Source organism: Paenibacillus illinoisensis NBRC 15959, from assembly GCF_004000925.1.
Classification (GTDB): domain Bacteria; phylum Bacillota; class Bacilli; order Paenibacillales; family Paenibacillaceae; genus Paenibacillus; species Paenibacillus illinoisensis.
The window spans coordinates 115,343-198,483 of sequence record NZ_BIME01000012.1 but is presented as its reverse complement, the minus strand read 5'-3'; the positions used below and the strand labels follow the sequence as shown (position 1 = coordinate 198,483).

Here is an 83,141-nt window from a genome sequence, read left to right as displayed (position 1 = left end):
GTTGTTTGTGATTCTTCTTTTTGCCAACCGCGTTTTCGGCGGCGACTTAAATAATGTATCACATTCAGTGTCTTTTCGTCAAGAACTTTTTTTGATTCTTTTTTTTCAAATCATTAAGTTCTCAACTTGTCCCTCATAAGTCTTTTTTCAAAAAGCCCGTTTGGGGAACGAAATATAATGTATCACAATCCATAAGTACGAGTCAACCTGTTTTAATTAATTTTTATTACAAACAAAAAAGGAAGGTTTCCCCTCCTTTTGCCAAACCAAATCATTGAACTATACGGCTTTGTTCAGGCTTCAATCCAATACCGTATCTCCCGCCCTTCGCCTCCTATTAAGGATGGCCAGCCGGCCGATTCCTTTACAATAGAACGAAGAACTAGTTTGCGTAGAATTAAAGGGAGATCTTCTCCTACAAATCTTAATTGAGGATGATGGACCAGTTCGTCCACGCTCCATGCTTCTTTTCGGCTTCTAATTACCCGCAGAAGCAATTCCGAGCAATCACCCATTTTGGACATGACCGAAAATTCACAGGCAAGAAGAACAAGTTCCACCCGCTGTTCCAACGTCTCCGAGCTTACGGTAAGCTCCTGATAGAGCTTCCAAAGTGCCCGATCCATACTCTGCACATGTGTCCAAACAGCATGGTCAGGGTATACTCCATGTTCTATCAATACAATCCTGGCCCAGTTACCCAAAGCCTCCAAAACACTGTAATAAGCATCAACTACGTGTCCTTCCTGAATGTGCCGCTTGGCCTCCACATACATTCTCAGAAAGCTTGCGAATTCATGCAGCAGCTTTTGTTCCCGCATCTCCAATCCAAAGGCGGATAGCTCTTCCCTCAGGGCACTCAAGGCGCCTTCTGATTCCCATATGATCTCGCCCTCAATCAAGCATTGCATGAGATTGTTATTATCACCCGTAATTACACTGCTCTGCAGTTGATTACGCCCCGCATAGATGATTTGATAGCGCAAGTCCCCATAACGGTAATGACCAACGTCCGACATACTTTGATCCGTATCACAGACAATGAGAACAAGCAATTCGAAATCCTGAATCAGGGAGCCGTGGAATCGCTCACCCGGATGGGAATAAGCGATAGCCCCAACTGCCCCCGACTCTTCCGACTGTCCGGATAAAAAAGCTAGGTTCATTAATTCCACGATTCCCTCCATACATTTCATGGCAGTTAAACGCCAAGTCAGTTATAATGTAATTCTACATGCAGACTAAAGTTTCCTTCTTTTCCAGGTCCAATACTACTCATACGATAGGAGCATTTTTCATGATTTTTAAATCAGCTAAAATTAATGCTTTTCGCACTTGGGGATTGTTACTCACCATGCTAGGCATGGGGCTAATGGTACTGGGAACTGCCGGAATCGTGTTTTGGGGACATGCAGGCAAAGTGTTTGCAGCCGTGGGACTTGTCATCGGACTCGTTGCCATGATGGCTAGTCTGGCCATCTACTTCTGGGCTGGAATGTTGTCTACAAGCGCTGTTCAAGTGGATTGCCCTGAATGCGGTAAAATGACCAAAATGCTCGGCAAAACGGATCGTTGTATGTTCTGCCATACCATCCTCACTCTGGATCCTAATCAAGCGAACACAAACCGTCCTCATCTGAAAGCGCCTTCTCCATCTATTTCTGATACGGATCAGCGTATTAGTCCAAAAGGCTAGTATCGCTCATTCACTTCACATCTAAGATCAACGAGTAAACAACAAAAAAGGCCCGGTATCTAGACCGAGCCTTTTTTGCGTTTTTTTCAAACAATGAATGAATTCGAATCATATAAAAAAGATAAGTTCAGTAACCGTTTATCTCTAACGACTTACCTGTTGCAACGTCTTCCATGCTGATGCGTTAGCAAAACTGCGATTCCAGGCAGCTACACCACCCAGTTTGAGTGATTCAATGAGTTCTACACGGGCCTGTAAAGAAACGGCATCTTCTATCCAGATTTTCTTGGTCGCCCCATCCTCAGTAAATTCCACATAATTCTGTCCACTTTGAGAGTCCAACACTGGTTTGAGTTTCTTCTCTTTGATCAAATCAGCAACAGTATCCATTCCGACCGCTTTGGAAGATACTTTAATCTCTCCCTGTTCGTCTGCTTCCTCTGTCCAGATTCGCGTATACAGCGGAACAGACATAATCAATTTGTTAGAAGGCACTTCATCTTCTTCAAGAATTTTTCTCATAGAGGCCTCTGTCCAAGGCAGCGAAGCAACGGAACCGGCCTTTGGACTGGCAGCCCAGTGCTCGTCGTACGCCATAACCATCATGTAATCGACAAAGGAACCGAGTGAACGTCGATCCAGAAAAGCAGACCACATTTCACTATTGGATTTTGGAGTTACATCAATGGAGAGCATGAGTCCGTGGATGCGTGCCATCGCTTTAATCTCACGAACAAATTGAGTAATATTGGGTCCATCATCGGTATATACGTTCTCGAAATCAATATTGATGCCATCCAATTGGTAGGTCTGCGCGTATTCCAGCATCTGTTCGATGATATGCGTACGGGTCTCGTATGAGGCTACGGCCTCTTTTGTAATATCCGGGTCGAAACTGTTATCCATCAGTCCCCATACTTCCATACCGGAACGGTGAGCCCAGTTAACATACGCTTTATCGGCTTTGCTCTTCACATTGCCCTGGCCGTCCGTAATATGGAACCACGTTGGACTGACCACATTCACACCCGGCATCTTACCTATGGAACTGACGTCAGGCTGACGGTTGTATACCGCCTCCCACACTAGATTTACCGTTTTATTCTGCCACTTCTTCTCGGCAGCCGTCAGAGTGAATTCAGGCTTGTCCAGCTCCTTTTTCTCTGTAAGGGAAACATACTTATTATCCACATAACCGGCATAGCCGTTATCGAGCTGAACAAAACTCTGCTCATCACCTGTCTGCCATACCCGTACCCGGGCGTTCTGTTCCATATCCGCAATAATCGGGGAAGACTCTCCTCCACGTTTGTACAAAGGAATGGTCTTATCCGCTTTGGATGACAAGGTATCAATCTCCGCATATTGAATGCTGTCTCCTCCACGCATCAATATAACTGCACCCGTAGATGTATCTTCCTGTACGGCAATCCCGTAAACTTCCTTTAAGGGTTTAAGAGGGATGTATGCCTCTCCTCCGATGACCTCAGGCTCAACTGACATTGGGTAGTCCTTATGATTGAGCTCGGCCTTGGTGCTGCCTTCCTTCATATGAAGCACACGCTGCGGAGTCGCAATAATGATATCGCCTGTGTCGGCTTCGTAACGTATGCCAGGATCAATCGCCTCCTGTAGCACGTTCACCGGCAGTTTAAGCTCCTCCCCAGTTCCAGAAGCTTCACCATCCATCAATTGACCATCCACAAAAACAGGCTGATTCATTCCGATCCAATCGGGGTCCTCGTGAACCTGGTTCAGCCAGACATTCGTTATAAACCAGTAAGCACCGCCTGCAATAAGACAAGCTCCCAAAAAGCCAGGCCAGAACGAACGCCTCTTCTTCTGCCTTGTATATCTGCTTTTTCTACTCAAACGCCTACCTCCGTTAATCATGCTGAATCATGAAGATATCATTGCCGCGTGAAAATCATGCATGTAATCTTTGACTAAAAAAACAAAAAACGTGTAGAATCCAAACTGAATTCTGCACGTTAATATTGTAATTCATCTCTCTTAATCCCTGCAACTTTTACAAACACCATAAACTTCCAATCGGTGTCCGTGGACTTCAAATCCGGTACTTGATTCCGCCTGGAGCTCAACGCTTTTGAGCGAAGGATAACTGAAGTCTTCAATTTTACCGCATTTATCACAAATGACATGGTAATGATCCGTCACATTGGCATCGAAGCGGCTGGAGTTATCTCCGTATGTCAATTCCCGAACCATGCCGGCCTCCAGAAACATCTTCAGATTGTTATATACAGTCGCCACGCTCATACTGGGAAATTGGGGTTCAAGCGCACGGTAAATTTCATCGGCAGTCGGATGCCCCATGGATTCCATCAGATAATTCAATATGGCATGGCGCTGGGGTGTAATACGGACACCGGTCGTCTTCAGATGCTCCAACGCATGTTGGACACGTGTTGCCATAAAACCCACCGCCTTACCTTTCATTCTCCTGAAAAAACAAGATCCATTATCATCTTATCCATCAGAGTTGATTCTTGACAAAGAACAGGACGTTTAATCTTTCCTTCCATGTTACCTTGCCTTTTATTATTTTATTGTACGGCGATTGTAAGTTTATTGTCAACGCGGCAGTTACGGAACTTCAGAGGTACTATCCTGGGAATTCTCCCCGTTATCTTCGCTCTGCTCCAAATCGCCATCCAAGTCTTCCAAATTTGAACTATTCGTATCAGCCGAAGGCACATCCGGGTTGCGATTAATGGTAAGGTCGCTGTTCCCTTCAATTTTAACCGTGTATTCCCCTTCACCAAGCTGGCCTTCAATGGTTTTATTTTGCACTGTAAATGGCAGGTCAGTCTTCAGATCACCGTAACTGCTGGAACCGCTCAAACTGTAATCTCCTTGATGAGGCAATAAAATGCTTATTGCACCAACGGCACTGTATACATCCCAATCTCCGCCTATTTTGGAAGAAACGATGCTGATGCTTCCATTCAGAGACTGAGCCCTGATAGCGAGATTTGCGCCATCCAGCGTAATATTTCCGTTCCGTGTTTCAGCGGTAAATTCACCAATTGAATCCGTGATGCTAATGCTCCCCACCTGTGTGGTCAGATCTATATCTCCTGAAACTCCGCGGGCCTTCATATCTCCACGGTTGCTATCCAGATCAACATTCCCCATCGCATTGGCCACAATCACATCGCCATTTAACGTTTTGCCCGTAATGTCACCTACCGCATTCGTAATCCGGATACGTCCGTTCCCCGTTTCAGCCACAATAGTACTAATTGCCTCCGGCCGATTTAATAATATGGCTCCATTGGATGTGCGAATATCCAGATTGAAACGCCGGTCATCCGGGATCGTAATCGTCATATTCATGCGAGGCTGTGTTTTATCGTTATCTCCATAAGTTTTGCCCGTTGCGGTAATATGAATAACCTTGGTGCCGTCCGTTTCAACAAACGATGCATCTGCAACAGCTTTTGCCTCTACCTCGGATGTCTTATCTACCCATACTACAGTGCGCACCTCTATCTCTTCCGTATCTCCGCGCTGTACCGAGATATCTCCATTAACCCCCTGCACGACAAGATCGGAAGTATCCATACCAACAGGCACGCGGATCGTACCCTTGTCCTGCATGTACCCTGCTGCCTGACTATAGTCCATGGAGGCTGCTCCCAGATTAAGGCTTACCCTGTTCCACAAGTGCATATAGTGGTCCTGTTCTGTCACAATAAATACCGCAGCCGTTAGCACAAGGGAAGCCAAGATGCCCTTGGCATCCGGTCTGAAGCGCATCTTCACTTTCTCATCCTGCAGCTCATCAGCTGATGACCTTTTCTTGCTGCGCGTCCACAGGAACAACAGTATGTATTCCACACCCAATGCGATAACCAGCAGTGGCCACCAGTCGACCATTTCATATACGTAGTCAGTTCCCCACCGTTTATCCAAAATCAACAGCACACCGACCGCTACGATTAAGGCGGCAGCCGTATAGCGACCGACCCGGACTTTACGGTTCATTATTTTCCCTCCTCAATTCTCTTAATCTAACCTTTTTTCTTGCGCAGCATGACCCAAATCTCACGGCCGAACAGGATCAGCCCTATAATAATGAGTACACCGGCAAAAACATATCCACCATACAGAGCGAGCATTTCCTGAAACCAGCGAGGTTTGCGGAAGAAGAGCACCATCAACCCGCCACCAACAATAAGCAGCAATCCAAACGAAATGCCTCGCTCCCATGCCATAAAGGCCTCACCAACAGCCCGCTCGTTCATTAGAGGCTTGTCCGTATTTCCATGAGTTGCAGCTCTGCGCCTCCGCATCATGACCCAATCCGCAGATTGCAGTACATCGAATACATTGTAAAAGTAGATCACCGGAATGAACAAAGCGAGCAAAATTAAAAGGGGCACATTAATCTGTATGCCAATAGATGAAAAATACAAAAGCGCTGACAGGTCGAGTAATACAAGCAGCATAAACGTCAGACCTCTCATATACAGCCGCAAATAAATATGACCCAGGCCAGGAATGATCGCACTGAGCAATCCAGCAATAAATTTATGTGTCCGATTTCGGAGCGGCCTGGTTTTGGCCGTTTGTCTCCTTTTTCCGGACGGATGATTTCTTTTCATGACATGCTCCTTTCTTATGAAATAGCATACCCGCTCTTCATGCATTTGGTTAGATAGTACCCTAAAGAGCACAGAGAGTAACTGGAAGAAATATGGATATGATTAAAAACCCTCCGGCACAACAGGCCTAGGGAGGGTTTCACGATTTATTCTATGGATACTTTGGTCACATGCTCCCACTGCCTTAGCTTAGTTACCAGCTGCACTGTATTAAGTTCATGTGGTACATGTACGTGGAGTACAATCTCAATCTTTCGTTCAACCGAAATGACCTCGGCAAAAGCCAGATCCTGCTCATTGACTGTAATTTTGCGTATTTTAATCTTCTCCTGCTCCATGAATGAAGACACCTGCTCCAGGAAGCCGGGTTCAGACAACGTATGCAGGGTGACGACATGCAGCTTGTTTCCTCGTATATACCTTAGCTCCAGCTTGTTGAACACCCACAGATTGAGCAGCACCAGAACCGTAGATACGATGGAGGCAAAAAAGAATCCCGCGCCTGCTGCCAGTCCAATGGCGGCTACAACCCAGATCGAAGCCGCGGTGGTAAGTCCTGTAATGGACTTCCCGGTAAACAGGATCGTACCCGCTCCCAGGAAGCCGACACCCGTAATAACCGCTGTTGCCAGACGAGCCGGATCAATCCGCACATTTAATTCATTGGCAAAATCCTTAAAACCATAAACAGACAACATCATGATCAGTGCAGACCCGAGACAGACCAGAATGTGGGTACGCAGACCAGCAGCATGATTGGAACGTTCACGCTCCAGACCTACAAGTCCTCCAAGCAGCATGGCTAGTAATAATCGCAATAAAATGTGCCACTCATCGATAAACCAAGGATTGCCCAAAACTGGTATTCCTCCTTCAAAAAATTCACATAATTAATGTTTATTCTTATGAAATGTCGTTAATTCCACACCTGGTGCAATCGGCGTAACCTCTACCGGTATAAAACCGAATTTGGTATATAAATTGACAGCCGGTTGGTTCAATGTACCTGTTGATACGATATACCGCGGAAGATCTGGGTACTGCTCGAATACATGCCTCATTAATGCGGCTGCAATTCCTTTGCGAAAATGCTCAGGGTGCACCATCATACGTGTGATCGTCAATGTGTCCTTCTCTTCCTCCGCCACTGCAACAGCACCCAGGAGTTCTTCTTCATCATCCAGGCAGCCGTAAAAGGTCTCCCCGCAGCTTTGCAGAGATTCGATCGTATCCATCAAAGGCGGAATTTCCTGAAAACCAATCATCTCCGCTTCCAATCGATAGGCTACATGCTGAAGCCGCCATAGCTGTCCTGTGGTCTCCAGATCATTCAGTGACAGTAATTGAATCTTCATTCTCGCCCTCCTCTCCTTCGTACGCAACTGAATTCGATTACACCTGTACATGATTATTTACCACATTTGTTTGCCTTATAAAAATAAGAAAAGAGGCTGTCACAGGGACGAGCCTCTTTCTGTCCGGCCTTACCGGATGGATTAGCGGTTCAGTACATCTGCAAGCAGTTGATTAACCAGACCCGGATTAGCCTTGCCTTTACTTTCTTTCATAACCTGTCCTACCAGGAAGCCGATCGCTTTCTGTTTGCCTGCCTTGTAATCTTCCACGGATTGAGGGTTGTTCGCGACAACCTGCTCTACAATGGCAAGAATGGCACCTTCGTCACTGATTTGCACAAGACCTTTTTCCTCAACGATCTGCTGTGGAAGCTTGCCGCTCTCCAGCATTTCCTTAAAGACGGTTTTGGCGATTTTGCTGCTAATCGTGCCTTTCTCCAGCAATCCGATCATCTCACCCAGTCCCTGACCCGTCAGAGGCACCTGAGACAATTCCAGGTTGCTGTTGTTCAGATAACCAAGCAGGTCGCCCATAATCCAGTTGGATACGGCTTTGGCATCCTGCGTATATTTCAGGCTGTCTTCAAAAAGATCAGCAACCGCTTTGGATGAGGTAATCACCTCAGCATCATAATTAGGCAATCCGTAATCAGCAGTATAACGTGCTTTGCGCTCGTCAGGGAGCTCCGGAATCGAAGCTTTGATTCGCTCCTTCCAGGCTGCATCGATTTGCAGCTTCACCAGATCCGGATCCGGGAAGTAGCGATAGTCGTGCGCTTGCTCTTTGCCACGCATGGTCAGCGTTTTCCCTTGCGCTTCATCCCAGCGACGCGTCTCCTGAACCACTTCGCCGCCGTCATCCAAAATTTCAGCCTGACGGAACTGTTCATATTCCAAACCGCGCTGAACGCCACGGAAAGAGTTCATGTTTTTCAGTTCTGCTCTTGTTCCCAGCTTCTCCTGCCCATGCGGACGCAAACTGATGTTGGCGTCACAACGCAGGGAACCTTCTTCCATTTTCACATCCGACACATCGCAGTACTGCATGATCGCACGCAATTTTTCCAGATAAGCACGGGCTTCCTCCGGCGAAGAAATTTCCGGTTCGGATACAATCTCCACGAGAGGTGTACCCACCCGGTTGAAGTCAACCAATGAAGCATAGCCGCCATCAACGTGAGTAAGCTTACCTGCATCTTCTTCCAGATGAAGACGGGTAATCCCGATTCGTTTCGTTTCTCCGTTTACTTCAATATCAATCCACCCATTCTCACCAATCGGTTGATCGAATTGTGAGATCTGGTAGGCTTTTGGTGAATCCGGATAAAAATAGTTTTTACGATCGAATTTGCTGACATCAGCAATGGTACAGTTGAGGGCCATCGCTGCTTTCATGGCATAATCCACAGCCTGACGGTTCAGTACAGGCAATACGCCCGGATGTCCGAGACAGACGGGACAAGTATGGGTGTTTGGTGGTGCTCCAAAGGCCGTAGAACAGCCGCAAAAGATTTTGGAGTTGGTATGCAACTCCACATGGACCTCAAGTCCAATGACCGTTTCATATTTAGATGCAGACATTTCAATATTCCTCCGTTCCGGGCAGTCTACAGCTGCGGACGCTGCTTGTGGAATTCTGTATTTTGTTCAAACGCATGCGCAACGCGCAGTACAGTCGTTTCATCAAAGGCTTTACCAATAATCTGCATGCCAACAGGCAATCCATCCGAGAAGCCGCATGGGATGCTCACTGCAGGTACGCCTGCCAGACTGACCGGAATGGTCAGGATGTCATTGAGATACATGGTGAGTGGATCATCCACCTGGGAACCCAGTTTAAATGCGGTTGTAGGCGCAGTTGGTCCAATAATGACATCATATTTGGCAAATACGTCATCGAAATCCTGTTTGATCAATGTACGTACTTTTTGAGCTTTCAGGTAGTAGGCATCATAGTAACCCGAGCTCAGCGCATACGTCCCAAGCATGATACGACGCTTCACTTCCGGACCAAAGCCTTGGCTGCGGGATTGGTGATACAGATCAAGCAGGTTGTCCGGGTTATCTGCACGTACGCCATAACGCACGCCGTCAAACCGGGCCAGATTGGAAGAAGCCTCAGAAGAAGCGAGCAAATAATACGTAGCCACCGCATATTCGGTATGCGGAAGGGATACCTCTTCCCAAGTGGCACCGAGTCCCTCAAGCACTTTCAAGGCAGAGAGAATGGTCTCTTTAACTTGCGGATCAACACCTTCTCCAATGTACTCCTTCGGTACGGCAATGCGCAGACCTTTGACATCACCTGTCAGTCCGCTCAAGTAGTCCGGGATCTCCACTTTTGCAGATGTCGAATCTTTGGCATCATAACCGGCGATTGCTTGCAGCACATAAGCAGAATCTTCAACATTTTTCGTCAGAGGTCCAATCTGATCCAAAGAGGATGCAAATGCAACCAATCCAAAACGCGAAACGAGTCCATAAGTCGGCTTCATGCCGACAACGCCGCAATACGAAGCAGGCTGTCTAATGGAACCACCCGTGTCTGATCCGAGCGTGAAGTACGCTTCGCCTGCAGCTACTGCGGCCGCAGAACCACCACTGGAGCCACCTGGAACACGATCCAGCGCCCATGGGTTGCGCACAGGATAGAAACTTGAATTTTCATTCGAACCGCCCATGGCGAATTCATCCATGTTCAGTTTACCGATCGTCACCGTATCTGCAGCTCTCAGCTTTTCGACAACCGTTGCATCATACACCGGGTCGAAGTTGCGCAAAAACTGGCTGCCGCATGTCGTGCGCAGTCCGTTCGTAACGATATTATCCTTAATACCTACCGGTAATCCAAAGAGCAAACCTTTCTCCTCGCCACTGACGAGCCGGTCATCCAGCTGACGCGCACGGGAACGAGCCTGTTCCTCATCCAGCGCAAGATATGCCTTAACTTTGTCTTCACGTGCACTAATGTTCTGATATGCTTGGTCCACCAGGTCGCTGACCGACAATTCCTTGGCGTGCAGCTTGTTATGTAACTCAGGCAACGATTGTTCAAATAAACTCACGGTATTTCGTCCTCCTTCCGGTTATCCGTTATTCCATTACAGCAGGCACTTTAAACTGCCCGTCTTCTTCTTCCGGTGCATTGCGCATTACCTGCTCGATTGGCAGGCTTTCCTTCGTTTCATCCTCACGCATCACATTGCTGACATGCAGAACGTGAGTCGTTGGCTCAATGTTCTCTGTATCCAGCTCATTCAGCTTCTCTGCATATTTTAAAATTGCGTTCAGCTGTCCTGTAAGTGTCTGTTCTTCTTCAGAAGTCAAATTGAGCCGGGCCAGCTTGGCCACATGCTGAACGTCATTATTCGAAATACTCATTTCCGGATGCCTCCTTCATTTCGTTCAACTTCCCGAAACTGCCTGAAACGAATCGCTCGTTTAACGGGCTAAAGTCCCAAGATAACTTTTTTCATTATAGGGGAGATGGTTCGACAATTCAATGCAAATGACCTGACTTGTCTAATAAGCAAAATAACCCCAATCCACGGAGCTCATGCAAATATCAAAAAAGAGCCGGCATCAGCCGACTCTCTAGATCTTAAATCCATGCACGCAGATTAACCTGCTTTATAAAATCCGCCTGTGACATAACATCGTTCGCGGTTTCCTCTTCCTCTTCCACAGCTTGAATATCTCCGTTCATCAGATGATGAAACAGTTTCTCGTTGTGTGTCGCAAGGGCGTAATCTATCAACGCTTCTCGCTCGACCCGCTCAGCTTCCTGCTTCAGCAGAACCTCTTCCAGATCGACGTCGCCGGATGGAACAAAAAAGTTCCGGTTCACCTGCGGCACTCGAAGCACGTAATCGAACGCATTGTCCGGATTCCGGTCATAAGCGATGATGTAACCATATTCCCCCACAGGAAGATTCTGCTCAAACGCATCCGCGACGATGACAACCTTTTCTCCTAATCGCAGCATCGTCTAACCTCCTGGTAGTCTATCTTTCATATTTATTTGTATAGTCTACTAGAAAAGAATAACGATGTCTACGATTACTAGAATTAAGCAACATATTTGTGCAAAATCTTTTTTAATCACCAAATTATCATTCGTCCATTATATAGGCTAGGACCGTCTGCGACCTGATCGAATAACTACGAACCAATATACAATGAGTGGTGTCGGGAATCCGGTGATCCCCCATAATCCCCATAACCAGGGGAAACGCCCACGTTTACGAGCATCCTGAAAAATCCATGTCCCTTGCACGAACAATAGGATTGCGATCAATATCATCCAGATGGGAGAAATCTCATTTAACGAATAATGCATATTATTCATGAGAAGCCTCCTCCTTCCGATGTTTGCCCGCCCATATGATTGCTGCTGTCACTGCTGCTGCTACACCAACAGCCTGGATACCCACATAAAGAGCTGGAGCAGACAGGAACAGCAGCGCCCCAGAAGCAATGACCATCAGCCCGATCACCCAGAACAAAATCATCTCGATCAGATTCTTACGGCGTTTGATTCGTCTTCGTTCTCTGACCTGCACTTCCAGCGAGGCCAATGAAGGTACACTCACTGGCTCATACGCGTCATCCAGCACTTTCATCTGCTGCTGCAGTCGTTCAAGGAGCTCTTGCTCATCTTGTTCATCCGTCCTGCTCATGCTTATCCCAACTCCTTTCTCAATTGACGAAGGCCATAGGCCGTTCGTGATTTCGCCGTTCCGGCTGGAATACCGAGCATTTCTCCAATCTCATCATAACCATAGCCATAATAGTGCTTCAACAGTACAGCAACACGGTGTTCCGGCGTTAATCTGGTCATGGCATCCATAACGTCCGTCCATTCTTCATTCCGGCTCTCAAACTGCCATCGGAATCGTCTGACGGCTTCACTACGGATCATATCCAACCAGCCATTTTCTCTTTTCTTACGCCTTGTCTTGTCAATATAGATGCGTGTAGCAATGGTAATCATCCAGGATGAAAAGGCAGACGAACCGTCATAACGATCAATGTTTTCCATACATCGAATCATCGTATCCTGAACGGTTTCTTCAGCAGCGTTTGGATCCATCGTAACCTTGACCAAGTATTTGTACACGAAAGCATAATGACGTTGAAGCAGCGCCGCCAGCGCAGCATCATCTCCTGCTGCTGCCCTGCGGACCTCTTCCAGTTCGGCTGCTTCCATCTGGTTCTTCACCTCTGCTTCCCATTCATTCTTGTGTTAATACGACAGTCTCTGCATAAACGTTCAAATGAATTACAAAAAAATCTGAAGCCGACAATTTCCCGGGCAATCAGACTTCATTCCGGTATTCCTGCAGCTTGTCGAACCACGGCTGGTTGCGGGCTCCGCTGCTCAAAACTCGACTTCTCCATATATTTTGCTGCTGTTCCAAAGGTTCATGCATTGCCTTGCTTCTGTAGCTATGTAGTTGAGGACGATTCGTTGCTAATTCAAGCTTGCCCGTATCCATCATCACCCGGCGAGTCTCTTCCATTGCTGAATACTTGGCACGGCGTTCAAAAGGTATAACGCGCTTTTTCTCCACTTCTTCTCCCCGCTCTCTTGTTCCTCATGCTTCACCAATTAAATACTACGTTCTAAGGTCCCGTTCCAATTACTTGCTATTCAAATCCAAAACTGTCTGCATTACAATGACTTTTCTTATGTAAGTTGTATCTGGATGACTCGTCCCTTGCCAATATTGCTGAAAATAAAAAAAGAACGCAAACCGGGTATAGACCACAGTCTGCGTGCTTCGCAAGTTAGGGTACTGCTATTTAAAGCTTTAGTTAGATGATGCCTTAACGCTTGTAACAACTAATTGCTATTCTAATGAAAAAATTGTCACTTGTCCAGACTTTCTTCACTTAAATGTCGATCATCTTGCAGAAACGTAAGGATTATTCTGCTTCTCATAACCGATGGTTGTCTTAGGACCATGACCTGGGTATACCTTCACTTCATCAGCAAAGGTATACAGCTTGTTTTGAATCGAATCGATCAAGTCTCGTTCCCGTCCACCCGTCAGATCCGTTCTCCCTACGCCCATACGGAACAGAACGTCTCCTGCAAACAAATCATTACCACACAGCAGGCTTACGCTGCCTGGGGAATGTCCAGGTGTATGATATACCTTAAAAGTATGCCCAACAAACTGGAGGGTCTGTCCTTCATCCATCGCATATTCTGCAGGATCTGTCGAAAGAGGCGGTGAAGCCTGCGGCCAGTTCAACGATCCATTCAGTTTGGGAGAGGTGAGCCAGTCACTCTCCAGATCATGCAAATAGACTGGACAGCCCTTCAATTTGCGAATTTCGTCCACACCGCCCATATGATCAAAATGAGCATGTGTCAGTAAAATCGCTTCAATTTCCAGGTCTTGAATGGCTTTGAGCAGCGGACCCGGGTTCATGCCCGGATCAATGATAACGGCTTTCCCCGGATCTTCCCCTTGCAGCAGATATGCATTCGTCTGGAGCGGACCGAGTGTAAATGTACGAATGTTAAGCATCTTGGATTAGTAACCCGAAATCAGTTCACGCAGCTCACGAATAATGACTGCATGCGACTCCGTTCCTTCCCCATAGCGTTTACCGATTTCCTGACGTACTACAGCCATCTTCTCCTGATAATCAGCTGCATCACGATCTGGGTTCTCGCGTTTAAATTCAACCATGACTTCCTGTACATGCTGAGGGCGTGGTCCCCATTGGCCCAGCACATGCCCGCCTGTATCGGCAAAAATAACGATAGGTACGGAACGGCCGCCCATCGTAAGGAATTCATCCATCACTTCAGGATGATTTTCCATAATCAAAACTTCGGTTGGAATGCCCGAGATCTCCAGCGCCTGGAATACCACAGGTATGTTGCGAACAACATCCCCACACCAGTCAGCAGCCAAAATCAAAACACGCAGATCATCGCGGTGGTTCAAGCTCTCGAAAAACTCGCGATCCTCTTCGCTTGGCCATGTGAAGCTGTCATAGTTCTTTTGAAATTCGCTTTGGTTTTTGGTCATGCTCTCAATGAATTCCTTCGGCGGCAGACCCTTACCGAATTTGTGAGACAAGTTTGGTTTACCCATAACTAGACACTTCCTCTCTTTTTTCGAACATTCATCCATTTAATAAGTACATAAATAATCATAAGTGCGAGTGCAACGAGCAGAATCGGCATAATGTAAGGTGCTGCTTTTTCGTTAATATGTTCCCATTGGTCTCCGAGTACCATCCCTAAATATATAAACAATGCAGTCCAAGGTATAACAGCAAGTGTTGTCAGCAGAATGAATCTTCCTGTATGCATTTTAGATATGCCTGCAGGAATCGAGATGGCATGACGCACAACCGGAACAAAACGCGCCGTGAAAATGACACCTGTTCCATACTTGCGAAACCACTCCTCGGAATGGTCGATGTGTTTTTTCTGGATCAGTATGTATTTCCCGTAACGTTCCAGCACAGGTCTGCCGCCATAACGGCCAATCCAGTAAATAAAGAGCTGGGCTGCTACACCGCCCACGGTACCGAATATCATAGCACCAAAGAAATTGATATTGCCCTGTGAAACGAGAAATCCTCCATATGCCAGTACAATTTCACTGGGGATGACCTCGAGCATTAATCCCAGCATAATTCCAAAGTATCCAAGGCTCTGAATCCAGTCGAACAATTGACCGACAATGTTATGAATAACGTCCATCTCGACCCTCTTTCTTCATCCTGATTGGCGGTGCTCCGCAGCACCATGGATGTTCGTCCCTATTTTAGCACAGGGCTGCAGTTTGTTGCTACTTGATCGACCCGGGTTAGTGTCCTGCAAGTCATCCTTCGCATATGGTATCGGGAGAGGAGCGTGAGAAGATGTCACCCAAATCAACACCCGGTACTCCCCCGGTCAAACATAGCAACCCTAGCCAGAAGTTACCTTCCGCGAGAGGGATTCGCAGAGCTTGCAGTAAGGAGCTGTACCGGACAGCAAAACGGCTGAAAGTCTACATTTCTCCCGATCAGATGAAACAGGCGGAAGAACTCTATTATGGAAAAGTAATTGCCAATCTGCTCTGGATCGGTGAAAACCGAGACAATCGAAAGAAATTATGCGAGTGGTGGAACAATGACGTCAGTGCAGATATAGCCTCTCTATGGAATGTGGACATTGAACCCCTTCAGGCTGCATTTCAGCAGGCATTTGGCGGATATCGTCTGTAGATACAGAGGATTCAGAGCATTTCCTACAGGAAGAAGCATGCACAGAACAAGGAAATGTTCCTTGAGCAGACCCGCCATAATTCATGTTTAAGAGAAGCAAGAAGCAGGCGTTACCCAGGTGGTTTGTTGGTCTGTCTGGTCCATTCCTGAGGAACGGCAGTTGATGCAAGAATACGTAAATGAGTGATGTAAATGGCAGCATCGTCATCTAAGGTAAACTGGCGATCATTACGTGCCTTTCCTGCAGCCACTGTGGCACTCAACTGTTCGTAATGCTCATACATTCGCACCCCTGCAGCGGCAGTCTGCCTGGCTCGGTTCGTGTAACCGGCAGCCCATTCCTGACGTGATGCATGAATCATCCAGTACAAAGCTGCGGACTGAAAATGGGTATCATACCGATTCAATGCAACTGCTTGTTCAAAGTACTTGCCAGCCTGCACTCCCTGCCCTGCTTGGGCTGCTAGTTTCCCCAGCTCCTGGTAGAGCCGCGGCTCTGCCGGGGAGTGGGACAAGCTGCTCCTCAGCAGTTTCTCTGCATCATTGGCTGTAAGAGTACGTGAAAGAGAGATGGCAATCTCCGGTCGGTATGGATTTGCGTGAAATGCAGCCGTCAATTCTGCCCTATGCTGAATTAATTCTTGCGGCGCAGATTCAGCCAAACGATACTCTACTTCCGCCACGGCATTACGCCCCGCCAGCCAGACGGTCCCCCCAAGCCAAATCAGGATGGCCAGGGCAGGCAACCATGGTATTGTCCGCATTGTTGGCATAACCTGATATGAAAGCCCTTTGGACAGAAGCGATGGTTGTACTGAGCGTTCGTTCGTAAAAACGGCTGGTACCTCTCTCGCCTGGATTACAGCATGCTCGTCCGTAGTGGCTATACGCTGTTCATTTTTATATGCGTATGACCAAGCTCCCAGCCAGATAAACAGCATCCAGACCAATGTGAAGCTCCAGTCAAAATCCATAATCCCATGCAAAACAAAAACAAGCACGGAGGGCATTAAGTGTGCTGCGTATTTCACGGTATTACGAATGGTAAAAGCAAACCAGGCACCGATCATTATTAGGCCGATCAGGCCTGTATCAAGGGCAATGTCGATCAGGCCGTTGTGGACCTCGCCTCCGACATACGGCGAGGATTGGATGGCGCGAAACATGCTGCGCCATGTATCTCCCCCGTGGCCAAGCCATGCGGCCCCGGACCAGAGCTCCAGGGCGTCCCGCCACATACGGAGGCGGGACAGCCCGGTGCCGACACCTGCCGCGAGTCGTTCGGCGGTGGAGGCCACGGCCAGCATGGCGGCGGTGGTAACCGCCAGTGCCATGGCCGTCAAGGCAGCGGCGCGCGCCCTGGCGCCGCTGTGCCACAGGCGGCACAGCAGCAGCGTGCCGAGCAGCGCAGCTGCCCATGCCCCGGCCAGGGCCAGCAGGCCGGGCACAGGTGCAGGCGCCAGCTGGGCAGCAGCCAGCTGGCGGTACAGCCAGGCCGCGCTAGCCAGGGGCGCGGCCATGGCCAGCAGCAGCAGCAGGCGGTCTCCGCGCCGCTGCCAGGCGAAGGCGCTGGCGGCGGCGATGCCTGTCGCCAGCCAGGCGCCGCGCGACTCGCTCAGCAGGAGCGCGGCTTGCGCGGGCATAAGCGGCAGCGCGGCAGCGATAAGGCGCCAGGCCGTCACGGGACGGGCCATGGCACGCGCGACTGCAGCCAGCCGCTCCAATGCGTACATGCCTACAACGGCGCCGTACGCATTGGGGTACTGCAGCAGTCCGCCGAGCCTCGCACCGGCGGAGCTGATCTCGGGGTCGGCGGTTCGCATGACCGCGAAAGGCAGCGGCAGCACGCCGCACACCGCAAGCAGGCCGCTGAACACAAGCAGGCTCCCTACAGCCTGCCATCCAACGGCGAACCATCGCACACCGTGAGCACACGAGGCCAGCATCCCTGCGAGCAGGGCAAAGATAGCCAGCAAACTCCACCGCAGCATTTCATCCATGCTGCCCTGTGTGCTTACAGAACCCAAACAGGCATGCAGGCCATAACAAACCATCATAATGATGGGCCAGATGATCCAGCCATTAAGATTCATATGCCAATATCTTATTTTCATTTCTTCATTACTGTGTATATCGTAACTTAAGCGATTTTTCAGTACGTTATTTTTCTTACTCCGCAATATACGTAAAAGAAGGAGCATGATCGCTCCCGTGAGAAGGCTCGCCGAAGAGAACAAAATGACCCCGTACACATCGAAAGGAAAATATAGCCCCCGACCCAGACATGCAGCCAACAACATGATCGTACCCATCACGCCCAATATTATCGTTAATGCCGATGTATCCAACCCAAATGTCTTCGTCTTCGCTTGTTTAAACTCGCAACTCAAGTTCAGGTCTCCTGCATCCGTAACGGATATTGGCACAGCGCTACATACATTCGTCTTTATTTCCGCTCGATTCTTACCCTTCTGATGCTCAACCATGTGATCGCTGTTTCCCTGCTGCAATTGCCTACCTCCTTCCCAACTTCTTTTATGGAACAAACAGTGCAAATCTCCCATGCTGCATTTCATTCGCAATCAGCACGCATGACATACAAAAAAAGACAGAAGACCCTCATAGGGTCTCCTGTCTTATGTCTCGCCGTCATCCTTTTCATTCATATAAAGCACAATCGTTTATTCGTTTCCATAACGGGACCCTCATACCAGTATGTCCATTCCTGGACATGGCAGACCATCAGCCAACTATGGTTAGCGCTTTGCGAAATTTAGCAGTGGTCACAAGAGTCTGGGCTGGTTGTCGATTTCCCGTTTGAACGATCTGTATTATTTTCCGTTACATCGCCTTCTGCTGTTTCAATCGGATTGGCGCCACCTGGCAGCAGGTCTGCACAAGCCCGTTCCAAGTACGGATCCGCATGTATGAAATCACGGAACTCTGTGTATTCCTTCCACATATCAGCCGTTTGACCCGCCTGTCCACGCACAGCACGAATCAGAATATTTTTGGGTGTATGCTCCATATCAATGAATTCCAGCAGTTGCGTTTTGTAACCCATCAGATCCAGAAGCTTCGCACGAATGGCATCTGTTGCCAGTGCGGAGAAGCGTTCCTTCAGAATACCATGGGACAATAACGGATTCATTACCGGAGATTCAATCTGGTCAAACAGCTCATGCTGACAGCACGGTACGGACAGTATGACTGAAGCGCCCCAGCGAACAGCTTTCTCTAGTGCCGCATCTGTAGCGGTATCACAGGCATGCAGTGTCACGACCATATCCACTTCATTCAGCTCGTCGTAATCAGCAATATCACCAACCAGGAACTTCAGATCACCATAGTGAAGCCTCTGTGCAAGAGCGTTGCAATGTTCAATGACATCCGCTTTCAGGTCAAGACCGATGATCTTCAGCGATCTGCGCTGTTGTACCGACAAGTAGTGATACAAGGCAAAGGTCAGATAGGACTTGCCGCAGCCAAAATCAACGATGGTAAGCGGACGTCCCTCAGGCAGATACGGAATGACATCCTGTACCATTTCAAGAAATCGATTGATCTGTCTGAATTTATCGTACTTACGGGCCAATACCCGCCCCTCTTCATTCATAATGCCCAGTTCAACCAGGAACGAGACAGGGACTCCCTCTTCCAGCACGTATTGCTTCTTACGGTTATGCGAGAGATCCACTGACGTCTTGGATGGAGATTTGGTCAGAATGGATACTTTATATTTTTTGCTGATCAAAATTTGATAATCTGCCTCTGTCGTACAGAGGAGCCCTTGACGAAACGTCTCTTCGCACAGCAAAGTCATGCGTTCTATCGCTTCAGCCGGAGTCAAATTCTCGTGCAGCACTTTGTTGTTATAATGAAATGCGAATTGATAATGCAGCTGATTCTTCAGCGTTACCGGCTTGACTTGCACTTTGGTATACGAGACATTGTCCCGTCTGCGCAGCTGGCTCCAGGTCGCTGTAATCAGCGAATTCTGCTCAAAGATGTCTTGTATAAGCTTTCGCAATGAATCCACGGGGTACATCTCACTTTCGATTTGGTTTGGTCAACCGTAACCATACCACAATTCCGGTGCCGCTCCAAGTGAAGACACCTAACAAGCCTTATTCATTTGTGTCCTGTTTTGTTCTCCGCTTAGCGGATGAGTTCAGCGAGACCTTCCTCCACTTCCTGACGTGGCAGGCCGCCCTGTTCCAGTTGCCCATCTTCAAGCTTGCTCAATCGTTCATAAAAGGCCTTCACATCTTCGCGATAATTCACGAGCTGCCCCTCGCCTACCCGCAGAACGCGGTACCAGCTGTTCTCGGCCAGATCATATCGCCCATGTTGTTCTTGATACAGCGCAAGCTGTTTCTCCGTACGGGCAGGAAGTTCGTATTCTTTCGTTTGTTCCAATATCGATTGCACGCGTTCCGGTGCATCCAGCAGCTTCGGGTTGGCACCATGATTCAGGGCATACAGATAAAAGTGCAATGATTTCATTAACCGGATAAGTCCTTCATCCTCTGAATCCTGTTTCTCTTGATCATCGATGCCTTCCACTCTGGCCTTCTCTCCATAAATATAACCTTCCTCTTCGATCAGCCGCGCGGCTTGCTGCAGATTGTCCACTTCAATGACTCCGCGAAAACGAAACATTTCAATGACATCCTCTGCGGGGAGAGAATTCAGCAAAGACAAATTCATGCCAAACTGCCTGCGAAGCAGCTCGTCCAATTCTGAAAGTGCCTCCGTATGTTTCCGCTGTTGTCTGAGTGTAAATGCTTTGCCAATCGCCTCGGTCATTTCCTCCATCATGCGGAGCAGATAGTCTTTTCTGAACATCAAATATGCCCCCTCATTCGCTCATTCGGATCATCATCCATTATTGCTAGTTTAATTCATGCCCTATCAAAAAGCCAAAAAGGACATCCTCTTGGATTCCAGGATGCAAAAAGAAACCCCCGTGTCTTTATAGAGACGCTCAGGGGTTTCTTAGGATAACGATATATGCTGAATGATCAACTTTGCTGAGAATAAAGACTTCAGAGATTTACGCCTTCGGTAAACCGTTCATAAATTGACTAATGACCTGAATCAACTGTTCCGGTGCTTCATACATGCTCATGTGGCCCGCTCCGGCAATGACCGCTTGTACAATATGCGGTTTATCGCTCGTAAACGTGCGTTCCGGCGGGATCACAGGGTCTTTTTCACCTGCAACCAGCAAAACCGGTAACGGTGTAGCCGATAAAACATCACGGCGATCCGGACGTTCCCGCATAGCCAGTGCGGCTCCAACTGCACCCTGAGGTGCGGTCTGGTACCCGATTTCCTTGACACGTGATACTTTTGCCGATAACCGCTCCACATGTTCAGGAGCAAACAATCCCGGAACCAATCCATCCACAAAGCTTACAATACCATCCGTCTGAATAGCCGATACTGCACGAAGACGCTTTTCCTTGCCCTCTTCGCTATCCGGATATGCGGTAGAATGGATCAAACCAAAGGCTTTTAGTCGTTCCGGATGGCGCTGAGCGATGGAAAGGGCGATATATCCTCCCATGGAGTGTCCAAGCAGGACAGCCTTGTCCACATTCAGCTCATCCATTAATTGCAGAACATCATTGCCCATTTGATCTATTGTGTATGTTCCCATAGGGGCGTCCGTCTTACCGTGTCCACGCAGATCGGGTACGATGCAGCGATAATGACGTGCAAGCTCCGGCACAACTTCATCCCAATAGGATGAACTGCCGCAGTATCCGTGAAGCAAAATAAGTGCTTCTCCCTTGCCTTGTTCGGCATAACATATCGTCGTTCCATCACATATCACTTTTTCCATATGAATCCCTCTCTCTGCGCGAATTGAATTGATTATATTCATTGTATATAACCAACTTCTTGTCATTCAAGTTGTATATTATTAAGCTTTCATCACATGAATGAAACGTTTATCTCATTTTCCTCGCCGCAAACGCTGCGTCAGCGATCGTTCGGGACATGTTCATGACGAGATGAAGCGAAGTCATCTGCAGGATGGAATAGGGCCTGGGACCATTGACGTTTACTACAGCTGCCACACTATAATGCCCAACAGGCTGCAGCTTCCCCCCTACGGATTGTGCCGGATTCAACGCATGATGGGAAAGATAATATGTACCTGTGGCATGTTTTGGACCCAGACAGGCATCAATAGCAACAATGGTATGATGTGCCGGGATTTGAGACATCCGTTTCTCCAGTGTATCTGCATCGCAAGGTGCTGCTAGCGTTCCTACAACATGACCCACTCCGTGCTCCTCCAGCAGACTTCCTGTCAAAGGCCCGAGTGCATCTCCCGATGAACGATCCGTTCCAATGCAGACAAATGTTATTTCATCAGGTGAATGCTGCTCATAAATGTGTTTGAAAAATAAAACCAGGTCTTCTCCAGGTACACCTTTTGGCGTTTCTCGACTCTGGTGGCGCACCATCTCACGCTTGTATACTGCCAATCTTTTTCCCTCCTTTACACACACAGAAGCAATGTGAATGAGTATTGTTTTTTTACATTTTATCCGATACAGGGGGATTCCCGCAAAACATTGGCCTGTGCCTGTCCAATCATGATACAATGACAACAGTTTCCGATACGGAAGGGATGGACATAACGATGGATTTGACACAACCGAACGCGGCCAACATGGAATATATGATTGAAGCGATCAAAACCAAGCTGCGTATGGCCAGCGGTGCGGCTATGCAGGCTTCGGCATTCCCCCTCGATAAATACGAGGATTTGCATGATCTGTATGAGATGGTGATGAGCAAGGAGCATCTCAGTATTTCAGAAGTGGAAGCTGTTGCTTCCGAACTGGGGAACCTGCGTAAAGCTTAAAAGCAGCCCATCTTCGTTCACACAAATAAAAAGGGCCTGCCTCCACCAAATGGAGGGCAGGTCCTTTTTATCTTTTAGCTTACTTGATATCCTCATTTGCTAGTATGACTTGTCATTTAAGCAAGTTAAGGCAAATCTACCAGTACGAATTCCGCTACTTCGCTTCCTGTGCTCGTAATCTGCAGATCACAGCTTTTTCGAATACGGGCAGCATCCCCTGGCTTCAGATTGAAATTCCCATCCGCACAGGCGATATCCACATGACCACTGATCAGAAAAAGATGAGTGCGTCTGTCTTCATGCTGTGGATACATGATTTTTTTACCGGACTCCAATTGGGTCAGATAACAGGTCACATCCTGTGCAATTGGAAGCGCGCCTTCGGCACCTTCCCCTCCCTGTCCGGATACAACGGGACACAGTCGGTTCAGCTGTTCCTGCGGGTCAAATTGCCGATTCGTATACGATGGTTTCAGCATGCGCTGGGATGGCAGGAACCACATTTGCAGGAAACGTACCGGTTCATCCTCGGACGGATTGGTCTCGGAATGTTCCACACCGGTGCCTGCACTCATCACCTGTACCGTTCCCGGCTCAAGTACCTGTTCAGTTCCCATACTGTCTGTATGCTTGAGCCTACCGGATATTACGTAACTTACAATTTCCAGGTCATGATGTGGATGTCGTTTAAAGCCTTCCTGCGGCATCAGCGTGTTGTCATTATGAGCCAGCAGGCAACCAAAATGCGCATTGCTTGGATCGTCATAATCTGCAAAAGAAAAGCTGAACTCACTGTGTATCCAACCTCGATCCGACGTGTGCCTTTCTTCCGATGTCACTACTTTAATCATGTTCATCCACCTCCAAGGGTTTAGAGCTGCTATCTACATCTGACAGCAGGTCTTGCGTGTATATGAATGCTTAGATGAATACCTGTTGGTATCTCATCTTTACCCGGGGTCCGGGGATTCTAATCACGCCCCTAGCTTATGGTTATACGCTTTCCTCAGGTGAGTGAAGCACGAATTCACAATCCGCATGTCCCACAATATTTCCGGCATCATTACGGATTTCAGGAGGGAACACTTGAGCCAGTCGTTCAATAGTTGTCCGATTGGAATATCCAATCTGTACAAGGATTGATTTAGCAATCCATGCCCATTCATCTTCAGATCCGTCGAGCACTTTAAATGTTATCCCGAGCCTTTCCTTTTTCAGTGCAAAACCGAATACTCCCTTGAAGCCGCCTTTAGCAACAATATTGCTGTCTTCCAGAAGCACCGAATCAACCCGTCCGGTTCCGCCAACCATAAGAGGCTGATCATTCATGGCAGACGTAATGGTTTCCACTGCCAAGCGAGTCGGTTCATCTTCAATTAAATCCGGGCAAGCCAGCTTCAGATACGCATTCGACAACGCCGATAAAGGCAACGAAAATACCGGAAAGCCGCAGCCATCCGTCCCGAGTTCAATTTCCTTCTGCTCAATTCCAGCCATATCAGCCATCGTTTTCAGAATTTCACGCTGCACCGGATGCTCCCGCTCCGCGTAACTGTCCAGATCGAAGTTTTTCATCTGACTGTAACCCAGGATGCCAAGGTGTTTCCCCGAACAATTATGCAGTATTCTTCGCTTCTCTCCTTGATTGCGCAGCCATTGATTTCGGCTATCATCATTCAATGGATAACTTGCCGCGCAAATCAGGCATTCTTCTCCCAATCCAAGTTTGGCCGATAATTTCTCCAGCACTTTAATATGCTCTGGCTCCGAACGATGGGAAGATGCCATGATCGCGATTTCTTGGGAGGTTAACCCATAGTGGGCTGCAATTCCTGCTCGAATGCCTGGAATAGCCTGAAAAGGCTTGGCAGATGAGCGGGTAAACGCTCTGAAATGTGGATTGCCTGCCGAATAAACGACATCTCCGTTTTCATTCGTGATGCTTATGTGTCCAAAGTGGGCGCATTCCATCACGCCTGCACGGTATTCTTTAACTAACAACGCACTCTCCATGCGAGTTCTCTCCTTTATGCTCCCAGTCTCATCTCTGCTTTGCGTCATTACGCCGCATGGGATATCTTTAAATTATAGTACAAATGCAATGTTTTTTCAGTTTTTTCGACATGATTTTCGGGTAAGCCTATAGCAATCTGGAATGTTTAACCAATCCTATCTTGAAGGAGATATCATTTATGCTGCGTGAAAGCAATTCCTCTTTGTTCAGAAATTCTCCGCGTTTACCTTGGCGCTCCCTTTTTGTCTGGAGTGGAATAGGCGTTCTGTTCAGTTCTGCTCTAGTCATTGTTTTGGCCATGTTAGGTGCCTGGCTGGGGACTCATTTTATTATTCAATTAGATGATCGAATTCAACATTGGTTTTATCTCCATTCTGAATCTCGCCTTGCCCTTCTGCCTGTCATTACCTTCATTACTGCCATTGGTTCTTTCAAGATCTCGGCATTAGCCGCAGTCTGTGCAGCGGCCCTCTTCTTTATACACCGTAATTCACGATACTCCATCTATGGCTATGTAGTTCTGGGCAGCTTTGCAGTCATGTGGCTGCTTAACGTTGGATTGAAGGAAATTTTCCGTCGAAGCCGGCCTGAACTTGATCATTTAATGGTGGTTCATGGATATAGCTTCCCCAGCGGTCACGCCATGATTTCCATGGGGTTTTACGGCATGTTTTTTGTCATCTGGGCCATTGAACGACAGACGCAATCTGCCTCCATTATGCTGCCTATTGTGTGCGGTATAGGGTTTATCGGTCTCATCGGAATCAGCCGGATTATGCTCGGCGTGCACTATCCTACAGACGTATTTGCCGGATTCGTTGCCGGACTAGCCTGGCTTGTGTGCATGATTGGTGCAATCAAACGAATGATCTGAAATTCCTTCAAATTCCAGGATGCCCATATCTGCTTCAGTTGTTTCAGCTTGATGCACGACGTTTATATACGAAGTAAGCAAACGCGAACAGACAACATCCTGCATCAAGTGTAAAGGAGGCGGTTGTTATGTGGGGCATTATTCTCAGCATCATCTTGGCAGTTATCATCGGCCTCATCGGAGATGCACTTGCCGGTCACAATATGCCTGGAGGCATCATTGGAGCCATGGTTGCCGGTTTTGTGGGAGCCTGGCTGGGTGCACTGTTGCTTGGTAATTGGGGACCCGTTATCGGTAATTTCGCCGTGATCCCTGCCATTATTGGTACAGCACTCTTTGTCTTTTTGCTGGGGCTTGTGTCCAGGTTGTTCAGACAGGCTGCCTGATCGGTCAACAAGGTGTTCGTTGTTTCGTAAACGTTTTTTAATTTAAAGAAGGAGTGATTAGACATGAATAAAGCAGAAGATCAATATCCTGTACAAAGCGGTTCGACTTTCGCAAAAGGCATTTTCATCGGTGGCTTGCTGGGAGCAGCAGCAGCATTGCTCTTCGCCCCTAAACCAGGACGCGAACTTCGCGGCGACCTTTCCGAGAAGGTTGGTATGGTTACAGACCGCACCAAGGAAGTTGCAGCCGTTGTCAGTGACAAGGCTACCGAACTCGCTAAAACTGTTTCTACCAAAACTTCCGATATCGCAAAAACGGTGAACCAAGGCCGTAACGACGTCATGGAATCGGTAAGGAAAGCGTCCGCGGATGTAGCGGATGAAGCAACTAAAGCGACCAGCGAGGTTGCTTCCGCTTCCGAGGAAGCAAAGGAAGATGCACGAAAAGAGCTGAATTCGACCAGCCTGTAAAGGCTTGAGCGAATGGTCAATAGCCAGCTGAGTTTCAGCTGGCTATTTTTCATCCATTGTAATAGGAGGAGGACTCACATGAGCAAAGTCACATTAAACGGAAATACCCCCGTTACTGGAAGCAAACCATCGCAGCAGTATGATACGGCAGAGCATCCTTTTGAATTGCGCCATGAAGTCAAAAAACTGAACACACGCCTGGATCAGCTTGCGGACAGTTTGGAAAAGGCACAGATCAAGGATATTATCGAGAATTACACCAGTCCCAAAAAACGGATCATCACCAATTTTACTGCGGGTATGGCGAGAGGACTTGGACTTACCCTCGGAACATTTGTTGTCCTTGGTCTCTTAGGTCTTATACTCAGTCAATTTGTAAACATGCCGATTGTGGGACAATACATTGCAGATCTGCTTGGATATATTGACGATTACAAGAGCTAGGCTAAGAGCCATCATCCCTTCCGCACGGAATTGCCCCGTTTCCCGGGGTCATCAGCCGGTCGCTGCGTGGGCTTCAACTTCAACAGATCTCCGGTCCAGCCTTTCATCATCATCCATACATACATGCTAGCCATGCTGGCGAGGATGAGTGCGATGACCAATACAACCCCCCATGTCTTGTCTATCAAAGGCAGGTTCTCGAAGTTCATCCCCCAGATTGCACCGGCAGCCGTTGCGGGCGTACATACCGAAGTAACGATGGTTAGTGTCTTCATAATCTCGTTACCACGTACACCGGAAGTCGCATTATCTATAGAAATGAGTGTGTCGATTTCTTTTTCATAGTGCTGAAAGAGACGCTCCATCCGCTCGATCCGGTGCTGCAGCTGCTTGAAGAAACGACTGTCCTCAATATCATCCAGATAGGCCTCCCGCGCTGCAGCCATTAATTCAGAATAAGGGATAAACAGATTGCTCCAATACAAAAGCTCAAACCGCGCTTCAAGAATTTGGTCCATCAATGTTCGAGCATTACGCGATTCCATCTTCCGTTCCAGTTCACGCAAATGCATTTCAAACTGATCCATGCCCACATGATAGTAGTGCAATATGGCCCGGAACAGAACAAACATCCCATCACGAGCTGTGTTACACTGCTGCAGCATGGCAGAGCGTTCTCCCGTATTCATAATTCCTCTGGTGTTATCATCCAAATTAATCGTTACCAAACTTTTTTGGTCGACATAGAAAAACATCTGATTATCTTTGCGTGAACTATCTTTCTCATTTTTGACTGCATATAAAAGTGAACCAAATATAACCGGATCTGTCCCGTTTAAATATCGTACAGACAGGTAATTGGAATGCACCTCTGGGATCTTACGAAGGAAGTATTGCATCTCTGGGAACTCTTCAATAAGCCCCTCTATAACTTCGGCCATCTCCTTATCTTCTGGTGCGACCCAGTCCCACCAATCCCACTGCTCCGAAAATGATAATTTGTCACGCCTGGCTGCCAGCTTGACCCGATCCACCGTCACAACATCACTCCTGGATTTCATAATATACAGCACATCCAAAACAAATTTCAAAAAAGGACACGTATGTATTCCAGTGGAATCACGTGTCCTTCTTATGCCGTACTTAACAACATCAGGGATTCACATCTCATAACATTGAAGCATTAGACATGATCTGTTTCAGTTTTTCAGTAGCTCTCTTCTGAATTCGGGAAACACTCATCTGGGATACACCCAATTTCTGAGCTATCGCCCGTTGAGACTGACCATCCTGGAAGGCCAAAATCAGCACCTTCTGCTCCTGTTCCTTCAACTGTCCCAATGCCTGCTGCAAGTCCATCCGCTTCTCCACCGAATCAAAATCATTTACGTCTGCACTGATGAGTTCACCAAGCGTTGCTGCACTTTCATCCTGAGACAGTGGAGAATCAAGTGAGACGTAGTGGTAACATTCCCGACCAGCTAACACTTCGATGGTTTCCTCTGGGGTCAGGTCAAGGTATTCAGCAATCTCATCCACACTTGGTGAGCGTTCAAACTTCACCGTCAATTCATCAATAGCATGTTGAACAAGTGCACCTTTTTCCTTGATTCGTCGAGGTACCTGAATATACCAGGATTTGTCCCGGAGATAGTTTTTCATATGACCGATCATGCTTTTCATGGCGTAAGGTTCGAACGGAATACCTAGATTAATATCGTACTGCTGCAGAAGGCGAATCAGAGCCATTTGGCCAGTCTGATACAGATCTTCGTACAGATCCGGGCGATTCCGGGCAATCTTGCCTGCTGCCATCTTCACCATCGGTTCATATTTGCGGATAAGCACTGTTGCAATTTCATTATCCTTGGTTTGCTGGTATTCCCAAATCAAACCCACGGATTCAGACATGGACTCTGGGGGAGTCACTTTTTCGTTCATACTTTCTCCTCACTTCTTGCAAGACGTTTTACGAGTACAACTTTCGTACCTTTGCCCGTCTCACTTTCCACACTGACATCATCCATCAGGGCTTGCATCAGATAGAATCCAAGTCCACCAATTTGGGCATCTGTCAGCTCAGTGTCATGAAGGCCTGCGCGTGATACTGCCGGGTTGACGTTTTCGAAGCTTGCACCCTCGTCCTTGACTGTAATAGCCAATGTTTCGTTGTCCACTTCAAAAACAACCTCAACCATACCGCCTTCGTGTGAGTAGGCATATAATACAGAGTTGTTACAAGCCTCGGATACAGCAACTTTCATGTCCTCAATGTCCTCATATGAAAATCCCATTTTGGACGCTACACCATAAAGATTCAGTCTTACAATATCCACGTAATCAGCTGTCGCCGGTAAGTTAAGGGTGACTCTTTGAACTTCTGCATTCATTCCTTTTTCGATCCTTTCCTATTGGGAATTCTTCTGTGAGACAAAGAATTTGGCAATACCCGTCATATCAAAAAGCTTCTGAATCTGCGCAGGAACTTCTTGTACTTCAAAGCGTGCTTCCATTCCATGTCGTGCCTTCAGAACAGATAACAGGATTCCAATCCCTGTGCTATCGATATACTTCAGGTCCTTCATGTTAATAATCAAATCCTGCTCCTTGTTGTCCACAAGTGGCTCCATGACCAAACGAAATTCAGGAGCTACCGACAAATCCAGTTCGCCGGTAAGATATACCGTGCACACGCCGTTTTGTGTTTCGGTCTTTGCATTGAATTTTTCATTTTTATTTGTATTCATTAGACATCTCTCTCCTGATCAATGGTTTCCTTACCTAATAACCCAACTTGTGCCCAGGTGAAACAAAATCATAATTAGCAATTATTTCAATTTGCTCGATTCATGGGTGAGGAGGCTGATTTAAAGCCCTTGCGGTCTTCCTGAAATCGTGACAATTTTTGTTTCACACTGCCCATCTTGACGGGTTTACTGATGTAATCATCCATTCCGACAGCAAGGCAGCGCTGCTGGATGCCCTCCATTACATTAGCAGTCATGGCCAGTACAACAGGCTGCTTTTCCTTCGGAAGACTTTCCCGAATTTTACGTGTGCATTCCAATCCGTCCATAACCGGCATTTGCAAATCCATAAATATATAATCATAGCCTGGATTCTCTAGAACCATATCCAGCGCCTTCTGTCCATCTTCTGCGGTATCTGATGTGAAGCCCAGCTTGCTCAGCATAATCGACATCAACTTTTGGTTAATGGGGTGATCATCGACAATTAATACGGAAGGCTGCATTTCATAACGTTCCATATTCTCCGGTTGCTCTTCCCCATTACCGATGATCAGTTCCGTCTCCACATAGCGCTGTACCTGAATGGTGAAGACAAAGGTAGCCCCACGCTTCTCGCTCGTATCCAGATGAATGCTGCCACCCATCATTTCCACTAACGTCCGGCAAATGGCAAGTCCCAAGCCAGTTCCACCATACTTGCGTGTCATCGATGTATCCAACTGAGAAAATGGCTGGAACAGGCGATCCACCTTGTCTGAGGATATCCCTATACCTGTATCCTTTACTGCAAATTCCAAGGTCATTCTACCGTCTTTTTCTTCGTTAACAGAAACTATCAGGTAGACTCCACCCTGGTCCGTAAACTTGATGGCATTGGCAATCAGATTCATCAGGACCTGACGCAGTCTAGCCATATCGCCGTACACCAAGGCAGGAACGGAATCCTCGAGGAAATAGTCCAGCTCCAGATTCTTTTTACCTGCTTCCATAGCGAACAGGCCCAATACTTCTTTGATACATGTAACGAGATCAAACGGATGCTCCTCCAGCTCCATTTTCCCGGATTCCATCTTGGTGAAATCAAGAATATCGTTAATAACCGTTACAAGTGCATCTGCGCTCTTTCGCACGATATCGATATATTCCTTCTGCTCATCCTTCAATTCCGTCTCCATCAGCAAATCGACCATCCCGATAACACCGTTCATCGGTGTACGGATCTCATGACTCATCATTGCTAGAAATTCGGTTTTGGCTTTGGCTGCGATTTCCGCTTCCTCTTTTGCCTGAATCAGCTGCTGATTCATTTTCTCGAGTTCCTGCGTTTTCTGATGAAGCAGCATGGTTTGGGTTTTCAGTCGTTTGTTCGTGATGAACATCTCGACAAAACCCTCAATTTTGGATTTGAGAATCTGGGGGATAAACGGTTTCACCATGTAATCGATGGCACCTGCCGAATACCCGGCAAATAAATGTTCTGCTTCCCTGCTGTTGGCAGAGATAAAGATAATGGGTACATCCTTTGATTTATCACGCGCTTTAATTAACTTCGCTGTCTCAATTCCGTCCATTCCAGGCATCTGCACATCAAGCACAATGACCGCAAATTCGTCTTTAAGCAAGCATCGAAGTGCCTCTTCTCCAGAAGTTGCCTTGACGAGTTTATACTGTTCCGATTCCAAAACTGCTTCTAGAGCAAGCAGATTCTCGGGGCGGTCATCTACCAATAATATGTGGATTGGTTCATTGAGCCCCATGGCTAACCCTAACCCCCTATTTGATCTTCCGGTATATTTTTTCCGTCCGGTCTAACGGCTCGTAAGCATCGCTAAATTCTGTGAAATGGATCGATTCCTTGGATCCCAGAACAAGAATGCCAAAATGGCTCAAGCTCTCATGAAATAGCCCATGCACATGGTTCCTTAGTTCATCATTGAAATAAATCATGACGTTGCGGCAAAAGATAACGTTAAATTCGTTAAATGACCGGTCTGTTGCCAAATTATGCTCTGCAAAAATAATGTTTTTTCGCAGATAAGGATGAAACATAACGGAGTTGTACTTCGCTGTATAGTATTCGGAGAAGGCTCTGGTACCCCCTGCCTCCAAATAGTTTGTTGTGTATAATTTCATCTTTTCAATACCATATACGCCTTCCTTGGCCTGCTGCAGTGAGCGGTCATTCATATCGGTGGCATAGATCCGTGCCTTGTCATACAAACCTTCCTCATGCAACATAATCGCCATGGAATACACCTCTTCACCCGTAGAGCAGCCTGCGTGCCAAATCCGAATATAAGGATATGTCCTTAACACAGGTATGATCTTTTCACGGAATGTCCGGAAGAGCGCAGGATCACGAAACATTTCGGTCACCGGAATGGACAGATTCTGTACAAAACGTTCGAATGCTGAACGTTCATGCAGAACCTTTTCCTGAAGCCCGGATATCGTTTTAAGACCTTCCGAATGTGCGTAGTGCCAGATTCTTCGTCTCAAAGATGGCAATGCGTAATTTCTAAAGTCATATCCATATAGACGGTGCATACCTTCCAATAACAACTCAATCTCAATCAATTCGCGTTCTTCATCTTGCGGCATGCGGACCGATTGTTCATCAGCCTCGGTAGGTTCCCACGGTGTCATAGATTCTCTCCACTTCTTCATTTGTTACTTGCGTAATAGCTGTATTGTTGTTCATTACCCAAACTATTGGGTTACGAATACAGCCACACGCGCATTAATGATAACAGTTGATCTGTTTGAATCGGTTTCTTCACATAATCGGATGCACCAGCTTCAATACACTTGCCCCGATCATCTTTCATGGCTTTGGCCGTCAGTGCAATAATTGGTAATTTTTCGAATCTCGGAATCTGCCGAATACGTGTCATTGCTTCGTATCCATCCATTTCCGGCATCATCATATCCATTAACACCAGGTCAATATCCGGGTTCTTATCCAAAATCTCAAGAGCTTCGCGCCCGTTCTCAGCAAACGTAACATCCATTCGATAGCCTTCAAGCACACTCGAAAGGGCAAATACATTTCGAATATCATCATCCACGAGCAGTATTTTTTTACCTTCAAACAAGGTTTCCTTGTTATGCAGCTTCTGCAGAATTCGGCGCTTGTCTTCCGGCAGATTGGCTTCTACCCGGTGAAGGAACAAGGTTGTCTCATCCAGCAGACGTTCAGGTGATTTCACGTCTTTGATAATGATGGACTCCGCATATTTGCGCAGCTTCATTTCTTCCTTGCTATCCAGCTCTTTGCCTGTGTAAATGATAATCGGCAGATCATTCAGATATTCATCATCCCTGATCTGGTCAAGCAACTCGAATCCGGTCATGTCCGTCAACATCAGATCCAGCACCATACAATCGTATCGCTGGCTATGGAGTTCGGTTAAAGCCTCGCTGCCTGTAGACACAGCCGTTATGGCAACATCATCATGCCCGATAAGTTCAATGATTGCTTTGCGCTGTACTTCGTCATCTTCCACAATTAGCAAACGTTTCAACTGGTTCTCTGTATAGGATTCGATATGCGAGAAGGCTTTATCCAGCGAATCTTTACTGGATGGTTTTTTCAGGTAGGCAATGGCCCCCATCATCAATCCTTGCTTCATATCATCAATCACGGATATAACATGAACCGGTATATGGCGTGTTGCCGAGCTGCTCTTCAGTTCGCCCAGAATCGCCCAACCATCCATGACCGGAAGCTGAATGTCGAGAATAATCGCATCCGGCAAATATTGACGGGCCATTTCGAGCCCTTTGTCTCCTTGAGTGGCCACAATTGCCTTAAATCCTCTTCCTCTCGCCATATCCATCAAAATGTGAGCAAAATTCACGTCATCCTCAATAATGAGCAGAATTTTGTCACCATCCGCTAGATTGTCCTGATCATCATCCATCTGGACGGATACAGCCGTGTCGTTTGCTGGCATGTTCATTAGGGAAATACTGTCAGGTTCTGGTGCAATGACCGTTTGCCTGCTTGAACGTATTGTCCCGGATCGGCTTGCAGACGAATCATACTCGGCAGATGCGGCCGCCAGGGAAGCACCTTCCTCTTCCGGAGCTTCTTCTTCATGATTGTCCGGAAGGTATAACGTAAACGAACTGCCCACACCTTCAGAGGACTCGACCTGAATCGCTCCGCCAAGCAGACGAGCAAGTTCACGGCTGATGGATAGGCCTAGTCCGGTTCCGCCGTATTTGCGACTGGTAGTTCCATCGACTTGCTGGAAGGCTTCAAAGATCAGATCTGTTTTGTCTGAAGGTATTCCAATTCCTGTATCCTTCACGGTAAATCCGATATATTCCTGATTGGTGTTCAGATACCCCGGAAGTTCTTCCGGTTTCATCTTCCGTCCAATAATGCTAACAGATCCCCGGTTGGTAAATTTGAAGGCATTCGACAACAAGTTGCGTAAAATTTGCTTCACACGATGCCCGTCAGTGTACACCCATTCCGGTAGATTACTTTCAAATTCAATATTGAGATCCAATTCTTTTTTATTGGCCATGGGGCCAAAGTTTTGTTTCACAAAAGCGGTCAACTCATCCATTCGAACTGTCTCATAATTGATATCCATTTTTCCTGCGTCTACCTTGGACAGGTCCAAAATTTCATCAATCATTTTAAGCAGATCCGCACCGGACATATAAATCGTTTGAGCATATTCCTGCTGTTTGCTGCTCAGATTGCCTTCCTTGTTTTCAGACAGTAATTGAGACAGGATCAGCAGACTGTTCAGCGGTGTCCGAAGCTCATGCGACATATTTGCCAGGAATTCGGACTTGTATTTGCTTGTCATCGACAGCTGCATGGCTTGCTGTTCCAACTGCGTTTTCGTTTTCTCAATTTCGTCATTTTTCTCTTCGACTTCACGAACCTGCTCTTCAAGTGCACGCGTCTTGGCAATCAATTCGGTATTAAAATGTTCGAGCTCTTCCTGCTGACGCTGCAGCAGTTCCTCAGAACGTTTGAGGGCATCTGTCTGTTCTTCCAGATTTTCATTGGAACGACGCAGTTCTTCCTGCTGTGTCTGCAGTTCCTCGGACTGTACCTGAAGTTCCTCTGTAAGAGCCTGTGATTCACGCAGCAGCTCCTCCACACGCAGACGGCGACGCACATTATTAAGAATGACACCCAGATTCATAATGAGCTGAGAGAACAACTGTTTATGCAGATCATTAAAACCTTCAAAAGAAGCCAATTCCACAACACCAATGAGTTCATCTTCAAAAACGACAGGGAAGATCATAATGCTGGTCGCGCGGGTAGAACCCGATGCTGAACCAATCTGAATGTAATCTTCAGGCGTATTTTCAAGAATAATCGGTTTCATATCCAAAGCTGCTTGACCAATTAAACCTTCGCCAACCCGATATACTTCCTTGCCAATGTCCTTGTTCTCCTCGAAGGCGTATGCCCCGTATCGTCTCAACTCATCGGGATGCTTCTCTTCATCAATCAGATAAACCACGCCGAGCTGTGCTCCAAGGACCGGAGTAAACTCACTGATAAACATTTGCGAGATCTGACGAATGGAACCAACACCTCGCAGCAATTCGGGCACTCTGGCTATGTTGGAGCTCATCCAGTTTTGATCCTGCTGTGCCTGCATGTAAGCCTTCTCGACTTCCTGTTTTTCTTCCAGGTCTGCCGATACCTCTTTGAATACATTCGCAATCTGCCCAATTTCGTCCGTAGACTTGACCTGAATCCGTCTGATGGTACGATACCGACCTTTTCCAAAACTTGTAATCATCATCGAGACTGTATTCAGCCCTCGTGTAATACTTGGGAGTACCCACAAAATCACACCAAGTGCAAGCAGCAAGCCACCAACCATAATGCCTACTGTAATCTGAACGGCACGGTTATACTCCTCGTTCGCTTGCCTGATTTCCGTATCAATCTCTTGGTCCTGAAAACGGGAGAGCGCGTTTAGACTATCTACAGCTTCCTTCTGCACAGCAAGGCCTGTTGAATTGCGGTAGTTGTTTCCATCTTCCACACGTCCCTGGGACATCAAGCTGATCTGTCTATTCGCATATGAATTATATGATTCCCAGGCAGCATCTACACGGTCGACCAGCTGATGCTCGCCTGCACTATCCGCCCGTTCACGAACTTCCTTGAGGAAACCTTCTCCTCGCTCCTGCATTTCCTTAAGGTCATTTTCTGCAGCATTCGTTGAGTTATTTGGGTTAAGCAGCAAGTTAGCCAGTACTTTCGCTATATCATTAACTTCTCCGCGTACAGACGAAGTATATCTAACCTTTAAGTACCGCTCCTGATACATCTGATCAACCTGTTGATTGCTGCTATTCAGCCGTTCATAGCTTACAAATGTAAGTACAATCAAGATGGCCATGAGAGCGGTAAAACCAATCAGCAGCTTATTTCTGATCTTCATTCATTTTCCGCCCCTTTATTTAACGTAATCCACACCAGGCATTTATCATCATCTCGCTCTTGGGGAATCTCGTCATCAAAGAACACAGCCTGCATGTGAGCTTCATTCCATTGATGTGAGCCCTTCAGCTGCTCTTTCAGGAATTCCAGTTGCTCCTCCTGATCCCCTTGAACGGCCTCCAGCAGTCCATCGGTATAAAGCGCAATATGTCCGTCACCCTCGTAGTGGATGGTCTGTGGTTCAATATCCATCTTATCGAACAAACCTACCGGACAGCATACGGCATCAAAAGTCGCTACACTACCATCTTCCTGGAAAAACAATGCCGGCGGATGCCCCGCGTTGACATAGTCAATACGCTTCATTCGGGTATCTACAACCAGATATATAGCTGTAAAGTAGTACTGTACCAACTGCTTTTCCAGATGCAGCTGATTAAAGCGACGATTCAACTCCTGAATTACCTTCTCGGGGTCTACGTAGGTCGTAACCGTATCCTTCAATACCGAAGCGATAAACATGGTAAACAACGAAGATGAAATACCATGTCCCATCATATCCAGCAGCAATACCCCATATCGTCCTTCACCAAGCGGGTACCAGGAGTACAGATCTCCTGCCAGTTCAAAAGAAGGTTTATAGATGGCATTCACATGGAACAACGGATCCTCAATCGCCGGGCTTAACACCGCATTCTGCACCATGGCAGCCAGCTTAAGCTCATCCTGAATGCGCTGATCGCGTTCCTTATGCCAATCCTTCTCCTGCTTTAAACGGAGAGCAAGCCGAATTCGGGCCATTAACTCCACCTTGTTAATTGGTTTGGTTACATAATCTGACGCTCCTGCATCCAATGCTTCGGCAAGTTTCTTGGAGTCGCCGATTGCTGTAACCATAATAATAGGAATATCCTTAAGATTTTCGAATTTTTGTACGACACCGCAAGCTTCAATTCCATCCATTTCAGGCATCATCATATCTAGCAGAATCAGGTCAATATCCGACGGTCTGGGACGCAGTTCGTTGTTTTCCTCCCCGATTCCCAAAACTTCAAACATTTCCATGGCCGAACTCGCGGTTATAATGTCACGATAGTTCTCTTTTTTCAGAATCTCTCGAATAATAATGACATTCGTCGGATTGTCGTCAACAATAAGTATTTTCATTTCTATCTCCCTTATCTGTGGCGTTCCGTTCCGGGTTTGTCGATTTTTATCAAGTCGTGTAACAACCCAAAATATACATTTTTCGCAATCAATACAGCGGTAGACATAACATTTCCTACTATAACTATAATCGTAAAAGCAAAAAACTTCTATCAGTAAATGGCACCACCACAGGAAAAAACACCTGCTCGCTGCCCTGTTTTTGCCGCGTTCTGATCCCGCTTCCAAACTCGCAAAAACATAGATAAGGAATGGGGATATCCCCATTCCTTATCTATGTTTTTGAATCTGAAGCTCGTCTAGTTCAGGATGCTTCAGTTACCATTTGAACCAATTAATCCTTCTTCTTGGCAATAACAAGCACTTTGCCTTTATCAAGTTCACTCTCGTAAAAGTCTGCCTCAGCTTCTGTAAAGCCCATGGATACTATTTTGGCCCGGAGTTCATCACCACGTGATCGGAACAAATTCGCCATGGAGTCAAATACGCCTTCTTCCTTGATACCTATTTCCTTGGCATCCGCTGTATCGGCAATTCGGTCCGTACGATCCTTCTCGTGGGCTAGAACGAAGATATGATCAGCAAGGTAACCAGTATTCTGCAGCTCTTTCACCGCTTCTACCGCTTGAACTCCGTTTTCCACCACTTTTGCATAAGCTTGCGCATTGGTTGAATTCATCGTCTCCACTCTCCTCTGATAATCTTCTTTTCGAGCTACTTTTAATATATAACCTTGCTCTCTTGGTTTGAAACGCTTCTTTAATAAGAAACCATTTCTCCTCTACTGGAGATGATCTTCAAACAGATCGACTCCGTCAATCTGCTCGGTGCCGGGCTTGATATAAACCTTAATGGCTTGATTACCCCGCAGATACACTTCTCCATCTTCAGCTACCACATACGGCTCACCCAAAACCTGGCGAATGGATTCGACATTCATGTCTATCCACTGCTGGTTGAGTTTCAACCGCTCCTCGGTTCCATCAATGTGGATATACTGGATCTCTCCGGTATCCTCACAGAGTCCAACCTTGACATCAGCAAACTCATATTCGGGACAACCCAGATATGGATCTGCCTTTTTGTGAAGGGGCTGACCCTTCTCAGATATAATATGACCTTTGCTGTCATCCAGGGAAATGCCATTCAGAGTCTGAAAATGCCGAACCGGTCCGGATCGATCAGCAGCCAGAGTAACCTCTGGCACTTCTTCTTCCACTACCGTCCATTGCATATCTTGAGCAGCAGGTACCGCTGCCGGTTGAACGGAAAAGGGAGAAATTACGCTAAACATAACAAGCAGTAGTTTCATCATGATTCTCACCCTTTCATCAAGTTCAGTTCATCACCGCTCTGAAAGACATTCAGGATTACACAGCGGTCATGTTATTTACGCATACGTTGCCACACATTAGCCGCCAGATCGATGTACTTCACCCAATTTTTCCCGCCCTTTGCCGTATCATTATATGTAGCCTGATAACTTTGAAGGGTCCGATCCGTAGGTGTTGCAGGCGTTGTCTGTACTTTAGCTACCTCTGCACGTTTGTTTTGCGGCTCTTGATTGTTGCGTTTGGTTTGAAATTTGGCGATCATCGTCGTGGATACCTGTTTGGCCGCCTCGGTCACCTCATTCAAAACCTCTCCCAAATTTTGAACCGATTCCATTACCGGATCAATTTGTTTCATCTTGTGCTGCACATCAACCGTAATATCATTGGCATGCCTTACCGTCTGCTTCACTTCATAACTCAGTTCATCAATCGTTTTCTGAACTTCCTGAAGTGTCTTGGACACGTTGTCCAGTGAGCCCTGAGCCGATTTCAATGTACGAATCAAAAAGAAAACCAATACTGCAAAAGCCACCGCAATCAAGGCCACACTAATTTGATAGATCATAGAAGAACCTCGCTTTCTCATATACATCGTTTTGTTATTGCTATAGTTACCCGACCATTTCAGGCTCGAAACAAAATTAGAACGGACTTCAACCTTCCCTGTTTTTGGAAAATCCATAGATGTTTCATTACAAAACCCCCAGGTTAAAGAACAACTACACACGGCAGCGGATTGAACATCGCTGACCCCATATTCCCAAACGAAAGGATGAATACTCATGTTGAAATGGTCTGTACTATTTCTAGTTATTGCTCTTGTAGCAGGGATTTTCGGCTTTTTCGGTATTGTTGAGGCAGCTGCTTCCATTGCCAAAGTCCTCTTCTTCATCTTTGTTGTATTGTTCGTAATCTCCCTGATTACCGGACGCAGCCGAATGCGATGAATCAGGTTGCTTTGGATAATCTCTTCATCAGATTACATACAAAAGCCTAGCGTGCTTGCAAAAGCCGCTAGGCTTTTGTTATGTGTCTGTCATTTTTGAATCGATTGTCCCAGGGCATAAGGTCCCCCCATCTAATTATTATGTATTACGCTCCTTTCTTCCCTATTCCATCCGCACTTCTCTTTAAACCGGATTTTTATCCACAAACAGGACTTTTTTTACATAGCCAGCCCGGTTTTCTCCCACTGTGGTCTGATATTTACAAGCTTCCCATATACCCACAATTGCTCCAGTTGACTCTGGAGAATAAAAGAAAATATTGTTAAAATGTTGATTCACAAGTGAGGTCGCTTGGTTACTTTTAACACAGAACAACAAATTACATACCTAATCCGAGGAGGAAAAAACAATGAAAAAAATCGTAAGTTTTGCCGCTGCTTTGACTTTGATGGGTTCAATGGCTGCTGCTGCCGGTGCTGAGGAAGCGGTTACTGGAACAGTAACTCCGGAGACAGGAACCCAGGCAACAAATCCTGTGGAAACAACACCTGCTGTTGAAGTAAACAAACCGGTTGTTGAAACCGTTGAAGGTACAACAGAAACGGTTACTGGCGCAACATATGGCACGGATGATGACAAAATCTTCGACGAGCCTGTTGTAAAACCAGGTGATGAGGTTCTTGTACCTACCATGCTGCTTAATCTTCTGGAGCGCACTTGGTTCTACGATGCACCCAACGGTAAACCAATCGGTGCATTGAGTGCCCAAGTAATCGATACAACTGGTGAAGTTGTAGACGGTTTCGATGGTGGCGAATGGGTTCAAGTGTACACTTGGAAAGGCAAAGCGTGGATCCACGTTGCCATTAAATAGTATCGTATAATCGTTCTGAACATAAGTAAAGAGGACAGCGCTCATAGCGACTGTCCTCTTTTTTTTAACAAAACATTTAGCTCAGATCACTCATGTAGGTTCTGCTAAGTCTTCCATTCTCGGCTCAACATGCACGTGAACATGCATTATATTGTGTGAACGCTTCAGCCGTTCCTCCACTTCATCACAGATCCGATGACCTTCAATTAAACTAAGCCCGCCATCCACTTCAATGACTACATCCACAAGCACATGACTCCCATGTACGCGTGCCTTGACGTCCTTAATCATCTCTACTCCAGGAACTCGCGCTACAGATGACCTAAGATCCGTTAACTGATCTTGATCGAATCCATCCGTTAAGCGATGCGTGGAATCCCGGAAGATTTCCCAGGCGGTTTTGCAAATCAGAAGTCCTACAGCAATTGCAGCTACCTTGTCCAACCACGGTAAACCAAATTGGGCTCCTACAATGCCGACTGCCGCTCCGATACTCACCCAGGCATCTGACCGATTATCCTTGGCCGCGGCCATAAGCGCCTGATTGTTAATCTGCAGTGCCAAGCGATGATTATATCGGTATACGCCCAGCATAACCACCGCACAGATTCCAGCGACGGCAGCAGACCATAAGTTAGGTGCTGCAAAGTCCCCTTCATACCATGAACGTACGGCTTCAACCAAAACCTGTAGTCCAACCATGGCCATGATAAAGGATGCAATTAAAGCAGCAACGGTCTCTGCTCTGAAATGCCCATAAGCATGATCTGAGTCGGGCGGTTTCTGGGAAATCCGTAGTCCAATCAATACGGCAACCGAAGCAACAATATCCGTGAGGTTATTAAAACCATCTGCCAGCAATGCGCTGGATGCGAATAAATATCCACAGATTAGCTTGAAGGCGGACAAGATCAGATAAGCTGCGATGCTGACCCAAGCCCCCCGCTCCCCTTTACGTATTTCTTCATAAGCGTTCAAACCGGGCGACACTCCTTTTACGTTTCGTATTACGGTTTTTACATGGTACCAAATGCCACCCTTGTGGGTCTATAGAAACAGTGTTGCCAAGTTGCATGGCTGTAGGGAAGCCGAAACAAAGTTGCCAAACCGCATGGCTGTAGGCTTTGAGAAAAAGTGTTGGCCTAGTCAAAAAGTGAAGGATCCCCGCTTATTATCAGGTTGCCCTTGTGGGGCTTTTGCAAAACGTATAAAATAGGTACATCCCGTCCAATTCGGACGGCTTACTGTAAGACCGGGAGGGAAACAATGATGAGCGAAAACACTGAACCGAAAAAAATCAGTTTGCAGGATGCGATACGCCAGAAACTGGCGCAGAAGAAACAACAGGCGAACTCTGGTAACCAATCCAGCGCCTACTTTGAAGGCGGACCAAAAGCGATGAAGAGCCAAAACAATAAAAAGCCTAACAATCAGCGCCGCCGTACAGGTGGATCCTAGAGAAATCTCGGATTTGCTTATGCAAGAAAAAGAACCGCAAGCTCCTTTCAACAGGGCTTACGGTTCTTTTTTATTACATTGGGATTCTGAACCCCAACATTTTATTTTGAATTAAGCTTCAACCGGGTACATTTTTTTACGCAGTTCTTTAATTTCTTCACTTTCCAGATATTCATCATAGCTCATTTGGCGATCAATAATGCCATTTGGCGTAATTTCGATAATCCGGTTAGCAATGGTTTGGATGAACTGATGGTCATGGGACGTGAACAGCATCGTGCCGTCAAAATCAATCATACCATTGTTCAGGGCAGTAATAGATTCGAGATCCAAGTGGTTCGTTGGCTCATCTAGAATCAGTGCATTAGCACCCGTTTGCATCATTTTTGCCAGCATACAGCGAACTTTCTCTCCTCCGGAGAGTACGCTTGCCTTTTTCAAGGATTCCTCGCCTGAAAAGAGCATACGACCCAAGAATCCGCGAAGATACGTTTCATCCTGATCTTTGGAATACTGACGCAACCAATCCACCAGAGTCATGTCTACACCATCGAAATATTTGGAGTTGTCTTTCGGGAAATACGCCTGTGATGTTGTTACACCCCAAGTATACTCACCGCTATCCGCTTCCACTTCACCCATAAGGATGTCAAACAGCAGCGATTTGGCATTACCATTCGGGCCAACAAATGCGATTTTATCCCCTTTGTTCACCACGAAGCTAATATCATTCAGCATGTTCACACCATCAATTGACTTGCTAATACGATCGACAGTCAACAATTGCTTGCCTGCTTCACGCTCAGGTTTGAAGTTGATGAACGGATATTTACGGTTTGATGGACGAAGGTCATCCAGCGTGATTTTGTCGAGCTGTTTCTTACGCGAAGTTGCTTGCTTCGACTTGGACGCATTCGCCGAGAAGCGTTGAATAAAGGCTTGCAGCTCTTTGATCTTCTCTTCTTTTTTCTTGTTCGCATCACGCTGCAACGCGAGCGCCAGTTGGCTGGATTCGTACCAGAAGTCATAGTTACCTACGTACAGCTGGATTTTACCGAAATCGATATCCGCAATGTGCGTACATACCTTGTTCAAGAAGTGACGGTCATGGGATACAACAATAACTGTACCTTCATAATCCATCAGGAAGTTCTCGAGCCATTGAATGGATTCAAGATCCAAGTGGTTGGTAGGCTCATCGAGCAGCAGATTGTTTGGAGTACCAAACAATGCCTGTGCCAGCAAGACCCGTACCTTCTCGTTACCACTCAGCTCTGTCATCTTCTTCTCGTGCATGTCACGATCGATACCCAGACCGATCAGGAGTGCCGCTGCATCCGGCTCAGCATCCCAGCCATTCAGCTCGGCGAATTCACCTTCAAGCTCACCGGCACGCAGACCATCTTCTTCAGTAAAGTCCGCTTTGGCATACAGTGCATCCTTCTCCTTCATGATCGAGTAAAGACGGCTGTGGCCCATAATTACGGTTTCGAGAACCGGGTACTCATCATATTCGAAGTGGTTTTGCTTCAAAACGGCCATACGTTCGCCCGGGGTGATGTGCACCTCTCCCGAGTTTGCTTCAATTTCACCGGACAAAATTTTCAGAAATGTTGATTTGCCGGCTCCGTTGGCGCCGATCAGGCCGTAACAGTTGCCTGGCGTGAATTTGATATTCACATCTTCAAAAAGTGCACGTTTTCCGTAGCGGAGCGTGATGCCGCTTGTACTAATCATTAAGCATACCATCCTTTATTTTAATAATCTGCTACTGCATAAATAGCAATCATGGATTCAATATCCCGTAGCCTATTCTGGCACCATATTATAACACAAAAAAACGGCAAATTCGAAAATTAGCCGCTTTTTACTCGTTAAAGTTTTGGTAATTGTGCAATTGCTGCGGATATATCCTTACCTTAGCATATATAGCCCGCTTTTGTTAGCTCTTTCTATGATCCTCATGACGAATACGCAGGGTCTCACCGTGTCCAAGCACCCGGATTCGTTCTTTGTGGATTCCGAGTCGTTCACGTTCAACTTCCAGCCGATCCAGCGCTTCCCTAGGCGTATCATCCGCGAGTTTAAACGTACCATAATGCATCGGAACCATAAGCTGTGAACCGGACTCCACGAATCCTTGCAGCGCTTCTTCCGGCGTGACGTGCTGGGACGTCATAAACCATTCGGGTTCATAGGCACCAATCGGCATTAACGTAACACCGATGTCAAAGCGTTCTCCAATCGTTTTGAAACCCTGAAAATATCCTGTATCCCCAACAAAATACAAAACAGGCGGTCCCTCTGATTGCTGCAATGTCTGCGTTGTTGAATCTAAGGACGACTCGTTATGCTCACTTGCAGCCGCACTCTCCTCGGACGAAGTTGTCAGCGCATGATGATGCTCCAGTACGTAGCCGCCCCAGTGGGAGGTATTCGTATCAAATAACGTCCGGCGGGTCCAGTGCTGTGCCGGGACAAAGGTGATTTTGACGCCTCCGAGCACGATATGCTCCCACCACTTCATCTCATGGCAACGGTGGAAGCCCTTGCGCACCATTTTTCGTTTAAGCCCATCCGGTACAATCAGCAAGGTTTTGGCGGTAACCAATTTCCGCAGTGAAGCGAGATGCAAATGATCATAGTGAGAATGGGATATCAGGATGACATCCAAGGGTGGAATATCTTGAATCGGAATACCGGGGGGACCCAGTCTCCGTTGAAATCCCATTTTTTCGGCCCACACGGGGTCAGTTACGATGTTCAGTCCATAATATTGAATAAAAAAAGTGGAGTGACCGATCCAGGTGATGGTTGTCTCATCCCGGTTGGCATGCAGGTAATCCAGCTCAGGCGGGTGTTTGGGCACGGTATATGAATAATCCTTCACCTTGCTCCGCCGCTGCTCCCTCCACTGCTTGAATTCCTTTAACGTTTTGTCCGTACTTACATTATCAATGTTGTTATAACGGATTTTCGGCATGAAAGGGCCCTCCTCCCTTCCTAATATCTTAACCCAACCTAAGCCTTTTTGAAAAAAGAGAGGCGGATTAATCTTTTGGGTTTTTGCTTACTGCCAGATACACGAACAGAAACGCAATCGCAGCAACAATAATGAGCGGCGGTGCATACATGATCGTGAATTCCTCAAAGAAGCTCAAACCCGTTATGCCCGGAATGCCTGTTGCCCCTTCCAGATTCATGAGGTTCATCCTTTCTTTTTACCCGATTGGCCACGGACGTAATTCGCATCAAACAGGAACAGCTTCATGATGAGGATTAGCGACGGAATCAGCACCAGCAGACCAAGACTGAATGCCGTGATGAGCGCAATCCCCATCGTCCGGTTGGTAAAGCTGTCATAGATGTTAATGTACGGATACAGGATATAGGGCAGATGCGACCTGCCGTATCCATACCAGGCGAAGGCGAATTGAAGCATTACGGCGATGAAGCACCAACCGAGGTACTTTCGCTTCCATACAAGAGAGACCGCAATAACAAAACAAATAAATGATGCGATAAACATCCACGAAATATTGACCATTTGCTCAAAGTGCACGGGATTCTGTTTGTTAATCTGCAGGAATGCCAGGAAGCTGGCAAAAATCGTGGGCAAGCTCCACAGCAGTGCGTATTCCCTCAGCACTTCAAATGCCATCTCATCTTCAGCTCTCTTGGCATAATAGGACAGAAACATCGCCGAAATATAAAGCACACTGACGAGCGCAAGCAGTACAACCGACCAGGTATATGGGTTCGTCAGGAATTCACCCCAGCGAAAAAACACCTGCTCACCAACCTGCTCAATAATTCCTCCCTCTGAAATGGCCAAAATCGTGGAAAAGACAGCCGGGATCAATAATCCCGTCGCACCATATAAAGCCATGTAGATGCGACTGTTTTTACCATGATTGCCATAGGTGTTGTACGCGTAGTAGACCCCCCGAATAGCTAGCAGCACAATAGCCAGGGAGCCGGGGACCAGAAGAGCTGTTCCATAATAAAAGGCACTATCCGGATAGAACCCTACCAATCCAACCACGAAAAAGATCAGAAACACATTCGTCACTTCCCACACCGGTGACAGGTAGCGCTGAATAATGTTATGGATTTTGTTCTCATGCCCTGTGAGCAAGCTATAAAAACTGAAAAATCCCGCTCCAAAATCAATGGAAGCCACAATCAAATAACCAAACAAAAATGTCCATAATATCGCAATGCCAGCAATTTCGAAGCTCAATGGACAATCCCTCCCTCAAGTCCAAGCGACTCCAGCTCTTTCTCAGCTTCCTTATTCCGGAACAGCTTGCTGAGTACCCGAATAGCAGAAAAACACAGGACCAGATATAACAGGATGAACAGAACGAGCATCCACCCTACAGAGGTAGAGGTAGTAGCTGCTTCCGACACTTTCATGTATCCCCGCAGAATCCATGGCTGCCTGCCTACCTCGGCAAACATCCAACCCAGCTCAATGGCGATCATCGCCAGCGGACCGAGAAAAACGATACCGAGCAGGAGCCATTTCGGATATGGTTTTCGTCCAGGAAGCCAGCGGCGGAACACATACAGAACAGGAATCAGCAGGATGATCACACCTGTCGTTACCTTCAAATCAAACATGTAGTGAATGGACAACGGCGGCCGCAGATCAGCAGGGTACTCTTCCAGTCCCTTCACTTCGGTGTCTAGACGATTTCCCGCGAGAATACTGAGCGCATACGGAATTTCAATCGCATATTTCACCTCATTATTCTCGTCGAGTATTCCGCCATAGACCAGCGGGGCCTCCTTCATGGTCTTGAAGTGCCATTCTGCCGCTGCCAGCTTCTCCGGCTGGTATTTGGCCAAAAACTTGCCGGAGGAGTCGCCAATCATGACGGTACTAACCGCAAATACGAGGGCACATACCGTAGTGAGCTTAAGTGCCTTTTTGTAATAGACATGGTCCCGGCCACGAAGCAGACTGAAAGCAGCAATACCTGCAAGAATACCGGCGCTGAGCGTATATGAAGATCCCAGCACGTGAGAAACCTTGGTAGGTGTAGCCGGGTTCAGCATGGCTGCAATCGGATGGATGTCCTTCATGATGCCATTAATCAAGGTAAAGCCTTGCGGCTGGTTCATAAAGGAATTCACGGTTGTAATGAATATGGCCGAAGCGGAAGATCCCAGTGCTACCGGAATAAGCAGAAGCATGTGTGTGTATTTCTTCTTGAACCGATCCCATGTGTACAGGTAGATTCCCAGAAAGATTGCTTCCACGAAAAAAGCGAACGTCTCCATAAATAGTGGCAGCGCAATCGCCTGACCCGCGACCCGCATAAACATCGGCCACAGCAGGCTAAGCTGCAGACCGATGGAGGTTCCGGTGACGACACCTACAGCTACGGTGATGACAAATCCCCGTGCCCATCTGCGTGCCAGCAAGGTGTAATGGATATCGTTCGTTCGCAGCCCACGCCATTCGGCCAGCGCAATCATTAGCGGAACGCCTACGCCGATGGAGGCAAATATAATATGTACAGCCAGGGTCAGACCGGTTAATATCCGGCTGAGCAGAACAGGGTCCAGCGATGACATGGGTGACACTCCTCTTTATCATGATGTACAGCTCATATATCTGCTTGTCCAAATAGCTCAATAACTCATGATACGCATGATACTTTTCACAACGGCATACAGTACGACCACTGCTGCGACCAGGCAGACAATAATGAGTGTTTTCTCCTGCTTGCGAAACATATACCTGCCATCCTCCTTTTGATCCGATGCAAATTATGGCGCTATAGACAGTTTGCAAAAGTTCATGGTTTTTTATCCTGAAAATTTGAAAAACAAAAAAAGCCTTTACCTTTCAGTGTAGAGTTCACTGAAAAATAAAGACTTAGTGATGTGTATCCCGTCAGCAACATGGCATCTCTGAACAACTCCCCTGCCTAGAGGAGATCCTCCTGCTTGGGCAAACGTACTTTGAAGGTACTTCCTTTGCCAATTGCGGATATAAACGTAATCGTTCCATGATGATCTTCGACAATTTTGCGTGAGATATACAGTCCGAGTCCGGTTCCACCGATCTGCCGGTGGTCTGAGTTATCCACACGATAAAACTTCGTAAACAGCTGGTCCTGCACATTCTCCGGAATACCGATTCCGTAGTCGCGTACATCAATGCATATCCACTCATTTTCTTCCCACATGGTAATGTCAATCCGTTCGGTTCCTGGCGAGTATTTCACTGCATTGCCAATCAGATTGTGAAGCACCTGGGTCATCCGATTCTGGTCTGCATAAGCAAAGAAATCGCCGTTAAAGGCATGCACATAGATACGCTGGATGGATTTGATATTCCATTGCTCGGCAACACCCTCCACTAATTCCAGCAGCGGTACATAGGTCATATGATAAGTCATACTGTCGTTGTCCAGACGCTGGATGTCCAGTACATCCTCAAGCAGGCTGCTAAGCCGGCTGCCCTCCGACGAGATCGTTTCCATAAACTCCTGTCGCTGTGAAGCAGGTAAATCATACATCATCATTAATTCTACATAACCCATGATGGTTGCGACTGGGGTCCTCAGCTCATGGGATACCACGCTTATCAACTCGTTTTTCATTCGATTCAGGCGTTCTTCTTCCGTACGGTCGCGGAACACAAGCAGGAACCCATGGTTTTTGCCAGGCACATCCACTTGTTTAATATAGAGGGAAAATACGCTTTTTTCCTTGTTATTAAAACTGAATTCGGTCTCCACAAAAGCACGTTCCCCGTGCAAAAAAGCCTTCGTTTGCTCCACCAGATTGAAGTCATCCGTCAGGACAACCTTATCCATGGCTTGAGCAAATTCTTCAATGGATCTGCCCAGGAAGTTACCAAGGCCGAACATTTCCTCGACCCTTCGGTTAACGATGGTAATCATGCCAGAGCGATCGGACATGACCAGCCCTTCCCGAACGGATTCAATAAAGTGTTCACTGATATCGCGCTGTTCCTGAATTGCAATTTTTTCATTAAACAATTCTGCATTCAGTTTCTCGAGCGCGAGTGCATGACGCACACGTTCTTCTTCTGCTCGTGTTTTATCCGTAATATCTTTGATAAACAAGTTATATAGCTTCTCATTGTTGCCGAGCTGAATCTCCACAATTTTGTATTCTATCGGGAAAACCGAACCATCTCTGCGAATGCCTGATATCTCCTCGACATTGGCATGCCGCTTGCCCCGGATATATTCGTATCGCTCCAGCATTCCTTTGATTTCCACGCAACTCGCCCCCTGAAAAAGGGACGGAGCATCGGTCTCAAGAACGACCTCTTCCCGTTTTAGCCCAAACATTCTTTCGGCTTCGGGATTGAACTCAATGATCAGTCCGTTGGAATCCACAGCAATAATGGCATCAATGGATGAATCGATAATAGCGCGTTTGATTTCCTCACTATTTTTCAGTTCCTTGGTCCGTGCACGAACCCTGTCCTCCAGTGTTAATTTATCCTGGCGGATCTGTTCGAATTGTTCAAGCAGAACATCTGCCATTTTGCGCAGATTGCCAATCAAAATTTGAACTTCCATGACATGGCTTGTTGGCCAATCCATTTTGCCTTTACGAAATAATAATCTTGGGAGTAAGCCAGTCATCCGAGTAAGCCTGATCAGAGGACTCACCACCTTTCGGCTTAATGGGGCAGCCACAACCATCGAGGTTACAAAAATGAGAAACAGACTCTGCAGGGTAGTCAGATAGATCCTTTCAATCCGTGAATAATAATTGGCTGAACTTGTCTCCACATACACACGGTACGAAGTATCTGACTCAACATCTGCTTTATAGATAAATGAAGCATGCTTCCAGTAGGTGAGCGCATCGCTGTAATAAGCGTCTCCTGAACGGAAGATAATGGAGGACTCCCCCTCTTTCAGATAACGATAATTGCTTGTATTTAAATATTCGCCAACGATTACGGTATCCAGCCCGGATGCAATCACGCGATCATTCTTATCCAGAATAATGACGTTTACATCCAATAGATGATGATAACGCTCCATGCCCCGCTGCATATTTTGAACCGTCAAGAATCGTTCATCCAGATCCTGCGTCACTGCATTGGCTGCGTGTTTCATATTTAATATAATCGTTTCATGAATTTGACTTAACTGTCTGCGGCTATCAGCTGATAAAAGAAATAGGGAGACCACAACAACAAACACGACCACATATTTAAAAGCAATTCGGCTAAGCGGGATGGTGCCTGTCCTTTTCGATGGATGCTCGCCGTTGGTGATCCAGAAGTCTATTATGATTCCGGCAATTAGCGCGTTAACCATACTGACCACGGCAATATGCATGTATGCATACTTTACTTCATCCAGATTCATGTTCAGGATATAATGCCCATACCCCAAGACAGGTAATAACATCACAACCCAAAACACGGCATTCGCCTTCATAATGCTTCCGTTCTTCCAACGCATCTGCCAGCCCAGCATCCAGAGCAATTCAATAAAATGACCAAAGACCATGTAGAGACAATGTGAAGTTGGCCCATTATAAAGCAGATGTATTCCACTAATTGCAGCAAAGGTGATAAAACCATACATTCCGCCATGTAAGCGTAGGGCAACAAGGACTGCTGCACTGCCGAACATTAACTGGACGCCATAAAACAACGTAAGTGGGTATATGCTTCCCAAGGCTCCAAGCACGATGAGAATCACAGTACCTATCCAAGCGATTCGCAATTTCTCTACAATCCATACCAGCATTTTTGCGGCCATTATTCGAAGCATGGACTACAATCCTCTTGGCCTAGTTCTATATCCGTATTCAACAACAACGTTGGTACCTCCTATAAACGAGAGCGGTTCTATCTACTTTTCTTTCCTCAAATCCCCCTGATACATTATACTGTATATATTAAAAGGTTTTTCTATTGGAAAAATTTGATTTGTCGGCAAAATAGCCACAGCTATGGTAAAATACTGAAGCTCTTCTCAAGTTTGTACTCCCCTACATATACATCCTATATATTGGAATATAAACATTAAAAAATTTGTGGTATTTCTACACTAAACTCAGCTTTTTTTTAGTAATTTCTTAACAAATTCTTTTCATCAGGAGTGTGACCTCTATGTCTATCAAAGTACTTCTTATAGAAGATGAGAAAAATCTGGCTGACATGATTGCTTTCTTTCTTGAGGAGGAAGGATACATAACAGAACGGGTTCATCATGCCCGTGAGGCACTTCAACTTTTCCCGCAGTTCGGGCCGGATATTGTTGTGACTGATCTGATGCTGCCGGAAATGGATGGAAATGATCTGGTAGATGCGTTTCGCCAGCATTCCACTGTACCGATTCTCATGATTTCAGCAAGTACAATGCTGAATGACCGGCTCCGAGCATTACATAACGGTGCTGATGATTTTCTTTGTAAGCCTTTTAGTCTGAAGGAGCTGGACGCAAGGATCAAGGCACTGCTGCGCAGATCCGCCATTTCGTATCCTGATAAACCAGCAAAAGAGGATAAACCATCAGAACATACGGGACATGTAACTGTGAATGAATATAGACGGACACTGTTCGTCAACGGAGTAGAAATCGAAGTCACTCATATTGAATTTGAGATCATGAAAGAATTGTACAAATATCCGGGTAAAGTATTTACCCGTAATGAGCTTATGGACCGAATTAAAGGATCGGAACGAGCCTACCTGGACCGTACCATTGATGTACATATCTCCAGCTTGCGTAAGAAAATCGAACCCGACCCCAAAAATCCACGCTATATCAAGACCGTTTGGGGAACAGGTTATAAGTATGTGACTTAATACAATATTCCTTAACTAGTGGCTATGCCCTCTCCGTGTGTATTTCTGTATCGACATGGCAGAGGGCATGGCTTTTTCTTGATCCTGCAGTGTGGAGTACAACCATTTCTGAATGTCCAAATAAAGCTGATGTGGCTCGCTCGGATTCCACAGCATCATCTTAATGAGGCCATTACCGGTAATCTGCTGCACATGCTGTCTGCGAATCAACGATTGGAAATCGGTAATGACCAGCAGTGGCAGCTGTGGCAAAAAGGCACGAATGGCATTGGATGCCGATATGGCCTGGCTTGCATCCATGTAATCGACAATGCAATAACGGGATCGGCCCCAAGTAGACCTTGAAACCATCTTCTGGTTTTGTTCCTCGCCTCGGATGCATTCTTCCTGCTCTTCCTCCATCCACTCGTTAAACAATTCGATAATATGCTCATAAGCAATACCGCGGCTTCCGTCCGAAAGTACTGTTATACGTTCCATAGTTGTAACCTCCAGTTGTTTCATTCTACTTATTGTGCCGATCTTCATTTAAAAATGTTTGTGAGTGAACATGAAAGAAGTGTTAACTATCTTAGTACTTCTCACACAACTATGTAAGGTTTGTCATCCATTTCGCAGTTTGCCTCCATTCATGTAAAATAGGGATATACCCGTTGCTATCACGGGAACTTAAATGATGAATCCGGTACAGGAGGTTATGAACCGATGAATATTGTTTCCATTGAACCAACACCCAGTCCCAATACGATGATGCTTCACCTTGATGAGCGTCTCGAAGACGGGATCCGCAGAACCTACACGCTGGATAATGAACGTTCTGCTCCAGCGTTTATCCGCCAAATGCTCCATATTCCTGGCGTTAAAAGTGTATTTCATACCACGGACTTCGTTGCGCTGGATCGCAAGGGGAATGCCGACTGGTCCGTCATTCTGGGGGAAGTCCAGAACCGTCTGGGCCAACAAGGCATTGACCTCGACTGGATTGAATCCGAGGATGCATCAGGTGAGCACTTTGGCGAAGCACAAGTATTTGTACAGTTTTTCCGCGGTGTTCCGATGCAGATTCGGGTTAAGGCCGGTGCAAAAGAAGAACGAATTTCTCTCTCCGATCGATTCGTTAAGGCCGTTACCGAAGTGGCCAGTGCAACGCTGATCAAAGAACGTAAATTAAGTGATTACGGCGTACGGTACGGTGAATTGCCGGATATTGCCCGTGAGGTTGAGCAGGAGCTGGAGGCAGCCTATCCTCCGGAGCGTCTGAAGCAGGTCATTGAACAGGCCATTGCGCACGGAACCAATACAGAAGAGTTTGTGGAACGCCGCCGCAAGCTCGAAGGTGCCGAGCTGGAAGAAGCACTGAGCAGTGAGGATTGGAATGTACGCTATGCAGCTTTTGACGGTATGGAACCTACAGAAGAGAGATTGCCGCTTATTGCCCGCGCCCTGCATGACAGTAAAATGCAGATCCGCCGGTTGGCAGTAGTCTATCTTGGGGACATCAAAACGCCGGAAGCCATGGAATTGCTGTATGAAGCACTCAAAGACAGCTCCCCTGCCGTACGTCGTACCGCTGGAGACACCTTGTCCGATATCGGCGACCCGGCTGCAACCGCTGCGATGACAGCTACGCTCACCGACAGCAGCAAACTGGTGCGCTGGCGGGCGGCCCGTTTCTTATATGAAGTGGGAACCGAAGAAGCAGAACAAGCTCTGCGGAAGGCAGCGGACGATCCCGAATTTGAGGTTAGCCTGCAGGCCAAGATGGCACTGGAGCGAATTGAATCCGGTGAACAGGCTGCAGGTACCGTATGGCAGCAAATGGCCGGACGCAACAAAAAGACGGAATAGTCCTTGTTAAAAGAACATCCAACTTTTGTTATTGCATGATGAAACAAGGAAAGGTATACTGAATGTCTGTTTGAGCAACAGAACATGGCATGTAACGTTCTGCTATTCAATAATTTCATAGACAATAGATACACCTCATCCACGATGATGAGGTAGAGGTCGCGGGTGCGATCAGTAAGCTGAAGGAGGCGCTAAGGAGCCGCTCATGAGATCAGCCGAAAGGTGCACCCGCCGAAGCCTGCTGGACGGTTCCTTACATTTGTCCAGTATGGTTGGGGCTGCTGCCGAAAGGTACAGAACTGTCACAGAGATACACACCAGCCCGCATGGGTGGTATGAATTCTTCTGTGTTGAGCTATCTTATAACATCTGGGACAGGTGCGGACAATGGATAATAAGACCGCAGGCTGAAGCCTGCGGTCTTTTGTGTGTATAGTGCCATTGATCCATATCATCAGTACGCTGAGTGAAGGAGTGTTTTCATTGCAAGACCGCAACAAGCAAACAACAGCAGGAAACGGTTCGCTGAAAAAAGGATTGCGTGCACGGCATATGACGATGATTGCCCTCGGTGGCTCCATCGGTACAGGGCTGTTCCTCGCAAGTGGTACCGCCATCTCCACAGCCGGACCGGGTGGTGCATTGATTGCATATGCCGCCGTCGGTATCATGGTTTACTTTCTGATGACAAGCCTTGGAGAACTGGCTACATTTATGCCTGACTCCGGTTCATTTAATACGTATGCCGCTCGTTTCGTCGATCCCGCACTTGGCTTCGCCATGGGCTGGAATTTCTGGTACAACTGGGCCGTCACCATTGCGGCCGAACTGGCTGCAGCTACGGTACTCATCAAGTATTGGTTCCCTGACAGCTCGTCCATGTTATGGAGCCTGCTCTTTCTCGTTTTAATCTTTGCTCTGAATGTGCTGTCTGTTAAAGGTTATGGCGAATCGGAATATTGGTTTGCCATCATCAAAGTGGCTACCGTCATTATCTTTTTGACCGTGGGTGTGCTGATGATCTTCGGTATTATGGGCGGAGAAGCAGTTGGTTTCAGCAACTTTACAGTGGGTGATGCGCCCATCCATGGCGGATTCTTCGCCGTACTTGGTGTGTTCATGGCTGCAGGGTTCTCTTTCCAGGGAACCGAGCTCATTGGTGTAGCTGCGGGTGAGAGTGAAAATCCGCGTGAGAATGTGCCTCGTGCCATTCGGCAGGTATTCTGGCGGATTTTGATCTTCTATATTTTGGCCATCACGGTAATCAGTTTGATCATCCCGTATACGCATCCGAACCTGCTCAAAGGTGATCTGAACAACATCGGTGTCAGTCCATTTACGCTAGTATTTGAAAAAGCCGGGCTTGCCATTGCAGCTTCGGTAATGAATGCGGTCATTCTGACCTCTGTGCTGTCTGCCGGCAACTCTGGCATGTATGCTTCAAGCCGGGTACTCTATGCTCTTGCCCGTGATGGCAAGGCGCCGCGTTTCCTTGCACGACTGAACAAAAAAGGCATTCCAATGAATGCCCTGCTTGTAACTACAGCTGTCGGTATGCTGGCGTTTCTCGCTTCCCTGTTCGGTGATGGTATTGTGTATACCTGGCTGCTGAATGCCTCCGGCATGTGCGGATTTATCACCTGGCTAGGCATCGCAATCAGCCATTATCGCTTCCGCCGGGCTTATGTTGCCCAGGGCAGGGACTTGAAAGACTTGCCTTATCGGGCACGCTGGTTCCCGTTCGGACCGATATTCGCTTTTGTACTCTGTATCATCGTCATTATCGGTCAGAACTATCAGGCCTTTACGGGCGACCAGATCGACTGGAGCGGAGCGCTTGTTGCTTACCTGAGTGTACCGCTGTTCCTGATTCTATGGCTTGGTTACAAGTGGATCAAGAAAACCAAAGTGGTGCCGCTGCAGGAATGTGACTTCTCCCCTACGGATTCCTCTGCGCAGTAAACGTATAGAAAATCCCCCTGCTTCTGACCGTTCTCAACGGTTTAGAAGCAGGGGGATTTGTTTGTATACCATTAAGGCGTTATTACATCCGCCTTGATTCATAACGTCCAATTGATCTTCACACGCAGATCAGTTGTATCTTCCATTTTGGACACATAATACGATATCGATTTCATCCCGAGCTGATACAAATTCTGCAAATCTTCAACCAGACTGGTCTCGGTACCTTTGTATCTGAAAGTCAGTGTGGTTCCACCTTCCTTCAGCACATTCTTCACCTTGGTTTCCAGTGCGGAATGTCCACTAACCGCATCTTTCTCGTCATAGAGCGAATATTCCAGCGTATGGTACAGCTTCTGATACGCAGCTGCCTTGCTGCCGCCGCTTTGTATCAAGGTTTGCAGGGCCTCCCGGTAGGGAGCTGGTGCAGTCGGATATTTGCCTTTTCCTGTCCAGATATGGTCACGTGCCATCTCGTCGTCGCTGAGCAAATAGTAGTTATGGCTAACTTTTCCTTTGCGGTCAGGTGTCGGATCATCCCAGGTCGTGTCCATGTGGTACCATTTGCCGTCCAGCTTCACGATATTCCACGCATGCAGCTGATCACCTGCCGTACCTTCCACAATCCGGTTCTCAATACCTACCTGTTCCAGCATACGGTAAGCAAGCAGGGAATATCCCTGACATACGGTGCTGCCCGTGACAAGTCCATCATAGGCCGTGTATTTCTGTAGAGAAGTATCATAGGCAAGATGGAGAACTATCCAGTCATGGATCGCTTTCACCTTTTCATGATTCGTCATGCCAGGTGTGATAATCTCTTTTAACACATGGGTCACTTTGCGGTTAACGTAATCGGTCTGTTCCTTGGTCTCCCGGTAGGACAAATTCACATGGACCTCGGCCGAAACGTTGGAGCCTTTATAATTAAAAGCATAACTTTTGACGGTATATTGGATATAGGGATCACTGGTCATTGCTTCATCAATGGAGCTCTGGAGCTGCTTTTTGAGTCCTTTCACATCGCCCTTGTATGTAAATACAAGCTCCTCCGTTCGCTGTGACATGGCTGTAAGCAACGTCTGACGTAAATCCTTGGTTGTTGAAATATCGGACGTGTCCGATGCAGCATACAGTTGATCAAGGTCAACCGCACGAGGTAAAGCCACCGCAATCAGACAGCCTGCCAGCAATATGGTGATCACTCGTTTTCCGTTTTTGCCCATGAAAGGATCCCACCTCTCTTTGCAACATTCTCATGCTCATTGTATCACAAAAGGATCTGACGTCAGGCTTCTAGTTTTGTCGAAAAGCATCAAAAGAGACCTTCCGCAGAAGGTCTCCCTTGTCTTCAGCAAAATAACACATACCCGCTAGATCCAGCCTATGACTTACCAGAGCGGGTTATGCAAGAATACCTCTTAATACAGACGACTGCCTGTCATAAATGAATCTGTCTTGCCCTGCAGCTTGGCCAATCGCTCCAGTACCTGTGACGCTTCAGCTACAGTCACTTTGCGTGCCGGCATGAAACGCCCTTCAATGGAAGGAAGCAATCCCAGCTTCATGCTAAGAGATACAGCACCTTTATTGGTAATCGAATTCGCATCTACAAGGTTCGGCAGATCCGATGGCATGGTGTAGAACCCAGCCAGCTTCTCGTAACGAAGTATACGGACAAGTAATACAGCCAGTTCTTCCCGAGTCATCTCATCCTGTGGATTCAGACTGACCTCTGGATCAGCGCCAGCGAGCCAGCGCTGGTCAATTAATGTACGCACTGCCTGATAGTAAGGGCTATCTGGGGTAATGTCCGCATACAGCTTGTCATCCCCGTTCACAGTGTAATAGATGTCCAGATTCGGATTAACTGCTCTCGCGAGATAGTTAAACCAATCTCCTCGGGTAATCACCCGATCCGGGAAAACACGTCCCTGCTCGTCAGGAATCAGGACGCTATGCTGGGTCATATTAAGGATGGCCTCTTCAGCCACATGACCAGCAATATCACTAGGTGCAGCTTGAGCTGCCGTGCTGGAAGTGTTGTACAAAGACGTCCATTCGCCTGTATTGGCATCAAGTACTTCATAGCTGCCGTAGATCGATTTATCATCCCGTGTAGGCATATACGCAAGATTGATCCCCGACGGAGTGACTTGGCCGCTGCTCGTACCATGTCCACCATAACGGGAGTATGCCAGAACCAGCTTGAATTCTTCGAGGTAGGCCGCTTTTGCCTCTTCGTAGCTGATCGCCGGCTCCTTACTTGCAGGCAGCTGCTCAGGCGTTGCAGCAAGATTGGCGTAAAATTCGCTAATCGTCCCATCGTTCAGGACCTGTACCTGTACCTGATCATCCTTAACCGCGATTCCATTCAAGTAACGCTGAAAAATGAACGTGCGGGCATCCTCTACCTCAAGCACGCTGGACAGCTTGAACTGTTCCGTCGCATCCGGTACAAGTGCAATAACCGAATTAATCGCAAGTTTCTCGGCTTGTGTACGGGTTACGGACTTGCCTTCATTTTTCTCATCCGGTTTCTCTTGTGCGGCATCCGGACTCATTCGCTGATACAGGCTATAGCTGTATATTTGCCCGGTGGTGGCATCCACTTGTGCTGAAATGTCCCGCATGAACATATAGGACATATTCGCGTTTCGGTTGCTCCAGCTCAGACTCCAAACCTGATTGTTTGGACTCCAGTAGCTACCTTTATTTAACTGGCTGTAATCCAGCTTGTATCCTTCCGGAATGCCAAAGCTCTTTTTCACCAGGCTCTCCGCCTGCTGGGCATTCAGTCTCTGTCCTTTCGCTGGAACAAAAGCAGCCACACTGCCTTTCAGCGGTTTGTCCTGCTGTACGGTATCCTCGGTAATGACTTTTCCAGTCATAGCGTTGAACCGTTCCAACGTATTCGCCTCAAGTGGAACCATGCTGGAATCCTTCGGCGTATATCCAAGATAATACGCCTGACCTTGCTTTGAAGACAGGCGGTTTTTCGAAATGTAGGCGAGTTCTACATCGAACTGGTCTTCGAATTGCTCCCTTGCCTTCTCTGCAGACATAGCTGGTTTCGATGAAGGATATTCTGCCGCGGTCGTCATTCGTGAATATCCTGTTACCAGGCCACTTTGATCCACACTTATGTAAACCGTCTCCGCATCAGATAACAAACCGTCATGCTTCAGTTGGTATGCAAATTGATATTCGGTTCTGCCAAACAACGATTGCTGTCCCGCCGTTTGGTACAGGTCTCCCAATGATGCGTATGCGCCTTCCTTCAAACCAGGGATGGCCTTGTACAGAAAGGCCACAGCCTGCTCTTCCACTTCATCCTTGGTCAGTTTGGCTTCTGACCCAGATAACTGCTTATCCAATAAATCAGATGGCAAATGTACACTCAGGACTTCCCCTGTCCCTGCATGTACAGATGCGCTGAACCCCATGGAATGATTCCCCTCGGTAATCTGAAACCCGATATCCCATGTTTTGTACTCCAGCGGAGGAAATTGGTTGTTCGGATCAAATTGCGACGAGGTGATGGTCGCCTTTTTCAACATCGGAAACAGTTTCAATATATTCTCACTGGCTTGCTTGGAGGAGATTTTAGCCCCCTCAGGCACGTCATTGCTAGTCACGTCTAGTTGTTCATTTTCCCCCGGTGCAGCTTCTGTTACCTGCTCTGCTTGCGCTGCTGACACGCTGCCTGCAAACCCTGGAGTCTGCGATGCCAGAAGCAATGCCGCCATGGCTGCTGAAGCAGCTCTGGCTGTCATCATTTTGAATCGAATCTGAAAACTCAAATCTGGACCTCTCCCTTCAATTTCATACATGGATGCATGCGAAATAACCCTGCATGAATATTGCCAGTCTATTCTATGATACCATAAGCTTCCTTTTTAATCGTCATTTTCCCAACAATTTTACAAATGAGAATTTTTGCATAATGGTTTGAACAGACCAAAAAACGCCAACCTGGTTGGCGTTTTCACTGTTAGCCCGATTGTCATGCAGGCTAACGGTTATTAAGATTCATTAGAGGTTATGTCCGAATTGTGCGGTTGAGCCTGAACCTGAACATGTTTTTTCAAGAACGGAATGACGGTCTCCCAGAAGGCAGGGTCTTCCTCTGAGCAGCTGTGTCCGCCGCTATTCACCCACAGATGCTCTACAGGCGGATCAGCCTTGGACATGAAGTATTCCAGCTCACTTGGCGGGATAAAATTATCTCCCTTGGAATGCACCATAAGCATTGGCAGCTGCATGCCTTTACGCCGTTCATTCAGCAGCAGGACCGGATCGCGCTGGCGGTACGTTTTCAGTGATTCACCGAGCCTCCAGAACCAGATTCGCGGAATCAACTGCGCCAGTGGGAACAGCGGCAATCGCCGACGTTTCAGCTCCGAGCTGACGATTACTTCAAACTGGGATGGCATCGAATCCGTGATGACTGCCGACACCGGAATATGTTCCGTTACCGCCATGATCGTTCCCAGACCTCCAAGGGAATGGCCGAGCACACCGATGGCACCCGGATCGATCTCCGGCCGAGAGGTGGTGTAGCGTAGTGCAGAGAGCAGATCGTCACGGAACAGATAGGCAGACGCTGCTTTTACCGGATCACTGGCCCCATGACTCCGAACATCATACATAAAGAGAGCATATCCGGCTTCCCAGATGGGACGTGCGTAACGGAGCACACGTGATCGGTTGGAACCCCAGCCATGGGCGATAATGATTAACGGCCAAGGTTTGGGAACATGGGCGCCAGCCGGAATAAACCATCCATGAACCCGTCCTCCGCCACTCTCGAAGGTGACATCTTCGAATGGCATGGGCGGAGTAATCGTGATGGGGATCTTTTTGGGTGTCTGACTCTTCACCGCTGCCTTCCATAAGCCACCTGCCGTTACGGCAGCAACAGCAATAACTCCACCAATCATCGTTCTGGCTTTCACTGTGCATTTCTCCTCTCCGGCCTCTGTCATACACCTATTCTACGCCAACACCATTAACGCCCTGTTAAACAGCTGCATCTTTTATATATACCCAAATATACATATTGTAGATTGAGTTTTTTACTTTTTGACTCTTGCTGCTTCCACAAATGCATGTGTACATGCTGCAATCTGTTCATGATTCCCTGCATCCAGTGCCTCTCTCGGCAAAAGTGCACTGCCAAGTCCTACAGCTGCTGCACCAGCAGCAAAGTAGTCTGTAATATTGTTTAGATTAGCTCCGCCCGTTGCAAGCAGCGGGATATGATTAAGTGGCGCCTTGATCTCCCGTAAATACGGCAATCCCAGACTCGCCATCGGAAATAACTTCACTACACGTGCGCCTGCTTCATAGGCAGCTACAATCTCGGTTGGTGTCATGGCTCCTGGCCAAATTTCCACCCCATGTTCTACAGCATATTCAATAACGGACAGATCGACATTGGGCGATACCAGAAATTGAGCACCTGCAGCAACGGCTTCCTTGGCCATCTGCACATTAAGAACCGTTCCTGCTCCCACATAAGCCTGTCCTTCATGCCGGGTCCGCCAGTCTCCGATAATCTCGTGCGCCCCAGGTGTATTAAGTGTTACTTCCATCAGACGGATTCCTCCATCTGTCATGCCTTTTCCTGCTGTTATTGCTGCTTCCCGGCTAATGCCGCGAACAATGGCAACCAGCCTCGACTCCAGTAGTACTTCGGTCAAATTCATGCGAGCTTCCCCTTGCTTCATAGATTCGGCAGCCGAAGACAGTATTATTATCACCGCTTTTCCGTTAATTCATATTGTAAAACGAATTTATCCTTGATGAAATACACAACCCAAAAAAACCTCTCTTATCAACATGGACGAATGTCGGTGGATAACACCCATTCACCCCATGACCATAAGAGAGATTTTGCCGGAATCAAGCCTCTTCCAGTACACTTTCCTTTTCCAGATCCTTGAAATATTGATCATTGTACAGCATGCTGGGATGTGTAGGATGATATGCCAGAGCAATATCATTGTGCTTCTTCGCCTTGGCACGATTGCCCAGCCGGTCATAACATACGCATAGCTGTAAGTGGGGCATCCATGTCCAGGCTGCTTCGTTCAGCACGACCATCGGATCGGCAGGACGAACAGCTTGGGTCGCCTGTTCATACCAGAATACCGCCTTGCGATAATCTCCTCGGTCCGCGAAATAACCACCCAGGCGGCAGCAGATCTCTGCTCTCGGCAAATCATAGGCAAACGACCTCAGAAGCGCTGAAACTTCCTGTTCTGAGCGCCCCAATGCCGCTTCGCAATCTGCAATTTTCTGGCAGGCGGCAATCTGATCTTCCACCCAACCAAGACCCGTATTCAAAAACTTCCCGTAGTATGTAATCGCATCTTCATGCTGTCCATGGTCTTTCAGTTCATTACCGAAGTAATAGAGATCCCGGGGAGTAAAATGTTCTCCTGCTTCCTCACGCTTGCGGTAAATCCTCAGGTTGCGGTCAGTGTACTCCTTGTCTTTCTTATGGGTCACCGCAATATCGCTATGCAGCAAATTTCCTCCAACTTCCAGATATTCATGCACTGCACCAATCCAGCGGAAATTCCGATCCCGTCGCACCAGTCGATTCCTTCTCAAACTGTAGGCAACCTTCCCATCTGGAGTGAATGACAGATTATAGTCCATGGTAACGCTGTCTACCGAAGGATCAAGAGAGTGTTTCAAACCAATAAGCTTCTCCTGGTCATTTGGTTCGAACACATCATCAGCATCCAGCCAAAGTATATATTCCGTGGTTGCCTGATCGAAGGCAAAATTGCGTGCAGCTGCAAAATCATCGATCCATTCAAAATCAACGATTCGTTCTGTATATTTGGCCGCAATTTGACGTGTGCGATCCGTTGATCCGGTGTCCACGATGACGATCTCGTCGGCAATGCCCTTCACCGAATCCAGGCATCTGGCCAGGGAAGCCTCTTCATTTTTCACAATCATACACAGCGTTATACTGATTGACTCTTCTCCTCGTCTGACCCTGCGATTATACGCAGCAGCACCGGGAAGTTCTGATAATCGATAGATATGATAGGCCGGAAGATGGGTATCCACGTATAAACGAAAACCAAGTGCTTGGGCTCGAATGCAAAAATGACGATCCTCACCCCAGAACGAGACATTCGGAATCTGGTCGAAGGAAACCCCACCCACCAGAGCATTCTTGCGAATGAGCGTACATGCACCAAGCCCACCAACTTCGTAACAGCCTGGCACTCGCAATTGGTTTAGAAAGGCATCGGTTTGCGTGTTCTCATCCAAAATTTCCTTACTCGCTTCGGATTTCCCGCCTTTTCGGTACAAAGCATACTCATCCTGCAGCCATACCTGCGGCATTTCCCTTGTACCCGGCTGCCAGCGCGTCCAGAAAATATTCGATACAATATCCTTCTGCGTGGAGACAAGCTGTTCCAGCGTGCGGGGATGCAGCACAAGATCGGAATCAATCAGGAAAACAGCATCGTAATGCTGTTCGCGGGCGTATTGCAAGATGCGGTTTTTTAATCTGGCTACCCGCCAAATCTGTTCGTCGCGCCAATAATGACCTCCCTCATCCCTGCTGTATGTCCCTTTTCCCTGAGCAGTTCCATCATCGTTATCTGATTCAAATACAGTTCCTTCATGCTGTGATGCAAATTCACGAAGGATATTGGAAGACGCCTCCTCTTCATTATCGTCTATAAACAAATAGTCCGTCTCCACCGTCGTTCGCTCCAAGAAGGTCAGAGATTCCAAAAATTCACGGAGCACTGCTGCGGTTTGACGAACCGGACTGGCAATCAGCACCTTCTCCTTCGGTTTTACCTTATTCAAGTACAGGCCCCCTTTCTTATTCCATCCAGGGCAGCAGCCTTGGATCTGTATCCAGAATGGATTCATACTGTTCTCTCCAGCCGTACCTTGCCTCCGGGTCCAGTGCCTGATAACGCTCGAATTTGCGGATGCGATCCTCCTCGCGAGCCCAGCCGTAATGCTTCACACGAGGCGTATGACATCCATAGGCAAAATGCTGGATCGTAAGAGGGAAACGTCCGCAGTGCTGCGGGGTTTCCTTCCACTCATAAGTCAATCCGGGACGATAACGGACAAGAAATGGACGGTAATATGCATGTGCCTGCCAATATTGATCCTCCCGGTAGTGCGTATCGTTCCACATATCAAACAATCTGAAGTAGATCGCATCCTCGCTACTTCCCAGAAGCTGATTGCGCTGCATGCCAAAGTCTGCCGTCAAAATCTCATCGGCATCCAGATTCAGAATCCATTCGGGTCCAGTAGCTATCGTTGCCTTCCATTGCTGCTTGCGCAGACTCACTTCATCGGCGAACCGGGACGCCCGATTTTCCACCATGACCAGGGGAATCCCTTCAAGCAGCTGTTTACATAGAGCAACCGTATTATCGGTGCTCCCATCATCTATGATGACCGCACGATCAATCCAAGGCCGGTGCGTTTGCAGCGCCTGTCTAAGATATCGCTGTTCTTCATTGCGTACGATCATGGACAGCGTAATATGTGGTCTTTCGTCTTCCTCACGGTCATTCAAAGCCTCACCTCCACGTCTGAAGCTGACTTTTATTATCTCTCAAGGTTTTGCTATCCGATTGCAGCTAAGTAAGGTATATAGGACTGGATTGGAGCATATTTACAGGCTTAAGTATTTATCAGATAAACTTTCATCTTGACCCATCATCGGCCTCACTTTGACGTCTGGCTTGTTGGCTTATGCCCATCCTCTATATTCAATCTATGCATATCCGGGATGGGGTTATGTCTGAGAACTCCGCTCTCGGAACTCACCACTTACTGTGCTCCAGTGCTTTTAGTTCCTGTCTATATTCAACAAAAAAAGCACCCGCTTCCGCGAGTGCTTCGGTTAACCTTTGTTACATATATTGAATGATTCACGTTATGAATTAACGGTACTCTGCCAGACGATCATTCAGGCTGCGTGTCTGACCATATACTTCCTGATACAGTGCAAAGAGTCCATCATATACGGCTACCGTTTCCGGGTTCGGTACATAGGATTTGGCAGGGCGAATGAACGCTGACGCACAATCCTGCAGGGAAGGGAACCAGCCGCAGCCATATGCTGCAAGCATTGCCGCGCCCATTGCCGGGCCCTGCTCACTCTCAAGCTTCACAATCGTGGCGTCAAAGATATCCGCCTGCATTTGCAGCCAGGCTTCATTTTTGGCACCACCTCCGATGGAGATGACCTCATTGACCGTTTTGCCTGCACCACGCAGAATATCGATCGATTCCCGCAGGGAGAACGTAATTCCTTCCATGACTGCACGCCCAAAGTGCTCCAGCTTATGTCCGGCATCCATGCCAATAAAGCTGCCGCGAATGTTCGCATCTGGATGAGGCGTCCGCTCTCCGACGATATAAGGGGTGAACAGCAATCCGTTGCTGCCAGCCGGAACCTGATCAATGCCCTGCAAGAGCACATCAAACGATTTGTCCGCTGCAAACGTATCCTTAAACCAGGACAGGCTGTATCCAGCTGCAAGCGTTACCCCCATAATATAGAAGGCATCCTTCTCCCCATGGTTAAAGAAGTGGACTTTGCCTTCGAAATCGAGGTCTTTGCGTTCTTCATAAGAAAGCACAACCCCAGACGTACCGATGCTGCACATCGTTTGTCCTTCACTCAGAATGCCTGCGCCGATTGCCCCGCACGCATTGTCGGCTCCACCTGCAAATACTTTGGTCGCAGCCGCAAGGCCCGTTTGATCTGCGATCTCTGGAAGCAATGTGCCCACTTCTTCAAACGATTCCACGAGACGCGGACAAAGTGAGATCGGCAGTTCAAAAGCTTCCGCAATCTCCTTGCTCCACTCCTTGCCAGCAACGTCCAGCAGCAATGTACCTGCTGCATCCGAATAATCCATGGCATAATCGCCAGTCAGGCGATAACGAACATAGTCCTTCGGCAGCAGGAACAAGGATGCTTGCTGCAGCAGCTCCGGCTCGTTTTCCTGTACCCACAGGATTTTCGGCAGCGTGAAGCCTTCTAGTGCACGGTTCCGGGCGATGCTTAATAGTTTATTGTCCAATACTTTCTCAATGCGGCGGCACTGAGCCGTAGTACGTGTATCGTTCCACAGAATGGCATTGCGCAGTGGTTTCCCCTCTGCATCTACCAGAACAAGTCCATGCATTTGCCCAGAGAAACTAAGCCCCTCAATTTCAGAAGGCTGTACGCCGGATACTTCCAGCAATTTGCGCAGGGAGACAATCGTCTGTTCTACCCAATCTTCCGGATTCTGCTCACTGTAGCCAGCCTTGGGCTGGTGCAGCGGGTAAGCCTCGGATGCTTCAAATGCCACTTTTCCTTCGCGGTTAACCAGCACCGTTTTGACTGCGCTGGTTCCCAGATCGACACCAATTACGTAACTCATGGGTTAACTCCTTTCGTTTATCACAGGTTATATCCACGAAAAATCCATGTATACATGAAAGTCACTCCGTGATCAGAAAACCCTCGGATCGCCGTTATCCCCGGATTTCCTTTATTCCCTTTGAAAAAGGGAGAAATCCAGGGATAAGCCTATGCTTCCGAAGCCAGTTTTCTTTCAGAAAACTCTGAGCGAACGCTCCGCTTCCTCGGCCCTTTCTGCTCACTCCGTTCTGCATGCATTATCATGGACACACATGGATATGAAAACGAGTAAAGCGTACTCGTTTCTGTAGCTGAAAATCGCGCCAACGACATATATCCGTCATTAGTAATGCATGCAAACCTTGATGCGCATGAAATTTACTCCGTTCGGGTATCAAAAAACCGCCCCCGCCTTCCCAGGGGAAAGTCGGGGACGGTCCGAATGTCATGCCTGTTCAACGTCCATGGTACAAGCTCGTTCATATATGGACGGTGTCCCTAGCCAAGCTTATACAAGTTGATTCCAGTTATTAGTCAGCCAAGATGTATTGGTTGAGTTTTGCTCTGAGCAATTCTTGACGACCGGATTGGTTTTTGCGTGGGCTCTCGTTGTTCAGTGCGTATTCTGCAAGGGAAGCCAGAGTCGCTTTGCCTGCAACAACCTCAGCACCGATACCTTCTTTGAAGCTGCTGTAACGTTTTTCGATGAAGTCATCGAATACGCGGTCTTCGATCAATTTGGCAGCTACTTTCAGACCTTTAGCATACGTATCCATACCTGCGATGTGAGCCAGGAACAGATCGTCTGCTTCGAAGGATCCACGGCGTACTTTGGCGTCAAAGTTTACACCACCACGGCCGATACCGCCGTTTTTCAATACTTCGTACATTGTCAATGTTGCATCGTACATATCCACTGGGAACTCATCCGTATCCCAACCGATCAGCATATCGCCTTGGTTGGCATCGAGGGAACCGAGCATGCCGTTAGTACGGGCAACACGGATTTCGTGATCGAATGTGTGACCAGCCAGAGTTGCATGGTTTGCTTCCAGGTTCAGTTTGAAGTGTTTGTCCAAACCGTATTTTTGCAGGAAGGCAATGGAAGTCGCTGCATCATAGTCATATTGGTGTTTCGTTGGCTCTTTCGGTTTAGGCTCGATCAGGAATTGTGCGTCAAAGCCAATTTCCTTCGCGTAGTCTACAGCCATGTGGAACATGCGGGCAATGTTGTCCTGCTCCAGCTGCATGTCTGTGTTCAGCAATGTGTCGTAACCTTCACGGCCGCCCCAGAATACATAGTTTTCAGCGCCCAGACGTTTACCCACTTCCAGACCTTTCTTGATTTGCGCTGCTGCATGTGCGTACACGTCAGCATTGCATGTGGAAGCTGCACCAAACATGAAGCGCGGGTTGGAGAACATGTTCGCCGTGTTCCAGAGCAGTTTTTTGCCGCTGGATTTCATGTGGTCTTCAATCAGGTCAACGATCGTGTCGATGTTGCTGTAGAACTCACGCAGGCTGTTGCCTTCTGGTGCGATGTCCACATCGTGGAAACAGAAGAACGGGAGATTCATTTTTTCCAAAAATTCAAAAGCCGCTTCCACGCGTACTTTCGCGAGGTCCAGACCCGAGTATTTATCCCAAGAACGAACAGCTGTCTCTGCACCGAACGGGTCACTGCCGCCTGCAGTTAATGTATGCCAGTAAGCCATGCCGAAACGGAAGTGCTCTTCCATCGTTTTGCCGGCAACAACTTCTTCCGGATTATAATGTTTGAATGAAAAAGGATTGGTGGAGTCTTTGCCTTCAAATGCGATTTTATTAACGGATTCAAAATAGGCCATGTAAAATGCCTCCTCAATAGTTTTAAAGAAATCGTTTACACCGTTATCCTATCACATCGGTTATACTTTGTCTATTGGTTAAACAAAGTAAAATAAAATTGTTTTTTCCGGGTTTGTTTACGCTATAATAGTCGAATAGCTTGAGAACGGGATGAATGATTGAACCCTTTTATATACAGAATAGGAGTGCCTGATTGTTATGAAAATTACCGGAGACCAGATGCTGGTTAAAAAAATAAACAAGTCCATCGTCCTCGATACGATTCGTCGTCATGCCCCTCTTTCCCGCGCAAGAGTATCCGAAGTTACGGGACTTAACAAAGCAACCGTGTCCAACCTTGTTGCCGATCTCATCAGCGATGAGCTTGTCCAGGAGATTGGTCCGGGTGAATCCAGCGGTGGCCGCAAGCCGCTCATGCTGCTGTTTCGAGGTACGGCTGGATATGCAGTTGGTCTGGAGCTGAGCGTAACTCACCTGAAGGGTGTGCTTACCGATCTGGAGGGCCATATCATAACGGAGTATGCCATCAAACTGGAACAGCATGATGTGCCTTCCGTATTGGAACAGCTGAAACGTGCAGCGGAACATCTGATGCAGTCAGCTCCCCCCTCCCCGCATGGTGTAATTGGTATTGGCATTGGGGTACCTGGGATGGTAGATGAGGCTGGAACAGTGCTGTTTGCACCCAACCTGGGTTGGGAGAAGGTCGAGCTTCGCTCCATGCTGGAGGAGATGTTTGAGCTTCCTGTAACGATTGACAACGAGGCCAATGCAGGGGCTCATGGGGAATTGAATTTTGGCAGCGGCATTGGTGTACGTCATCTCATCTATATCAGTGCAGGGATGGGTATCGGATCGGGAATTATGGTAGACGGTGAATTGTACAAAGGTGCCTGGGGCTACGCCGGGGAGACAGGCCACATGTCAATCGAAGCCGAAGGCAGACCCTGCTCCTGCGGCAATCACGGCTGCTGGGAGCTATATGCTTCCGAAAAAGCCTATGAGCACCCCGACCATCAGCTTCATTTGCCGGCTCACACCACCCGCGAGCTCGTAGAATATGCACAGCAAGGTCATGAGGCAGTATTGAACTTATACGAGAACATCGGCCGCAAACTGGGCGTGGGCATCACGAATATCGTTAACAGCTTCAATCCCGAACGCATCATCATTGGCGGACCACTCTCCGAAGCAGGTCCATGGATTGAAACTGCTCTCAAACAGGTCGTCGAAGAACGTACACTGCCCTATCACCGTCGCAGTTTGCAAATCGAATGGGCAGCACTGGGCAGCCGTTCTACCCGTATTGGTGCCGCTTACTCTGCCATTTCCCAGTTTCTAGGTAAAATAAGAGTGTCGGTCTAATAACCGCTGAAAATTGACATCATTTCGCCCCATTTCCTCCCTTTTTGTTAAAGAAATCCAGAGTTATAATGAGGATATGTGATTTTTGTCATGGCGGGATGATTGCCGCTGTGTTAATTCCTATAACGAAACGGAGTGAAAACCCGTGACCTACGTGGATACTTCAGATATCTCGGCGCAAATGTTTGTCACCGTACTCCTGTTCTTGATCGTGCTTGCGCCGCTGTTCAGCCTCGGCATACTTCGATTGTTTCAGAGCAAAAAGAAGGCTGGGTTCATGTATATGCTGTCAGGCGTATTGGTGTATGTTGTTTTTCAGACGTTTATGAGCATCTTTTTTTAGATGAATACCTGGTTTAAATGACGAAATCCCCTTTCGCAGTGTATCTTGAGTTCATGTTACCATGTGCTCCTGATTACTGACGCAAGGGGATTTTCCATATCAATTATTTTAAATGAGTCATGCTCACTTTTGGGAATTTTCTTGGGCACGTTCTACCATCATGTCCACGATATCCTGGATCTGGCCCATGACAGAGATAGGATCGGAGAAGTAAAATTTGTAACCATCAATTTCGTATAACTCATTGTTTTTGACTGCGTCTAACGTGCCCCACACCGGATCGCTCGCATAGTCGTACGATTCTGCTTTGGCATTCACGGCCATAAACACGCGATCACCGGCATATGATTCGGCAAGCTCGCTTGAGATGGTAGCCCAGCCCACTTTCGGATCAATGGTGCTTGCCACATTCTCATTCATAGGCAAGTCCAATTCGCCGTGAATTGTTCTGCCCGTATGCGCGTTACCGTAAAGCGTGATATCTTTACTTAATCCTCCGTCAAAGACCGTGACGGTTTCTCCCTCCTTAAATATGCTGCTCAAACGCTCTTTGGCTGCAGTCACCTTTTGTTCAAAATCGGTAAGCCATGCCGATGCTTCAGCCTCTTTCCCTAATATCACGCCAAGTTCCTGAACCTGATCACGGACCGGAGCCGAGTTATCCAGAAAAACGGTTGGTGCAATTTTGGAATATGATTCATAACTTTTAGCATCGCCTGTAACGATCAGGTCGGGACTCAGTCCAGTTATGGCCTCAAGGTTGTCCGAAATATCCTGGATACCCTCAACCCTGCCCTCCAGATAAGGGTTCTGCATAAATACGCCATTACTTCCGACAGGCTTCACATCCAGAGCCAGAATATGCCCCAAGAAGAAGTCGGTTACAACACGCTGTGGATTCGCAGGTACTTCCACCTCACCCATGGAGGTATTCACTTTACGTGTGGTCCCTTGGCTATTTTCATTTGTATTATTTTCGCCTGAACCGTTCGCCTGGTTAGCTGGTGCTTCCGATTGAGCGGTACTTCCATCTCCTGCTGCAGCTCCTGTGTTTCCTGAGGAACCGCCACTGCATGCACTTAACAACAACCCAAAAGCCATCAGTAAGGCTATCGGTACTCTCTTTATATTTCTTAGCATTTCATCAGACCCTCCATCCAAGTATTGATAATAATTATCATTATCATATGAAGGAATATAACATGGGTCCGAAGTGCCAACAATATGATTTCTTCCTGCTGAGGATATAACATCTTCCTCCAACATTTGCTTGCGATACTTTTGTGGGGAAATTCCAATATACTTTTTAAAAGCGTTGCTGAAATAATAAGCATCCTGATAACCAATGGAAGACGCAATAACTCGCAAGGGAAGCTTGGTCTCGGCCAATAAATTGCACCCTTTTTGCATGCGCAAACGGATCAGACAGTCAATCGGTCCACGATTGAGCACTTGTTTGAAACAATTCGAAAGATGCCCTGCACTCCGCCCCATCACTGCAGCCAAAGATTCCAACGTGTGAGGCTTCGCATAGTTTTTCAACATGTACTCCAGAGTCAGTGTAACCAGCTCGACAGGACTGGCTATTTTTACAACTGGAGGCTGCAGATAAAATTGCTCCACCATGTGATACAGCCATTGATAGAACAAAGCTTTGAGTTGAAGTGGTACGGAATGCTCTTCCTGCTGCTGCACTTCCAGCATTCGATCTGCCATTTCATATAACATCATCGGCTGAGTTGGTGTCACACGATATGTAATGTGAGTTGGATTCATTCGTTCCTTTATACACTGCGGCTCCTCGCTGTTTGCTGATCCCCATGCTGCTTTGTACGAAATTCGTATAAACTCCGCTCCCTCTGAACCAGCATTACACTCGATAAAACTTTTGGACGGAGCATGAATCATCTCAAAATGATTGATGGAATATGTCTTCTGATTAAGCAGTACAAGCACATTGCCTCTTCTCACACAGAAAAAACTGCTGGACTGGGTCGTGAATAGCTTTCTTTCACCCTTTGCGAGAAGAGTCCGTTCAACCTCGATATCTCGTATACTTGCCTGTTCCCAGAAGCGAAAATGCTCCTGTTGATCGATCATCATGCTGCCTTTTCACCTCACTGCCTGCGACTTAAGAAAAGGATATCGTACTTTTGTACATTGGACAATTCTGAATGATTGATGAAACTGGTTTAATTCAAGCAAAAGAAGCCCCAGTCCTATTCAGGACTAAGGCTCCCTTTATATTATATATTCAAACGGCTCGCGCGAACCGGAATAGCTTAATGCAGCTTGATTGAATCCCTGTACCGGGATAATTAAGCATCCAGTGCTTTTGCGAATTGCGTTTTGTTCATACCCAGGATGCGGTGTTCACCAATAACAGTCAGAGGTACTGCACGTACGCCCATATCCCATACTTGTTGTGCAAACTCGTCACTTGTCTCGATATTGCGCTCTTCATAAGAAATTCCTTTGTCAGCCAGGAACGTCTTCACTGCTTTGCAGTTTGGGCAGTTGGTCGATGTGTATACAATTACGTTTTCCATTATTCATTCACCTCATATAGTTTATATATAGTTACAACGTTAATTTACCCATTTAAACGAGATACCTTACAGTGCTACTGCGCTATGCTCCAGGCTTTCAATGAATTTCTCTGCATCCATTGCAGCCATACATCCGCTGCCTGCCGCTGTAATCGCTTGTTTGTAGCGTGTATCTTGAACGTCTCCACAAGCGAATACGCCTGGAATGTTCGTTTCAGAAGTACCTGGTGTGGTCATAATATACCCATGTTCATCTGTTGTAATCTGTCCACCAAGGAACCCAGTGTTAGGTGTGTGACCGATCGCTACAAATACGCCGCTTGCCGGAAGAATTTCTTCTTCGCCCGTTGCGTTGTTCAACACTTTCAGTCCAGTTACCCCATGATCACCAGCAATGACTTCGATCGGCGTACGGTTCAGAGCCATTTCCACTTTTTCGTTGCTGCGTGCACGGTCTTGCATGATTTTGGATCCGCGCAGCTCCTCACGACGGTGTACCAAGGTTACTTTGGAACCGAAACGGGACAGGAAACTTGCTTCTTCCAGTGCAGAGTCGCCTCCACCGATAACGATGATTTCTTTATTGCGGAAGAAGAATCCGTCACATGTTGCGCAAGTGCTGACACCGCGGCCCACGTTTGTTTCTTCTCCAGGAATACCAAGGTATTTAGCAGATGCACCAGTAGACAGGATTAAGGTTTCCGATACCAGTTCACCCATGCCCTCAACCTGAATTTTGAAAGGACGTTCGCTCATATCGACGTTGTTTACCCAGCCTGTGCGGAATTCAGCGCCAAAACGTTCTGCTTGTTTACGCATGTTATCCATCAGTTCAGGGCCCATAATGCCATCAGGGAAACCTGGGAAGTTCTCCACTTCCGTTGTTGTTGTCAGTTGGCCACCAGGTTGTGGTCCTTCGATAACCAGTGGGTTAAGGTTGGCACGAGCCAGATAGATTGCTGCTGTCAGCCCTGCTGGGCCTGTTCCGATAATAATGGATTTATACATGTATAGTTCCTCCCCCGAGTTCTGCAAAAAGGTTGGGCTCACTAGCATCAAAAGCAAATGCCCTTGCATACACTAGATCGATATAAGCCTAAATCATGTCCACAAGACCTGCCCAATATGACAATTGCCCTATGCAGAAATGGAATTCTAATTTATAATCATTCTAATCTGTTGTTCATTATGATCTCTTTTAACTACGGTGTCAATGCTCGGCAGCGATTATGAAGAAGTCTTCATCAGGAGGGAAAATGGAAGCATGAACGATGCACTCATTGGCAGCTTTATCTCAGCCATGTCTACCGGCCTTGGGGCCGTACCTATTCTATTTATGCGAAAAGTAACGCACCGTCTGCGTGATATCTTGCTTGCTTACGCAGCAGGTATTATGACCTCAGCCTCGGTGTACAATCTCATTCCCGAAGCGCTGGGGCAGTCGAACCTTTTCGTACTTGCTCTCGGTATTATGCTCGGCAGCATGGTTTTGCTGGTACTCGAAATGAAGATCCCTCATGTGGATCTTGAGAATCCGGAGAAGATGCCATTTAAAATTGAAGCCAAAGCCTTCATGATTATTGCAGCCATCACCATGCATAACCTGCCTGAAGGCTTATCTGTAGGTGTCAGTTATGCCAGTACCGATGCCAGTCTTGGCAATCTCATTGCCTTTTCGATCGGATTACAGAATGCTCCCGAAGGGTTTCTGGTCGCTCTCTTTCTCGTGAACCAGAACATCGGCCGATTCAAGGCACTTGGGATCGCTACCCTGACAGGAGCCGTCGAAATTATCACGGCCATGATTGGCTACACACTCAGCAGTCTCGTGGCAGGACTCGTGCCATATGGTCTTGCATTTGCGGCAGGTGCGATGATGTTCATCGTATACAAGGAGCTGATTCCCGAAAGTCACGGCGACGGCAATGCACGTGTGGCTACCGTTTCATTTTTGCTAGGACTCATTACGATGATTGGTTTGACTGAACTATTCTAAGCAAGACTTTTCCGTAAATAAACGTACATCCCAAAGAACCTAAGGACAGATCATTCTGCCCTGCAGGTTCTTTTTTTGGTCACAAATGAAGATTACATGAATTTACTGGGAGCCTCTGTAAGGTTAACTGAATACGTCCTATCAGGATGCGTAGGACGGTTCCTACGGGTTTATTCTCCAAATCATCAGCGCAGCAGTCTTAGACCATTGAGTATAACCAGAATCGTGCTGCCCTCATGCCCAACAACCCCCAGCGGCAATGCAACACCTTGCAGAAAATTCCCCGCAATCAGTGCCAGAATAACCGTAATGGCAAAAAACATATTCTGCTTCACCGTCCGTTGTGCTCTTCGTGCCTGCTCAATCACCCAGGCAATTCCCTCAATGTTATCATTCATGAGCACCACATCAGCTACCTCCAGCGCTGTCCCGCTCCCCGACATTCCCATGCCCATACCCACAGTAGCTGCTGCAAGTGCAGGCGCGTCATTAACACCATCACCAACCATGAGCACCTGTCCGTACTCTTGACGTAATGCCTGTACCTGTTTCACTTTATCTTCGGGAAGCAGATCGGCATAGACGAGACTTACTTCTGTTTCCCGTGCAATCACAGCTGCAGATTTGGCCCGGTCACCTGTCAGCATGGCCACCTTCACGCCCATATCCTCCAGCTTCTTCACTGCTGCTGCGGCTTGTGGACGAACGGTATCCCGCATGGCGATCAGGCCAGCAAAATGGTTATCCGCCATCACGATGGATACCGTTTTGCCTTCACGCTCAAGTCGGGCACGTTCGTCGTGCCAGTGTGGATGGGTATCCAAGTGTATTTCATTCGTTTTCCCAATCTTCCAGAGAACACCGTGTACGTACCCTTCAATCCCCCAACCTGTCAGCGTTTGTACCCGTTCGGCTTCTTGCGTCACAATACCTTCACGCACTGCCTGATCTACAATGGCTCGAGCCAGCGGGTGCATGGACAAGTTCTCAATGGCAGCAGCTGCAGACAGCAGTTCGGCGCGATTCACACCCTCGGCTGTTAATATATCTGTGACTTGGGGATTACCCATGGTCAATGTCCCTGTTTTATCAAAAGCCACGACCCGGGTCTGAGCCATATTCTCCACATGGGCCCCTCCCTTGAACAGAATACCGCGACGTGCACTGCTGGACATCGCAGACAGCATGACTGGCATGATGGAGGAGACCAGTGCACATGGTGAAGCTACAACGAGAAAAACCATCGCTTTATAAAAAGCCTCATTCCAGGTCCAGCCCAGCAGCAGTGGAGCTCCTGCGATAACCATCAGAGTTACACCCACAACCACTCGTGCGTAAATGCCTTCGAATCGCTCAATGAAACGCTGTGAATCCGGTACTTCGGCTTGTGCCTCTTCGACCAGCTTAATGATTTTGCCAAACAGCGAACCTGCAGCTGACTTCGTTACCTCTACATACAAAGCACCTTCTCCATTGACCGTTCCTGCATAAACCTCGTCACCCTCAGCTTTATCCACCGGCATGGATTCTCCTGTAATGGAGGCCTGATTGATAAATGAGCTCCCGCGGTACACGATGCCATCAGCCGGTATCAACTCGCCCGGTTTGACCAGCAGCAGATCGCCCGGTACGAGTTCATCAATGGCGACAAGGTTCATCTGTCCATTCTCGATGCGCAGTGCTGTCTCCGGCTTAAGTGCCATCAGCGATGAAATATCCTTATGACTCCGTTCCGTCGCATAACTTTCCAGAGCACCACTTAACGCAAAAATGAAGATCAGCATCGCGCCTTCATTCCAGTATCCAATAGCTGCTGCACCCAGTGATGCAGCAATCATGAGCAGATTGACATCCAGATCACGGTCCTTGACCAGTGTCTCCATGCCTTCCTTGGCCTTGGTCCATCCTCCGATTGCATAAGAGACGATGTACAGCATGATGGATATTTCATTGAAATAGGGTGAAGTTCCCCATGCAACAAGCATTAATAACCCGCTGCCGAGAGCCGCCTGCATCTCCTTATTCCGGAGCATGGCGCGAAAATTAGGTTTACGTCCACGGTTCGGGTTAGGTGACTGCGCGGAGTTCTGTTCTGCTTGTGTCTGGGTGTGTATAGGTTGATGTATCGCTTGCATGTGAATCACAATCCTTTCTTGTTTCGTTGATTTAAGTTGCGTCGTATTGAGAATGAGAGCCATTGTTAATGCCCTAAAAATGACACATGCTGCTGCGGGAATCCCGCAGCAGCATGGTTTTCGAATGAGAATGATAATCATTTTTGTACTTATGCAATTATGTTTACCCAATACAACTTTGAGTATATTATAGGCCTCGATTTGACGTTTGTAAATGGGCAGTTTCCTGATTACCTGCTGCTGGAACGCAAAAAAGCCGCCTGTCCTAAAGGACAGCGGCTTTCGTATGATCCCCTTTGGTTACGCTCCAACACTTGCTCCCTGACTCGCCTTAATGGCCTGTTCCAGGTCATACAGGATATCCTGAATATTCTCCGTACCGATCGAGAGACGGATAAGTTCAGGGTTAACGCCTGCTGCGGTCTGCTCATCTTCTGTCAGCTGCTGATGGGTTGTGCTTGCGGGGTGAATGATCAATGACTTGGAATCACCCACGTTCGCAAGGTGTGAGAAAAGCTTCACACTTTCGATGAGCTTACGTCCTGCATCTACACCGCCTTTTATACCAAATGTCAGGATGGCACCCTGCCCTCTTGGCAGATACTTCTGTGCCAGTTCATATGAGGCATGACTTGGCAGACCCGCGTAGCTCACCCACAGCACGTCCTCGTGCTTCTCCAGATATTCTGCAACAGCCAGTGCATTGCTGCTATGGCGCTCCACACGCAGATGCAATGTTTCCAGTCCTTGCAGAAGCAGCCATGAATTAAATGGCGAAATGGTTGCGCCCAGGTCGCGCAGCAGCTGCACCCTTGCTTTGATAATGTAGGCAATCGGTCCAACCGCTTCGGTGTATACCACACCATGGTAACTGGCATCCGGCTCTGTCAGACCCGGGAATTTGCCGCTCGCTTTCCAGTCAAATTTTCCGCTATCGACAATCACGCCACCAATGGATGTACCATGACCGCCAATAAACTTCGTCGCCGAGTGAACCACAATATCCGCTCCATGTTCAATCGGACGAAGCAAGTATGGGCTGGGGAACGTGTTATCCACGATCAAAGGAATACCATGCTCATGGGCAATCGCCGCAACCGCTTCAATGTCCAGCACGTTTCCTTGAGGATTACCGATCGTTTCCGCATATAATGCTTTCGTTTTCTCTGTAATGGCCGCCCTGAAATTCTCGGGATCACTGGAATCAACGAACTTCACATCAAGACCCAGCTTCGGCAATGTAGTTGAGAACAAATTATACGTACCACCATACAAGCTCGCCGAGGATACAATTTCATCCCCTGCACCTGCGATATTCAAGAGAGAAAACGTAATGGCTGCCTGCCCGGAAGCTGTAGCCAGTGCCCCGGCTCCTCCCTCCAATGCCGCAATCCGCTGCTCGAACACATCGGTTGTCGGGTTCATTAGACGGGTATAGATGTTGCCAAACTCTTTCAGACCAAACAGATTGGCAGCATGTTCCGTGTCCCTGAAACCATAAGAAGTGGTCTGATACAAAGGCACAGCACGTGCATGAGTCGTTGGATCAATCTCCTGGCCTGCATGAATTGCCAATGTTTCAAATGAAAGCTCACGTTCGTTTGACATAAATCTGAATCCTCCCTTGGCTTATACGTTTCAAGATCCTGATGTCCTCACATGGTGGCGTATGTTTTCCATATTCTCTCACAAGATGTCGTGTTTGAAAAGAGTTATTTCCGATTTATCCGATAAGAAATATTTTATATGTATTGTCGATAAGGCTATACCAAAAAACCTTTGCGAGGGCAAAGGTTTCCTGGCTATTTTAATATCGCAGAATGAGCTTATCTTCAGCCCATCTCTACACTCTCACACCATTCCATACTTCACGCAAATACTTGGCTGCAGGAGCTGCCTCCTCGGCAGTTACACCCTCCAGTGAGATATCGATATGTGGCTTATACGTTTTTAACAGCTCGAAAAACAGCGGATAATCCAATATGCCTGCACCGGGGACTGGATTAATCTTCTCGCCCTGTGCATTGAAGGCCACATCCTTCGCATGAATGACAATGATTCGCTGGTATAGCGTCTCCATTACATCACGCAGGAAAGCACCCTGGTCTGTAACATGCGGCTGTTTGATCAGATTGCATGGATCAAACAACATGCCCAGATTGGAGGACGGGATCTCTTCAAACAAACGAGTCATATGTTCACGTGTATGAAGCGTGTGGGTAGACACAGGCTCAATGGCCGCATGTACGCCCCACTTTTCCGCTTCCTCCGTGATTTCCTCCAGCGTTTCCCGCAGCACGCTCCATGCTTTTTCTTCATACCCATCTGGATGGGTGGCTTGGTAGGTGTCCAATCCTCCCGTTTCTGTTGCAACCATGCTGCAGCCAAAATCACGGGCATACCGCAGATGTTCCTTGAAACGCTCGATGTCTGCCCGTCTGCGTTCAGCATTCGGATCGATCGGATTAATGTAGCAGCCCAGAACAGCGATCTTGACCCCGCGGCTTGCAAATTGGTCCCCAATTTCATTCGCCAGTCCCGGACTGAGTTTGCCGTTAGACGAGTCAACATCCGATAGGGCTTTTGCAAGTGCCAGCTGAACCGAGTTGAATCCATGATCTGCGATCGTCTGTGCCAGCTGGGCTGTAGGCTGCTGGCCAAACGTATGTGCCAGAATACCAAGTTTCATGTCACTGCCTCCTTCAATCATTGATAGCAGAGCAGATTAACGAGCCATCCAGCCGCCATCTACATTCAGTACATGACCATTCAAATAATCTGAAGCAGACGATGCAAGAAACACGACTGGCCCTTTCAGATCTTCTGGAGTTCCCCACCGTCCTGCCGGAATACGTGCTGTGATATCCCGATACCGGTTTTCATCCGCACGAATTTGAGTGGTATTATCCGTCTCCATGTAACCTGGTGCAATACCGTTAATTTGTATACCTTTGCCTGCCCACTCATTGGCGAGAGCTTTGGTCAAGCCCGCAACCCCATGCTTACTTGCTGTATAACCCGGGACGTTAATACCGCCCTGATAGGACAACATGGATGCGATATTGATGATTTTACCGCTACCGCGTTCAATCATGTGTCTGCCCGCCAGTTGGCTCAAGAAAAATACCGTGTTCAGGTTAAGCCCGATGACATCGTGCCAGTCCTTCTGTCCGTGGTCAGCCGCAGGTGTACGGCGAATAATACCCGCATTGTTAACGAGAATATCAATTTTACCTTGAAAAGCTACTGCTTTCTCAAATACTGCCGGCAATTCATCTTCACGGCTTAAATCGGCTTCAATGATATATGCTTTGCGCCCGAGCGCTTCGATTGCACCTGCTGTCTCGGATGGTTTTGAATAGGAAACGAGTACCACATCTGCTCCGGCTTCCGCCAGACCAATCGCCATTCCCTGTCCCAAACCACCGGATGTACCGGTTACAAGTGCAACTTGTCCGCTTAGATCAAATGGATTCATGAATGATTCCTCCGCATGTTATGAGATGCAAACCTATAAGTGATGCCAATCAACTTTTTGCATATGCTTACGATTCAGATATGAAGTGCTTCTGTGCGTTTAACTTTGATAATCGACTTTGACACCGATTTGGTTATAGAGTGCAGCGGTCTCTTCACCCAGATGACTGTCACTGATAATACAGTCCAGCTCCGAACAATGCGCGAAGGTCCGCAGCGCAAATTGCCCGAATTTATAGTGGTCCACCACGCCAAAGACCTGCTGGGAGGCGGAGATCATCGCTTTTTTCAGAGGAACCAGATCACCTGTATAGATGGAGAGTCCGAACTCCGGATGTAGTGCAGTGGTAGAGATAAATGCTTTGTGGATATTAAGACTGGAGATAAAAGCCGCCGTGTCGTCTCCCACCAGCATATTACGGACTCTTGCCCCACCAGGCACGACCAGCCGAACCTGCTCCTTCTTGGTTAGCTCGGCAATAATGAAGAGATCATTGGTTACGACAGTGAGCGGCTGATTGTCCAACCGCTTCGCCATCTCGAGTGTTGTGCTCCCTCCGTCCAGCGCAATAATTTCATTGGGACGTATATAAGCGAGCGCACGCTCGGCGATTTCCGTCTTCTCCGAATGATGCTTCTCTGTGGCTCCTCGGCTCGTGAGGATACCATACTGGTCATTCTGAGCCAGCATGGCCCCTCCGTGGACACGTACAAGCAGTCCCATCGCTTCCAGCTTGTCGAGATCCTCCCGAACCGTCTTGCCTGTCACCTGCAGGAGTTCGCTCAGATCATTAACGGTAACTTCCTGGCGCTCCAGCAGAGCCTCCATAATTTTCTCATGTCTTTTTAATGGATTCATACAATCAACTTCCTGTTTCTTTGGAATTTACACGTTTATTTCAGGTCTTTCATCGCTACGCCGTCCATATCCTCGAACGTTTGGTTCTCACCAGCCATGGCCCAACAGAAGGTATAACTGCTTGTGCCAACGCCGCTGTGAATGGACCAGCTTGGAGAGATGATCGCCTGACGGTCACGTACAACCAGATGCCGGGTCTCGTTCGGCTCGCCCATCATGTGGAACACTACTCCGTCTTCGGGAAGATTCCAATACAAATATACTTCGGAGCGGCGGTTATGGGTATGTGCAGGCATCGTGTTCCACATGTTGCCCTTGTCGAGCTCCGTGATTCCCATCACCAGCTGACAGCTCTGAATTCCGCCCTCACCCTGGTGAATGTAACGATAGATGGTCCGTTCATTCGAACTTTCAATACTGCCCAGATGATTCGGCTGAGCTTGTTCCTGGGTTGCCTTTTGCGTAGGATAAGCGTGATGTGCCGGTGTGGATACAAAGTAGAACTGAGCCGGCTGCTCATTGCCATTACTTTTAAATACGACTTCTTTTACACCTTTTCCGATATAAAGGCATTCTTTGGCACCAATCTCGTAACCCTGTCCATCTGCAGTGACCGTTCCATGTCCTCCAACATTAATGATACCGATTTCACGACGCTCCAGGAAAAAGTCCGTTCCAATGTCCTTCAGGTTCACTTCAAGCGCAATGTCCTTGCTCTGAGGTACCGCAGTTCCTACAATATAACGGTCCACATGAGAATATACAGTAACCAGCTCGTCTGTTGCGAACAATTGCTCCATCAAAAATTCCTCACGCAGGCGAGACGTATCATAATTTTTCACTTCATTGGGGTGTGCAGCATAACGATTTTCCATCATTAATCCATTCCCTTCGTCAATTGAGTGATGTTTGAGATGATTTGATTACAAGGTTCATATAAGTTCATTTTAGTTCATTATGTATCATTTGTGTACCTTTTTTTGAAAATAAACTGATTTTAATTAAGCTATATTATGACTTTCCACTTTTGTGAAAACAAAAAAAGAGGATCTCCAACGTCTACAGTGCAGACCGGGAGATCCTCTCTTATTCAAATCTTAATGTGCAACGGCATTGTTCAGCATGATCCAGATTGAACCAAGAACGATGGTCAACATGATCAGCAGGCCGAAAATCAAAGCCATGACATTCCAGCGTGGTTTTCCTGTTTCACGAATATGCATGAAGAAGAAGAGTTGAACCACAAACTGAAGTGCGGCCGTTACGAGAATAACAACCATTGTTCCTGTTCTGCCCATCATATCATTCAGTACAACCACCAATGGGATGATTGTAAGGACGATGGACAGAATGAAGCCGATGACATAGGACTTCATGGAGCCATGCTGTTCATGAGCATGGGAATCATGTGAGTTATGCTCTGCCATCTACATCACCCCCATCAGATAAACGATCGACAGGAGGAAGATCCAGACGACGTCCAAGAAGTGCCAGTACAAGCTGATTACGTTGATTTTACCGCGAGTAACATCGGTAATACCACGTTTTTTCAATTGGAACATCAATCCGATCATCCAGATCAAACCTAACGATACGTGAAGTCCGTGAGTTCCCACGAGGGTGAAGAATGCGCCGGAAGCAGCACTCGTCGTGTAGCTGAATCCTTCGTGAATCATCTCAACAAACTCGGTTACTTCAAGTGCGATAAAGGCTGCACCGAGAACGGCTGTAACTGCCAGCCAGCTAATCAGCTGCTTCACTTTACCTTGGTTCATCGCAAGAACGGCAAGTCCGCTCGTAAATGAACTTGTGAGCAAGATGAATGTCTCGGCGATAACGCCCGGCATTTTGATCAGCTCAGACAATATTGGTCCGCCCGCCGTATTGTCACGCAACACAATAAAGGTTGCGAACAATACGGAGAACAGGATAACGTCGGATATCAGGAAGAACCAGAAACCGAGCAATTTCAATTCTTGTGGATCATGGTGACCATGGTCGTGACCGTGATCGTGACCATGCTTAGCGGCTGCTTGAGCCATTATACCGACCCCCTTAACGACGCTTCGGTACGCTTAATTTCGTCGACCGGAATGTAATAATCCGTATCGTATGAGAATGAACGAGCGATCATGCAGATCCCTACGCCAGCGAGTCCGAGAATCGCCATCCACAGCCATCCGAATACAAAGCCGAAGCCGGCGATGAACCAGAAGACAGACATGATAAACGGAATTGCGGAGTTCTTAGGCATATGAATCGGTTCGAGCGGCTGCTCTGGTGGGTAGATGCCTTTGGCACGACGTTCTTTCTCTTCCCACCACTCATCAATATCATCACCGCGCGGTGTAATGGCAAAGTTGTACTCAGGAGCTGGTGAAGGAATCGACCACTCGAGTGTACGACCATCCCATGGATCGCCGGATGCTTTGAGTGTTTTGTATTTGCGAATACCGTCTGCAATTTGTGCAACTTGGAACAAGAAACCTACACCCATCAGGAATGCCCCGATTGTGGATACGAAGTTCAGTTCCCAC

The 83,141-nt window shown here is 47.5% G+C and carries 80 protein-coding genes, 1 pseudogene and 1 riboswitch (1 of these 82 cut by a window edge); of the genes and pseudogenes, 16 read left to right on the top strand and 65 right to left on the bottom strand.

Annotated features, from left to right (window positions below):
* Positions 1-293 precede the first annotated feature (293 nt).
* On the bottom strand, positions 294-1,166 hold the full coding sequence (locus PIL01S_RS24600) for a nucleotidyltransferase-like protein (RefSeq protein ID WP_246058551.1): 873 nt from the start codon (positions 1,164-1,166) through the stop codon (positions 294-296).
* Positions 1,167-1,297: 131 nt separating this feature from the next.
* Between PIL01S_RS24600 and PIL01S_RS24595 the strand changes: the two genes are divergently transcribed.
* On the top strand, positions 1,298-1,696 hold the full coding sequence (locus tag PIL01S_RS24595) for a DUF2614 family zinc ribbon-containing protein (RefSeq protein ID WP_127539914.1): 399 nt from the start codon (positions 1,298-1,300) through the stop codon (positions 1,694-1,696).
* A gap of 144 nt (positions 1,697-1,840) precedes the next feature.
* On the opposite strand, the gene PIL01S_RS24590 is transcribed toward PIL01S_RS24595, so the two are convergent.
* From PIL01S_RS24590 to uptA, 17 genes are all read right to left on the bottom strand, one after another.
* Positions 1,841-3,589, bottom strand: coding sequence for a glycosyl hydrolase family 18 protein (locus PIL01S_RS24590; RefSeq protein ID WP_164764337.1), 1,749 nt, complete (start codon positions 3,587-3,589; stop codon positions 1,841-1,843).
* A 120-nt stretch (positions 3,590-3,709) separates the two neighbouring features.
* Positions 3,710-4,132, bottom strand: coding sequence for a peroxide-responsive transcriptional repressor PerR (gene perR / locus PIL01S_RS24585; protein WP_024631328.1), 423 nt, complete (start codon positions 4,130-4,132; stop codon positions 3,710-3,712).
* Between the two features lie 171 nt (positions 4,133-4,303).
* On the bottom strand, positions 4,304-5,707 hold the full coding sequence (locus PIL01S_RS24580; RefSeq protein WP_127539909.1) for a DUF4097 family beta strand repeat-containing protein: 1,404 nt from the start codon (positions 5,705-5,707) through the stop codon (positions 4,304-4,306).
* Between the two features lie 26 nt (positions 5,708-5,733).
* Entirely contained in the window at positions 5,734-6,327 is a 594-nt protein-coding gene (locus PIL01S_RS24575; RefSeq protein WP_127539907.1) for a hypothetical protein, read from the bottom strand.
* 146 nt (positions 6,328-6,473) lie between these two features.
* The gene (locus PIL01S_RS24570) at positions 6,474-7,184 is read right to left on the bottom strand and encodes an MgtC/SapB family protein (protein WP_127539905.1); all 711 of its coding nucleotides are present in this window, start codon (positions 7,182-7,184) and stop codon (positions 6,474-6,476) included.
* A 33-nt stretch (positions 7,185-7,217) separates the two neighbouring features.
* On the bottom strand, positions 7,218-7,682 hold the full coding sequence (locus PIL01S_RS24565) for a GNAT family N-acetyltransferase (RefSeq protein WP_095292524.1): 465 nt from the start codon (positions 7,680-7,682) through the stop codon (positions 7,218-7,220).
* Positions 7,683-7,823: 141 nt separating this feature from the next.
* Positions 7,824-9,263 carry an Asp-tRNA(Asn)/Glu-tRNA(Gln) amidotransferase subunit GatB gene (gene gatB / locus PIL01S_RS24560; protein ID WP_127539902.1) on the bottom strand — a complete coding sequence of 480 codons (1,440 nt, stop codon included), beginning with the start codon at positions 9,261-9,263 and terminating at the stop codon, positions 7,824-7,826.
* Between the two features lie 26 nt (positions 9,264-9,289).
* Positions 9,290-10,747: an Asp-tRNA(Asn)/Glu-tRNA(Gln) amidotransferase subunit GatA gene (gatA, locus tag PIL01S_RS24555; RefSeq protein ID WP_095292518.1), complete on the bottom strand. Its 1,458-nt coding sequence runs from the start codon at positions 10,745-10,747 to the stop codon at positions 9,290-9,292.
* Positions 10,748-10,775: 28 nt separating this feature from the next.
* Positions 10,776-11,063, bottom strand: coding sequence for an Asp-tRNA(Asn)/Glu-tRNA(Gln) amidotransferase subunit GatC (gene gatC / locus PIL01S_RS24550; protein ID WP_095292515.1), 288 nt, complete (start codon positions 11,061-11,063; stop codon positions 10,776-10,778).
* Positions 11,064-11,283: 220 nt separating this feature from the next.
* On the bottom strand, positions 11,284-11,667 hold the full coding sequence (locus PIL01S_RS24545; RefSeq protein ID WP_095292512.1) for an ATPase: 384 nt from the start codon (positions 11,665-11,667) through the stop codon (positions 11,284-11,286).
* Positions 11,668-11,814: 147 nt separating this feature from the next.
* Positions 11,815-12,030, bottom strand: a complete 216-nt coding sequence (locus tag PIL01S_RS24540) for a hypothetical protein (protein WP_227779943.1) — start codon at positions 12,028-12,030, stop codon at positions 11,815-11,817.
* Positions 12,023-12,361: a DUF5345 family protein gene (locus PIL01S_RS24535; protein ID WP_127539900.1), complete on the bottom strand. Its 339-nt coding sequence runs from the start codon at positions 12,359-12,361 to the stop codon at positions 12,023-12,025. The genes PIL01S_RS24540 and PIL01S_RS24535 overlap by 8 nt, the downstream gene beginning before the upstream one ends.
* Before the next feature lie 2 nt (positions 12,362-12,363).
* Positions 12,364-12,891: an RNA polymerase sigma factor SigY gene (gene sigY, locus PIL01S_RS24530; RefSeq protein ID WP_127539898.1), complete on the bottom strand. Its 528-nt coding sequence runs from the start codon at positions 12,889-12,891 to the stop codon at positions 12,364-12,366.
* A 109-nt stretch (positions 12,892-13,000) separates the two neighbouring features.
* Positions 13,001-13,255, bottom strand: a complete 255-nt coding sequence (locus PIL01S_RS24525; RefSeq protein WP_127539896.1) for a hypothetical protein — start codon at positions 13,253-13,255, stop codon at positions 13,001-13,003.
* Positions 13,256-13,588: 333 nt separating this feature from the next.
* On the bottom strand, positions 13,589-14,221 hold the full coding sequence (locus PIL01S_RS24520) for an MBL fold metallo-hydrolase (RefSeq protein WP_127539894.1): 633 nt from the start codon (positions 14,219-14,221) through the stop codon (positions 13,589-13,591).
* A 6-nt stretch (positions 14,222-14,227) separates the two neighbouring features.
* Positions 14,228-14,797, bottom strand: a complete 570-nt coding sequence (locus tag PIL01S_RS24515) for a thioredoxin family protein (protein ID WP_095292497.1) — start codon at positions 14,795-14,797, stop codon at positions 14,228-14,230.
* A 2-nt stretch (positions 14,798-14,799) separates the two neighbouring features.
* Entirely contained in the window at positions 14,800-15,414 is a 615-nt protein-coding gene (gene uptA, locus PIL01S_RS24510) for an undecaprenyl phosphate transporter UptA (protein ID WP_127539892.1), read from the bottom strand.
* Between the two features lie 161 nt (positions 15,415-15,575).
* Between uptA and PIL01S_RS24505 the strand changes: the two genes are divergently transcribed.
* On the top strand, positions 15,576-15,923 hold the full coding sequence (locus PIL01S_RS24505; protein ID WP_095292492.1) for a dehydrogenase: 348 nt from the start codon (positions 15,576-15,578) through the stop codon (positions 15,921-15,923).
* 110 nt (positions 15,924-16,033) lie between these two features.
* Here the strand turns inward: PIL01S_RS24505 and PIL01S_RS24500 are convergent, their stop codons facing one another.
* From PIL01S_RS24500 to yyaC, 5 genes are all read right to left on the bottom strand, one after another.
* Entirely contained in the window at positions 16,034-18,487 is a 2,454-nt protein-coding gene (locus PIL01S_RS24500; protein ID WP_164764336.1) for an O-antigen ligase family protein, read from the bottom strand.
* Positions 18,488-18,696: 209 nt separating this feature from the next.
* Complete coding sequence (locus PIL01S_RS24495; protein ID WP_246058547.1) at positions 18,697-19,971, bottom strand: class I SAM-dependent methyltransferase; 1,275 nt, start codon at positions 19,969-19,971, stop codon at positions 18,697-18,699.
* Between the two features lie 110 nt (positions 19,972-20,081).
* A complete protein-coding gene (locus PIL01S_RS24490) occupies positions 20,082-20,771 on the bottom strand; it encodes a DUF6483 family protein (protein WP_127539888.1) in 690 nt (229 codons plus the stop codon).
* Between the two features lie 208 nt (positions 20,772-20,979).
* Positions 20,980-21,774: an alpha/beta fold hydrolase gene (locus tag PIL01S_RS24485; RefSeq protein WP_127539886.1), complete on the bottom strand. Its 795-nt coding sequence runs from the start codon at positions 21,772-21,774 to the stop codon at positions 20,980-20,982.
* 109 nt (positions 21,775-21,883) lie between these two features.
* Positions 21,884-22,426, bottom strand: coding sequence for a spore protease YyaC (gene yyaC, locus PIL01S_RS24480; protein WP_246058546.1), 543 nt, complete (start codon positions 22,424-22,426; stop codon positions 21,884-21,886).
* A 158-nt stretch (positions 22,427-22,584) separates the two neighbouring features.
* Here yyaC and PIL01S_RS24475 point away from each other — a divergent pair, with 158 nt between their 5' ends.
* Positions 22,585-22,809: a DUF1128 domain-containing protein gene (locus tag PIL01S_RS24475; protein ID WP_095292560.1), complete on the top strand. Its 225-nt coding sequence runs from the start codon at positions 22,585-22,587 to the stop codon at positions 22,807-22,809.
* Between the two features lie 125 nt (positions 22,810-22,934).
* Here the strand turns inward: PIL01S_RS24475 and PIL01S_RS24470 are convergent, their stop codons facing one another.
* Both PIL01S_RS24470 and PIL01S_RS24465 read right to left on the bottom strand, forming a co-directional pair.
* On the bottom strand, positions 22,935-23,660 hold the full coding sequence (locus PIL01S_RS24470) for a pirin family protein (protein WP_127539884.1): 726 nt from the start codon (positions 23,658-23,660) through the stop codon (positions 22,935-22,937).
* A gap of 142 nt (positions 23,661-23,802) precedes the next feature.
* Positions 23,803-24,822, bottom strand: a complete 1,020-nt coding sequence (locus PIL01S_RS24465) for an asparaginase (RefSeq protein ID WP_127539882.1) — start codon at positions 24,820-24,822, stop codon at positions 23,803-23,805.
* A 179-nt stretch (positions 24,823-25,001) separates the two neighbouring features.
* Here PIL01S_RS24465 and PIL01S_RS24460 point away from each other — a divergent pair, with 179 nt between their 5' ends.
* From PIL01S_RS24460 to PIL01S_RS24445, 4 genes are all read left to right on the top strand, one after another.
* Complete coding sequence (locus tag PIL01S_RS24460) at positions 25,002-25,697, top strand: phosphatase PAP2 family protein (protein ID WP_127539880.1); 696 nt, start codon at positions 25,002-25,004, stop codon at positions 25,695-25,697.
* Positions 25,698-25,825: 128 nt separating this feature from the next.
* A complete protein-coding gene (locus tag PIL01S_RS24455; protein ID WP_127539878.1) occupies positions 25,826-26,083 on the top strand; it encodes a GlsB/YeaQ/YmgE family stress response membrane protein in 258 nt (85 codons plus the stop codon).
* 63 nt (positions 26,084-26,146) lie between these two features.
* Complete coding sequence (locus tag PIL01S_RS24450) at positions 26,147-26,554, top strand: YtxH domain-containing protein (protein ID WP_095361789.1); 408 nt, start codon at positions 26,147-26,149, stop codon at positions 26,552-26,554.
* A 78-nt stretch (positions 26,555-26,632) separates the two neighbouring features.
* A complete protein-coding gene (locus PIL01S_RS24445) occupies positions 26,633-26,998 on the top strand; it encodes a DUF5665 domain-containing protein (protein ID WP_095361788.1) in 366 nt (121 codons plus the stop codon).
* A gap of 11 nt (positions 26,999-27,009) precedes the next feature.
* Here the strand turns inward: PIL01S_RS24445 and PIL01S_RS24440 are convergent, their stop codons facing one another.
* The 11 genes from PIL01S_RS24440 to PIL01S_RS24390 form a co-directional block, all read right to left on the bottom strand.
* A complete protein-coding gene (locus tag PIL01S_RS24440; RefSeq protein ID WP_127539876.1) occupies positions 27,010-28,059 on the bottom strand; it encodes a magnesium transporter CorA family protein in 1,050 nt (349 codons plus the stop codon).
* A 106-nt stretch (positions 28,060-28,165) separates the two neighbouring features.
* Positions 28,166-28,939 carry a sigma-70 family RNA polymerase sigma factor gene (locus PIL01S_RS24435; protein WP_095292462.1) on the bottom strand — a complete coding sequence of 258 codons (774 nt, stop codon included), beginning with the start codon at positions 28,937-28,939 and terminating at the stop codon, positions 28,166-28,168.
* Positions 28,936-29,388 (bottom strand): anti-sigma B factor RsbW, encoded by a 453-nt coding sequence (gene rsbW / locus PIL01S_RS24430; RefSeq protein ID WP_095361786.1) that lies wholly within the window; start codon positions 29,386-29,388, stop codon positions 28,936-28,938. Before rsbW ends, PIL01S_RS24435 begins: the two co-directional genes overlap by 4 nt.
* A gap of 18 nt (positions 29,389-29,406) precedes the next feature.
* Positions 29,407-29,745, bottom strand: coding sequence for an STAS domain-containing protein (locus PIL01S_RS24425; protein WP_095361785.1), 339 nt, complete (start codon positions 29,743-29,745; stop codon positions 29,407-29,409).
* An 86-nt stretch (positions 29,746-29,831) separates the two neighbouring features.
* On the bottom strand, positions 29,832-31,505 hold the full coding sequence (locus tag PIL01S_RS24420) for a response regulator (protein ID WP_127539873.1): 1,674 nt from the start codon (positions 31,503-31,505) through the stop codon (positions 29,832-29,834).
* Positions 31,506-31,521: 16 nt separating this feature from the next.
* Entirely contained in the window at positions 31,522-32,394 is an 873-nt protein-coding gene (locus tag PIL01S_RS24415; protein ID WP_127539871.1) for a CheR family methyltransferase, read from the bottom strand.
* A 71-nt stretch (positions 32,395-32,465) separates the two neighbouring features.
* Positions 32,466-36,185, bottom strand: a complete 3,720-nt coding sequence (locus PIL01S_RS24410) for a response regulator (protein WP_127539870.1) — start codon at positions 36,183-36,185, stop codon at positions 32,466-32,468.
* On the bottom strand, positions 36,182-37,351 hold the full coding sequence (locus tag PIL01S_RS24405; RefSeq protein ID WP_127539868.1) for a PP2C family protein-serine/threonine phosphatase: 1,170 nt from the start codon (positions 37,349-37,351) through the stop codon (positions 36,182-36,184). Before PIL01S_RS24405 ends, PIL01S_RS24410 begins: the two co-directional genes overlap by 4 nt.
* 334 nt (positions 37,352-37,685) lie before the next feature.
* On the bottom strand, positions 37,686-38,030 hold the full coding sequence (locus tag PIL01S_RS24400; protein WP_095292442.1) for a YflT domain-containing protein: 345 nt from the start codon (positions 38,028-38,030) through the stop codon (positions 37,686-37,688).
* Positions 38,031-38,132: 102 nt separating this feature from the next.
* Positions 38,133-38,666 carry a hypothetical protein gene (locus tag PIL01S_RS24395; RefSeq protein ID WP_127539866.1) on the bottom strand — a complete coding sequence of 178 codons (534 nt, stop codon included), beginning with the start codon at positions 38,664-38,666 and terminating at the stop codon, positions 38,133-38,135.
* A 71-nt stretch (positions 38,667-38,737) separates the two neighbouring features.
* The gene (locus PIL01S_RS24390) at positions 38,738-39,250 is read right to left on the bottom strand and encodes a DUF948 domain-containing protein (protein ID WP_110821722.1); all 513 of its coding nucleotides are present in this window, start codon (positions 39,248-39,250) and stop codon (positions 38,738-38,740) included.
* Positions 39,251-39,467: 217 nt separating this feature from the next.
* Between PIL01S_RS24390 and PIL01S_RS24385 the strand changes: the two genes are divergently transcribed.
* Together PIL01S_RS24385 and PIL01S_RS24380 are read left to right on the top strand one after the other, a co-directional pair.
* Positions 39,468-39,632 carry a DUF1328 domain-containing protein gene (locus PIL01S_RS24385; protein ID WP_082704249.1) on the top strand — a complete coding sequence of 55 codons (165 nt, stop codon included), beginning with the start codon at positions 39,468-39,470 and terminating at the stop codon, positions 39,630-39,632.
* Between the two features lie 409 nt (positions 39,633-40,041).
* Positions 40,042-40,506, top strand: coding sequence for a hypothetical protein (locus tag PIL01S_RS24380; protein ID WP_127539864.1), 465 nt, complete (start codon positions 40,042-40,044; stop codon positions 40,504-40,506).
* Positions 40,507-40,596: 90 nt separating this feature from the next.
* On the opposite strand, the gene PIL01S_RS24375 is transcribed toward PIL01S_RS24380, so the two are convergent.
* Entirely contained in the window at positions 40,597-41,484 is an 888-nt protein-coding gene (locus PIL01S_RS24375; RefSeq protein ID WP_127539862.1) for a cation diffusion facilitator family transporter, read from the bottom strand.
* A gap of 291 nt (positions 41,485-41,775) precedes the next feature.
* On the opposite strand from PIL01S_RS24375, the gene PIL01S_RS24370 reads away from it, so the two are divergent.
* Positions 41,776-41,964, top strand: coding sequence for a hypothetical protein (locus PIL01S_RS24370; protein ID WP_095292429.1), 189 nt, complete (start codon positions 41,776-41,778; stop codon positions 41,962-41,964).
* Between the two features lie 111 nt (positions 41,965-42,075).
* Here the strand turns inward: PIL01S_RS24370 and PIL01S_RS24365 are convergent, their stop codons facing one another.
* From PIL01S_RS24365 to PIL01S_RS24345, 6 genes are all read right to left on the bottom strand, one after another.
* On the bottom strand, positions 42,076-43,701 hold the full coding sequence (locus PIL01S_RS24365) for an ABC-F family ATP-binding cassette domain-containing protein (RefSeq protein WP_127539860.1): 1,626 nt from the start codon (positions 43,699-43,701) through the stop codon (positions 42,076-42,078).
* Between the two features lie 205 nt (positions 43,702-43,906).
* Positions 43,907-44,947 (bottom strand): MBL fold metallo-hydrolase, encoded by a 1,041-nt coding sequence (locus PIL01S_RS24360; RefSeq protein ID WP_127539858.1) that lies wholly within the window; start codon positions 44,945-44,947, stop codon positions 43,907-43,909.
* A 67-nt stretch (positions 44,948-45,014) separates the two neighbouring features.
* Complete coding sequence (gene cydS, locus PIL01S_RS29610) at positions 45,015-45,167, bottom strand: cytochrome bd oxidase small subunit CydS family protein (protein WP_164764332.1); 153 nt, start codon at positions 45,165-45,167, stop codon at positions 45,015-45,017.
* A gap of 5 nt (positions 45,168-45,172) precedes the next feature.
* A complete protein-coding gene (locus PIL01S_RS24355; protein WP_127539855.1) occupies positions 45,173-46,207 on the bottom strand; it encodes a cytochrome d ubiquinol oxidase subunit II in 1,035 nt (344 codons plus the stop codon).
* Positions 46,204-47,550 carry a cytochrome ubiquinol oxidase subunit I gene (locus tag PIL01S_RS24350; RefSeq protein ID WP_127539853.1) on the bottom strand — a complete coding sequence of 449 codons (1,347 nt, stop codon included), beginning with the start codon at positions 47,548-47,550 and terminating at the stop codon, positions 46,204-46,206. Before PIL01S_RS24350 ends, PIL01S_RS24355 begins: the two co-directional genes overlap by 4 nt.
* Positions 47,551-47,906: 356 nt before the next feature.
* A complete protein-coding gene (locus PIL01S_RS24345) occupies positions 47,907-50,753 on the bottom strand; it encodes an ATP-binding protein (RefSeq protein WP_127539852.1) in 2,847 nt (948 codons plus the stop codon).
* Between the two features lie 341 nt (positions 50,754-51,094).
* Between PIL01S_RS24345 and PIL01S_RS24340 the strand changes: the two genes are divergently transcribed.
* Positions 51,095-51,793: a response regulator transcription factor gene (locus PIL01S_RS24340; RefSeq protein ID WP_127539850.1), complete on the top strand. Its 699-nt coding sequence runs from the start codon at positions 51,095-51,097 to the stop codon at positions 51,791-51,793.
* Positions 51,794-51,808: 15 nt separating this feature from the next.
* Here the strand turns inward: PIL01S_RS24340 and PIL01S_RS24335 are convergent, their stop codons facing one another.
* Positions 51,809-52,273 carry a hypothetical protein gene (locus PIL01S_RS24335; protein ID WP_127539848.1) on the bottom strand — a complete coding sequence of 155 codons (465 nt, stop codon included), beginning with the start codon at positions 52,271-52,273 and terminating at the stop codon, positions 51,809-51,811.
* Positions 52,274-52,498: 225 nt separating this feature from the next.
* Between PIL01S_RS24335 and PIL01S_RS24330 the strand changes: the two genes are divergently transcribed.
* On the top strand, positions 52,499-53,641 hold the full coding sequence (locus PIL01S_RS24330) for a virulence factor (RefSeq protein ID WP_127539846.1): 1,143 nt from the start codon (positions 52,499-52,501) through the stop codon (positions 53,639-53,641).
* 145 nt (positions 53,642-53,786) lie between these two features.
* Positions 53,787-54,007: riboswitch (Lysine riboswitch) on the top strand.
* A 117-nt stretch (positions 54,008-54,124) separates the two neighbouring features.
* Complete coding sequence (locus PIL01S_RS24325) at positions 54,125-55,603, top strand: amino acid permease (RefSeq protein ID WP_095292413.1); 1,479 nt, start codon at positions 54,125-54,127, stop codon at positions 55,601-55,603.
* A 98-nt stretch (positions 55,604-55,701) separates the two neighbouring features.
* On the opposite strand, the gene PIL01S_RS24320 is transcribed toward PIL01S_RS24325, so the two are convergent.
* From PIL01S_RS24320 to xylA, 9 genes and pseudogenes are all read right to left on the bottom strand, one after another.
* Positions 55,702-56,829, bottom strand: coding sequence for a transglutaminase domain-containing protein (locus tag PIL01S_RS24320; RefSeq protein WP_127539844.1), 1,128 nt, complete (start codon positions 56,827-56,829; stop codon positions 55,702-55,704).
* Between the two features lie 195 nt (positions 56,830-57,024).
* Positions 57,025-59,406, bottom strand: coding sequence for a YcdB/YcdC domain-containing protein (locus tag PIL01S_RS24315; protein WP_164764335.1), 2,382 nt, complete (start codon positions 59,404-59,406; stop codon positions 57,025-57,027).
* A gap of 222 nt (positions 59,407-59,628) precedes the next feature.
* A complete protein-coding gene (locus tag PIL01S_RS24310; protein ID WP_246058545.1) occupies positions 59,629-60,561 on the bottom strand; it encodes an alpha/beta hydrolase in 933 nt (310 codons plus the stop codon).
* A 120-nt stretch (positions 60,562-60,681) separates the two neighbouring features.
* Positions 60,682-61,314: a bifunctional 4-hydroxy-2-oxoglutarate aldolase/2-dehydro-3-deoxy-phosphogluconate aldolase gene (locus PIL01S_RS24305; RefSeq protein ID WP_127539840.1), complete on the bottom strand. Its 633-nt coding sequence runs from the start codon at positions 61,312-61,314 to the stop codon at positions 60,682-60,684.
* Positions 61,315-61,510: 196 nt separating this feature from the next.
* Positions 61,511-62,581, bottom strand: coding sequence for a glycosyltransferase family 2 protein (locus tag PIL01S_RS30150; RefSeq protein WP_307721007.1), 1,071 nt, complete (start codon positions 62,579-62,581; stop codon positions 61,511-61,513).
* A 423-nt stretch (positions 62,582-63,004) separates the two neighbouring features.
* Positions 63,005-63,520: pseudogene (locus PIL01S_RS30145) on the bottom strand (glycosyltransferase); the annotation flags it as partial.
* On the bottom strand, positions 63,471-64,187 hold the full coding sequence (locus PIL01S_RS24295) for a glycosyltransferase family 2 protein (protein WP_246058543.1): 717 nt from the start codon (positions 64,185-64,187) through the stop codon (positions 63,471-63,473). The pseudogene PIL01S_RS30145 and the gene PIL01S_RS24295, both read right to left, overlap by 50 nt.
* A 370-nt stretch (positions 64,188-64,557) precedes the next feature.
* On the bottom strand, positions 64,558-66,051 hold the full coding sequence (xylB, locus tag PIL01S_RS24290; RefSeq protein WP_127539835.1) for a xylulokinase: 1,494 nt from the start codon (positions 66,049-66,051) through the stop codon (positions 64,558-64,560).
* Between the two features lie 511 nt (positions 66,052-66,562).
* Positions 66,563-67,879, bottom strand: a complete 1,317-nt coding sequence (gene xylA / locus PIL01S_RS24285; RefSeq protein WP_095292400.1) for a xylose isomerase — start codon at positions 67,877-67,879, stop codon at positions 66,563-66,565.
* A gap of 199 nt (positions 67,880-68,078) precedes the next feature.
* Here xylA and PIL01S_RS24280 point away from each other — a divergent pair, with 199 nt between their 5' ends.
* The gene (locus tag PIL01S_RS24280) at positions 68,079-69,245 is read left to right on the top strand and encodes an ROK family transcriptional regulator (protein WP_127539833.1); all 1,167 of its coding nucleotides are present in this window, start codon (positions 68,079-68,081) and stop codon (positions 69,243-69,245) included.
* 145 nt (positions 69,246-69,390) lie between these two features.
* On the top strand, positions 69,391-69,588 hold the full coding sequence (locus tag PIL01S_RS24275) for a hypothetical protein (RefSeq protein ID WP_053779005.1): 198 nt from the start codon (positions 69,391-69,393) through the stop codon (positions 69,586-69,588).
* A 123-nt stretch (positions 69,589-69,711) separates the two neighbouring features.
* Here PIL01S_RS24275 and PIL01S_RS24270 read toward each other — a convergent pair whose 3' ends face one another.
* The 3 genes from PIL01S_RS24270 to trxB all read right to left on the bottom strand — a co-directional run bounded on the left by PIL01S_RS24270 (position 69,712) and on the right by trxB (position 73,145).
* Positions 69,712-71,691, bottom strand: coding sequence for an AraC family transcriptional regulator (locus PIL01S_RS24270; RefSeq protein ID WP_127539831.1), 1,980 nt, complete (start codon positions 71,689-71,691; stop codon positions 69,712-69,714).
* Between the two features lie 215 nt (positions 71,692-71,906).
* Positions 71,907-72,137, bottom strand: a complete 231-nt coding sequence (locus tag PIL01S_RS24265; RefSeq protein WP_095292396.1) for a glutaredoxin family protein — start codon at positions 72,135-72,137, stop codon at positions 71,907-71,909.
* A 66-nt stretch (positions 72,138-72,203) separates the two neighbouring features.
* Positions 72,204-73,145, bottom strand: a complete 942-nt coding sequence (gene trxB, locus PIL01S_RS24260) for a thioredoxin-disulfide reductase (protein WP_095361760.1) — start codon at positions 73,143-73,145, stop codon at positions 72,204-72,206.
* A 256-nt stretch (positions 73,146-73,401) separates the two neighbouring features.
* Here trxB and PIL01S_RS24255 point away from each other — a divergent pair, with 256 nt between their 5' ends.
* Complete coding sequence (locus PIL01S_RS24255) at positions 73,402-74,133, top strand: ZIP family metal transporter (RefSeq protein WP_127539829.1); 732 nt, start codon at positions 73,402-73,404, stop codon at positions 74,131-74,133.
* A gap of 185 nt (positions 74,134-74,318) precedes the next feature.
* Here the strand turns inward: PIL01S_RS24255 and PIL01S_RS24250 are convergent, their stop codons facing one another.
* The 9 genes from PIL01S_RS24250 to PIL01S_RS24210 form a co-directional block, all read right to left on the bottom strand.
* A complete protein-coding gene (locus PIL01S_RS24250) occupies positions 74,319-76,268 on the bottom strand; it encodes a heavy metal translocating P-type ATPase (protein WP_307721006.1) in 1,950 nt (649 codons plus the stop codon).
* 300 nt (positions 76,269-76,568) lie between these two features.
* Positions 76,569-77,876, bottom strand: coding sequence for a homocysteine synthase (locus PIL01S_RS24245; protein WP_127539825.1), 1,308 nt, complete (start codon positions 77,874-77,876; stop codon positions 76,569-76,571).
* A gap of 235 nt (positions 77,877-78,111) precedes the next feature.
* Positions 78,112-78,957: a sugar phosphate isomerase/epimerase family protein gene (locus PIL01S_RS24240; protein ID WP_127539823.1), complete on the bottom strand. Its 846-nt coding sequence runs from the start codon at positions 78,955-78,957 to the stop codon at positions 78,112-78,114.
* Between the two features lie 36 nt (positions 78,958-78,993).
* Complete coding sequence (gene kduD, locus PIL01S_RS24235; RefSeq protein WP_127539821.1) at positions 78,994-79,746, bottom strand: 2-dehydro-3-deoxy-D-gluconate 5-dehydrogenase KduD; 753 nt, start codon at positions 79,744-79,746, stop codon at positions 78,994-78,996.
* Positions 79,747-79,845: 99 nt separating this feature from the next.
* The gene (locus tag PIL01S_RS24230) at positions 79,846-80,604 is read right to left on the bottom strand and encodes a DeoR/GlpR family DNA-binding transcription regulator (RefSeq protein WP_127539819.1); all 759 of its coding nucleotides are present in this window, start codon (positions 80,602-80,604) and stop codon (positions 79,846-79,848) included.
* A gap of 35 nt (positions 80,605-80,639) precedes the next feature.
* On the bottom strand, positions 80,640-81,479 hold the full coding sequence (gene kduI, locus PIL01S_RS24225) for a 5-dehydro-4-deoxy-D-glucuronate isomerase (RefSeq protein ID WP_095361811.1): 840 nt from the start codon (positions 81,477-81,479) through the stop codon (positions 80,640-80,642).
* A 222-nt stretch (positions 81,480-81,701) separates the two neighbouring features.
* Positions 81,702-82,031, bottom strand: a complete 330-nt coding sequence (gene cyoD, locus PIL01S_RS24220) for a cytochrome o ubiquinol oxidase subunit IV (RefSeq protein WP_095292387.1) — start codon at positions 82,029-82,031, stop codon at positions 81,702-81,704.
* Entirely contained in the window at positions 82,032-82,646 is a 615-nt protein-coding gene (cyoC, locus tag PIL01S_RS24215) for a cytochrome o ubiquinol oxidase subunit III (RefSeq protein ID WP_095292385.1), read from the bottom strand.
* Positions 82,646-83,141, bottom strand: partial view of a cbb3-type cytochrome c oxidase subunit I gene (locus PIL01S_RS24210; RefSeq protein WP_095361754.1) — the final stretch only. 1,475 nt of this gene lie beyond the right edge of the window; only the last 496 of its 1,971 coding nucleotides appear in the window; its start codon lies off the right edge, out of view — the gene reads right to left on this strand; the stop codon is at positions 82,646-82,648. Before PIL01S_RS24210 ends, cyoC begins: the two co-directional genes overlap by 1 nt.

What these genes read in the sequence shown, in the direction of transcription:
- PIL01S_RS24495 (WP_246058547.1), bottom strand. Translation starts at nt 19,971, where the DNA reads ATGTACCCCGTGGATTCATTGCGAAAGCTTATACAAGACATCTTTGAG.
- PIL01S_RS24590 (WP_164764337.1), bottom strand. Translation starts at nt 3,589, where the DNA reads ATGATTAACGGAGGTAGGCGTTTGAGTAGAAAAAGCAGATATACAAGG.
- PIL01S_RS24370 (WP_095292429.1), top strand. Translation starts at nt 41,776, where the DNA reads ATGAGCGAAAACACTGAACCGAAAAAAATCAGTTTGCAGGATGCGATA.
- cyoC (WP_095292385.1), bottom strand. Translation starts at nt 82,646, where the DNA reads ATGGCTCAAGCAGCCGCTAAGCATGGTCACGATCACGGTCACGACCAT.
- PIL01S_RS24490 (WP_127539888.1), bottom strand. Translation starts at nt 20,771, where the DNA reads ATGTTCAGAAAAGACTATCTGCTCCGCATGATGGAGGAAATGACCGAG.
- PIL01S_RS24360 (WP_127539858.1), bottom strand. Translation starts at nt 44,947, where the DNA reads ATGCCGAAAATCCGTTATAACAACATTGATAATGTAAGTACGGACAAA.
- PIL01S_RS24595 (WP_127539914.1), top strand. Translation starts at nt 1,298, where the DNA reads ATGATTTTTAAATCAGCTAAAATTAATGCTTTTCGCACTTGGGGATTG.
- PIL01S_RS24345 (WP_127539852.1), bottom strand. Translation starts at nt 50,753, where the DNA reads ATGCTTCGAATAATGGCCGCAAAAATGCTGGTATGGATTGTAGAGAAA.
- xylA (WP_095292400.1), bottom strand. Translation starts at nt 67,879, where the DNA reads ATGGCCTATTTTGAATCCGTTAATAAAATCGCATTTGAAGGCAAAGAC.
- PIL01S_RS30150 (WP_307721007.1), bottom strand. Translation starts at nt 62,581, where the DNA reads ATGATTGTGAAAAATGAAGAGGCTTCCCTGGCCAGATGCCTGGATTCG.
- PIL01S_RS24335 (WP_127539848.1), bottom strand. Translation starts at nt 52,273, where the DNA reads ATGGAACGTATAACAGTACTTTCGGACGGAAGCCGCGGTATTGCTTAT.
- cyoD (WP_095292387.1), bottom strand. Translation starts at nt 82,031, where the DNA reads ATGGCAGAGCATAACTCACATGATTCCCATGCTCATGAACAGCATGGC.
- kduI (WP_095361811.1), bottom strand. Translation starts at nt 81,479, where the DNA reads ATGGAAAATCGTTATGCTGCACACCCCAATGAAGTGAAAAATTATGAT.
- PIL01S_RS24390 (WP_110821722.1), bottom strand. Translation starts at nt 39,250, where the DNA reads ATGATCTATCAAATTAGTGTGGCCTTGATTGCGGTGGCTTTTGCAGTA.
- PIL01S_RS24425 (WP_095361785.1), bottom strand. Translation starts at nt 29,745, where the DNA reads ATGAATACAAATAAAAATGAAAAATTCAATGCAAAGACCGAAACACAA.
- PIL01S_RS24440 (WP_127539876.1), bottom strand. Translation starts at nt 28,059, where the DNA reads ATGAAATCCAGGAGTGATGTTGTGACGGTGGATCGGGTCAAGCTGGCA.
- PIL01S_RS24500 (WP_164764336.1), bottom strand. Translation starts at nt 18,487, where the DNA reads ATGGGAGATTTGCACTGTTTGTTCCATAAAAGAAGTTGGGAAGGAGGT.
- PIL01S_RS24365 (WP_127539860.1), bottom strand. Translation starts at nt 43,701, where the DNA reads ATGATTAGTACAAGCGGCATCACGCTCCGCTACGGAAAACGTGCACTT.
- PIL01S_RS24565 (WP_095292524.1), bottom strand. Translation starts at nt 7,682, where the DNA reads ATGAAGATTCAATTACTGTCACTGAATGATCTGGAGACCACAGGACAG.
- PIL01S_RS24240 (WP_127539823.1), bottom strand. Translation starts at nt 78,957, where the DNA reads ATGAAACTTGGTATTCTGGCACATACGTTTGGCCAGCAGCCTACAGCC.
- PIL01S_RS24450 (WP_095361789.1), top strand. Translation starts at nt 26,147, where the DNA reads ATGAATAAAGCAGAAGATCAATATCCTGTACAAAGCGGTTCGACTTTC.
- PIL01S_RS24520 (WP_127539894.1), bottom strand. Translation starts at nt 14,221, where the DNA reads ATGCTTAACATTCGTACATTTACACTCGGTCCGCTCCAGACGAATGCA.
- uptA (WP_127539892.1), bottom strand. Translation starts at nt 15,414, where the DNA reads ATGGACGTTATTCATAACATTGTCGGTCAATTGTTCGACTGGATTCAG.
- perR (WP_024631328.1), bottom strand. Translation starts at nt 4,132, where the DNA reads ATGGCAACACGTGTCCAACATGCGTTGGAGCATCTGAAGACGACCGGT.
- PIL01S_RS24540 (WP_227779943.1), bottom strand. Translation starts at nt 12,030, where the DNA reads ATGAATAATATGCATTATTCGTTAAATGAGATTTCTCCCATCTGGATG.
- rsbW (WP_095361786.1), bottom strand. Translation starts at nt 29,388, where the DNA reads ATGAATGCAGAAGTTCAAAGAGTCACCCTTAACTTACCGGCGACAGCT.
- PIL01S_RS24435 (WP_095292462.1), bottom strand. Translation starts at nt 28,939, where the DNA reads ATGAACGAAAAAGTGACTCCCCCAGAGTCCATGTCTGAATCCGTGGGT.
- gatC (WP_095292515.1), bottom strand. Translation starts at nt 11,063, where the DNA reads ATGAGTATTTCGAATAATGACGTTCAGCATGTGGCCAAGCTGGCCCGG.
- PIL01S_RS24250 (WP_307721006.1), bottom strand. Translation starts at nt 76,268, where the DNA reads ATGCAAGCGATACATCAACCTATACACACCCAGACACAAGCAGAACAG.
- PIL01S_RS24270 (WP_127539831.1), bottom strand. Translation starts at nt 71,691, where the DNA reads ATGATGATCGATCAACAGGAGCATTTTCGCTTCTGGGAACAGGCAAGT.
- xylB (WP_127539835.1), bottom strand. Translation starts at nt 66,051, where the DNA reads ATGAGTTACGTAATTGGTGTCGATCTGGGAACCAGCGCAGTCAAAACG.
- PIL01S_RS24255 (WP_127539829.1), top strand. Translation starts at nt 73,402, where the DNA reads ATGAACGATGCACTCATTGGCAGCTTTATCTCAGCCATGTCTACCGGC.
- PIL01S_RS24460 (WP_127539880.1), top strand. Translation starts at nt 25,002, where the DNA reads ATGCTGCGTGAAAGCAATTCCTCTTTGTTCAGAAATTCTCCGCGTTTA.
- PIL01S_RS24445 (WP_095361788.1), top strand. Translation starts at nt 26,633, where the DNA reads ATGAGCAAAGTCACATTAAACGGAAATACCCCCGTTACTGGAAGCAAA.
- PIL01S_RS24320 (WP_127539844.1), bottom strand. Translation starts at nt 56,829, where the DNA reads ATGGGCAAAAACGGAAAACGAGTGATCACCATATTGCTGGCAGGCTGT.
- PIL01S_RS24405 (WP_127539868.1), bottom strand. Translation starts at nt 37,351, where the DNA reads ATGAAAATACTTATTGTTGACGACAATCCGACGAATGTCATTATTATT.
- PIL01S_RS24575 (WP_127539907.1), bottom strand. Translation starts at nt 6,327, where the DNA reads ATGAAAAGAAATCATCCGTCCGGAAAAAGGAGACAAACGGCCAAAACC.
- PIL01S_RS24545 (WP_095292512.1), bottom strand. Translation starts at nt 11,667, where the DNA reads ATGCTGCGATTAGGAGAAAAGGTTGTCATCGTCGCGGATGCGTTTGAG.
- PIL01S_RS24470 (WP_127539884.1), bottom strand. Translation starts at nt 23,660, where the DNA reads ATGATTAAAGTAGTGACATCGGAAGAAAGGCACACGTCGGATCGAGGT.
- PIL01S_RS24410 (WP_127539870.1), bottom strand. Translation starts at nt 36,185, where the DNA reads ATGAAGATCAGAAATAAGCTGCTGATTGGTTTTACCGCTCTCATGGCC.
- PIL01S_RS24415 (WP_127539871.1), bottom strand. Translation starts at nt 32,394, where the DNA reads ATGACACCGTGGGAACCTACCGAGGCTGATGAACAATCGGTCCGCATG.
- PIL01S_RS24230 (WP_127539819.1), bottom strand. Translation starts at nt 80,604, where the DNA reads ATGAATCCATTAAAAAGACATGAGAAAATTATGGAGGCTCTGCTGGAG.
- PIL01S_RS24600 (WP_246058551.1), bottom strand. Translation starts at nt 1,166, where the DNA reads ATGAACCTAGCTTTTTTATCCGGACAGTCGGAAGAGTCGGGGGCAGTT.
- PIL01S_RS24305 (WP_127539840.1), bottom strand. Translation starts at nt 61,314, where the DNA reads ATGAATTTGACCGAAGTACTACTGGAGTCGAGGCTGGTTGCCATTGTT.
- PIL01S_RS24385 (WP_082704249.1), top strand. Translation starts at nt 39,468, where the DNA reads ATGTTGAAATGGTCTGTACTATTTCTAGTTATTGCTCTTGTAGCAGGG.
- PIL01S_RS24580 (WP_127539909.1), bottom strand. Translation starts at nt 5,707, where the DNA reads ATGAACCGTAAAGTCCGGGTCGGTCGCTATACGGCTGCCGCCTTAATC.
- PIL01S_RS24395 (WP_127539866.1), bottom strand. Translation starts at nt 38,666, where the DNA reads ATGATGAAACTACTGCTTGTTATGTTTAGCGTAATTTCTCCCTTTTCC.
- PIL01S_RS24455 (WP_127539878.1), top strand. Translation starts at nt 25,826, where the DNA reads ATGTGGGGCATTATTCTCAGCATCATCTTGGCAGTTATCATCGGCCTC.
- PIL01S_RS24485 (WP_127539886.1), bottom strand. Translation starts at nt 21,774, where the DNA reads ATGGAAAAAGTGATATGTGATGGAACGACGATATGTTATGCCGAACAA.
- PIL01S_RS24505 (WP_095292492.1), top strand. Translation starts at nt 15,576, where the DNA reads ATGTCACCCAAATCAACACCCGGTACTCCCCCGGTCAAACATAGCAAC.
- PIL01S_RS24420 (WP_127539873.1), bottom strand. Translation starts at nt 31,505, where the DNA reads ATGGGGCTCAATGAACCAATCCACATATTATTGGTAGATGACCGCCCC.
- PIL01S_RS24535 (WP_127539900.1), bottom strand. Translation starts at nt 12,361, where the DNA reads ATGAGCAGGACGGATGAACAAGATGAGCAAGAGCTCCTTGAACGACTG.
- PIL01S_RS24515 (WP_095292497.1), bottom strand. Translation starts at nt 14,797, where the DNA reads ATGGGTAAACCAAACTTGTCTCACAAATTCGGTAAGGGTCTGCCGCCG.
- gatB (WP_127539902.1), bottom strand. Translation starts at nt 9,263, where the DNA reads ATGTCTGCATCTAAATATGAAACGGTCATTGGACTTGAGGTCCATGTG.
- PIL01S_RS24475 (WP_095292560.1), top strand. Translation starts at nt 22,585, where the DNA reads ATGGATTTGACACAACCGAACGCGGCCAACATGGAATATATGATTGAA.
- trxB (WP_095361760.1), bottom strand. Translation starts at nt 73,145, where the DNA reads ATGTATAAATCCATTATTATCGGAACAGGCCCAGCAGGGCTGACAGCA.
- sigY (WP_127539898.1), bottom strand. Translation starts at nt 12,891, where the DNA reads ATGGAAGCAGCCGAACTGGAAGAGGTCCGCAGGGCAGCAGCAGGAGAT.
- PIL01S_RS24340 (WP_127539850.1), top strand. Translation starts at nt 51,095, where the DNA reads ATGTCTATCAAAGTACTTCTTATAGAAGATGAGAAAAATCTGGCTGAC.
- PIL01S_RS24350 (WP_127539853.1), bottom strand. Translation starts at nt 47,550, where the DNA reads ATGTCATCGCTGGACCCTGTTCTGCTCAGCCGGATATTAACCGGTCTG.
- PIL01S_RS24380 (WP_127539864.1), top strand. Translation starts at nt 40,042, where the DNA reads ATGAAAAAAATCGTAAGTTTTGCCGCTGCTTTGACTTTGATGGGTTCA.
- PIL01S_RS24400 (WP_095292442.1), bottom strand. Translation starts at nt 38,030, where the DNA reads ATGAATTCAACCAATGCGCAAGCTTATGCAAAAGTGGTGGAAAACGGA.
- cydS (WP_164764332.1), bottom strand. Translation starts at nt 45,167, where the DNA reads ATGAATCTGGAAGGGGCAACAGGCATTCCGGGCATAACGGGTTTGAGC.
- kduD (WP_127539821.1), bottom strand. Translation starts at nt 79,746, where the DNA reads ATGAATCCATTTGATCTAAGCGGACAAGTTGCACTTGTAACCGGTACA.
- PIL01S_RS24465 (WP_127539882.1), bottom strand. Translation starts at nt 24,822, where the DNA reads ATGGAGAGTGCGTTGTTAGTTAAAGAATACCGTGCAGGCGTGATGGAA.
- PIL01S_RS24280 (WP_127539833.1), top strand. Translation starts at nt 68,079, where the DNA reads ATGAAAATTACCGGAGACCAGATGCTGGTTAAAAAAATAAACAAGTCC.
- PIL01S_RS24245 (WP_127539825.1), bottom strand. Translation starts at nt 77,876, where the DNA reads ATGTCAAACGAACGTGAGCTTTCATTTGAAACATTGGCAATTCATGCA.
- PIL01S_RS24265 (WP_095292396.1), bottom strand. Translation starts at nt 72,137, where the DNA reads ATGGAAAACGTAATTGTATACACATCGACCAACTGCCCAAACTGCAAA.
- PIL01S_RS24330 (WP_127539846.1), top strand. Translation starts at nt 52,499, where the DNA reads ATGAATATTGTTTCCATTGAACCAACACCCAGTCCCAATACGATGATG.